The sequence below is a fragment of the Hydrogenophaga electricum genome (genome assembly GCF_030160815.1).
Taxonomy (GTDB): Bacteria; Pseudomonadota; Gammaproteobacteria; order Burkholderiales; family Burkholderiaceae_C; genus Hydrogenophaga; species Hydrogenophaga electricum.
Window position 1 is genome coordinate 1 of sequence record NZ_BSPB01000005.1, and the last position, 112,591, is coordinate 112,591.

Sequence of the window (112,591 nt, forward strand, 5' to 3'; positions counted from 1 at the left end):
GCTGCAGTTGCGCCTTGAAGGCCCGCGCGCACAGCAGGTAGCCCGTCAGGTTCACCGACAGCACCGTGTTCCAGTCGGCCACGCTCACGCTCTCCAGCGTCCCAGCCTTCAACAGGCCGGCGTTGTTGATCAGGGCATCGCAAGGCCCCCAGGTGTCTTGAACTTTTTGGGCGACCTCCAGCATTTGCGCTTCATCACTGATGTCGCACACCCAGGCCTGTGCTTCGCCTCCCGCCGCCTGCACCTGCTCGGCCATGCGCCGGACTCCCGGGCCATCCCGATCGAGCAAAACCACACGGGCACCTACCGCCGAAAACCCCGCGGCCATGGCGGCACCGATGCCGCTGGCGGCACCCGTCACGACGCAGACACGCGCCGCCAACCCCAGCCAATCCTGTCCTTCACGCAAGGCTTGTCTCCTGTTCAACTGAGCCGGGATTGTTGGTTCCGGGGCCGGATCCGAACCCAACGTTTATGGCAAAGAACAGGACGTTTCGTGCATGGATGGCCCGTGAATCAGCGATTTCAGGGTTATCCCTAGCGGGGTTTGAGCGCCAATCAGACCGCTGTCCCCGGTGAGGGAAACGGGCCGTGCCCCGCCATCAGTCGACCCTGGCGCCGTCCACGGGCCCTGCCGACCCTGCCTGCTACGCAGGGTGCTATCGACGACGGTGTGGCTCGATTCGTGGTGCAGGACAGGCCCATCCGCCCGAAGATGTCTGGCGCGCCCGGCGGGATCTGTTGCCCCTGACCCCATCACACCCGGTCTTGTTGAAAACCCGCCGGCCTTGCCGCTTTCCCTGCAGCACGATGAGTGACCCTCGAGAGCGGCCAGGCCCTCAGCAGGGTGCGCCCTGCCCCGCTGTCATGCGTTCAGGGAAGCTGTTCGAGCGCGTGCATGTAGCGCTCACTGACCATCAGCGCGGCCCAGTCGAGGGAGCGCCCCTGAGGCACCAGAGCACGCCGACGCTCTTCGCTGGCCGGGTTCGGGACCCAGCGGCCTTCGATCTGAGCCCGCGCCAGTGCTTCGATAGCCTCGTCGATGGGCGCGCCCTCGTCCACCACCGACTGGTTGCACAGCAGCACCAGGTCGCCGCCCGCCCCCAGTGCGGCGAGCGCCGCCTCGGCAAACCCGACCTCGCGCCCTTCAATCACGCGGGCCGCCGCCATGCTCAGGTCGTCGCTGAAGATCGCCCCTGTGAAGCCGAGCCGGCCCCGCAAGATGTCCTGCAGCCAGCGCGCCGAGAACCCTGCCGGCCGCGCATCCACCTGCGGGTAGATCACGTGGGCCGGCATGACCGCGTCCAGGCTCGCCGACAGCCAACCGTAGGGCGCAGCGTCTTCGGCCAGGATGGCCCGCAGGCTGCGCCGGTCCACAGGCACCGCCAGGTGGGAGTCGGCACGCACGAAGCCGTGGCCGGGAAAGTGCTTGCCGCAGTTGCCCATGCCACTGTTTCGCAGGCCGTGCATGAGTGCCTGGGCCAGCATGGTCACCACGCGCGGGTCGCGGGCGAAGGCCCGGTCTCCGATGACCGCGCTTTCGCCGTAGTCCAGATCGAGCACGGGTGTGAAGCTGAGGTCGACGCCACACGCCCGCAGTTCCGCACCCAGCACGTAACCGGCCGCGGTCGCTGCGTTGGCGGCGCGCAAGGCCGGCCCGCCGTCAACCTCACCCGGGCGCGGGGTTTCGTGCCAGAGGCGGCCCAGGGCCGCCATGGGCGGCAGATGCGTGAACCCGTCGCCGCGAAACCGCTGCACACGGCCCCCCTCATGGTCCACGGCGATCAGCAGATCGCGCCGCACCGCCTTGATCTGCGCGCACAGCCGGGTGAGCTGCGCACGGTCTTTCCAGTTGCGCCCGAAAAGGATGACGCCCCCCACCAGCGGATGGGCCAGGCGCTGGCGGTCGGCGTGTGTCAGGCGGTGACCCGCCACATCGATGATCAGGGGCGCGTGATGGAGCATGGATGCGGGGCCGTCAGGCCTGGTGAGCAGAAGGTTCCAGGGTTTCGACCACCACGAAGCTGGCCGCGTAGTCGGTCTCGTCGGTCACCGTGACGTGTGCGCGCCAGCCGCGCGCGGCGAACCAGTTTTGCAGCTCGCCATGCAGCACGATCACGGGTTGCCCGCTGGGCAGGTTGGCGATCTCGCAATGCCGCCAGGTCATGGGCATGCGCATGCCCAGGCCGATGGCCTTGGAGAAGGCTTCCTTGGCCGAAAAGCGCGTGGCCAGGTAACGCAGGCCGCGCTGCGGCCACCGGGCACCTCGCCGCTGCCAGACGGCGAACTCGGCGTCGCTGAGCACCTTGTGCGCGAACCGCTCGCCCTGGCGCTCCATCGTGGCCTGGATCCGGCGCACGTCGCACACGTCGGTGCCGATGCCCACGATCATGGTCAGACCGCCCCGGGTTCGAATGCCTGCGCAATGCAGTCCTGGTAGCCGGCCACCGTGGCGGCATAGCCCAGCTCCAGCGCGTCGGCGATCAGTGCATGCCCGATGGAGACCTCGCTGACGCCCGGCACCGTGCGCAGAAACGCCGTGAGGTTGTCGCGGTTGAGGTCGTGACCGGCGTTCACACCGAGGCCGGCCGCCAGCGCCGCCTGCGCCGCGGCGGCGTAGCGGCCCAGCTGGGTCGTGGCGTCCGGCGTGCCCCAGGCGGCCGCGTAGGGTTCGGTGTACAGCTCCACCCGGTCGGCTCCCACGGCGCGGGCGGGCGCCATCTGCGCCGGCTCGGGGTCCATGAACAGGCTGACACGCACGCCCAGGGCGTGAGCCTCCGCCACCACCGGCGCCAAGCGCTGCGCATCGGCCGGGAATCCCCAGCCGTGATCGCTGGTGAACTGGCCTTCGCTGTCGGGCACGAAGGTCAGTTGGTGCAAGGGCAGCCCCAGCCCCTTGAGTTCACGGGCCAGGGGCATGAGGTTGTGAAAAGGGTTGCCTTCGATGTTGAGCTCGCGTTGCGGCCAGGCCTGCATCAGCTCGGCCAGTTCGAACACATCGTGCCGGCGGATGTGGCGCTCGTCGGGGCGCGGGTGGATGGTGATGCCTTGCGCACCGGCCTGCAGGCACAGCGTCGCCGCCCGGGTGACCGACGGAATGCCCAGATGCCGCGTGTTGCGCACCAGGGCCACTTTGTTGAGGTTGACGGACAGGGCTGTGCGAACGGAAACGGTCATGGCAGAGGTGAAGAAGCGTCGGGCCGAACCACCGGTCCGGCCGGATCGGACGGGCTGGGCACGCTGCTCGCGCGGCCCATGGCCTGCACATCGAGCATCAGTTGCCGCGTGCGGAACACCCGCACGCCACTATGGTAGTGCAGCAGGCTCCGCGTCTGCGTGCGCAGGGCGGTGTGCACGGGCATGCTGGCGCGCAACGTGGCCAGGAACGCGTCGCGCGCCGCCATCGCGGCATCCAGGGCCAACCACTGCGCACCCGTCAATCCCTGCCCGGCCTCTTCGTCGGCCAAGGGGCTCAGGCCGGCTTCCGGCCGCAAGGTGTAGGCCTGGTCCGGGTCGAGCACCGCCAGGCTGCTGCCCTCGCGCCCCAGATCCGGCAGCAGCCCGACCGAGCGCAACAGCAGCAGTTCGAACGCCCGCAGCACCAGTTGCGTGGCATCGCTGCGCTCGGCCAGCAGTTCGACCGCGAGCGCGTAGTGGTCGAACAGGGCCGGGTGCGGATCGTCGCGCGCGAGCAGCCGCATCAGCAATTCGTTGAGATAGCTGCCCGCCATCAAGGCATCGCCTGTGGGCATCACGTGCCCACCCTGCCACTGCGCCGATTTGAGCGTGCGCACCTCGGCATCGCCCCCCCAGGACAGCGACAGCGGTTGCAGCGGCAACAACACGGGCCGGAACTGCGAAGTCGGTTTTTTCACCCCCTTGGCCACCAGGGCGATCCGGCCATGGTGTCGGCTGAACACTTCAAGGATGAGACTGGATTCGCTCCAGTCGTAACGGTGCAGAACGAAAGCCGCCTCTTCGCTGACCCGTTTGTTCATGGGCACCCGCAGCGGGTGTGCAGACCGGCCTGCCCCGCGCCTACGGCTGTGCGCAGGGGCCCGGTGTGCGGCACGAGGCAATACGCAGAGGCTCTATTCATACCCGAACGACCGCACCCGGGCATCGTCGTCGGCCCAACCCGAACGCACCTTGACCCACAGCTCCAGAAACACCTTGCAGTCCCAGAGCTTTTCGAGCTCCTGCCGCGCTTCGGTGCCAATGCGCTTGAGCTTTTCGCCCTTTTCGCCGATGACCATGCCCTTGTGCCCCTCGCGCTCGACCACGATGGTGGCCGCGACGCGGCGCATGGCGCCATCCAGTTCGAACTTGTCCACCACCACGGTGGAGGTGTAGGGCAGTTCGTCTCCGGTCAGCCGGAAGAGCTTCTCACGCACCATTTCGGCCGCCATGAAACGTTCGCTGCGATCGGTGAGTTCGTCGGGTTCGTGCATCCAGGGCTGCTGCGGCAGGTATTTGCCACAGATGTCGAAGAGCCGGCCGATGTCGCGCAGGTTCTTGGCCGACATGGGCACGAATTCGGCAAAAGCGTGCCGCTCCTGCATCGAGCGCAGCCAGGGGGCCAGTTCGCCGCGCCGGTGCACGAGATCGAACTTGTTGGCCAGCAGGATCACGGGGATGTTCTTGGGCAGCAGGTCCAGCACCTTGGCATCGGCCAGATTGAACCGCCCGGCTTCGACGACGAAAAGAATGAGATCGACATCGGTCACGGCACCCAGCACGGTCTTGTTCAGCGAGCGGTTGAGCGCGTTGCCATGGCGGGTCTGGAAACCGGGCGTGTCCACAAACACGAACTGGTCGGTCCCCTGCGTGCGGTAGCCGGTGATGCGATGCCTGGTGGTCTGCGCCTTGCGCGAGGTGATGCTGATCTTCTGCCCCACCAGGGCATTGAGCAGCGTGGACTTGCCCACGTTCGGTTTGCCCACAATGGCCACGAAGCCGCAACGCTGCGCCGACTCGGGCACCTCCTCCGGGACCGCTTCTTCGGCCATGGGGACTTCGGTGGGCCCGGCAGCGGGCAACGGCTTGCCCAGCGCACGGGCCAGCATGGCGTCGAGATCGTCGGCAGCGGCAGAAGAGGGAACGGGCTTGGGAGAGTCGTTGGCCATGAGGTTCAGGCAGGGGTTCGGGAAGGTTGGGGATTGCCTGAGGCCTGCAGCGACTGCAACATGGCCTGGGCAGCCGCCTGCTCACCCGCGCGACGCGAAGCGCCAATGCCGCGCTCGGTACGCCCCAGATCGGGCACTGCGCACTCCACGTCAAACGTCTGTTTGTGCGCTTCGCCCAGGGTGGCGACGACCCGGTACAGCGGCAGCGGCATCTTGCGCGCCTGCAGCCATTCCTGCAAGGCCGTCTTGGGGTCTTTGCCGAGGGCACTGGTGTGCACACTCAGATCGATGCCCGCGTAAAGCCGGCGCACCAAGGCATTGGCGGTTTCGAAACCGGCGTCCAGATAGACGGCCCCGATCACCGCTTCCAGCGCGTCGGCCAGGATGGAGGGGCGCTTGTGCCCCCCCGAGCGCTTCTCGCCATCGCCCAGGCGCAGACCATCTGCCAACCCCAGCCGCGAAGCCAGCTGGAACAAGGCGTCCTGTTTGACCAAGTGCGCACGCACCCGAGAGAGGTCACCCTCGGGCACGTCGGGGAGTTTTTCGAACAGCAGACCGGAAACCGCGAGGCTGAGCACGGAATCGCCCAGAAACTCCAGACGCTCGTTGTGGTCGCTCGAAAAACTGCGATGGGTCAACGCCCGCTCCAGCAGGCGTTCATTCGAAAACCGGTGATCCAGGCGTTTTTGCAGCGCCACCAATGGGGGGTTCAAGACTTTGCGCACTCCTGCCAGGCCTGTGCCTGGCGCCTACCCGTCACTGGGAACTGCCTTGGTATTTCATGAGCACATAGGCCGGCCCGGCGATGTGCACTTCCCGGCTGTAGTCGTAGGACACGACCACCTTGTCGCCCTGCTTGCCCACTTCCAGGTCCTTGCCGGTAATGGTGCGGATGTCGTCGATCGCGGCGGCGCGGTCGAAGATGTTGCGGACCTCGGCCACCGTGGCGCCGGCAGCGGCTTTCTTGACCGCTTTGTCCACGGCCAGGTACTCGAGGTAGGTCGGCACGATCTGCGCAACGATCACCCCCAGGAAAGCCAACAGCCCCCCCACAAACAGGAGCCCCAGGAAGGTCAGGCCGGTCTGGCGTTTTTTCAGCTGCATGTGATCATCCTCCAATGGCCATGGACGGCCTCATTCGAAAGAGCCGATCCGCCCCAGGTCCCCGAAGTTCATCCAGACAAAGAAGGCTTTGCCCACAATGTTGCCCTCCGGCACGAACCCCCAGAAGCGCGAATCCAGCGAGTTGTCCCGATTGTCACCCATCATGAAATAGTGACCCTGCGGCACTTTGCACACAACCCCCTCCACGCTGTAGCGGCATTGGTCCTTGTAGTCGAAATCCGACACCCCGGGGACGAACGCCGGCCGATCGTCATCGTTGAGCGTGCCGTAGCGCTTGCCTTCCAGGGTTTCCCGGAACTGCTTGGCATAACGCATGCTGTCGCTGTCGAAAAAGTCCGGCAGGGCCTCTTTGGGCACGGCTTGGCCATTCACCGTCAGTTGTTTGTTCAGGTAGGCCACCTCGTCCCCCGGCACCCCCACCACACGCTTGATGTAGTCCAGGCTCGGCTGCGGTGGGTAGCGAAAAACAATCACGTCTCCCCGCTGGGGCTGGTGGTTTTCGATGATCTTGGTGTTGATCACCGGCAGCCGCACGCCATAGTGAAACTTGTTCACCAGAATCAGGTCACCCACGCGCAAGGTGGGGATCATCGATCCCGAGGGAATCTTGAACGGCTCGACAATGAAGGAGCGCAGCACGAACACCGCCAAGATCACCGGAAACAGGCCGGCAGTCCAGTCCAGCCACCAGGGCTGTGCCAGCAAGCGGTGCCGGGCGGCCTCTTCAAACTGCAGGTCCACCTTGTCGATGCCCTGTCGCTGGAGCTCTTCGCGGCGCTGCCCGACTTCCTGCTCCGCACGCTCCACGGCACGGCGGCGTTGCGGCAGGAAATAGAAGCGCTCGGCCAGCCAGTAAACCCCTGTCACCACGGTCGCCAGCAGCAACAGCAAGGCAAAGTTGCCCTCGATGAAGCCGAAATACCAACCTGCGGCGTAAGCCAGAAACGCCGCCAGCACCAAGGCGGTCACACTGCTCATCGCGTTCTGCATCACTCCTCCACCTGCAGGATGGCCAGGAAGGCTTCCTGGGGCACTTCGACCGAGCCGATCTGTTTCATGCGTTTCTTGCCTGCTTTCTGCTTCTCAAGGAGCTTGCGCTTGCGGGTGATGTCACCCCCGTAGCATTTTGCCAGCACGTTTTTGCGCAGCGCCTTGATGGTCTCGCGCGCAATGATGTTGCCACCGATGGCGGCCTGGATGGCCACGTCGAACTGCTGGCGACTGATGATTTCCCGCATCTTGGCCGCCACGGCGCGACCGCGATACTGCGCCTGCGTGCGGTGCACGATGATCGACAGCGCATCCACTTTTTCGCCATTGAGCAGGATGTCGACCTTCACCACATCGGAGGCCCGGTACTCCTTGAACTCGTAGTCCATCGAGGCATACCCGCGGCTGACCGACTTGAGCTTGTCGAAAAAGTCCAGCACGATCTCGCCCAGCGGCATGTCGTAGGTCAGCATGACCTGCTTGCCGTGGTAGGCCATGTTCAGTTGCACGCCCCGCTTCTGGTTGGCCAGCGTCATCACCGGCCCCACATACTCTTGCGGCATGTACAGGTGTACGGTCACGATGGGTTCGCGGATTTCTTCGATGCGACCGATGTCGGGCATCTTGGACGGGTTCTCCACCTGGATCAGCTCGCCATCGCCCTTGAGCACTTCGTAGACCACACTCGGCGCGGTGGTGATCAGGTCCTGGTCGAACTCGCGCTCCAGACGCTCCTGCACGATCTCCATGTGCAGCAGACCGAGAAAGCCGCAACGGAAGCCGAAGCCCAGTGCTTGCGAGACCTCGGGCTCGTAGCGCAGCGCCGCGTCGTTGAGCTGCAGCTTCTCCAGCGCGTCGCGCAGTTGGTCGTACTCGCTGGCCTCGGACGGGTACAGGCCCGCAAACACCTGAGGCTGCACCTCTTTGAAGCCGGGCAGGGCTTCGGTGGCGAAAGCCAAGTTGGCGCCGCTGCTGGTCTTGATAGCGGTGACGGTGTCGCCCACCTTGGCCGCCTTGAGTTCCTTGATGCCCGCAATGATGTAACCCACCTCGCCGGCTTCCAGCGATTCGCGCGGTTCGTTGTGCGGGGTGAAGACGCCCAGCTTCTCGGCGTTGTAGAGCGCGCTGGTCGCCATCAGCTTGATCTTGTCGCCCCGGGCCAGACGCCCGTCGACCACGCGCACCAGCATCACCACCCCGACGTAGTTGTCGAACCAGCTGTCGATGATCATGGCGCGCAAAGGAGCGTCCGGCTTGCCGCGCGGAGCCGGCACTTTCGCCACCACCATCTCCAGGATGTCTTCCACGCCCATGCCGGTTTTGGCCGAGCAAGGCACCGCATCGGTGGCGTCGATGCCGATCACCTCCTCGATTTCCTGTTTGGCGTTGTCCGGATCGGCCTGCGGCAGATCCATCTTGTTCAGCACTGGCAACACTTCCACCCCGAGGTCCAGCGCGGTGTAGCAGTTGGCCACCGTCTGCGCTTCCACCCCCTGACTGGCATCGACCACCAGCAAGGCCCCTTCGCAGGCCGAGAGCGATCGCGACACCTCATAAGAGAAGTCCACGTGACCGGGCGTATCGATGAGATTGAGGTTGTAGACCTGACCATCGCGCGCCTTGTAATGGAGCGCCGCCGTCTGGGCCTTGATGGTGATGCCCCGTTCCTTTTCGAGGTCCATCGAGTCGAGCACCTGGTCGCTCATTTCGCGCTCCGACAGGCCACCGCACAGCGTGATGATGCGGTCGGCCAACGTGGACTTGCCATGGTCGATGTGCGCGATGATGGAGAAATTGCGGATGTGGTTCATCGGAGATGAGGACCCGGCCCTGCGGAGCAGACAAACGCTCCCGGCACCGGCGAAACAAACATAAAAAAGGGCGCGTCAGGTGGTGACGCGCCCGTAACCAACAATCAATGGCAACTGCGATAGTTGGGATTTCATTGTAGGCAAAAAGCCCCGATCCGGTATCCCACCATCGCCCGCCTCGGCCTGTTGCGACGCAGCAACGCAGCCTTTAACCACAAGTTATCCACAGATTGTATGCCTTCGCAGATCACAAGGTGTGGACGACATGAACATATCCTGTGGACTTCTTGCATGATGAATCCGTCATACCGGATCCGTGCGAAATGGCCACCGGAAACCGCGTGATTTTACCGGGTTCGGTCACGAGCATGCATTCCAGTGAGTGATCACCAACACGCGCCACCCTATCTATCGAGAAAGATCGATAGAAAACATCCTGTCGCGAAACGGCCAACCCTTAAAACCCCACATCCGACCGGGAAAGTCGGGTTTGGGGCTTGATCCCACCTTTACCGCCCCAGACGGATCACGGTGTACTGCGCCCACTCGCCGCGGCGGAACAGCACGCTGACCGGCTTGGAGCGATCTACCTTGGACAGCACACCCTCAAAGTCCTTGACCGAGGGCACCTCGGTGTTCGCCAAAGCAATGATCACATCGCCTTCGCGAAGACCCGCCCGGGCTGCAGCCCCGTCAGCGCTGTCGACACGAACACCGCCCTTCAAATTCAGGTCCCGCTTGTCGGCAGTGCTCAGATCGGAAAGCGCCAAGCCCAGCGCCTGTGCTGCCCCGGGGGCCGCCGGCGGCTTGCTGCCTTCGCCGGCCGAGGCCCGCGGCTGGGGTTTTTCCGGTTCCAGCTCCGCCACCGTGATGGTCAGGTCCCGCTGTCCGCCGCGCCGGAACACCGTCATGCTGCTGCGGTTGCCGGGCTTGGTGTTACCGACCAGCCGAGGCAGGTCGATCGAGCGCTCGATGTCCTTGCCGTCAAACTTCAGGATGATGTCACCGGCCTCCACGCCAGCTTTGGCCGCTGGCGAATTGGGCTCGACACTGCGCACCAATGCGCCACGGGGTTGGCCCAGGCCGATGGACTCGGCCACTTCCTTGCTGACCTGATCGATCTGCACCCCGATGCGGCCGCGGGAAACACGGCCGGAAGAGCGCAACTGGTCAGACACCCGCACCGCCTCATCGATCGGAATGGCGAAGGAGATGCCCTGGAAGCCTCCCGAGCGCGAGTAGATCTGGCTGTTGATGCCCACCACCTCACCACGCATGTTGATCAGCGGCCCACCCGAATTGCCCGGATTGATGGCCACATCGGTCTGGATGAACGGCAGGAAGTCACCGGTATCACGCTGCTTGGCGCTGACGATGCCGGCGGTGACGGTGTTTTCCAGCCCGAAGGGCGAGCCGATCGCCATCACCCATTCGCCCACCCGCAACCGGCTCACGTCGCCAATACGCACCGGCGACAGTCCCGAGGCCTCGATCTTCACCACCGCGACGTCGGTGCGTTTGTCGGCCCCCACCACACGGGCTTTGAATTCACGCTTGTCCGGCAAGGTGACGATCAGCTCATCCGCGCCGTCCACCACATGGGCATTGGTCATGATGAAGCCATCGGCACTCAGCACGAACCCCGAACCCACGCCTTTGGGCTGTGCCTCTTCGGCTCCACCCCGGTCCGAACGCGGGGTCCGGGGTGTCATACCCGGTGGCACCGGAATGCCAAAGCGGCGGAAGAACTCCAGCATCTGCTCATCGGTGCCGCTCGACACGCTGCCAGCGCGCTCAAGCGTCCGGATATTGACCACCGAAGGCCCCACCATTTCCACGAGGTCGGTGAAATCGGGCAAACCCCGGACGCTGGGCGCCACAGCCGGCTGGGCCGATGCGGCCACGGGAGCGCCCACAGCCATCAAGGCCAGCGTAGCCGCCACGGCGACGGATTGAAAACAACGCAAAGCGAAGGAGGGTCGGATCATGGCAAGCCAGTCTTCGAAGAATGGGAAGAAACCGAAAACGGTGCGATAGATGGGGACAGGACAGGGGGATACAAGCCTGCCCCGGAAGCGTGCATCAGCGCGTGCGCTCCAGGGCCAGGACGAGCCGGCGCAGTGCGGTGGGTGGCACCTCACCGATGGCCGTTACCCAGTGTTCCCCCATGCGGCGCGTCAGCGAATGGGTGGCCCCCGCAGCGATCACCTGTTCCTGCGTATGCCGTTGGCTGTCGAATGGCTCAATGAACAGCGAGACCGACGCCAGCCCGTCAGAAAACACCCATTGCACCGAGGCTTCCGCGGGCGCGATCTGCGTGCCTTCCCGCACATAACAATTCATCGAGGCAAAGCCTGGCACCGGCTCTTTCAAACGCCAGCCCTGGGCCTCAGGCGTGGTCTTCTTCATCACAGGGCGGTGGACTTCATAGCCGCGCGTGTCCTTCATCTGCTTGGCCAGCTTGTCCATGCGCACCGGGGCGTCCATTTGCAGCTCGGAAAAGGCCACCTGCTCCAGCACCTTGTCCTGGTCCAGCGTCTGCAACTTGACCACCAAGCCCGTCTTTTTTTCCGCCCAGATCCGGTAACCGAACCGCAACCCGTCCTTAGGCACGATATCCACCACGTCGGCCAGGTGTCCGGCCACCCGCTCGGTGTCGCGCTCGTTCACCGCATAGAACTCAGCGATCGTGTTGCTTGGCGTGCGCAGCAGTTCGGGGAACAGCCCCAGCGACTCGCGCTTTTCCACCCAGGCTGTCTTGGACTCCGGGATGAACGTGATGACTTCGTTGTTGCGGCGGATGGTGGTTCGAGGCACCCCGGTCAGCGTTTCGACGCGCTCCATCTGCTGGCGGCCATCACAGACGTGCCAGATGCGCGAAGCAGACATGTCGGTACCGGCCGAAACCACCAGCGTGCCGACGTAAGCCATTTCGCGCGAAGCCTCGTGCATGCGCGTCAGCCACTCGGTGAGGCTGCGAGCCGAGGTCGCGGGCGCCTGCGCCCAGGTGGATGCCCCCACCGTGCCAGCCAGCGCGACCAGCGCCACAGACACCCAGCGGCGCAGCCGGGGGCGTTGGAAGGAAAAAACCCAGGGAAGCGAGAGGGCCTGTTGCGTCATGAAACCGATGCTCAACGTCGCGGGCTGCCGTCATGGGTGGCATTGCGCAAGAAGCCTGCCGGCATCTGCAACGCCGACAGCCCACCGTACTGCCGGTGCTCTGCCAGCAGCTCCTCCAGCCGGGGATCGCGAATGATCGCGCCTTGCCCGGTCTGCACCACCACCATCGGCGACGCCGTTTCCGGCCCGGCATTCGACACCGCCTGCAGAACCGGCGTGCTACCGTCTGCGGCAGCCAGTTGCGGTCCCGAGGCCGATCCGGCAGCGCCCGGCATCGCACCCAACACACTCCAGCCCACGGCAACCACCGCCGCCACCGAAGCCACGCCAGCCAGCATCTTCCACCGGAAAACGGCCTCGTTGGCCGCGCCCCCCCGAACCTGAGGGACCGGGGTCGTCAGCAACGCCGGCCGGACCACCTCATCCACCGTCAACCGTGCTTCGATATCGGCAAAGAAAGCACGGGATGCAGGCAGACAGGCCTGTCCGCGAAGCGCCTCCCCAATCAGGTGGTACCGATCCCAGTCGGCACACGCCTGGGCCGAGCCGCTACCGCCTTGCAGCCAGACATCCCACTCCTGGGGCGTCGCTTCGCCGTCCATCAATGCCGACAACACGTCATCACCCGCCTGCGCGGGCACCAACCCGCCCGCCGTGGCAGCCGGTTTCGCATCAAAGGAAGAAGCGTTCATCATGACTCTCGTTCAAAACAGGGGCGTCGGCCTTACCAGCGTTTGCCGATCTGGCGGTCCAGCATGGGCTTGATCCGGTTGGAAATCGCTTCGCGGGCCCGGAAGATGCGCGAGCGCACCGTCCCGATCGGGCAATCCAGCGCCTGGGCAATGTCCTCATAGCTCAGCCCTTCAATTTCCCGCAAGGTGATTGCCATCCGCAGCTCTTCCGGCAAGGCTTCCATGGCCTCGTTCACCGCAAGGGCAATCTCCTTGCTGGCCAGCACGGCTTCGGGCGTCTCCGTATCGGCCACGCTGACATTTAGTTCACGCTCCGGCGCGGAAGTTTCATCGTCCTCACCGGATTTGAGCTGCGACTGAAAGACCAGCGGATCCCGCTTGAGTTCCATCAGCTGCTTTTTGGCCGTGTTCACCGCGATGCGGTACAGCCAGGTGTAGAACTGCGCGTCTCCGCGAAACTGCGCCAGCGCCCGATAGGCCCGAATGAAAGTCTCCTGGGCAATGTCCTGCACCAGATCGGTGTCGCGCACCATGCGCCCGATCAGGCGTTCCACCCGGCGCTGGTACTTGATCACCAGCAGTTCGTAGGCCCGCATCTCGCCGGCCAGCGTGCGCTGCACGAGCATGGCGTCGCTGTCGGGTGAAGGGGGAGCGGCGTGCGGATCGTTTGACATCTAGGGGTTAAGTTGGCCGCGGAAATATACCCGAAGGTCACCTGTCGGCACGCACCCGGTCCTTCTCTCAACCACCAGCCACCACAGCCCGCCGCATGGCCGACCAGTTGACCGGGTCGCATTGGCGCTCCACCCATATCCAACGCGAGCCTCGATCCAGGAAGAACAGACGCAGACACATCCGGGTCTGCAAATCGAGCACGCACTCCACCCCTGTCAGGCGCGTGCCATCGGGGTAAGCCTGACTGCGCCAGAGCCAGCCGCCCTCACCCCGTTCGTCTGGCATCACGCCCGCTTCCCAGTGCAGCCATCCCTGAGGGGATCGCCACCACCCGTGAAACGCCACCAGGCACCATCCAGCCCAGGCCAGCAGGCCACCAGCCAAGGTCCAGGCTGCCCAGCCAGGCTGTCCAGACATGGAGTGCCCCCAAAGAAGCGACATGACCAGCGCCAGCACGGCCAGCACACCCTGACAGGTACCATAGAAAGCACTGCGCCCCACCGGAAATACCACCGACGGGGCGCTGCGCATGGGAGAACAGGGCGGTCAGACCTTGCGGAAAACCAAGGTCCCGTTGGTGCCGCCAAAGCCGAAGTTGTTCTTCACCGCCACATCGATCTTCATATCCCGTGCCGTATTGGCGCAGTAATCCAGATCACACTCGGGATCCTGGTTGAAGATGTTGATGGTGGGCGGGCTCTTCTGATGATGCAGTGCCAGCACGGTGAACACGCTTTCAATGCCCCCCGCGCCACCCAGCAGGTGACCGGTCATCGACTTGGTGGAGTTGACCACGATCTTCTTCGCGTGATCACCCAACGTGGCCTTGATGGCATTGGTTTCGTTCACATCACCCAGCGGCGTGGACGTGCCATGCGCATTGACGTACTGCACTTCGTCGGCATTGATGCCGGCGTTGCGCAACGCGGCCGTCATCGAACGGCGCGGCCCATCGATGTTGGGTGCCGTCATGTGGTACGCATCGCCACTCATGCCGAAACCCGCGATTTCCGCGTAGATGCGGGCACCGCGCGCCTTGGCATGTTCGTATTCCTCGATCACCAGCACGCCCGCACCCTCGCCCAGCACGAAACCATCGCGGTCCTTGTCCCAGGGACGGGAAGCGGTCTTGGGATCGTCATTGCGGGTGGACAGCGCCCGGGCCGAAGCGAAACCGCCCAGACCCAGCGGGGACACCGTGGCCTCAGAACCCCCCGCAACCATCACGTCGGCATCGCCCGATTCGATCATGCGCGCAGCCAGCCCGATGGCGTGCAGCCCTGTCGTGCAGGCCGTAACCACCGCGATGTTGGGGCCCTTGAACCCGAACTTGATCGATACATGGCCCGAGATCATGTTGATGATCGAGGCTGGCACGAAAAACGGCGAAATGCGGCGCGGGCCGCGGGCCGTCAGTTCGGCATGGGTGTTTTCGATCAGCGGCAGGCCGCCAATACCCGACCCAATGTTCACACCGATGCGGGTGGCCTCCTCCTCGCCCAACGCATCGCCCGTCGGCAGACCGGAGTCGGCCACCGCCTGGCAAGCAGCGGCCAGCCCCAGATGAATGAAGCGGTCCATGTGACGCGCCTCTTTCTCGGGGATGTAATCCGCGATATTGAACCCCTTGACTTCACCAGCAAACTTGCACGCGAACGGGTTCGCATCGAAGTGGGTGATGAAGTCAATGCCGGACTGACCGGCGAGAAGATTGGCCCAAGTATCTTGCACCGTGTTGCCCACGGGCGAGATGCAACCCAGGCCGGTCACGACGACACGGCGACGGCTCATGGGCGAATCAGGCCTTCTGGTGCGAAACGGCGTAGTCGATGGCGTTTTGCACGGTGGTGATCTTTTCGGCGTCTTCGTCGGGGATTTCGATGCCGAATTCGTCTTCGAGGGCCATCACCAGTTCCACGGTGTCGAGCGAGTCAGCGCCCAGATCGGCCACAAAAGCCTTTTCATTGGTGACCTGACTTTCTTCCACGCCGAGTTGTTCGGCAATGATCTTCTTGACACGTGCTTCGATATCGCTCATAGATCCCTCTAAGGGTGGTTGAGATACAAACGTCCATTTTAGCCGGGACCGCCCGGCAGGCCGAATCCGGCCCGCCGGGCGGTCCGGCATGGGCTCATGCAGGCGACACGTTCAGGCCATGAACATGCCACCGTTGACGTGCAGTTCCTGCCCCGTCACGTAGGCGGCCTGGGGGCTGGCCAGGTACGACACCGCGTGCGCGATGTCGGCCGGCTTGCCAAGGTGCCCCAGCGGAATCTGACCCAGCAGCGCTTTCTGCTGCTCTTCAGGCAGAGAGGCGGTCATGTCGGTTTCGATGAAGCCCGGCGCCACGCAATTGACGGTGATGTTGCGACTGCCCAGTTCGCGCGCCAGTGCACGGGTCATGCCCGCCACGCCGGCTTTGGCCGCCGCATAGTTCGACTGGCCCGCATTGCCCGAGGCACCGACCACGCTGGTGATGCTGATGATGCGGCCATACCGCTGCTTCATCATCGGACGGATCACCGCCCGGCTCAGGCGAAACACGGCTTTGAGGTTCGTGTCGAGCACGGCATCCCAGTCGTCGTCCTTCAAACGCATGGCCAGCATGTCGCGCGTGATGCCCGCATTGTTGACCAGCACCTGCAGGGCGCCGTGGTCTTTCACCAAGGCATCGACCAGCGCTTCGGCCGCAGCCGCGTCATTGACATCGAGCCGCGCCCCGCGGCAGCCTGTCACGGCACCGGGCACCGCCTGCAGCGCCTGGCTGATCCGTGCAGCACCATCGTCGCTGGTGGCGGTACCCACCACAATCAGCCCCTTGGCCACCAACTCCTGGGCAATCGCGGCCCCGATGCCGCGCGACGCGCCCGTCACCAAGGCCACCTGGCCCGCAAACTTCACTTCTGTCATAGACCTGTTCTTTCGCTTGGGGGATTCAGCCCAGCAGGGCCTTGACCTCGGCCAGCGTGGCCGGATCGAACAAGGGCGCGCCGTTCAGTTCGCTGTCGATGCGCTTCGTCATGCCCGCAAGGACCTTGCCGGGCCCACATTCGATCAGCGTCGCCACACCCCGCGCCTTGATCGCCTGCACGCATTCGACCCAGCGGACCGGCCCGAAGGCCTGGCGATACAGGGCATCACGGATGCGCTCGGCATCGGTTTCGACCGCCACATCGATGTTGTTGATCACCGGAATGCGCGGCGCCGCCAGCGTGGTGACAGCCAGTTGTTCGCGCAACTTGTCGGCCGCCGGTTTCATCAGGCTGGAATGGAACGGAGCCGACACAGGCAGCGGCAACGCGCGTTTGGCGCCTTGCGCCTTGAGCAGCTCGCAGGCCTTTTCGACCGCAGCCTTGCTGCCGGCAATGACTGTCTGAGCCGGGTCGTTGAAGTTCACGGCCTCCACCACTTCACCGCTGTCGGCTGCAAAGGTAGCTTGCGCCTCGGCACAACCCGACCGGACCTTGCCCGACTCCATGCCGAGAATCGCCGCCATGGCACCTGCACCCACCGGCACGGCTTCCTGCATGGCCGCGGCGCGAAACCGCACCAGCGGTGCTGCCTGCGCCAGCGTCAGCACGCCTGAGGCCACCAGCGCAGCGTATTCGCCGAGCGAATGGCCCGCCAAAGCGACGGGATCGGCGCCACCCTCAGCCTTCCACACACGCCAGGCTGCCACCCCGGCCACCAACATCACCGGCTGGGTGTTGGTGGTCAGTGCCAAGGCCTCTTTGGGGCCTTCGTGGATCAGACGTTCCACGTCTTCACCCAGGGCCTCGGACGCCTCTTTGAGCGTCTCGGCAACCACCGGGTTATCGCCCCAGGCATCGAGCATGCCCACGGACTGCGAACCCTGCCCCGGAAAAACGAATGCAAATGCGGTCATCTTCAATTCATTCCATGACTGCGGGCCTGCCTGCGAGGCCCGACGCTCAGAAATCGAGCAGCACGGCGCCCCAGGTGAAGCCGCCGCCCACACCTTCAAGCAACAGCGTGTCGCCCTTGCGAACCTGGCCTGCACGAACAGCGTGATCCAGCGCCAGCGGGATGGACGCTGCGGATGTATTGCCATGCTGGTCCACCGTCACCACCACCTTGCCCATGGGCAGCTTGAGCTTGCGGGCCGTGCTTTGCATGATGCGGATGTTGGCCTGGTGCGGAATCAACCAGTCAATGTCGGCATCGGTCTTGCCAGCCTTGGTCAGCACGGCACGCGCCGCATCTTCCAACACACCGACCGCCAGCTTGAAGACCGCCTGACCATCCATCTTGAGCAACGGATCGCCAAGCACCTGCCCACCGGACACATGGCCGGGCACGCACAGGATGCCCACGTGCTTGCCATCCGCATGCAGATCGGACGCCAGGATGCCGGGCGTGTCCGACGCCTCCACCACCACGGCACCGGCGCCATCGCCGAACAGCACGCAGGTGGTGCGGTCGTTGAAGTCCAACAGGCGCGAGAACACTTCGGCACCGATCACCAGCGCCCGGTTGGCCGAACCGACCTTGATCATGGCGTCGGCAATGCTCAGTGCGTACACGAAACCGCTGCACACGGCCTGCACGTCGAACACCGGGCACCCCGCCAGTCCCAGCTTGTGCTGGATGATGGCCGCGGTCGACGGAAACACCATGTCCGGCGTCGACGTGGCCACGATGATCAGGTCGATCGACGCACCGTCCACACCGGCCGCGGCCAGCGCACGGCGCGCCGCTTCGGCCCCCAGATCGCTGGAAAAGACGCCTTCACCAACAAAATGCCGGGCCCGGATCCCGGTGCGCTCGACGATCCATTCGTCACTGGTATCGACACCGCGCGGAGCCAGCAGGTCCACCATGTCCTGATTGGTCAGGCGCTGGGGAGGCAGGCAACTGCCGGTACCTGTGATGCGGGCGTAACGGGTCATGCGAAGTCGGGCGTGTCAGAACATCAAAGGGTGGGAATGCCGCGCAGATCGCTCGGCGTCACATCACCGGAGATCAAAGGTGCGGCATGGGCAATGCGGGATTGCACATCGTCGAGCAACCGATGACGGGCCGCATCATAAGCCCGAGCCAGCGCGTGCTCGAACGCAAACGCGTCAGCCGATCCATGGCTTTTGAACACCAGCCCCCGCAGCCCGAGCAGCGCCGCACCGTTGTAACGTCGATGATCCACCCGCTTCTTGAACGCAGATAACACCGGATACGCAAACAAACCACCCAGTTTGGTGAAGATACTGCGCGAGAACTCTTCGCGAATGAAGCCCCCGATCATGGCCGCCAGCCCTTCGCTGGCCTTGAGCGCCACATTGCCCACGAAACCATCGCACACCACGATGTCCGTGGTGCCCTTGAAGATGTCGTCGCCTTCGACGTTGCCGAAAAAATTCAAGTCCCCGGTGTTCGCGGCATTGCGCAGCAACACGCCCGCCTTCTTGATCACCTCGCTGCCCTTGATGACCTCCTCGCCCACGTTGAGCAGGCCGACACTCGGGTTTTCGCGCCGATCGGCAGCCGCCACCAGGGCCGATCCCATGACCGCGAACTGCAGCAGGTGTTCGGCTGTGCAGTCGACATTGGCCCCCAGATCCAGCACCGTCGTGGCACCGCCACGGGCATTGGGCAACTGGGTGGCGATCGCCGGACGGTCAATGCCCTCCAGCGTCTTGAGCACATAACGGGCAATCGCCATCAAGGCTCCGGTATTGCCCGCCGAAACCGCCGCCTGCGCCGCGCCCTCCTTGATCTGGGCGATGGCCACCCGCATGGAAGAGTCCTTCTTCTTGCGCAGCGCCACCTCCACCGTATCGTCCATGGTCACGACCTCGGTGGCCGGCACCACGCGGCAGCGCACATTGTTGACGACCTGCGACCAGCCGGCCAGGGCTTGCGGCTGCCCCACCAGCAGCAACTGCACATCGGCATGGCGCCCGAGAAAGGCCGCACAGGCCGGCAGGGTGGCGGAGGGACCGATGTCGCCTCCCATGCAATCCACGGCAATCGTGATCATGAACGCTTCCGGAGAATGACCCCATCCGGGTCACCAAAACAACAAAGGCCCGCATGAAAAGCCATGCGGGCCTGTGCCTGGGGCCTGACATGCTGGCGCGCTGCCGCGCCGCCAGACCAGGCGGGTCCGTCAGGCTTCGGACTTGTTCTTGAGCACCTGGCGGCCACGGTAGAAGCCGTTCGGGCTGATGTGGTGACGCAGGTGCGTTTCACCGGTGGTCGGCTCAACGGCGATACCCGGCACGCTCAGAGCGTTGTGCGAACGGTGCATACCGCGCTTGGAGGGGGACTTTTTGTTTTGCTGGACGGCCATGATGGGCTCCTTGGGATCCTTGAGGATCGGAATTGGTCTACGGGTGCGCCGCGAACCCTACACAAAACCGTGAAACGGATGCCAGCGCAAAGCCAAGCATTATAACCGGCTGATCGCCACTCGCCAAGCCTGGGCTTTTTACCGCTTTTTCAAGTCGGCCAGTGCAGCAAACGGATTCGGTGCCGCAGCGGGCGCTGCCCCGGCGGCATCCGCCCCCAGATCGCCGGCCGACATGACAACCGGGCCAGGGCACACCTCGTGCATGGGCACCAGGGGCAACTCCATCAGCAGCTCGTCTTCCATCAGATCCAGCAGGTTCGGCCGGGGCTCCAGCGCCAGCACATCCTCGTCGCTGTCCTCATCCTCTGCCGCCGCCGTCGCCTCGTCGTCGACAAAACGGAACCAGCGATCCACCCCCAGAGGCAGGACCACCGGCTTCAGGCAACGCTGACAGGTCACCGGCACCTGCGCCTGGGCCTGCAGATGCAGCCACACTGCGCCCACGCCCGAGGGCCCCGCACGCCAATCACCCTGGACGGACCAGTTCACCGGTACCTGACGGGTGGCATCCTCTGCCGACTCGGCCACCAGCCGGTCAAAATGGGCCAGAGGTTCATCACCCGACAGCGTCCCACCCGCCTGGGCAAAGGCGGCCACATCCAGCCGTTGCGGATTCCAGTTGACGTTGGCGGCTTTTTTCATGGGCGGCAGTGTACGGGACATCCCGCCGCTCGCCCGGATGCCCACGAAGACAGCGGCACAATCGCGGCATGACTCCGAGCACCGCCCTCCCCTCCACGGGCCGCCCCCTGATCCTGGGCTCAACCTCACCTTACCGCCGCGAGCTGCTGAGCCGGCTGGCCGTGCCTTTCGACACCGCCAGCCCCCAGGTAGACGAAACCCCTCTGCCCGGGGAAAGCCCGCGTACGCTGGCACTGCGCCTGGCCGAAGCCAAGGCCCGTGACGTCGCCCGCCGGTATCCGCAGGCGGTGGTGATTGGCAGCGACCAGGTGGCCGATCTGGCTGGACTGCCCCTGGGCAAACCCGGCACTCACGAACGCGCCGTGGCCCAGCTGCGCCAGATGAGCGGCCAGACCGTGGTCTTCCAGACCGCCGTGGCCGTGGTCTGCGAAACGACCGGTTTCTGCCAGATCGACCTGGCCGCCGTCAACGTGGTGTTTCGCCCCCTCGGCGACGCCGAAATCGAGCGCTACCTGCGCCTCGAACAGCCCTATGACTGCGCCGGCAGCGCCAAAAGCGAGGGTCTCGGCATCGCCTTGCTCGAACGCATTGACAACGACGACCCCACCGCCTTGGTGGGCCTGCCACTCATCCGCACCTGCCGCATGATCCGCGCCGCCGGCGTGGCCATTCTGTGAGCCCCTCATGACGGGCAAGCTCTATCTCGTCCCCACACCGCTGGATTTTGGCTGCACGGACGAGCACCCACCCGCCCCAGTGAGTGCCTGGCTGCCAGCGAATACCTTGGCAGTCGCAGCCGGTCTGCAGCACTGGATTGCCGAAAACGCCAAGAGCACACGCGCCTTTCTCAAACGGGTGGGGGCCGAAGCCCCACTCGCAGCGCCACTGCAGACGCTGCAGATCACCGAATTGCCTCGCGCTGCCCACAAAAAGGGCGATCACCTCCCCACCACCGCCAGCGATGCCCAGGCCCGCAGCCTGTTGCAAGCTGCGCTGGAAGGACATGACATGGGACTCGTCAGCGAGGCGGGCATGCCGGCCATCGCCGACCCCGGCAGCGCCATCGTGCGCGCCGCCCACGCCCTGGGCATTCCCGTGGTACCGCTCACTGGCCCGATCTCGCTCATGCTGGCGCTGGCGGGCAGCGGGCTGAACGGGCAACACTTCGCCTTCGTGGGCTACGTTCCCCAGGAGCCCGCCGAACGGGCCAGGCGCTTGCGCGAACTGGAAACGCAGGCCCTCAAAAGCGGGCAGACCCAGATCCTGATCGAAACGCCCTACCGCAATGCCGCGCTGCTGCAGGCGCTGCTGCAGAACCTGCAGGCAAACACGCGCCTGGCGGTGGCGTGCGGCCTCACGCTGCCGAACCAGACCATTCGGAGCGCGCTGGTCTCCGAATGGAGAAAGACCGCCTCCCCGCACGACAACCCAACCCTCAAGGCGCCGGCCATTTTCATGCTGGGAAGGTAGCGCGTCAGAACGCCCGGCCCATCAGCTCAGCGCCTTTTGCATGTGTGCCCGCACGGCACCGCTGAGTTCGGGGTCTGCCAGCGCCAGATCGATCGTGGCCTCCAGGAACCCGGTTTTGCTGCCGCAGTCGTAGCGCTTGCCCTGGTAGCGGTAAGCGTAGACCTTCTCGGTCCCAATCAGGGCGGCGATGCCATCGGTAAGCTGGATCTCGCCACCTGCTCCTTGCGGCTGGCGACGGATGCTCCGGAACACCGAGGGCGAAAGGATGTAGCGACCGGCCACAGCCAGGGTCGAGGGCGCTACTTCAGGTACCGGCTTCTCCACCATGCCGAAAACTTCAGCCAGCGATTCATTGACCCCGCGGACGTCGACCACGCCATAGCGGCGCGTGTCCTCGCGCGGCACATCCTGCACCGCCAGCACCGTGCCGGGCGCACTTTCGTAGGCATCCACCATTTGCTTGAGCACCGACGGGCCACCCGGCGGGCCGACCATCAGGTCATCGGCCAGCAACACGGCGAAAGGCTCATTGCCCACCACCCGCTCCGCACACAGCACCGCATGCCCCAAACCCAGCGGACGCGGCTGACGGATGAACACGCAGTCCATGTCATCGGGTTTGATGGCGTGCACCAGCTTGAGCAGTTCGGTCTTGCGACCACGCTCCAGCTCGTATTCGAGTTCGAACGCCGCATCGAAGTGATCGCCGATGGCGCGCTTGTGCCGCCCGGTGATGAAGATCATCTGCCGGATGCCGGCAGCATAGGCCTCGTCGACGGCGTACTGGATCAAGGGCTTGTCCACCACCGGCAGCATCTCTTTGGGAATCGCCTTGGTGGCCGGCAGAAAGCGCGTGCCCAAGCCCCCAACAGGAAAGACGGCTTTGGTAATCAAATGGGCTCCTGGATGAAAAAGATCGGTAAGTAAGGTCAGCCAGCGCCGACTTACTTCAACGGTGCGAAGGAATGGGCGGCAGCCGCCTCGAACAGGCCCTGCCCCATGGACACGCCAAACTGGCGCGCCAGGCGCATGCCCACGTTTTCGCGCTGGGTGTAATCGACGATGGATTCGGCCTTGACGATCTCGCGGGCCACGAAGTCCACATTGCCCAGACCATCCGCCAGACCCTGGGCCACGGCCTGCTGGCCGCTCCAGACCAAGCCGCTGAAGGTGTCGGGCGTTTCCTTGAGGCGCGTACCCCGGCCCTTTTTCACAACCGCGATGAACTGGTTGTGAATTTCGGTCAGCATGGACTGGATGTACGCCTTCTGCGTCTCGTCCTGCGGGCTGAACGGGTCCAACATCGCCTTGTTTTGGCCGGCCGTCATGAGGCGCCGCTCGACACCGAGTTTTTCCATCAACCCCGTGAAGCCGAACCCGTCCATCAGAACCCCGATGCTGCCCACCAGGCTGGCCTTGTCGACATAGATTTCATCAGCGGCGGCAGCGATGTAATACGCCGCCGAGGCGCAGGTTTCTTCCACCACCGCATAGACCTTCTTGCCATGCAGCGTCTTGAGCCGGGTGATTTCGTCGTTGATGATGCCGGCCTGCACCGGGCTGCCACCTGGTGAATTGATCAGCAGCACCACCGCCTGGGCGCCACTGTCCTCGAAGGCGGAGTTGAGCGAGGCCACCACATTTTCAGCACTGGCCTCGGCGTTCGCCGCGATGGTGCCCTCGATCTCGATCAGTGCTGTGTGGGGCGTGCTGACGCTGCTGGTCAGCCGGTTGGCGTTCCAAATGCCCCAGGCCAGCGCGGCAAAAACACCCAGCCACAGCAGGCGCATGACCAGCCGCCAGCGGCGCGCAGCGCGCTGCTCCTTCAACTGGGCAAAGAGCAGTTTTTCGATGGTGGCCCGCTCCCAGCCAGCGGGTGTGGAGCTGGGAAGCGCAGAAGCGGCCGGGCGGTTGTCGTCTTCGAACATGAAGGAATCGGTTTCAGTACAAAACGGGCTTAAGCAGGTATTGTGACTGCCAGTGCACCACGCCGTCACGCTCGACCAGATCGATCTTGATCAGACCTCCCTTGCACGGCCCCCCTTTGCAGGCGCCAGTGGACGGTTCGTAGTGCGCGCCGTGGGTGGCACACAGCAGCCATCGCCCGGAATCATCGAAAAAGCGGTCTGGCTGCCAGTCCATCTCCATCGCCACATGCGTGCAGCGATTGAGGTAGGCATGTGCCGCCCCCTGATACCGGATCGCAAAAGCGCGGCAAGTCTGCCCGGCGTAAATCACATCAAAACCCACGGCCAAGCCACCCTCGGCCAAGTCGGCACTGCGGCAAAGCGGATAGACGGGTTCGGTAGCGGAGGCAGACATCGACGCCCTCAATCAAGCATGGGCTGACAGCCAGTCCCGGAGCTCGCTCACCGAGTGCGCCACATGCAAAGGTTGCAAGGCGTGAAAAGCCTCCGGCTCGTGCGCCCCATAGCTCACCCCCACGCAGGCGCAACCGGCGTTGCGCGCCATCTGCAGATCGTGGGTGGTATCACCCACCATGAGGGTGCGTTCGGGGTCGACCCCGAACTCGCGCATCAGTTCGTGCAGCATGAGCGGGCTGGGCTTGCCGGCGGTTTCGTCCGCCGTGCGGGACCCGTCAAAAACCCCCTGCAGTTCGACCGCCTGCAAAGCCTCATCCAGCCCGCGGCGGCTTTTGCCGGTGGCCACCGTCAACCAGTGATGGCGCGCCTTGAGCGCGGCCAGCATGGGCAAAACCCCGTCAAACAGGCTGATGGCGTTCTGACTCTGCCCGTAGTGGTGACGGTAGCGCTCGCCCAACAAGGGGTATTTTTCGGGAGGCACATCCGGCGCGGCATGCGCCAGGGCCTGCATCAGGCCCATGCCGATGACGTAGCTGGCCGCCTGCTGGCTGGGCATGGCACCGCCCACGTCTTTCACGGCTGCCTGAATGCACCGCACGATCACTGCCGTGGAATCAAACAGCGTGCCATCCCAGTCAAAGGCGATCAGGTCAAATTGTCGAGGGCGCATCAGTTACCCCACCTTCTGCGGCTTGGGCAGGGCCCAATCCGACATACCATTGCTTGCCAAGCCTTGCCGATACAACCCGCATGTTTCAAATCGTCACAAATCAAGCAACCGCGAACCAATAGACCATTCAATGCATTTCTGTTGGCCATAGAAAAAGCGCCCGAAGGCGCTTTGCATCGGTCAGGGCGATCAAATGCGGAAATCTTCAATGCTCTTGCCAGAAGCCAGCACCGCCTTGACCCATTCCGGCTTGCGACCCGGGCCGCCCGCCCAAAGTTCCCCGTTGGGGCCCCGGTATTTGGCGGCCGACTTGGCTTTGCCCGCCTTGCGGGTACCCCCCGCAGCACCCAGATCGGCAACCGTAATGCCGTATTCTTTCATTTTGGCCTTGATGTCCGCAATCACGGAGGCCAGTTCATCCTTGCGGGCCTGTTCGGCCTGCGCCATCAGCGCTTGGGCTTGCGCCATCAGTTCGGAATAGCTTGCCATTGACGTTCCTTAAATTGTTTAATCTTGACTTTCACCAGCACCAACGATGCTGCCTGCATTTTAATCACAAACCCGCCCACCTCTGCAGCTCCCCAGGCAATTCGGAGCACAATTCCATGCTTGCCCCGGTCACCGGATGGGCGATTCGCAATCGCCAGGCATGCAGAAACATGCGGCGCAATCCCGCCCGGGCCAATTCCCGATTGAATGCAAAATCCCCATACTTTTCATCCCCGGCGATCGGATAGCCGGCACTGGCCAGATGCACGCGGATCTGGTGGGTCCGCCCCGTCTTGATCGTCACCTCCAGCAAGCTCAACGGCCACAGCGCGGCCACGGGCACGCCCAGCCCCTCCGCAGCCCCTCGCACCTTGACCAGCGTCACCGAACGCATGCCATCCGGATCGTCCCGCCCAGTGACGCGCACGCGGCGTTCACCATCGGCCAACAGGTATTTGATCAACGGTTGATCCAACACCTTCAGGCGAGTCGGCCAGGCGCCTTTGACCAGCGCCAGATAGGTCTTGCCGGTTTCCCGCTCGCGAAACTGATCTTGCAGCGCCTTGAGGGCACTGCGCTTCTTTGCAATCAACAACAGGCCACTGGTTTCGCGGTCCAGGCGGTGCACCAGCTCCAGAAAACGCGCCTGCGGTCGCGCGCGACGAAGTTGCTCGATCACGCCGGAACTGACCCCGCTGCCACCGTGCACGGCCACCCCAGCCGGCTTGTCGATCGCCAGGAACGCCTCATCCTCATAAAGAACCGGGAATTCGCGGGCCGGTGCTGCCAGCGCCACATCGGGCTCGGCACGCTCCGCCAGACGTACGGGCGGAATCCGCAACACGTCGCCAGCCTCCACACGGTCATCCGCCGAGACCCGCCCTTTGTTGCGACGCACCTCTCCCGATCGGATGATGCGGTAAATATGGGTTTTGGGCACACCCTTGAGGTGCCGGATCAGGTAGTTGTCCAGCCGCTGCCCGGCCGACTCCGCGTCGACCGTCAGATGCCGGACCGCAGCGGGTGTTGAAGGCGTCATGCAGATTCCGAAAAAGCCGCGCCACGCGGCCAAGGCTGCGCACTATAATGCACCGGACCCACCGATCAATGTAAGTGGTTGATTTGCTTGAGTTTACGGCAATCATCCGGCAGCCCACCTCCCGGCAGCCCCCATCATCACATTGTCCGACGGGTCGAGATGGCCACCGCCTCCCAGGCCCCGGCGGCGCTTCCTGCCTTGCGAGACGAATCCGCAGGCCGGCGGCGCGACTGCCAGGCTGGCTGGCGACCGTGAATCGAACGAGACTCGCAAACCGAATACGGAATACCCCAATCGGTCAGCCCGGCTTCCCGCCCGGCTGACCGAGGATCCAGTGAAGACAGCCTGGCCCACGGACAGATCAAAGATGCCGATCCCCTTCAAGCCCGCCCTGTTCACTCGGCTCCACGCGCCTACGTCCTGACTTGGCGCGGCAACGCAGCGTTTGGGCCTTACAACGCCCGCGCCCTGATGCGTCGCCGCCCGCCCCGCCAGCGACTCTCCGGCAATTCCTCCTTTGTTTGCGCCCTCGCCAGGCTCCGGCCTCCGGTGCCCGGGTTTCGACCCTGGCAACTGAAGTTCAACGCGAAGGAAACGCAACATGAAGCGCATGCTGATCAATGCCACGCAGGCGGAAGAGCGCCGGCTGGCCATCGTGGACGGGCAGAAACTGCTCGACTACGAAATCGAAATCGAAGGGCGCGAACAGCGCAAGGGCAACATCTACAAGGCGGTGGTCACCCGCGTGGAGCCCTCGCTCGAAGCCTGTTTCGTCGACTACGGCGAAGACCGCCACGGCTTCCTGCCATTCAAGGAAATTTCCAAGCAGTTCTTCCAGGGCAATGTGTCGCCGTCGCAGGCACGCATCAACGACGTGATCAAGGAAGGCCAGGAGCTGCTGGTCCAGGTCGAAAAGGAAGAGCGCGGCAACAAGGGCGCAGCCCTGACCACCTTCATCAGCCTGGCCGGCCGCTACGTGGTGCTGATGCCCAACAACCCGCGCGGCGGTGGCGTCAGCCGCCGCATCGAGGGCGAAGACCGCCAGGAACTCAAGGCCGCGCTGGACCAGCTGGAATACCCCAACGGCATGAGCATCATCGCCCGCACGGCCGGCATCGGCCGCGACGCGGCCGAACTGCAGTGGGACCTGAACTACCTGCTCAAGCTCTGGACCGCCATCGAAGGGGCTGGCAAAGCTGGCAAGGGCGCCTTCCTGATCTACCAGGAATCGAGCCTGGTGATCCGCGCCATCCGCGACTACTTCAACAGCGACATCGGTGAGATCCTGATCGACACCGACGACATCTTCGATCAGGCGCACCAGTTCATGGCGCATGTGATGCCCGAGCATGAGCACCGCGTGAAGCGCTACCGCGACGACGCGCCACTGTTCAGCCGCTTCCAGATCGAGCACCAGATCGAGACCGCCTACAGCCGCATCGTGAACCTGCCCAGCGGCGGCGCCATCGTGATCGACCAGACCGAAGCCCTGGTGGCCGTGGACGTGAACTCGGCACGCGCCATCAAGGGTGGCGATATCGAAGAAACCGCGACCCGCACCAACCTAGAAGCTGCCGACGAAGTGGCGCGCCAGGCCCGCCTGCGCGACCTGGGCGGCCTGATCGTGATCGACTTCATCGACATGGAAGAGTCGAAGAACCGGCGCGAGGTCGAGAACCGCCTGCGCGACGCGCTGCGCCAGGACCGCGCCCGTGTGCAGTTCGGCTCGATCAGCAAATTCGGCCTGCTCGAAATGAGCCGCCAGCGTCTGAAGCCCATGCTGAGCGAAGGCTCGTCCATCCCCTGCCCGCGCTGCGGCGGCTCCGGCCACATCCGCGACACCGAAAGCTCGGCACTGCAGATCCTGCGCGTGATCCAGGAGGAGTCGCTCAAGGACAGCACGGCCGCCGTGCTGGTGCAGGTGCCGGTCGAAGTGGCCAGCTTCCTGCTCAACGAGAAGCGCACCGAGATCACCAAGATCGAACTCAAGCAGCGCATCAACGTGCTGCTGGTGCCCAACAAGTCGCTGGACACGCCGAACTACAAGCTCGAACGCCTCAAGCACGACGACCCGCGCCTGGACAACCTCGACTCCAGCTACAAGCTGGCAGAAGAAGTGGACGACGTGGCCAGCTTCACGCGCCGCAGCCAGGAGCGCACCAACAAGCAGGAGCCGGTAATCAAGGGCGTGCTGCCCGACGGCCCCGCTCCCGTGGCGGCGCCCAAGCCCGAAGCGGTGGCGGCTGCGCCCGTGGTCGCCCCGGTGGCACCGGCTCCCAAGCCGGCAGCACCGGCCGAACGCGGCTTCTTCGGCTGGCTCAAGAGCCTGTTCGGCGGACAACCCGCCGCAGCGCCCGCACCGGTGGCAGTGCCCGCTGCCGCCCCGGCAACCAGCAAGGACACTCGCAGCGATGGCAAGAGCCCCCGTGGCGACGGCCGAGGCCGTGGCGGCCGCAGCGAGGCCCGCGGCGACCAGCCTCGCGGCGAAGGACGTTCGGGCAACCGCCCCCCGCGGGAAGGTCGCAACAACGAAGGCCGCGGCGAAGGGCGCCTGCAGGGTGAGCAACGCCGCTCACCGGAAGGCCAGCGTGAAGAGAACCCGCGTCAGGGCCGCAATGGCCAACCCCGGCGCGAAGGCCGCCGGGATGCGGCCCCCGTGGCGGAAGCCCAGAATGCCGACATGCTGGGCGTGTCCCAGGTGTCCGCACCGGCAGGCACCGACAACGACGCGGCGCAGGACAACCAGCGCCGCGATCGCCGCGGCCGCGGTGATCGCCGTCGCCAGGGCCCGGATGGCGAACCGTCGCAGCAAGCCACCATGCCCGCCGCCATCGCCGAAACGGCGCCCATGACCGCTGGCGAAACCGCACAGACACCGGTGGAAGCGGCACCCACCATGGGCGACGAAGGTGCCCAGGACGGTGCACCGCGCGAACGCCGCAGCCGTGACCGCTATGGCCGCGACCGGCGCGACCGCCGCGAGCGGGGTGCACGCGATGCGGCTGCGCCCGAGACGGTGGTCGAAACCGATGCCGTTGCCGCAGAAACCAGCGATGTCGAGCAGGCACCGCCCACGCGCAGCTACTTCAAAGCCCCGGCGGCAGTGGCTCCGGCGACGGCTGAAGCGGCTCCCGCCCCCGAGCCCCAGGCACCGACGGCACCGCTGCTGGCAGCCGATCCCATCGTGGTCACGCCGCCGGCCGTGGAGCCGGCGACGGGCCTGCCGCGCGTGCAACCCTTTGAACTCGCCCTGGAGGCGCTGCAACAGGTGGCACGCGACGGTGGGCTGGAATGGGTCAACTCCGATGCTGAGAAAGTGGCCCAGGTGCAGGCAGCCATCGCGGCAGAGCCGGCGCCCGTCCACGTTCCGCGTGAGCCGCGGCCGGTGGTGCTGGTGGACGAAGGTCCGCTGGTGCTGGTCGAAACGCGCAAAGACCTGCGTCAGGTCACACTGCCGTTCGAGACCCAGTAAACCCTGAAAGCCTCGCACCAACGCCAGCAGACCCCGGTCTGCTGGCGTTTTCTTTTGCCTGGGCCGGCTGTGTGCGCCCTGCCTTTCCGGTCTGCCGGCCGCGCTGCTCGGGTCATCCTGAGCGCCGTTGTGCTGTCCTGCGAGCGCGCCTTCGGTAAGCGGCTATTGCAATGTCATGGCGGGCTCCCTGTGCAGAAGGCAGAACGCAAGGCAGAAAGACCACCAGTGAGGGAGGCACAGACGCCGCCCCCGCAAGGGCCTCAGTCGATCTGTGCTGCCTTTTTCCAGGCTGCCTGGGCCGCGGTGTCGTCGCCCCGCTCTTCAGCGAGTTGAGCGAGCGCACACCAGGTACGGCGCAAAAGCGTGGTGTCCTGCAGACTGTGGCTGGCCTGGCCGAGCAACTGGGCCGATTTGCCCCAGAGCTGGCGCTGCTTGAACGCCTGGCCGGCCAGATACTGCAGAAACGGATTGCTCGGCCACTGGCGCTGCGCCTGCTCCAGGCGCCCCAGCCCGGCCGCGTCCAGATGGGGCAATCCGGGTTCCAACGCACGCACGAAATCGCGCCACTGGCTTTCACCCAGGGTTTCCAGGTGGGCCCAGAGCGGCTCGGTCCACGCCGAGAGCAGGCCGAAGGCCATCTCTCGGTCCGAAGCCTGCCAGTCCGGCGAGTCGGCCCCGGGCTCTTCTGCGGAGAGGGCCAAACCGTTCAGGCGCGCCGCCGCTGCCAGAATCAATTCCGGCATGGCTTGCTCCCCGGTATCCAATCGCGACCACACCGCCTGCAACTGGGACAGGTCGTGCGCGTCCCGCAGCGCGTCCATGGCCAGCCCGCGGACAACACTGCCCGCCACCTCGGGCGAGAAAGCCCGGTGCTTGGCCAGCAAACGGGCCACTTCCAGCGCTTCGAGCGTTTCGCCCGACATGCGGGCCACGCGCAGCTTCAGGCGCAAGGCCTGGATACGGCGGGCCGTGCCCTGGGGCAACTCCGCGAGCAAGTGGCGGGCGGTTTCGGGCCGCCGGTCTTCCACCGCCCAGCGCACAGCACGCAACAACGCCCCCTCGTGGGCTTCGGGGGCGCTGCGCGCCAGGGTCGGGTGCAACGCAGCCTGCAAATGGGTATCCCGGCTGCTGCGGTTCTGCAGGGCCTGCGCACTCTCGGCCGCCAGCAAGTGCGCCAGCAGTTGCAACTGCTGGCGCCGCGACCACTGGGCCGAGGGCATGCCGTTGAGCTGTTCCAGCGCCTGCAGCGCTGCCGACTGCGCCCGCACAAAGCGGCCGGCCAGTTGGTGGGACAGGGCATCCAACACCGCCGCCACCGCCCCCCGCTCCACCTGCTGGTCACGCCAGCGGCGCGCCTGCGAAGGCAGATCGCGCAGCACCGACAGCCCGCGCAAGGCCAGATGGATCACCACGAACGTGGCCACCAGCACAAACAGCACAAAGTTGAAAGAGACGTCGAAGCGGTAAGGAGGCCAGAACAGCGAGAACGTCGCCTGGTTGTCCCCCATCAGCAGTGCCAGCGCCACCGCCACGGCCGCCAGCCCCAGCAGCAGGAACACGCTGCGCATGGCCATTCCGCGCTGGCTGCGGCGAACCTTCATCAGCGACCCCCTGCGGCGACGGCCAAGGCCGCCAGGCTCTCGTCGGGCCGGGGCAATTCGGTCACCAGCAGCGCTTCGCGCACCTGGGCCACGTGCTTGCGGGCGCTCTCAACCGCCGGCGTGCGGCCATCAAAATACCGCCTCAGCGCCGCATCGATGGCCGCCAGGTCGGTCTGCGCGGCCCCCATGTGCCGGGCCAACAAAGCCAGGCGGGCATTGAGCAGTTTGAGCTTGAGGTTTTCCCGGAGGAAAAACGCCTGCTCGGGGGCCAGCAGCACGGCTTCGGGGTGGTCGATGCGGCTGACACGCACCAGATCACGCCCGCTGCGCAACACTTCGGTCACCACCCGGGTGCCCCAAGCCCGCAAGGTCTCCTGCCAGCCAGCGTCGGACGGCGGGCCTTCTGCGGCGGCCTGGGCCGGTACTGTGTCCGCCTTCGGCGGCGACGTGCGATCAGGCGCGACCACCGGCCCCTCAGCCGATGCTGGCGCTGCGGACTGAGGCCCGACTTCGTTGATCACCGGCCACTCGTCGACCTGACGCGCCAGCTCGTCCAGCCGCAGCGCGAGCGAGGGAATGTCGGCCACCGAGGCACTGCGAATGCGGTCAATGTCCCGTGCGATGGCCCGCTGCACCGGATTCAGGCGCGGTTGCGCTGCGCGCCCAATGCGCTGGTCGGCGGCCTGCAAGGCCGAGACCAACGGCTGCGTGCTGCCTGTCAATTGGGCTTGCTGCTGGGCCAGACGCAGCGCCGATTCGATTTCTTCGACCAGTGTGTCATCGCGGGTCCGCGACAGCGCGAGCATGAGCTCTTCCAACTGGGTGCGCTGCAGGCTGACCTCGGACAACCGCACTTCAGCCACCGACAAGCGCGCCTGCAACTCCTGCGTCAGCGCTTCGGCCTGACCGGCCAGCGTGCGCGCCTCGACGGATTTGGAGAGACTCTCCTGGCTCTGGCGTGCCAGTTCCTGGCGGGCCGCATCGAGACGCTGCCACAGCATGGCACTGATGGCCAGCGACAACAGTGCCACCAGCAGCGCCAGCGCCAATACCCACGACGCGCCCGAACGGGAAGCCGACACAGGCACGGCAGAGGCCCCGGCCGAAGGCGGCGGCGACACGGGCGGTGGAGAAGAAGGGGGGGCGGAAGAGCTCATGGCAGACGTGATACCGATTCTAGGGCCCGCGTCACGTCGGGCGGCGCCGGTCGCGCCTCCACCACGTGACCAAAGCCCGCCGCGCGCGCCGCTGCGGCAATGCGGGGATGGGTGGCCACGGCTCGGGCCCGGGACCAGTCGGCGCCAGGCACCAGGCGGGCCAGTTGCGCCACCCCCTGGGAACTGCTGAACAGCCACAGACTGCCGTCGGCCTGGGCCGCCTGGGCGCGCGCCTGCTGCGCCGGCGTCCAGGCCGGCGCACCGCGCTCATAGGCCACGCAGGCCTCCACCTGCGCGCCGGCCTGCTGGCACTGCCGCATCAGCCAGTCACGCCCCTGGCCGGCCCACGCACCCGGCGATGGCGCCGCCCGATCATCTCCCGCACCGCGCACCCACAGAATGCGCCAGCCTGGCCGAACCTGCGCCGCCACCACCGCCCAGAGGGCCTCCGAATCGAACTGGCCGGCGTCGGCCGCCGGCGCCTGGATACGGCCCTGCCAGCCAGCGGCCTGCAGCGATGAGGCCAGGCGTTGCGCCGTGCCCGGGCCAGGGGCCCACAACTGGGGACGAAGGTCTTCACCAGCGGCCGGCCAGATCGCTCCCGACAGGAAATGCGCCACCGCCGCGCCGCTCACAAACATCACAGCGTCGCAGTCCAGCCAATCCCGACGCCACGTCGCCAAGGCCTCCAGCGTCGCGCTGTCGCGTGGGGGGGCAATGGCCAGCAGAGGCAGGCTCTCGGCCGGCCAGCCATGCGCCAGCAAAGCCGCCAGCCACGCACCGGCCTCGTGCACCGGCCGCGTCAGCAGCACGGGAGGACGGTGGGCGGCATCGGCCGGAGCGTTCACGCCAGGAGGTCCGCCAAGGGGCCCGTCACGCCGCTCAGGCCTGTGCGCCAGCGGCACGCAGAGCCAGCGCCACCCGCTGCCCCAGCACCACGGCTTCGTCCAGCGACCGGACCGGGGAAGCCTCTTGCACGCGCACCACCGGCAGGCGGCCTTCGGGATCGCCCCAGGCCGCCTCCAGGTGCAGCAGCCGGTCATCGGACCAGTCGGCATACGCCGCCAGCGGCACCGAACAACTGCCCCCGAGCGAACGGGACACCTCGCGTTCGGCCGCCACGCGCAGCCAGGTCGGCTCGTGGGCCAGCGGTTTGAGCAGCGCCAGCAAGTCCGCGCGGTCGGCCCGGACCTCGATGCCCAGAGCGCCCTGCCCCGCAGCCGGCAGGGATTGCGCCGGCTCGAAGATGGCGCGGATGCGCTGCGCCAGGCCCAACCGTTTGAGGCCCGCCGCGGCCAGCACGATGGCGTGGTACTGCCCTTCGTCCAGTTTGCGCAGCCGCGTGTCGAGATTGCCCCGCAGCGGCTCGATGCGCACGTCCTGCCGGCCCAGCCGGTCCAGCGCTTCGCGCAGCAGCACCAGGCGGCGCAGGCTGGAGGTGCCCACCACGGCCTGCGGGGGCAGGTCGGCCAGCCCGGGGCAGTGCGGCGACACCCAGGCGTCGCGCGGATCTTCGCGCTCCATCACACAGGCCAGCACGAAGCCCTCGGGCAGCTCCATCGGCACGTCCTTGAGCGAATGCACCGCCAGGTCGGCCCGCCCCTCTTCCAGCGCCGTTTCAAGCTCTTTCACGAACAGGCCCTTGCCGCCCACCTTGGAGAGGCTGCGGTCCAGGATCTGGTCGCCTCGCGTGGTCATGCCCAGCAGGTTCACGGGGTGGCCCAGCTCTTGCAAGCGGGCCTGGACATGTTCGGCCTGCCAGAGGGCCAGACGGCTTTCGCGCGTGGCGATGGTGAGCGTCAAGGCGGTCGGGGAATGTGAAACGGACACAGCGCGCAATCGAAAAAAGATCAAGCCAATCAGGCGATTTCGTACCCCGTTGGTAACGGGAAAACACCTGGGGGATGCTAGCATGACCACTGCTCAAAAAATCAGCAACACCACACCCGCGCCACCCATGAGCCCCAAGCCTTCCCGAGCCTCCGCCCCCATCGCACAGCCCGACAAGGAAAAGCCACTGACCGAAGACATCCGCCTGCTGGGACGCATCCTCGGCGATGTGATCCGCGAGCAGGAAGGGGCGCCGATGTTCGAGCTGATCGAGCTGATCCGGCAGCTCTCGGTGGCCTTCCGCCGCCACGCCGACGAATCGGCCGACAAAACCCTCAAGAAGCTGCTCAAGGGCCTGTCGGGACAACAGACGGTGAGCGTGATCCGCGCTTTCACCTACTTCAGCCACCTGGTCAACCTGGCCGAAGACCAGCACCACATCCGCCGCCGCGCGGTGCACGAACGCGCCGGCCACCTGCAGGCGGGCAGCCTGTCCATGACCCTGCAGCGGCTGGAGAAAGCCGGCATCGCCCCCGAAGCGGTGGTGCAGACCCTGGCCGACGCCCACATTTCGCCCGTGCTGACGGCCCACCCCACCGAAGTGCAGCGCAAGAGCATCCTCGACGCCGAGCGCGACATCGCCCGGCTGCTGGCAGAACGCGAACACCTGCTGCCCCGCGAACTGGCTGAAAACGAACTGCAGATCCGCGCCCGTGTCACCCAGCTGTGGCAGACCCGCCTGCTGCGCTACACCAAGCTCACCGTGGCCGACGAGATCGAAAACGCGCTGAGCTACTACCAGTCCACCTTCCTCGCTGAAATCCCGCGCCTGTACCGCGACCTCGAAGAGGGGCTGGGTGAGGCCGCTGCCGACGGTGTCGCCCCTTTCCTGCGCATGGGCCAGTGGATCGGCGGTGACCGCGACGGCAACCCCAACGTCACGGCCGAAACACTGGAACTGGCGGTGCGCAGCCAGTCGGACATGGTGCTGCGCCACCACCTGACGCAACTGCACCGACTGGGTGCGGAACTGTCGGTGTCGGCCATCCTGACCCCGGTGTCGCCCGCCATGCAGGCCCTGGCCGAGCGCTCGCCCGACCAGAGCCCGCACCGCGAGGACGAACCGTACCGCCGGGCCCTCACCGGCATGTACGCCCGGCTCGCCGCGACCCTGACCGAACTGACGGGGGGCGAAGCCGCCCGCCACGCGGTGGCCCCGCAGGACCCGTACTCCGGCCCCGACGAGCTGCTGGCCGACCTGCGCACCATCGAAACCTCGCTGCTGGCGCACCACGGCGCCCACCTGGTGCGCGGACGGCTCAAGCCCCTGATCCGCGCGGTGGAGGTGTTCGGTTTCCACCTGGCCACGGTCGACCTGCGGCAAAGCTCCGACAAACACGAAGAGGTGGTGGCCGAGCTGCTGGCCCAGGCCCGCATCGAAGCCGACTACAGCGCGCTGGACGAAGCCGCCAAGCGTGCGGTGCTGCTGCGCCAACTGGACGACGCACGCCCCCTTCGCGTGCCCGGCATCGCCTATTCGGCGCACACCCGCGGCGAGCTGGCGATCTTCGAGACCGCCCGCTGGGCGCGCGAGCGCTTCGGTCCGGCCACCATCCGCCACGCCATCATCAGCCACACTGAAACCGTCAGCGACCTGCTGGAAGTGCTGCTGCTGCAAAAGGAAGTGGGCCTGATGCACGGCCTGCTCGGCGAGTCGGCCACGACCGACCTGATCGTGGTCCCGCTGTTCGAAACCATCGAAGACCTGCGCAACGCCGCGCCCATCATGCGCGACTACTACGCCCTGCCGGGCGTGCGCGCCATGGTGCAACGCGGCGCGGCCGACGGCTACAGCGAGCAAGACATCATGCTCGGCTACTCCGACTCCAACAAAGACGGGGGCATTTTCACCAGCAACTGGGAGCTCTACCGCGCCGAGACCGAACTGGTGAAGCTGTTCGACGAGTTGAACGAGCACACCGAAAAGCCCCTCCAGCTTCGCATGTTCCATGGCCGGGGTGGCACCGTCGGCCGCGGCGGCGGTCCCAGCTACCAGGCCATCCTGGCCCAGCCGCCCGGCACGGTGCGCGGCCAGATCCGCCTGACCGAGCAGGGCGAAGTGATCGGCTCCAAGTACGCAAACCCCGAGATCGGCCGCCGCAACCTCGAAACCCTGGTGGCCGCCACGCTCGAAGCCACCTTGTTGCAACCCACGCGAAACGCGCCCAAAGCCTTTCTGGAAGCCGCCGCCGCGCTCTCGGCCGACAGCATGGCCGCCTACCGCGCCCTGGTCTACGACACGCCACGCTTCCCCGAATACTTTTTCGCCGCCACGCCCATCCGCGAAATCGCCGAACTCAACATCGGCTCGCGCCCCGCTTCGCGCAAGGCCACACAGAAGATCGAAGACCTGCGCGCCATTCCCTGGGGCTTCAGCTGGGGCCAGTGCCGCTTGACCCTGCCGGGCTGGTACGGCTTCGGCTCCGCCGTGCAGACATTCCTGAAAGCCGGTGGCACCAAGGAACAGGCCCAGCGCAAGGAACTGCTGAAAAAGATGTTCCGCCAGTGGCCGTTCTTCTCCACCCTGCTGTCCAACATGGACATGGTCATGGCCAAGAGCGACCTGGCGCTGGCCTCGCGCTACGCGGAGCTGGTGGAGGACAAGCGGCTGCGCGCCAAGGTCTTCAGCGCCATCGAGGCCGAGTGGCACCGCACGGCCGAAGCCCTGACCCTGATCACCGGCGAAAAGAAACGCCTGGTCGACAACGAGGCGCTGCAGCGCTCGGTGCGCCACCGCTTTCCGTACATCGACCCGCTGCACCACCTGCAGGTGGAGCTGGTGCGGCGCCATCGGGCCGGGGAACTCGACCAGGAAGACCAGAAGGTGCGGCGCGGCATCCACCTGTCGATCAACGGCATCGCGGCGGGCCTGCGCAACACCGGCTGATCCCGCGCGACCCTGGGGGCAATCGGCCCGTCGCCCGGCGGCGACGGGTGGCCTCCTAAAATGGCAGCGTGGACCACCTGCTCAACGCCGACCTGCACTGCCATTCCGTCGTCTCCGACGGCACCCTCACGCCCGAAGTCCTGGCGCTGCGCGCACGCGACAACGGCGTCGAGCTCTGGGCGCTCACCGATCACGACGAAATCGGCGGCCAGGACCGCGCCATTGCGGCAGCCTGCGCGGCCGGGTTGCCGTACCTGACCGGCACCGAAATCTCGGTCACTTTTGCGGGTGAGACCGTGCACATCGTGGGCCTCGGTTTCGACCACCACGATCCCGCCCTCACCGAAGGCCTGCGCCAGACACGCGGCGGCCGTGGGCTGCGCGCGCAAGAGATGAGCGAGGACCTGGCGCGTGCCGGCATCCCCGGCACCTACGAAGGCGCGCTGAAATACGTCGGCAACCCGGAGCTGATTTCGCGCACCCACTTCGCCCGCTACATGGTCGAAGCCGGCTTCTGCCGCGACACGCCCGAAGTGTTCCGCCGCTACCTGACCGAAGGCAAACCCGGCTTCGTGCCCCACCGCTGGGCCAGTCTGCGCGATGCGGTGGGCTGGATCACCGGCGCCGGCGGCATCGCCATCATTGCCCACCCGGCACGCTACGGCTTCAGCCCGAACGAGGAGTACGCCCTGTTCACCGAGTTCAAGGCCCATGGCGGCCAGGGCGTGGAGGTGGTCACCGGCGCGCACAGCGCGGCCGAGGCGCTCAAGTACGCCGGGTTCTGCGCCGAATTCGACCTGCTGGCCTCGCGGGGCAGCGACTTCCACAGCCCCGACGAAAGCCATACCGATCTCGGCCGGCTGCCCCACTTGCCGGGCCCGGTCACCCCGGTGTGGGAGCGCTTGCGCCACCGCATCCACGCATGAGCACGGCGGCCCGATCCGGGCAGGCCCTGCTGGGCATTGCCATGTTCGTGCTGGCCACGGCTTGTTTTGTCGTCCTGGACACGTCCGTCAAGCTGCTCAGCGCCGTGGTGCCCGTGCTGATGGCGGTCTGGTTCCGATATGTGTTCCAGGCCGTCGCCGTGGCCGCCCTGTTCCTGCCCTCGCGCGGCTGGCGGCTGCTGCACACCGCCCACCTGGGTTGGCAGGCCGTGCGCGGCGTGCAGCTTTTTCTGGTCAGCCTGCTGGGCTTTCTCGCGGTCAAGTACATGCCCTTGGGAGAGTTCACGGCCATCGTGATGATCACGCCCCTGATGGTCACGCTGCTGGCGGCCCTGTTTCTGCATGAACGGGTCTCGCCCCTGCGCTGGCTGCTCGTGGCCGGGGGATTTGCCGGCGCCCTGCTGGTGGTGCAACCCGGTGGTGCCTTTTTCGGCTGGGCCAGCCTGCTCCCCCTGGGGCTGGTGGTCATCTATGCGTGGTTCCAGATTCTCACCAGCCGCCTGGCACGCACCGAAGACCCGATGACGCTGCACTTCTACACCGGCTTCACCGGTGCCCTGCTGGCGTCGCTGCTGCTGCCACTGGTCTGGCAGGCCATTCCCGACATGCGCACGCTGGCCCTGCTCTGCCTGGCGGGCCTGATGGGCACCGTCGGCCACTTCCTGCTCATCCTGGCCTTTGCCCGCGCGCCAGCCGCCACACTCTCGCCCTATCTGTACGCGCAGATCGGGTTCGCCATGCTGGCAGGCTGGCTGGTTTTCGATCACGTTCCCGGTCGCCTGGAACTGGCTGGCATCGCCCTGATCGTGCTCTGTGGCGTCACCGCCAGTTGGCTGACCGCACGCGCACGCACCTGAGGCACAGGCGCACAATCGAAGCATGTCGCAGTTCTTCGAAGTCCATCCCGCCAACCCCCAGGCCCGACTGCTCAAGCAGGCGGTGCAACTGCTCGAACGCGGCGGCGTGCTGGCCGTGCCGACCGACTCCAGCTATGCACTGGTGTGCCACCTCGACGACAAAGCCGCCGCCGACCGGCTCCGGCGGATCCGGCAGGTGGACGACAAGCACCACCTCACGCTGCTGTGCCGCGACCTGAGCGAACTGGCCAACTACGCCAAGGTGGACAACCGCCAGTACCGACTCATCAAGGCGGCCACGCCCGGGGCCTACACCTTCATCCTGGAAGCCAGCAAGGAAGTGCCCCGCCGCGTCAGCCACCCGTCGCGCAAGACCATCGGCCTGCGCGTGCCCGACCACCCGGTGATGCACCTGCTGCTGGAGCTGCACAACGCCCCCGTGCTGGCCACCACCCTGATCGCACCAGGCGAGGCCGATCCCATGAACGACGCCGAGGCCATCCGCGAACGCTTCGAACACGAGGTGGACGGGGTGATCGGCGCGGGCGCCTGCGCCCTGACGCCGACCACGGTGCTCGATCTCACCCCCATGGCCACCGGCGGCGACCCCGAGGTCGTGCGTGCCGGACTCGGTCCGCTGGCGCCGCTCGGCCTTTGAGCCGCCCTGCGCCGGCCGCCTGCCGGCATGGGGGACAATAGCGGTTTGACCGAGCCCGCCATGGACTTCGCCCAGATCATCCAGACCGTCACCCTCTACGCCATCCCGGTGCTGTTCGCCATCACCGTGCACGAGGCCGCGCACGGCTACGCGGCGCGCCACTTCGGCGACAACACCGCCGCGATGCTGGGCCGCATCACGCTCAACCCGGTCAAGCACATCGATCCGGTGGGCACCATCGCGATGCCGCTGCTGCTGTATTTCGCCACCGCCGGTACCTTCCTGTTCGGGTATGCCAAGCCCGTCCCGGTGCGCTTCGGCAATCTGCGCAACCCCAAACGCGACATGATCTGGGTCGCCCTGGCCGGCCCCGGCGCCAACCTCGTGCAGGCCATTCTGTGGACGGTGCTGGGGTATCTGCTTGTGGCTGGGGGCGTGGAAGAGCGCTTCTTCCTGCAGATGTGCCGCGCGGGGCTGATGGTCAATCTCGTGATGTTCGCCTTCAACCTGTTTCCGCTGCCACCCCTGGATGGGGGCCGCATTCTGGTCGGCCTGCTGCCCTGGCGCCAGGCCGAACTGGTGTCCCGCGTGGAACCCTGGGGCTTTTTCATCGTCATGGCCCTGGTCATCACCGGCGTGGTGGGCAACCTCTGGCTGCGTCCGCTGATGAGCATCACCGGCCTGTTCATTGACGCCCTGCTCACGCCGCTGCGTCTGATTCTTTTCTGACTGTTTTCATGAGCACCCTGCGCGTCCTCACCGGCATCACCACCTCGGGCACCCCACATCTGGGCAACTACGTCGGCGCCGTGCGCCCTACCGTGCGTGCCAGCCGTCAGCCGGACACCCAGAACTTCTACTTCCTGGCCGACTACCACGCCCTGATCAAGACCAGCGGCGACCCGGCCCGCGTGCAACGCTCCACCCTGGAAATTGCCGCCACCTGGCTGGCCTGTGGCCTGGACCCGGAAAAAGTCACGTTCTACCGCCAGTCCGACATCCCCGAGATCCCGGAGCTCACCTGGCTGCTCACCTGTGTCACCGGCAAAGGCCTGCTCAACCGCGCGCACGCCTACAAGGCATCGGTCGACAAGAACACCGCCGCCGGGACAGAGCCCGACGATGGCGTGACCGCCGGCCTGTTCATGTACCCGGTGCTGATGGCCGCCGACATCCTGATGTTCAACGCCCACCAGGTGCCCGTCGGCCGCGACCAGATCCAGCACATCGAGATGGCGCGCGACATCGCCGCCAGCTTCAACCACCTCTACGGCGAGCACTTCACCCTGCCCGAAGCCGCGATCGAGGCCAACGTGGCCACCCTGCCCGGCCTCGACGGCCGCAAGATGAGCAAAAGCTACGACAACACCATCCCGCTGTTCACCCCGCGGGACACGTTGCGCAAACTCATCATGGGCATCGTGACCGACTCGCGCGCGCCCGGCGAACCCAAGAGCACCGAAGGTTCGGCCCTGTTCCAGCTCTATCAGGCCTTTGCCTCTGCGGAAGAAACAGCGGCGCTGGCACAGGCCTACGCCGACGGCATCGCCTGGGGCGACGCCAAGCAAGTGCTTTTTGAACGGATCGACCGCGAAATCGCCCCCATGCGCGAGACCTACGACGCGCTCATCCGCGACCCTGCGCGGATCGAAAAAACGCTCCGGCAAGGCGCCGAAAAGGCCCGCACCCTTGCCACGCCGTTCACCGCCCGCCTGCGCCATGCCGTCGGCCTGCGGCCCCTTGACACCCAAGCCGCCACGCCAACGACCACCAAGGCCGCCAAACAGGCGCTACCCGTGTTCAAGCAATACCGGGAAAAAGACGGCCTGTTCTACTTCAAGCTGCTCGACCCCAAAGGCGAACTGCTGTTGCAGAGCATGGGCTTCGACCAACCCCGCGAAGCCGCGCAGACCATGGCCCGGCTGCAACGCGAGGGCCAGCCGGCACTGACCGAGCTGGCACCCCGAATCGCATCGTCCGCCGATCCGGCGGCGGTACAGGCCGCTCTGACCCTCTTGGCAGCGGCCATCGACGAGGCCTGAAAAAGTGGCCGGAGGTTCGCAGAACCTCCCAGGGAGTTTTCTAAAAATAAAAACAAGGACCGCATCACGGCGTACTTTTCTATCGCCAGCGCGTCGCTTTGCCGATATCCTCCCCGGTTACAAAATTCAGACTCCCGACTCACCATGAGTATTTTTGTCATTGACGACCATCCCCTGATGCGCGAAGCCGTCGTCATGCTGCTGCGCCGCCTGCGGGCATCGACTCAGGTGATCGAACTGGAGCGCCTCGCAGCGGTGAGCAAGGCCATTGCCGAACACGGCGAACCCGAACTGGTCTGCCTGGACCTGAAGCTCCCGGACACCAACGGTGTGTCCGGCGTGCGCGAAGTGCGGCAGATGCTGCCAGACACTTCGCTCATCGTGCTTTCGGCCTCCCCGGCGACCGACTACGAAGACCTGGCCCGCGAAGCCGGTGCCGACGCCTACGTCGAAAAATCGGCCGGCGCAGCCCAGATCGGCCGTGTGCTCAAGGAATTCCTGTCGGACGAACCCGAAGACGAAAACGCGCCCACCATTCCGGAAAAGCTGTCCAAGCGGCAGAAACAGTTGCTGGTCATGCTCGACCGGGGGCTGTCCAACCGGGACATTGCGGAGCAGTTGCAGATCAGCGAACACACCGTCAAGGTGCATTTGTGGCGCCTGTTCCGGCGCCTGAACGTCAAGAGCCGTTCGCAGGCGAGTCACCTGGCCCGGACGGCCGGCCTGATCGACTACTGAACCAGGCTCGCGTTCGCCTCATCACGCCACCGGTATCACGGCCGGCTGTGCGGCATCGCCCTCTGCGCGCTGCGTGAAAGCCGGCACCAGCACCCGAAACACGCTACCCCGACCGGCCTCCGAGGTCAGCGCCAGCTGGTAGCCCATCATCGTGGCCAGCTTGGAAACGATGGTCAGGCCCAGACCCAGGCTGTCTTCGGTCCCCTGGTGCTGCGATACCCGGAAGAACTCCTGGAAGATCGCCTGCTGGTGCTCCCGGGGAATGCCAACCCCCGTGTCCCACACCTCGAACATCCACACACCGCTGCGCCGGCGCAGCGCCATCAGCACGCCGCCCTGACGGGTGTGCTTGAGCGCGTTGGACAGCAGATTGCCCAGAATCCGGCGCAACACCACCGGATCGCCCCAGATCATCACCGGTGCGGCCCGCATGCGCAGCCGCAGCGACTTCGCCGCCGCCACAGGCTCGAACTGCAGGGCCAGGTCGGCAAACAGCCGCTGCACATCCACATGCTGCAGCTTCACCTTGTAATTGCCCGCATCGATGCGCGTCAGGTCGAACAGCGAATCGAACAGTTCATTGATTGCACGGGTGGACTGGAGAATGCGCGGGGAAATGTCCCGCGCCATTTCCGGCTCGGTGGCCAGCCAGTCGGCATACAGACTCAACGCGTGCACAGGCTGGCGCAGATCGTGCGCCGCCGACGCAAGAAAACGGTTTTTGGCGGTCACCGCACGCATCGATGCGCGCGTCTGCTGGGTCAGCGAGTCGATCAGCTCCTGGTTAGAGAACTGCAATTCCAGACTCGCCCGGTGCACCGCATGCAGGCGGCGCCCGCCCAGAATCAGCAGCAGCCAAAAAATCGCCAACAAGGTGCATTTGAGCGCCATGTCCTGCCAATCGACCATGCCGGGCGACAGCCAGATGGCGGAGCTGATCAGTCCCAGCACGACCGATCCCATCAGCGCGTGGGTGTAGCGCCAGAAAATGGGCAGGTAGGCACTGAAGGACATCATCGATACCATGCCGTGCCCGATCACGACGATGGCACCGATGAACTGGGTTTCCGGCGAGGTTTGTGCATGGGTCAGGCCAATCGGCAGCCCCCAGCCGATGCCCACCGCCACCCAGGTCCATCCGAAACGGCGGATGAAGGTCTCTCGCATGGGGCCTTCCACGCTGTCGTAGCGCAGCCGATACAAACCGATGAGCCGATAGCGGTAGGTCAACAACGCGCCCACCACGCCGCCCCAGCCCACCAGCACGGGGGAGGCCACTTCCCCGATCATCGCCCCGATCAGCACGGGCAGGGTCAACACGGCCGCGAGGAGCGAATGCAGCGTGCTGTCCATCAACACGCCAATCAGCTGCGAATCCACCCATCGATCCCTCACTTCGGCAGAGGCGGGCTGGTGCTGATGGGTAGCAGGTTGGGTGTCGACAAGCATGGCACAAGCAAAAGATGCCGCATTGTCGCATTCCGAAAATGCCTGACCGGTCAGCGAAAAGCCTCGCCCAGACCTGATAGAATCGTGGGCTTCGACGCGGAGAGGTGGCAGAGTGGTCGAATGCACCGGATTCGAAATCCGGCGTACAGTTCATACTGTACCGAGGGTTCGAATCCCTCCCTCTCCGCCAATGGTTAAGTAAGTCGTTGATTCGCCGATAGGTTCTTGAATATCAAGAACTTAGAAGTCGGTAGGTGTGCCAACCATGTGTGCCACTCAGAATCAACGCGAAGTGCCTGAAAACTTCTACCGGCCCAGCCACGGCCGCACCCTCAGCTGGTACGTCCGGCTTGTACCCCCTGCCCCCCTCAAAGGCCAGCCTGGCGTCCGCGAGTTCCGGAAATCGACGGGCACCTCGGACCTTCGCCGAGCAAAGGCCATAGGCGCCCGGCTCATCGCAGACAAGCTTGCCGAGTGGGACCAACTGCTCGCCAAGACCAAAGCACCAGCCACCGGCCCGCGCATCCTCACGGCAGACCTCATCGACCACATATGCGCGAGGCGGCTGTATCACTGGATGCGCCTCGACGACGAGGCACGCTTCGATGGTGATGGCTACGACGACGCTGCGGGGGCCGCCTTGGTGCAGCTTTGTCAGGTCACTGACCAGTCAATGCGCTCGGTGGTGCAACGTGGGAAGGCCTCTCCGGAGTGGGGCAACGTCCTCGACGTCATCGATTTTTGGTGCGGGCAGATCGACTGCCCGGTAGAGCGCACAGACCCGCTGTACCCGCAGCTCGTTCGAGCCTTCGCAGAAGTAGAGCGAGACGCGGCCGGCAGGCTACTCCGCCGAGCCGATGGCGAGGCAACACCGACACCGGCAAAGCCAGCCGCCGCAGGAGCGACGCTCAGCGCGATGACCGAACCATATCGCGACTACAAAAAGCGGAACGCTGGCGCGAAGTACTTGAGCACGTCGCAAAACATCTGGTCCCGGCTGATCGAGCACCTGGGCGACGTGCCACTTGCTGCAGTCAAGGGCGCGGACCTGTATGACTTCCTAGAAGCTCGTATGCGTGCAACCGAGCGCCCTTGGTCAATGAAGCACGCTCATGGCCTCGTCAAACGCACCCTCCGCGAGGTTTTTTCGCTGGCACGCACGCGCGGGCTGCTTGTGGGTGGGAACCCAGTGGATGACCTGGAAATCATGCCGCAACTCACTGCGGCCGAAGAGCGCTCCCGCATGAAGCCGCGCCATCCATTCACAGATACCCAGCTCACCACCGTGTTCACGTCGGACTGGTACCGCGTCGGCACCGTCCGCTGGCGCGGCAAGATGGGCAAGGACCTGGGTGCACGGTACTGGGTCCCATTGGTCTGTCTGTTCCATGGCAACCGCGTGCGCGAGGTGCTCCAGCTCGTTGCCTCGGACATTGGTTGCGCTGAGACCATACCGGTGGTGCACTTCCGCGCTGAGCTAGCAGGCGAACAAGCCGACCTACTGGCCGTCGGCGCAGCGCGTAGCGTCAAGAACGTGGCAACCGAGCGAGTCGTACCGCTTCATCCCACGCTGTGTGCGTTGGGCTTCGTCGAATTCGTCCAACAGCGCCGACAGGCCGATGGTGAGCACGCGATGCTGTTCCCTTCGAGCATACCGGCGCCAGGTGGCAGGGCACCAATCATAGGCCGAGCCTATGAACAGGCGTTCCTGCGCTACGTGCGGGACGAATTGGCCTTCGGCCGTGGCTTCGGCAACCACAGCTTCCGACATCAGCTTGAGGACCGTATCCGCGATGCCCAGCGCCCGGGGCAGCAGTGGCCCGCTGGGATGGCGCAGGCATACACGGGCCGCAAGCGCTTGCGGAGCCAAGATGTCGGACGCATCGAGCAAGAAGGCAGCGAAGCCGACTATGGCAGAGGCTACGGTCCCACGCTGATGCTGGAGTACGTCAAGACACTGAGCTTTGACAAGGTCACACTGCCACCACCGTTCGCGGCTTGGCTGGCGGACTCGAACCTCTGAGCTCTGATCAAGAGCGGTACAGCACCGTTCCACACGTCGCGCAGACGTGCCGTCGATGGAAAGCGTCCAGCGTGTGCAGGAACACGCGGTCGCCACCGCACGAGTGGCAGCGGCAACGGCCGTTCTTGCATAGGTCGGGGTATCGTCGTCGGTACTCGTCAAAGGTTGGCAGGCTGGCATAGGCGAGCCAGTAGGCCAACAGGGTGCCCCCGCCGAAAATCACGAAGAGCGCCACGAAAACCAGACCGTCAAGCATGGGCGCTCCCCTGGAGTGCGTGCAGGTAGTCGGCGGCACGCTGCGCTTGGCTGGCTGCGGTGAAGATGGCCCGGCTATCCCCTTGCATCACCGTGAGCCATTCCCCCACGTAGGCCGCATGGTCCTCCCGGGGCTCTGCGCCGATCTCAAGATCGGCACAGACAAACGCCGCGCACAGCTCAGCCACCAGCTCCTCGACGACATACGCGGCATCGCCGAAGCGCCGACCAAACTCGCGCGCCAGGCGCTGGGGGTGGCCCGTCCAGTGCGCCAGCTCGTGCGCCTTCGTCGCTGCGTAGGCCGCTGCGTCCTTGAAAGCGGACGGCTCGGGCAACTGCACCAGGTCGGCGCCAGAGGAGTAGAACGCCCGGCTCCCGCCGTGCTGCACGCGGGCGCCCGTTGCGGCAAAGAACGTCTCCGCTCGTGCGTCGGGCGTCACCACAGGGTGCGCCTGCACTGGCGCCGGCTCGGCGGCAGGCAATCCGTCCACTTGCTCGGCGTTGAACACGACGTAGCTGCGCAGAAACGCGAACACCCGCGCCTGCGCGGCGGTGTCTTCGGCCGTCTCGGCCGCGTCGGCCGGGGTGTGCTGGCCGGCATATACAACCATCGTCCCCCGCTCGCCCTTGCGGACTTGGCCGCCCAGGACCTCGGCCTGCCGGTAGGTCATCCAAGTGTTGCTGTGATACCCCCGTTCCTGTGCCGTGGCCCACAACAACAAGACGTTGATGCCTCGATAGGGCTCTCCGTTGTGTCGCATCGGCCGCGCGACGGCGCCGGCCTGGGTCTTCCAAGGGCAGGCCCATGGCCTGACGCCCTGCTCCAGGGCGGTGATGATGCGCTGCGTGACCTCTGCGTAGAGGTCGCGGCGCGGCTTTGTGGGTTCCATCGGTGTTCTCCCTTTAGGGCTGGGGTGCGGACATGCACCCGACGCCCGTCGGCGAGACCGGGGGAAGAAGAAGGCAACGGCCGCAGGTCTGTCCGGGGCACTACCCCGCCTGCACGCAGGAAGGTGGGGAAGGACTGACCGAAGGGTCCGCCTGATCGGCGGACTGCACCGTTGCCTGGCGCGAGGGGCTGGCCCCTTAGCTGGTCTTCTCGTGCGGCTCGAACAGGCTGCCTCGAAAGCTGCCCACGCCCTACAGCGCAACTCGCTGGCCTCCAAAGCAACTGCCTTGGAGGCCTTTTCGTTGTCGGCCAGCGCCTTGACCAAGTCCTGTTGGCGGTCTGTCGGTGGCAGCGGCACCGGCAAAGAGGCCACCTCGGTGCTGTTGATGGACGCCAGGTTCGTCGTCCGCTTGGCCTTCGACCGGAAGTAGGCCTGCCCGTGGCTGGAGTTGATGACCGCGAGCAGGAAATCGGGCAGCAACTTGGTCGGGTTGACACGGACCCGCAGCACGTGGTTCTGGTGGATGCAGTCCGGAATCTCATCGCGCCAGATGGCGCCACGGCCCACCAGGTCGGGGCTGTTGCCCTCGCACAGCAGAACGTCCCCATCCATGAGTCGCAGCTTGGGCATGTCCTCGTCGGGCACGTCCATGTACTTCATTTCCGCGAGGTCCAGCACGCCCCGCTGGACGTTGGCGACGCGCAGGTAAGGCCGCGAGTGCTTGCCAGGCCGATTGGCTGGCGACTTCTGCAGGCCGTAGCTGACCTTGCCAACGCTCGACAGCGACACCATGGGCCACTTCGCAGAGGTCGCAGCGGTGTGGGTCACGTCCCGCAGAACGCCTTCGTGGCTCCATCGCTCCACCTCCTTGAAGCGCGCGATGAACACCGGCCGGTCGGGCAATGGCGGTGGCGGAGCCACCCCTAGCGCCTCCTCGAAGGCGCGCTGGTTCGCTTGCGCGATCCGCGCCGCCTCGGCCTCCTTGCTCGCTGCCTGGGTCAGCGCGGCCTCATAGGCCGTCACCAAGGCATCCTGTTCGTCGAGCGTTGGCAAAGGCACGGTGAGGTTCAGGAACGCCTCGGGCGTGACACGCTTGCGCCCGCTGGTGCCCGATGCCTGACGTTGCAGGTCATGCCGGAAGTGCTCGGCGCGCAACAGGTGGTGCAGGTACGCCGGCCGCAGCTTGGCCAGGTCCGGCACCATCACCGGGTACTCTGGCGTCAGCACCACCTTGGGCATGGTGGCCGGGATGAGGCCCACCGCGCCGTTGCGGGCGTCAATCTTCGAGAACACCACGTCACCGGGGTAGGCGGCGAACATGGCGCCCTTGAAGGCTTCCGCGCGATCGCGCGGAAGCACGTCGCCCGAGAACTTGATGGTGATGGGCTTCCAGTCGCCCAGCCCGCCCGTCACACGCACGGGTTCCTTGCGCTCGGTCAGCAGCTCGTACAGCGGCACCAGCTGGAAACCGCTGGTACGGGCCTGGGCAGCCTCGGCCTCAATCCATCGCTCGATGTCCCTCCACCGCCGGATTACGCAGTGGAGGGTGCCGGAAAATTTGGCTGCTCCGTGTCAGGGGCTCCCTTGGCAAGCCACTGCTGGAACTCGCGGAACTGCGTAAGGGTGCTGGTCAGGTCGTTGGTGACGCCCTCGCCCGTCTCGCCTGTGGACGTGATGCCGACCGCCTTCGGTGCCGCCACGAACACTGGGTAGTCGAACAGCTCCCGCACCCGCGTCCACAGGGCTGCTGTGTGCGCGGCATCCACCTCGCGGTACTTGGCCCTCAGCTCCGACAGCAGTGCATCACCGACGCCAGCCGCTGCCGCGAGGGCTGCCTGTGCCTGGCGCTTGAGCTCGGCTGCGGCCGTCTTGTTCTTGGCGGTTGGCACGCCCGCCCAGAGGGGTCGCGCTTGTTGCGTGGGGCCGACTGCCTTCGGGTAAGGCGGCGCTTCTCCCGGGGTCCACCGGGGCAGGCCACGATTGACCCCCAGGCCTCCCAGGTCGGCCAGCAGCTTGGTGATGTGCACGTCGTCGCATGAGGTGACGCGGGGCGCATAGGCCGAATAGAGCGCGTTGCGCTGGGCATCGAACTGCTGATCAAGTTCCTGATGGGCCTGCGTCCATGCCGCGTTCCACGCTGCTGCCTCGTCCTCGGTGAACTTGGTCAGAAACACCAGCGACGCCTTGACGGTGGCATCGCTGGACCGGAATGTCTCCTCGGGCAGGCTGACGACACCCAGCAGCTTGGCACGGCCCTCGGTGTAACGGCGCAGCCACGACAGCGACGGGTTGTTCAGGTTGCCATCCGGCAGAACGATGCCCATGCGACCGCCCGGTTTGAGCAGGTTCAGGCAGCGCTCGACGAATATCAGCTCCGTTGGGCGGTTGGCCTTGCCCCGCCCGATGGTGAACAGGTCCAGGATGGGCGTCTTGGCTTGCACGGCTTCCTGCAGCCTGTGGTGGTTGGCCTCCCACTCCTTGCCGTAGCGCTTCTTGCATGCCCGGACGTAGTCGGGATGGTCTGGAACGCGGGTCTCGTCACTGCCGCCGACGCGCTGGTCCTCGCCAACGTTGGAGCCGAACGGGGGATTCGTGAGCACCACATCGAACCGGCCGTCAAAGATGCCGTTGATGTCGACCAGTCCGTCGTGGTAGTGGATGCCGCCATGCCCGTCGCCGTGCATGACCATGTTCATCTTGGCAGTGCGTGCGGCACGCGGCTCGGCGTCAGTGCCGTAGATGCACTGCCACGCCAGACGCCCGACTCGGGTGCTGATAGGTTGGTTGTCTGGCCCACTCGGCAGAAGCTCCTGGTTCAGTGCGGCGAAGGCAGCTTCAATCTGGCGCTCTTCCTCCTCCTCTGGGAGCTGGAGGGCTTCGATGCGGTCACGCTCCGCGTCCTTCTTCGCCTGTACGTCCTGCTGGATCAGCGCGCGAACATGCTCGAAGGCCCGGATGAGGAAGCCCCCAGAGCCAGCGGCCGGGTCACAAATCAGCTCGCCCTCCGCAGGGTTCAGCAGGTCAACCATGAACTCCACAACAGGCCTAGGAGTGAAGAACTGCCCGAGCTCGCCCCGGAAGGTGGTTCCGAGGAAGCGCTCGAAGGCCAGACCCTTGATGTCGTCGCCGGTTTTCGAGAGGTCGAACCTCTCCAGCTTCTTGACAATACGGCTGAAGGTCGCCTCGGAAATGTCCAGCTTGTCCACCTCGGTGAACAGCTCGTCATGCCGGTAGTAGTCCTTGGTCTCGGTGAAGAGGTGTTCATGCACCGGCACATCGGCCTTCAGCACGTACTTCTTCCGGCCCTCGATGAAGTCGGTCGTGAAGGTGCCATGCAGACCCTTGCGCTCGACGTACATCTTGATGAACAGAATCTTCGAGATGGTGTCGAAGGCCCGGCCGGGGTCCATCTTGTGGACATCGCGCAGGATGCTGTGACAGTCGAACAGCAGGTCCTGGAACTCCTTGCGGTCGAAGGCACGCTGGGAGTCCTTGATTTTCTGGATGCGCTGGGCATCCCCCCAGTCGCTGGCCTTCGGCAGCTCATTGAGCGCCACGCGACCGCCCGGCAATCCTGGCACCAGCCGGAAGATGGACGTGTGCCTTTCGTTGGTGGCGACGAAGAACTCACAGCCAACAGCGCGAGCGTACGACTCGCCCTGGTAGTAGTCCTTCTCTTGAATCTCGATGCTGTCGGTCTTGCACTCGACAACGAGGGCCGGGGTGCGCCCCTCGGCCTTGTCTGCGGGCGTAGCCCAGACCACGATGTCGGCGCGAGGGCTGCGGGTTCCGGCCTGGTACCGGCGCTCCTGGTCAACCTGCGCCAGCGTGTAGCCGTATTCCGCGATCAGCGCCTTGATGAACCGCTGGCGGACCTTCTCCTCTGGCTTGTGGGTGGCGTCCCGCCACTCCTTGCGAAGCGGCAGCCAGAGCCAGGGCCCCTCCTGATGCAGCGCGCCGGGTTCAGCAGGGAAATCGGTAGCGGGCGAGGCAGCAGGTTTCTTGGGCGTTCTGGTGGCCATGAGGGGGTCGAGTCAAAAAGGCTAAGTAAGGGGCATGTACTGGTTCCCGGCCCTCGGGCCATTTACCAAGGAAGCATGCTATGCCCCGTATTTTCCCCATTGTCGCCCCCTCCCTCGGCCTGCCTCTGGGCTCGGTCGCATCCACGGCTGAAGTCGCGCGCCACGACACAGAGTTCGCCCGCTTCGTCGAGCGCGCCATGTCCGAGGAACTCGGCCCGTCGGCCATCCCACTGACCGGCAAAATCTTCCCGCAGATAGTGCCCGAGTCTGAACACGAAGCACAAGTCTGGGCGTTCTGGCTCGGTCACGAATTCGAGGAATCCATTGACGACCTGGCGCACGCCCGAATGGAGACCACGACACAGTACTCGACCGACCTCCGGCAGCGCCGCCAGATTTTGCGCTGGACCACACGTACACACTCGTTTTGCGCAAGCACCATCGGCCTGAACAGTAGTCTGCACCGAGCCATTGGCAGGCAAGTTTTGGCTGTCTTCATCACCCCCGACCAAGTGGTGTTCAGTCCGACCGACATCAGCGCCGGCCTGATGGACTACTTGATGGTCATGGACCAACACTGCGGCGCCAACTACCGCCCTGAGGACCACTACGGCAATGAGGACCTCGTCGCCGCCGCTGGATTGAGGAGGATACTCGGCAATGACCCATCCATCGACCATGACCAGCGCCTCGTTGTCATGCTCAAAACCCGCGCACTGCCCAAGGACTGGAACGACTGAGCTGCGCCACTACCGCGACATCAAGGCCCGCATCGCGGGCCTTTTCGTTTGGGCCGCCCGTCACGAGGCCCCTGCCACGGTCGAACGCCCTGCATTCGCGGTAGGTAGAAGTTCCGTCCCAGGGTAGAAGTTCTCAGCTGGATGGTGGTGGAAGCTCTGAGAGAGGGCAAAACACCCCCCAACCCCGCCGGATCGGCGGGTTGGAGGTGGTTGCCTTCGAGCCGCTGGACGTTTGGAGCCAGCCCGTCGTTCAGGCGCTGCGGTCGCGTGTGTACGCCGCAGCACAACCAGACTTTGGGGTGGACTTCACCCACCCCCGCCACGCCTCCAGTTGTGCCACCCGGCGTCGCGCCCTTGGCTCCCGCTTGGCGCTTGAAGTGGCGCGCGGGGTATTGAGCCCTCTCCTGCCACGCCCAATGTAGGGAAGCAGTTTTAAATGCGACCGCGCGTGGCTCAGGGGGCCACAGCGAAGCGGTGGGACGAGCGGCCGGCGCCGCGCTGTCCCGGTCGAAGCTCCCGCCCCACGCGGGACGAGAACGGCCGGGGGAGCCGGTGGCCGTAAGCCCGGTCCAAGGGCGTGCCCGCGCCCACGCGGGCTAGGTCATCCGGGGGCATCGCCCCGCCCCCCGACGCAAAGCGGCCGGGCAACCGGTTGTGCAGTTGCCAGACGCGGGCGTCCAGCCCGCCCGTGAGCGGGGCCATCGGCCCACATGCCAAGCCAGGGGCTTGTGATGTGAGCGGTAGGTGTGTAACCGGTTGCCCGGCCGCGCAGCGGGACAAGGGGGCGCGGTATTGCGGCCGGAATGGCGCCCTAGCGTCATAGGGTGCGGCCCGACGTCCAGGAGGGGAAAGCACCAGGTCGGCCAATGTTCAGCGCGATCGCGCTGAACAGGTCTTGGTGCACGTTCAGAGCAGTAGCTACAGGTACTTGGAGCACAAGGGTGCTCATCAACCTGGAGATATGCCCGTGAACGAAAACATCTTCCCCCCGGCTGTACTGCCGATAGGCACGACGGCCGACAACACCATGCCCATTGAGCTGGATAAGCGCATCGTAGGTGAGCGCAACCGAACCGAGGTACTGAGCTGGCTCTCACGGTTCGGGTGGCTGACTGGCCGGATGGTCGCAGCGCTGGTTTGGCCAGATGCCGCCCAAGCGCAGGCGATGGCCCGCCGAACGCTGAAGGCGTTGACGGACGAAAAGCTCGTCATCGCACGAGCCATGCCGAAGGGCACGGTGTACGTGCTGTCCGCCAAGGGCGCGCGACTGCTGACCGAGCAGACCGGCATGGCGGCCGAGGGCGGTAACGCCCTGGCACTGGGCAACCCGGTGCATCGGGCATGCAGCAACTGGTACTTGATTCGGGCTGTGCAGCAAGGGCTTGGCGTGGTCACCGAGCATGAGATTGCGACGGAGCGCGGCCCTTGTCGGGTGCTCAAAGGCAAGCAGGCGGATGGTCTCGTCATCGCCTCTGACGGGGCATGCGTCTGGCTGGAGTGCGAGAACTCGCAGAAGTCGCGCCCAGAGCGCCACAAGACCGTTTCCCTGGTGCAGGAGTGCATCGGGGGTGAGCGACAAGTCGAGCTGGCACCTGGGCGGTGGCTGGCTCGGGTGGCCTTGGTGGCGACGAACGAGCAGGCCCTCCGGTGGATGGCCGCGTCTTTTCAAGACGCACACCGGGCCGGAAGGCTCTCCGACAGCCAGGTAGCTGAGGTGGATGTGTGCCTGCTACCCATCTCCGAGAGCTTGGTCCCTGGCGATGCCATCGACGGGAATCTCTATTGGAACGTACTTCTTCCAGCAAGCGCGTGAGCGCATGGCGAGCCAGCGCGGCCGTCCTTGCGTTGCAGATCAGCGCCATTACGCGCTGATCTACATCGCTTCGGCGCCCGCACTGCTTTACGATCGGCGCCAGCTTTGGCAGGAACAGCCAGGTAAGAGTGGTCTGTGCCCGACAACATGAAAAACTGGTAGCCAGCGCGGGCTGAAGGGAATGAAGCACTGACTTTCAAACACCCACCCATATGAGCCTCACGCTTTCATTCAAGGACGTACAGCCAGGAGACGTCCTGCTCTGCAGGCCGCCTGAGTCGGTAGGCGCAAGCAAGCTCGTCCGAAAATCCATCGCAGCGGCCACCGGAAGCCCATACACCCATGCCGCCATTGCACTTTCAGCCTCCGAGGTGCTCGATGCCCGACCTAGGCACGGAGTCAAGGCGCGTCCGCTGACTGAACTGGTAGCAGAAGCACAGCACGTCGCAGTGTTGCGGCATCCGGACGCATGGAATCGGCAGCGCGTCGATGGTCTAAGGGACTACGCGGCGGCACTCCAAGCTCTCGGAGCTGGATACAACTACAGAGAGGCAATGCGCTACGCAGCGAACCGGAGCGAGCACGAAGATGGAACGATGGACGAGCTTGCTCGGTACTTCGATACCGGTGAGCCGAACGCGGCGGCGGACTTCGGTCCGTTCTTCTGCTCAGAACTGGTCGCCGCCTGCTTTGTCAACAGTGGGTTCATCCACCCCAGCGCAGCCATCGTTCTAGCCCCGGGAGTGCAAGCGCCTGGCGACCTTGCAAAGGAGCCGGCATTTGGGTTCTTGGTCGGCTTCTTGTCCGCCGATCCAGACAAAGCTGTGCCGGGTGACGACCCGATGCTGCTACACCCGCGTTACGCAGAAATTTTCGGCCCGTAGTGCTCCCTCAAGGTATGCCAAAATCAAGTCTCGCGGCACGCCTAACCCTTTGATTTACATAGCCTTGTGAGGCAGCGAGTTTTTCTCCCTCCTTCTCCGCCAAAACACCCCAAAAAAGCGGCCTTCGGGCCGCTTTTTTCTTGGCTGATCTGCTGCCCTCTCGGATTCCCCGAGTGGCCGTCTTCTCCCACAGACAGGCACCGCCTCAAAGCCCTTTTCTGGGGGAACTTGTGATTTAGCACTCTTCTCCAAGGAGTGCTAACATTTGGGCCACCCAGGAGGATTTCATCCATGTCCACATCCCTCGCACCTGCCATCCCCACGACCACGTCGCTGGCCGTGGCGGGTTCTTGGTCGAACCGGTCACTGACGCTGCCGCCGCTGGGCAATCTGGATGCCTACATTTCGGCGGTCAATCGAATGCCCCTGCTCTCCCAGGAAGAGGAGCAGTACGCTGCACGCCGTCTGCGCGATCACAACGACCTGGACGCCGCTGGCAAGTTGGTGATGTCGCACCTGCGCCTGGTGGTGTCCATCGCCCGCCAGTACCTGGGCTATGGCCTGCCCCATGGCGATCTGATCCAGGAAGGCAACGTCGGTCTGATGAAGGCCGTCAAGCGTTTCGACCCCGATCAGGGCGTGCGCCTGGTGAGTTATGCCATTCACTGGATCAAGGCCGAAATCCACGAATACATCCTGAAGAACTGGCGCATGGTGAAGGTGGCTACCACCAAGGCCCAGCGCAAGCTGTTCTTCAACCTGCGCAGCAAGAAGCAGGGTTTCCGCGCCGAAGCCGCCGAGGGGGACACCCACCGCGAAGCCCTCTCCGACCATGAAATCGACGTCGTGGCGCGCGACCTGCATGTCAAGCCGGAGGAAGTGCGCGAGATGGAGACCCGCATGGCCGGGGGCGATGTGGTGCTCGATCCCGCACCGGCCGGCGATGGCGAAGAGGCCTTTGGCCCGATCGCCTATCTGGCCGACGGCACCCACGAGCCCACCGCCATGATCGAAGCGGCTCAGCGTGACAGGCTGGCCACCGAAGGCATTGCCCGGGCCATGGGCGAGCTGGACGACCGCGCTCGCCGCATCGTGAGCGAACGCTGGCTCAAGGTGAACGACGACGGCTCGGGCGGCATGACGCTGCACGAACTGGCGGCCGAATACGGCGTCAGTGCCGAGCGCATCCGCCAGATCGAGGTGGCGGCCATGAAGAAGATGCGCAAGGCGCTGGCGGCCTACGTCTGAGTCCGGCCACCCTCTCCGCAAAGAAAGGCCTGCCACCAAGCAGGCCTTTTTTGTGGACGATCGGCCTCAGGGCCTCAACTCCAGGAGATCGATGGTGGGGCGTACACCGAGACGGGCAGGCACCCCCACCAGCCCGACGCCCGGGGTCACCAACAAACGCCCGGCCGGTGTGTCGTAGAGTCCATTCCAGCGGCCGCTGGCGCTGTTGGTGTGGCGCAGCCACCAGGGTGAAAAACCAGGTATCCAGAGCTGGCCACCGTGGGTGTGCCCCGCCATGGCCAGAAAAACGGCTCCGGGCGGCAGAAGATCTTGCGTATCGGGCTGGTGAAACAGCGCCAGGCGGGGTGGCCCCTCTGCGGTCATGGCCGCTGGCGCAGGCCACAACTGGCGAATGTCCTGGCGTGGCCGGCCACCCCACAGATCGCTCAAGCCCACGAGCTCCCAGCCGCGGATCGTCACGCGCTCCCCATCGATGAGCCGTACGCCATGGGCACGCAGCGCCTCGCGCAGGGGCTCGGTCAGCGCCGGCCCTGGCGCGCCAGTGTCGTGGTTGCCCAGCACGCCATACACAGGGTGACGCAGCGCCGCCAAGGGCGCCAGCCCACCGCGCAGATCCAGCGGCGGTTCATGCACCCAGTCGCCGGCCACCAGCACAGCGTCCACGTCCAAGGCATTGAGTCGGGCAACCAGGCGGCGCAGGTCGCCTTCGCGCACGAACAGGCCCCAGTGCAGATCGGCCACCAAGGCGAGCCGCAGCGGCGATGCACCAACAGGTGCACCAGACACCATGGTGGTGCGTTCGCGCAGCCACAGCGGCTCCACCAGCGAAGCCCAGAGCCCCATCAGCACAAAACCAGCCCCCAAAGTGGGCACCAACCGGCGCCAGCCCGTGGTTTGGCAGACCCGCAAGACCAGCCACCCCAGCAGGAACGGTCCCGCGATGCGAGGCCCCCAGTACAGGCCTAGCATCACCAGATTGCGCAGATAGTGGCCCGGGGTGTGCCAGCGTCCACCGTAATCCCAGAGCGAGACGGCCAGGGTCAACACCATGGCCGCCCAGAACAGGCGGCGGCTCCAGACCAGGACCGGAGTGACCACGCGGCCGGGCGCGCTCAGGTGCGCCGCAACGCGGGGAAGAGGATCACGTCACGGATGCTGGGGCTGTCGGTCAGCAGCATCATCAGGCGATCGATACCGATGCCACAGCCACCGGCCGGCGGCATGCCGTATTCGAGCGCGCGCACATAGTCGGCATCGAAGAACATGGCCTCGTCATCGCCGGCATCTTTGTTGGCGACCTGGGCATGGAAGCGTGCGGCCTGGTCTTCGGCGTCGTTCAGCTCGGAGAAGGCGTTGCCGAACTCACGACCGGTGATGTAAAGCTCGAAGCGTTCGGTCACCTCGGGCCGGGCATCGTTGGCGCGTGCCAGCGGCGAAATCTCGGTCGGGTGGTCCATGATGAAGGTCGGGTTCCAGAGCTGCTCTTCGACCTTCTCTTCGAAATAGAGCACCTGCAGGCCGGCCACCGAGCGCGACGAGAGCTGGTGTTTGTCCTCGCTCAGGCCCAGCTTCTTGAGCTGCGCGATCAGCCAGACCGGATCGTCCACGCCGGCCTCACCCGCGTCGGTGTACTTGAGGATGGCTTCCCGGATCGTGAGGCGTTCGAACGGCGAGAACACGTCCACAGGGCGCCCCTGATAGCTCAACGGCGTATCACCGTGCACCTTCTGCACCACGTGGCGAATGAGTTGCTCGTTGAAGTCCATCAGATCGCGGTAGTTCCAGTAGGCCGCGTAGAACTCCATCATGGTGAACTCGGGGTTGTGGCGGACGCTGATCCCCTCGTTGCGGAAGTTGCGGTTGATCTCGAACACCCGCTCGAAGCCACCCACCAGCAGGCGCTTGAGATACAGCTCGGGCGCGATGCGCAGGAACATTTCCTGGTCGAGCGCATTGTGGTGCGTGACAAAGGGCTTGGCGTTGGCACCGCCAGGAATCGGGTGCAGCATGGGCGTTTCGACTTCGAGGAAGCCGTGCGACACCATGAAATCGCGGATGCTCGACAGCGCCTGGCTGCGCGTGACGAAACGGCGCCGTGCGGCCTCGTCGGTCATCAGGTCCACGTAGCGCTGGCGGTACTTGATTTCCTGGTCCTGCACGCCGTGGAATTTGTCGGGCAGCGGACGCAGGCTCTTGGTCAGCAGGCGCACGCTGTCGGCGTGCACGGTCAGCTCGCCGGTGCGGGTGCGCATCAGTTTGCCTTCGGCCGCAACGATGTCCCCCAGATCCCAGTGCTTGAAGGCATCCAGAGCGGCTTCGCCGACACTGTCCTTGTTCAGGTAGATCTGGATGCGCCCACCGCTGGCACCGAGCGAGCCGTCCTGCAAGGTGGCAAAACAGGCCTTGCCCATCACGCGTTTGAGCATCATCCGCCCGGCAATCCGGGCGCGAATCGGGCTGCTTTCCAGCGCCTCGGCGGTGGTGTCCCCGTGGAGCGCAAACAGCGTGGCGGCGTTGTCTGCCGGCTGGAAATCGTTGGGGAAGGCCACGCCCTCGCCACGCGCCTGCGCTTCACGCAGGCCCTTGAGTTTCTCCCGGCGTTCGGCGATGAGCTGGTTGTCGTCGGCAGCGGGCGTGGCAGGAGCGTGTTCGGTGGTCATGGTGATGGGCAAGAAAAAAGCGGGCTGCGCCACCAGGGCGCAACCCGCTATTGTAATTTTTCGCGAAGACGGTGCCTCGCGAAGGCCGTCTCAGTGGCCCAGATAGGCCTCGCGCACACGGGGATCGACCAGCAGATCCTTGCCCTGACCGGTCATGGTGATCTCGCCCGAGTCCATCACATAGCCCCGATCCGCGATCTGCAGCGCGCGCTGGGCGTTCTGCTCGACCAGCACGATGGTCACCCCCTGCGCCGACACGTCGCGCACGACTTCGAAGATCTTGTCCACCATGATTGGTGACAACCCCATTGACGGTTCGTCGAGCAGCAGCACCTTGGGCTGGCTCATGAGGGCGCGGGCCATGGCCAGCATCTGCTGCTCGCCCCCCGACATCGTGCCAGCGAGCTGGTCCTTGCGCTCCTTCAGGCGCGGGAAGATACCGAACATGCGGTCAATGTCCTGCTGGATACCGGCCTTGTCCGAGCGGATGTAGGCGCCCATCAGCAGGTTTTCGGTGATGGTCATGCGAGTGAAAACGCCGCGCCCCTCGGGCACCATCGCCAGCCCCTGTTTGACCAGGTCCCACGCGCCGCGGCCTTTGATGTTCTGGCCCAGGTACTCGATGCTGCCGCCTTCGATGCCCAGCGACCCGGTGATCGCTTTCATGGTGGTGGTCTTGCCGGCGCCGTTGGAGCCGATGAGGGAGATCAGCTCGCCCTCGCGCACCTCCATGTCGACGCCCTTGACGGCCTTGATGCCGCCATAGGAAACCTTCAGGCCACTGACTTTCAGGAGAGTGTTTGCCATGTTCTTGTGTCCTTGATCAGTGTCCGCCCGTACCCAGATAGGCTTCGATCACCTTCGGGTCCTTCTGCACTTCGGCCGGGGTTCCCGACGACAGCTGCTTGCCGTAGTCGAGCACCGTGACACGGTCGCACAGCCCCATCACCAGCTTCACATCGTGCTCGATGAGCAGGATGGTGCGGTTGTCGTTGCGAATGCGGTCAATCAGCTCGCGCAACTGCACTTTTTCGGTCGCATTCATGCCGGCGGCCGGCTCATCCAGCGCGATGAGCTGCGGATCGGTGGCCAACGCACGGGCAATTTCCAGGCGGCGCTGGTCACCGTAGCTGAGCGTGCGCGACTTGTACTCGGCAAACTTGGCAATGCCCACGTAGTCGAGCAGCTCCTTGGCCCGCGCGCGGATTTCAGCCTCTTCCTTCTTGAAACCGGGCGTGCGCAGCACAGCACCGATCAGGCCCGAGCGTGTGCGCACGTGTCGGCCGACCATCACATTTTCCAGCGCGGTCATCTCGGGAAACAGCCGGATGTTCTGGAACGTGCGGGCGATACCGGCTTTGGCCACCTCGTGCACGGCGGTCGGCGTATAGGGCTTGCCGGCCAGCTCGAAGCTGCCGCTGTCGGGCGTGTACAGCCCCGTCAGCACGTTGAAGAAAGTGGTCTTGCCAGCGCCGTTGGGGCCGATCAGGCCATAGACCTGGCCACGCTGGATTTCGATGCCCACACCGCTCAGGGCCTGCAAGCCCCCGAAGCGCTTGGACACATTGGCGACTTTGAGAATGGTTTCACTCATGATGCATTGCCCCTTATTTCGCCAGCGACTTGCCGTGTTCGGGCGAAGGCCACAGGCCCTTGGGACGCAAGAGCATCACCACCACCATGGCCAGCGCGATCAGCAACTGGCGCAGGATTTCCGGGCCGAGCCGGCCACCGGTCAACTCGGTCAACGGGTGCGCCACATGCCGCAGCACTTCAGGCAGGCCAGCCAGCATGAGGGCCCCCAGGATCACGCCCGGAATGTGGCCGATGCCGCCGAGCACCACCATGGCGACCACCATGACGGATTCCATCAGCGAGAACGATTCCGGTGAGACAAAGCGCTGGAACGAAGCGAACAAGACGCCCGACATACCGCCAAAAGTGGCGCCCATGCCGAAAGCCAGCAGCTTGAGGTTGCGGGTGTTCAGCCCCATCGCCTTGGCGGCGATTTCGTCCTCGCGCACGGCCATCCAGGCGCGGCCGATGCGCGAATCTTGCAGGCGGTAGGACAGCACCACCGCGAGCAGCACGAAGAACAGGAACAGGTAGTAGTACAGCGTCACCGGCTGGAAGGTGTAGCTCCAGTCTCCCAGGGACAGCGTGTGCCGCTGCCCCATGTTGAAGCCGAACACCGTGAGCGGATCGATCTGGCTCAGTCCCTTGGGGCCGTTGGTGATGTTGATCGGACGGTCGAGGTTGAGCAGAAAAATCCGGATGATTTCACCGAACCCCAGCGTGATGATGGCCAGGTAGTCGCCCCGCAGCTTCAGCGTGGGCGCCCCCAGAATCATGCCGACCACCCCGGCCACGACCGCCGCGATGATCATCACGAGCCAGATGCTCAGGTGCAGGCCCTCGGGAAACATGGCCTTGATGGCGGGGAATGTGTCGGCCAGGTGCGGCGACGCCAGCAGACCGTAGAGGTAGGCGCCCACCGCAAAAAAAGCGATATAGCCCAGATCCAGCAGGCCGGCATAACCGACCACGATGTTCAGGCCCAGCGCCAGCAGCACGTACAGCAGGGCGATGTCGACGATGCGGGCCCAGGAGTTGCTGCCGGTGGCCTGCAGCAGCACGGGCACCGCAAGCAGCACGATGGCTGCAATGATGAAAGTGGCCAGCTTGGCGGGTTTGATGTTGCTCATGCGTTGTCTCCCGCGGTATCAGGCGCGATCGGCCACACGCTCGCCCAGCAGGCCCGAGGGGCGCAGTGTGAGCACCAGAGCCAGCACGATGAACGCAAAGATGTCCACATACTGGCTGCCCAGGAAGCCCCCGGTCAGGGCACCGAGATAGCCCGCCCCCAGCGCCTCGATCAGCCCCAGGGCAATGCCACCGACCACCGCACCGGCGAGGTTGCCAATGCCCCCCATCACCGCCGCGACGAACGCCTTGAGCCCAGGCATGAAACCCATGGCGTGCTGCACCGTGCCGTAGTTCGACGCCCACATCACACCGGCAATCGCCGCAAGCATGGCGCCGATGATGAAGGTGGCCGAAATCACCACATCAGGCCGGATGCCCATCAGAGCGGCCACACGCGGGTTTTCGGCGGTGGCGCGCATGGCCCGGCCCAGACTGGTCTTGTTGACCAGGTACATCAGGGCTGCCAGGGTGATGGCGGTCGTGGCCAGGATGGTGATCTGCGTCACCGAGATCACGGCCCCTCCGATGTGGATCGGCTCGCGCGAGAGCATCGATGGATAGGGTTTGGGATTGGGCGCCCAGATGATCATGGCCAGCGTCTGCAACAGGAGCGACATGCCGATGGCCGTAATCAGCGGCGCCAACCGCGGTGAATTGCGCAGTGGCCGGTAAGCCAGTTTTTCGATCGTGAAATTCAGCGCGGCGCAGACCACCATCGCGATCATGGTGGCGACCAGAAGGATCAGCCAGCCGGGCAGACCGGCCCAAGCTTCCGCCATCCAGCCGATGAGCGTCCAGCTGGTCAACGCCCCCACCATCAGCACCTCCCCGTGCGCGAAGTTGATGAGGCCAATGATCCCGTAGACCATCGTGTAGCCCAGCGCCACCAACGCATACATACTGCCCAGAACCAGACCGTTGATGATCTGCTGCAGCAAGATATCCATGAAGTTTCTCCGTGTTTTTGACAGGCCGGGACGTTACTCGGCATGCGGTTCGCGGACCATTGTGCGGTCCGGAGCCCCGTGTACAGCCCCGCTTCAACTTAGCAAAAAACCCGCCAGGGTCGGACTGCGAACAGGCCGATTGGCGGGTTGGCGGGCGGATTTTAGCCAAGCCCCAAGGTGCCCCAGATGGGTGCAAGCCCTTATGCGACGCGGGTTTACCCGCAATTCAGGGGATCTGTGATGAGGCCATCAGCCTAACAAGCACGTCATTAGTTTTTTTGATCATTCAGACGCTTAAGCTCTCTAAGCTTATCGCCAATGCGGATTTCCAGCCCCCGATCGACCGGCCGGTAGAACGCGGTGGACGGCATTCCGTCGGGCAGGTAGCGTTCTCCGGCCGCAAAACCGCCCTCTTCATCGTGCGCATAGCGGTAGCCCTTGCCGTAGTCCAGTGCCTTCATCAGTTTCGTCGGTGCGTTGCGCAGATGCATCGGCACCGGCCGGGTGCCGTCCTTCTTGACGAAGGCCTTGGCTTCGTTGAATGCCTTGTAAACCGCGTTGGATTTGGGGGCCACCGCCAGATAGACCACGCATTCGGCCAGGGCCAATTCCCCTTCGGGGGAACCCAACCGCTCATAGACCTCGGCAGCGTCCAGCGCCAGCCGCAAGGCACGCGGATCGGCCAGGCCGATGTCTTCGGCCGCCATGCGGATGAAGCGGCGCGCCATGTAGCGCGGATCGGCACCGCCGTCGAGCATGCGCACGAACCAGTACAGGGCGGCATCGGGGTCCGAACCGCGCACGCTTTTGTGCAGCGCGCTGATGGTGTCGTAGAACTGCTCGCCTCCCTTGTCGTAGCGGCGCATGCGTTCGCCGAGCACGCGCAGCAGCCAGGCATCCGTCACCTCGGCGAGCTTTTCACGGTCTGCCGCCACCGCCAGGGTTTCGAGCGTGTTCAGAAGGCGGCGTGCATCGCCATCGGCATAGGCGATGAGCCGGTCGCTAGCGGCCGCTTCGATGGCCGGCACCGCGTTGATCGCCTGCGCGCGGGCCAGCAACTGGCGCAGGTCGTCCTCAGCCAGGGGCTGCAGCACGTAGACCGCAGCCCGCGAGAGCAAGGCGGAATTGACTTCAAACGAAGGGTTTTCGGTCGTCGCACCGATGAAGGTGAAAAGGCCGCTTTCCACGTGGGGCAAAAAGGCGTCCTGCTGGCTTTTGTTGAAGCGGTGCACCTCGTCGACAAACACGATGGTGTGCTGGGCCTGCAGACCCTCGCGTGCGCGCTGCGCCAGCTCCACCGCTTCCCGGATCTCCTTGACGCCCCCCAGCACCGCGCTGATGGTGATGAACTGGGCATCGAAGGCGTCGGCCATCAGCCGTGCGATGGTGGTTTTGCCCACGCCCGGGGGGCCCCACAGAATGCAACTGTGCGGTTGACCGGATTCGAACGCGAGCCGCAGCGCCATGCCTTCGCCGAGCAGGTGGCGCTGACCGATCACTTCGCCGAGCGATCGCGGCCGCAGGCGCTCGGCCAGCGGGACATGCGGGGACACAGGGGTTCGCGCCACGGGCAACGGCGGTGTTCAGGGGCGGATCACGTCGGCCCCCGCAGGCGGGGTGAAACGAAACTTTTCGGCCTTGAGCGCGGTATTGGCCTGCCACTGGCTGAAGGTCAGCACCGATTGCTGCCCCAGGCTGTCGGCGATGTCGAGCACCGCGACCTGCCCATCGCGAAAGCCCACGCGCACGCGTTCGATCTGGCCATCGCGGGCGCGCGGCCGCGCCTCCAGCCAGTTCATGCCGTCCTGTGCCGGCAGGGACTTGAGATCGAACACCGTTGACAGGGTTTTGATGTCGGTGCCGCCGGCAATCAGCGCGGCGGGCGTGCTGCCCAGCACGTCCTGCTGCTTGCGCGCCGTGACCTGGTTCAGATCGACGTCGTGCAGCCAGAGCGTCTGCCCATCGGCGACGATGGTCTGCTCGAACGGCTTGGTGTACTCAAAGCGGAACCGCTGTGGGCGCAAAAACTCGAACCGTCCGCTGGACGTCCGGGTCCGCGCGCTTGGCTCGCCCTCGCGTTTGGGCGAAGTGACCACCTGGGTGAAGTTCGCCTGCGCGCTGCGCACGTCGCGCAGAAAGGCTTCCAGGTCCTGCAGGCCATCGGCCCGCGCGGACAAGCACAGAAAAAAAGTGGTGGCCAGTGCCAGCAAGGGTTTGATCATGGGTTTTCCGATTCACGAAGGCCCGGCAAGTTTCCCGCGCGGGCGGCTGGGCGCGCCGGTAGGCCCGCAGGAACGCCCATCACTCGCCTCGCGAGGCCACCAGAATGTCGCGCTGGCCACTGGAGGTCAGCGCGCTCACCAAACCGGCATTCTCCATGTCTTCGAGCAAGCGGGCCGCGCGGTTGTAACCAATCTTGAGCTTGCGCTGCACGTAGGAAATGCTGGCCTTGCGGTCTTGCAGCACGATGGCCACCGCCTGGTCGTACAGCGGGTCTTTTTCACCCCCCTCACCGCCTTCGCCCAGCAGGTCACCCCCTTCGCCGTCACCGCCCACGTCCAACACACCGTCGATGTAATTGGGCTCGCCCCCCTGTTCTTTCAGGTAGGCCACGACGCGATGCACCTCGTCGTCGCTGACGAAAGCGCCGTGCACGCGCGTGGGAAAACCCGTGCCCGACGGCAGGTAGAGCATGTCGCCCATGCCCAGCAGCGCTTCGGCACCCATCTGGTCGAGGATGGTGCGGCTGTCGATCTTGCTGCTGACCTGGAACGACAGGCGGGTCGGGATGTTGGCCTTGATCAGCCCGGTGATCACATCCACACTGGGCCGTTGCGTGGCCAGGATGAGGTGAATGCCGGCCGCGCGCGCTTTCTGCGCCAGACGCGCGATCAGTTCCTCGATCTTTTTGCCCACCACCATCATCAGGTCGGCCAGTTCATCGATCACCACCACGATGTGCGGCAGCCGCTCCAACGGTTCGGGCTGCTCGGGCGTGAGGCTGAAGGGGTTGCCGATGATCTCGCCACGCGCATGCGCCTCGTCGAGCTTGGCATTGAAACCCGCCAGGTTGCGCACGCCCATCTTGCTCATAAGCTTGTAGCGCTTCTCCATCTCGGCCACGCACCAGTTCAGGCCATTGGCTGCCTGCTTCATGTCGGTCACCACCGGGCACAGCAGGTGCGGAATGCCTTCATAGACGCTCAGCTCCAGCATCTTGGGATCGATCAGCAGCAGGCGCACGTCCTTGGCATCGGCCTTGTAGAGCAGCGACAGGATCATGGCGTTGATGCCGACCGACTTGCCCGAACCGGTGGTGCCAGCCACCAGACAGTGCGGCATCTTGGCCAGGTCGGCCACCACCGGCAGACCGGCGATGTCCTTGCCCAGCCCCATGGTCAGCAGGCTCTTGGCATCGTGATAGACCTGCGAACCGAGGATTTCGCTGAGCTTGATGGTCTGCCGCTTGGCGTTGGGCAGCTCCAGCGCCATCAGGTTCTTGCCCGGAATCGTCTCGATCACGCGGATCGAGACCAGCGACAGCGAGCGGGCCAGATCGCGGCTGAGGTTGACGATCTGCGAGCCCTTCACGCCGGTGGCTGGCTCGATTTCGTAGCGCGTGATCACCGGGCCCGGCGCGGCCGCCACCACGCGCACTTCGACCCCGAAGTCCTTGAGCTTCTTCTCGATCAGTCGGCTGGTCATTTCCAGCGTCTGGGCATCGACCCCGGGCTGGTGCAGGGGAGCACCGTCCAGCAGGTCCACCTGCGGCAGCTTGCTGTCGGGCATTTCCACGAACAGGGGCTTCTGTCGTTCCTTGGCGACCCGTTCGCTCTTGGGCACCTCGACCAGCGTCGGCTCGATCACCACCGGCATCGGATGGTGTTCTTCGTTCTCCACACGCTCGACCGCCACCACCTCTTCACGGGCACGTGCCGCCTGTTCGCCGATGCGCTGGTCTTCCACGGCTTCACGCCGCTCGCGCCGCGCTTCGAACCAGCCGTAACACCAGGCACCCAGCCCTTCGGCCCAATGCGCCCACGAGAAGAGAAACACGCGAGGCAGGCACACCACCAACACGGCCAGCATCAGCACCGCAGAGCCGTTGAAGCCCAGCACGTGGGCCGCGATGTCCCCCAGCGCCATGCCCAACACGCCCCCCGCCGGACCGGGCAGCAAGGCCTCGTACCGGTACAGGCGCTCGTATTCCAGCACCGCGCTGCTCAACAGCAGGAGCAACAGGCACACCCAGAACACCGGGCGCCCTTGCCACCAGCGCAACCATGCGGGCAACGCCGGCGCCGACTCGGCCGAATCAGCGGCGCCCTGCTGCCCGCGAATCCACTGAGCCAGGACGGACAGCCAGGCGCGGAGCCCGGCCAAAAACGCCCACCACACCGAAAAACCCAGCAGGTAATAACCGCCATCGGACAGCACGGCCCCCAGTTGCCCGCCCCAGTTGGCGAGCGCGTCGTGGGTTCCGGTGGTGCTCCAGGCGGGATCGGCCGGGTTGTGGCTCAGCAGCGCCAGCCCCCAGAACAGCAGGGCTGCCGCACCGAATACCAGCCCGATTTCCTGGGCAAAGCGGGCCACCCCGGTGGGCTCCTGATGCGCCCGATCACCGTTGAGGGTGTTGATGGAATAGGTCATGAAACGAACCGTCAGCTTGGACGCCCCCGCATGGGGGCTCAACTCGGTCCGAGCTTACCCCAGACAACCCGTCGATCCCGTTTCAATGCGCTCAAATCCGCGCACCGTCGCCAGCGCGTTGCCAGACCGGCGGCGACGTCAGCCCAGCGAGGTCAGGCGTTCCTTGATGACGGTGCTGCCATCCGCCCCCAGCTCGATGAAGCCCCGGTCTTCCAGATCTTTCATGACCCGGCTGACCATCTCGCGCGACGCGCCGATCATCTTGGCCACGTCCTGGCGCGACACCCGCTCCTTGATCACGAGCTGCCCGTCGCGGTCCGGCTGGGCAAATTCGAGCAGCGCACGGGCCACCCGACCATACACGTCCATCAGGGCCAACGACTCGATCTTGCGGTCCGCGTGGCGCAGGCGCTGTACCAGCCCCTTCATGATGGCGTAGGCCATGGAGGTGTTTTCCGGCAGGCAGCGGGCAAATTCCACCCGGCCCAGGATCAGCACGTCGGTCTGCACCTCGGCCCGCACCGAGGCCGAATGCGGCTGGTTATCGATCAGGCTCATTTCGCCGATGTAATCCCCGGGGCTCATGGTCGCCAGGATCACCTCGCGTCCGCGGGTATCGGTGGTCACGACGCGCGCCCGACCAGTCAGGACGATCGCCAGGAAGTTGGACTTCTTGCCTTGCTCCACGATGACCTCGCCGCGCTTGTACCGGCGCTTGACCACGGCGTCGGCCACAGACTCCGCCTGCGCCTGCGTCAGGGTGGAGAACAGCGGAACGCGGCGGATCAGGTCGAGATTGGACAGGATGGACATGCGTGTATTCCTTCGATGGAGAAGCTGGCGAAACGCGCTTTCTTACAATGGGCCGAATCTGGTTGATGGGCCCGCTCTACCGGTCCTTCGACGGCAATGCACACACTCTAAACCAACCCGATCCCTGCCCACAGAGGGCGAAACACCATGAAGCATACAAAAGTCCTCATTCTAGGATCTGGCCCCGCGGGATACACCGCTGCCATCTACGCCGCCCGCGCCAACCTCCAGCCGCTGCTCGTGACCGGCATCGCCCAGGGCGGCCAACTGATGACCACCACCGAAGTGGACAACTGGCCCGCCGACGTGCATGGGGTGCAAGGCCCGGAGCTCATGCAGCGTTTTCTGGAGCACGCCGAACGCTTCAAGACCGACATCGCCTTCGACCACATCCATACCGTGGACCTGTCGAAACGGCCGTTCGTGCTCCAGGGCGACAGCGACACCTACAGCTGCGACGCCCTGATCATCGCCACAGGTGCTTCGGCCAAGTACCTGGGCCTGCCCTCCGAAGAGGCCTTCATGGGCAAAGGCGTGAGTGCCTGCGCCACCTGCGACGGCTTCTTCTATCGCAACCAGGAAGTCGCCGTCATCGGTGGCGGCAACACCGCGGTGGAAGAGGCGCTCTACCTGTCGAACATCGCGAGCAAGGTCACGCTCGTGCACCGGCGCGACACCTTCCGGGCCGAGGCGATCATGATCGACAAGCTGATGGACAAGGTCCGTGAAGGCCGCATCGAACTGAAACTGCACAGCGTGCTCGACGAGGTGCTGGGTGACACCAGCGGCGTGACCGGTGTGCGCCTGAAGAACGCGCAGTCCGGCGCCACCGAAGATGTGGCGGTCAAGGGCTGCTTCGTGGCCATTGGTCACAGCCCCAACACGGCGCTCTTCCAGGGGCAGCTGACGCTCAAGGACGGGTACATCGTCACGCAGTCGGGCCTCAACGGCATGGCCACCATGACCAGCGTTCCGGGCGTCTTCGCCGCCGGCGATGTGCAGGACCATGTGTACCGACAGGCCATCACCAGTGCCGGCACGGGATGCATGGCGGCCCTCGACGCACAGCGCTTTCTCGAAAGCGCCTGAGCCCCATACGCCTGACACCGTGCTGGCACAGCCAGCGTGCCAGGCGCACCGCAGCCACGACCGGACACCTGTGGCGGAGAACCGCCGGCGTTGCCCTGCGGGCGCAATGGCGCCATTGGTCGGGCAGCTGGCATCTGGTCTCGCGAGCATCTATAATGGTGGGCTTTGCTGCAAAGAGCTCTTTGGGCCGTGCAATGCAAATACCGGGTTACCGCCACCCTTCTGGCGAGGTGAGGCTCCCACCGCACGGGTGGCAGCCGTTTGAAAAATCGGAGTGTCCTCATGGCACGCGTCTGCGACGTCACGGGCAAGAAGCCCATGGTCGGGAACAACGTTTCCCACGCCAACAACAAAACCAAGCGCCGGTTCCTGCCGAACCTGCAATACCGCCGTTTCTGGGTCGAAAGCGAAAACCGCTGGGTGCGCCTGCGCGTGTCGAGCGCTGCCCTGCGCCTGATCGACAAGAACGGTATCGAAGCGGTGCTCGCCGACCTGCGCGCACGCGGCCAAGCTTAAGGAGTCCGGACCATGGCAACCAAAGGCGCACGCGAGAAGATCAAGCTGGAATCCACCGCTGGAACCGGTCACTTCTACACCACCACCAAGAACAAGAAGACCACGCCCGAGAAGATGCTGATCAAGAAGTTTGATCCGGTCGCTCGCAAGCACGTGGACTACAAGGAAATCAAGCTGAAGTGATTCGGCCTGTGTCCCAACAAAAAAGCCGCTGTCCCAGCGGCTTTTTTGTTGCCTGAGGGCTCAGACGTCGAGATACTGATCCAGTCCGACGGGCGAGCGGACCCGTCGTGCAGCCAGAGTTTCAGCCCGGATGCGGCGATTTTTCTCCAGCATCTCCGGCGTGACATACCCCCGGCCGTGGTCGAGGTGCAGGCAGGTGGTGGAATAGCGGATCTTTCGGGGCTTGAGGCCCAGGTGGCACAAGCGATCACCGAATTCGCAGTCCTCGCCGCCATACTGCATGCGCTCATCAAAACCATTGACCGCCAACGCGAACTCCTTGTAGCAGGACGCGTTGTGCCCGTTCCAGGTGCTGCGCGCCGGACTCATCCGGTTGAGCCAGTCGCCCCAGGCCCCACGGGCGTTGACCTTGAGGGTCTTGAGCGAGCGGCGCAGGCCGTGGGCCGTGAGCCAGGCCAGGTCAAACACCTGCCCGGAGACGATCTCCTCGCGCCCGATGCGCTCACTCAGCGCCATGGGCAGCTTGACGTACCCCCCCGACAGAAAAGTGCCCCTATCGGCAAAAGCCAGGTGCGTCTCGACAAAGTCGGGCCGGGGAATGCAGTCGCCATCCGTGAAGATCAGGTACTCGCCTTCGGCCTGGACAATGGCCTTGTTGAGGATGCGGCATTTCTGGAAGCCTTCGTCCGGCTGCCAGACATGCCGCACCGGAAACGGCAGTTGCGGCCGCAATGCCTCGATGAGCTGACGGGTTTCATCGCGCGAACCATCGTCGGCCACCACCACCTCAAAACCGCGATGCCGCTGTACCGAGAACCCCCACAGCACTTTCTCGAGCCAACGCGGATGGTTGTAGGTCGTGAAGATGACCGACGTTTTCATGAAGAGGTGCCCCGGATGCCCATGCCTGGTCGCGCCAGCAGGATCATGGCGACCGACAGGCTCATCATCACACCATAGTTGTTGGTACCCGTGTTGGTATCGGTGATGCTCATCAGCACATGCAGCACACCCAACCCCAGCAGTCCGATGGCCGCGAACCGGTTCCAGCGGCGCGCCACCCAGGCGCTGGCCAGAAAGGCGGCCATGAAACTCAGCGTACTCATCAGCCCCAGCACCCCATGGTCCAGCATGCCGTTGAGGTATTCGCTGTGCACGTGGATCTGGCGTTTCATCTCTTCGGAGCCCACCTCGTCGGCCCATGCCTGGATGAAAGCGATGCGCTGGGCTCGGCCATAGCCCAGCCAGGGCTGTTCCTGGATGGCACGCACCGCGTGTTGCCAGAACTGCAAGCGCACACCCACCGACGAATTCACATAGTTGGCATCGCGATCCCCCGCGAGCGTGGCCACCGCTTCATCCACCGCCATGTCCAGGCGCTGCAGGGGCACTTCCACCACCTTGGGCAGCAGTACGGCCACCACCGAGGACAGCGCCACCACCAGCATCGCCAGCTTGATGGCCGACAGCAGCCTTTGCGACCAGGGACGGGCACTGCAGATCCACGCTCCCCAGAACACCGAAATCACCAGCCAGGGCACCACCAGATACGCCCCTCGCGCGCCCGTGAGCAGCACCGACAGCAGGAACAGCGCCGCACTGCCAGCCATCACGCCCAGTTCGCGCCCACTCGCGCCCAGTCGCAGCAAGGCGATCTGCACAAAGGCGAACATGACCAGCCCGCCCGCCCAGTTGATCCGGTTCGAGGGCGTTTCCACCCCCCAGTAGGCATGGGCACCGCTCACGGCCAGCCCCACCACCGCCGCCGCCAGCAAGGTCCAGCGCAACGCGTCGGCATCCACCCCACGGGGTCGCACCGAGCGCACCAGCAGGTACACCGCACAGGCTGACAGCCCTACACGCATCTCGAAATGGCGCGTGCCGATCGGGTCGTCCCAATAGAGCACACCCGCCAGCTTGCAGGCCACCCCCGCCAGACAGAACCCCAGCCAGACCCGCGCCACCCGCCAAGCCCCCTCATCCCCCGGCTCGCCATGCGAACGCCAGTCGCGAAGCCAGGCCCAGCCGCCCCAGACCACCAGCATGAGCCAGAGCACGCCACCCATTTTGGTATTGGCTGGCGTGAGCGCCAGCAACACCAGCACAACCAGCCAGGCGATCAGGCTCACCGGCTGCAACCACCGCCCTTGCTGCAATTGCCCTTCCATGCCTGGCATCGACCGCGCAACCGGAAACCGCGCTCAGTGCGCGGCGGCGGCCACATGGGCATCGGGCTTGACCGCCTTGAGCAGGCGCATCATGGTGGTTTCGATCCGCGCCAGCGCCTCGGGGGAATGCCCTTCAAAGCGCAGCACCAACACCGGTGTCGTGTTCGACGCCCGGATCAGGCCGAAACCATCGGGCCAGTCCACCCGCACACCATCGATGGTTGACAGGCGTGCCGGCGCCGCCAGCGCCGGATCCGATGCCGCCAGCGTGGTCAAGCGGTCCACCACGGCGTGAGGCTCGCCCTCGGCGCAGGCCACGTTGAGTTCCGGCGTGCTGTGGCTCGTCGGCAAGGCTTGCAGCACCGCGTTGGCGTCCGGTTGGCGACTCAGGATTTCAAGCAGGCGGGCGCCCGCATAGGAGCCGTCGTCAAACCCGTACCAGCGCTCCTTGAAAAAGATGTGGCCACTCATCTCACCGCCCAGCGGGCTGTCGAGTTCCTTCATCCGGGCCTTGATCAGGGAGTGGCCGGTCTTGTAGATGTGCGGCACACCACCGGCCGCCTCGATGGCCGGCGCCAGCCGCTGGGAGCATTTCACGTCGAACAGGATGTGCCCTCCGGGCACCCGCGACAGCACATCCTGCGAAAACAGGATCATCTGGCGGTCGGGAAAGATGTTCTCACCGTCCTTGGTCACGATGCCCAAGCGGTCGCCATCGCCGTCGAAGGCCAGCCCGAGCTCCGCATCCGTCTCGCGCAAGGCGCGCTGCAGGTCCACCAGGTTCTCCGGCTTGCTCGGGTCGGGATGGTGGTTGGGAAAGTGCCCATCCACCTCGCTGAACAGCTCGGTGACCTCGCAACCCAGGGCCCGGAACAGCGCTGGCGCCGTCGCCCCCGCCACCCCATTGCCGCAGTCCACCACCAGCTTCATGGGGCGTGCCAGCTTCACGTCGCCCACGATGCGGTCGCGATAGGCGGCCTCAACGTTCACGTGACGCACACGTCCGCCGTCCGCCAGCATCCACGATTCGGCTTCGATCATCTGGCGCAAGGCCTGGATTTCGTCGCCGTAGATGGCCTTCCCGGCCATCACCATCTTGAAGCCGTTGTAATCCTTGGGGTTGTGGCTGCCCGTCACCTGGATGCCGCTGCGACACAGCGTGTTGGCCGCAAAGTACAGCATGGGCGTGGTAACCATGCCCACATCGATCACGTCGATGCCCGCCGCCACCAGCCCACGCACGAGTGCAGCGGCCAAGGCCGGGCCGCTCAGACGGCCATCCCGGCCGACGGCGACCGTAAGCTCCCCTTGGGTTCGCGCCACGCTGCCAAAGGCCTTGCCCAACGCTTCGGCCACCTGTTCGTTCAGGGTGGAGGGGACGATACCCCGGACATCGTAGGCCTTGAAGATCGAAGCAGCGACTTGCATGAACCGTTCGTGGAAAGAGCGAATCGTGCATTGTAGGTGGCTTGCCCCGGCCATCGGCACCAGGGACATGTCCGGAAATGGCGAGTCTGATCTGCCACAAACCCCTACGATGTGCCCATGCCATCCCCAGCCCCCCTCGACGCCGACGCCTGCTACCTCGCGCTTGCTGCGCGAGACGCCCGCTTCGACGGGCGCTTTTTCACCGGCGTCACCTCCACCGGCATCTACTGCCGGCCGGTCTGTCGTGTGCGCACGCCCCGGCAGGCCAACTGCCGCTTTTTCGCCCACGCGGCCCAGGCCGAAGCGGCCGGTTTTCGCCCCTGCCTGCGCTGCCGTCCCGAACTCGCCCCCGGGGATCTGGCCTGGTCCGCCACCGATGCCGGCGACATTCTTACCCGCCAGGCGCTGGGCTTGCTGGCCACGCCCGACACCTGGACCGGTGACACCCCCAGCGCGGCCGCACTCGCCCAACGTCTCGGCGTGAGCGACCGGCACCTGCGCCGCCTGTTCGAAGAACGGATGGGCGTCTCGCCCCTGCAGTACCTGCAGACCCGGCGCCTTCTGACCGCCAAGCAGTTGCTGACCGACAGCCACCTGCCTGTCACCAAGGTCGCCGAGCTCAGTGGGTTTGGCAGCCTGCGCCGCTTCAACGCTGTTTTCCAGGAACGTTATGGGCTCAATCCCAGCCAGTTGCGGCGGGGGTCATCCTCGCCGGAGGGTGCACTCACCGTAAGGCTGGGCTACCGCCCCCCTTACGACATTGCCGCCCTGCTGCGCTTCTTCCACGATCGTGCGATCGACGGCGTCGAGCAGGTCCTCTGGCCCACCGAGCGCATGCCGCTGCCGGGTCTGGCCCGCACCATTGGCCTGCATGCCTCCAACCGCACCCTCAGTGGCTGGGTCGAAGCCCGCTTCGACCCCGAACGCCACCAGGTCATCGTGCGGATCGCTCCCAGCCTGGTGGACGCGCTGCCCACCCTCATTCACCGCGTGCGCGCCTGGCTGGACCTGGACGCCGATCCCATCGCGATACAGGCCGTGCTCCGCACCATGCCAGCGCCTGCCGGCGAGCACGCGGGGCTTCGCGTCCCCGGCTGCCTCGATGGTTTCGAACTCGCTGTGCGCGCGGTGCTCGGCCAGCAGATCACCGTGGCTGCGGCACGAACCCTGGCACGCCGACTCGTTCAACAGCTGGGAACCCCTTTGCCTTCCAGCGGAGAGGGGGATGGCACCCATCTCGACCGGCTCTTTCCCAGCCCGCAGCAATTGGCCGACACCGCGCCTGAGCGACTGGGCGAGCTCGGTATCGTCCGGCAGCGCCAACGCGCCCTCATCGCCCTTGCCCAGGCCGTCTGCACGCAACAACTCGACCTCCAGGGCAGCGGCGACATGGCGGCCACGCTCGACCACCTGCGACAGCTTCCCGGCATCGGCGAATGGACCGCGCAGTACATCGCCATGCGCGCACTGCGCTGGCCCGATGCTTTTTTGGCCAAGGACGTGGCGTTGCAGAAGTCGCTGGGCCTGCCCCGCTCCCTCACCGAAGCCGCAGCCGAATCACTCTCCCAGGCCTGGCGCCCGTGGCGCAGCTATGCGGTCATGCGCGCCTGGCAGGCACCGAGCCCCTTGTCGCCGCCCCAGCCCTCCCCATGAAAACACCACAATCGCTTGTCAAGATCGAGGTTCCGAGTCCGCTCGGCCCCATCGTGCTCGCCGCCTCCGCCCTCGGCCTGCGGGGGCTCTGGTTCATCGACCAGCGCTACGCGCCCAATTTCACCGCTTGGCCGGACGCGCCTGAGCATCCTCTGCTGCAAGCGGCACACCGACAACTTGATGCCTATTTTTCAGGCCAGACCGACCGCTTCGACCTGCCCCTGGATCCCTCCGTGGGCACGCGCTTTCAACAAGCCGTCTGGCAGGCACTCCGCCAGATACCCACCGGACAGACATGCAGCTACCAACAGCTGGCCCAGGCCCTGGGCCGGCCCCAGGCCGCACGCGCCACCGGCGCCGCCGTGGGACGCAACCCCTGGTCACTGGTCGTGCCCTGTCACCGGGTGGTGGGCAGCGACGGGCGCCTCACCGGTTACGCTGGTGGCCTGTGGCGCAAGGAAGCCTTGCTGGCCCTCGAGTCCGGGGACATCGCCAGCTTGCGCAACGCCTGTCAAAGCAGCCCCGTCTGACACACTGATCACCCACGCCTCTCCAGCCTCCGGTTTCGCCCCACCACATCACCCGCCCTGAACCGGCCCCACTCCATCATGTCGATCACTTTGTTGGGCGAGTTTGTGCTCCTCGCTGCCCTCTGGGGCGCCTCTTTCCTGTTCATGCGCCTGGGTGCGGCCGAATTTGGCGCCATTCCCACCGCCGGACTGCGTGTGGGCCTGGCCGCGCTCTTCCTGCTCCCGACATTGCTGGTCCGCGGCGTCTGGACCGACTTGCGCCGCCATGCACGGCCCATTCTGCTGGTCGGCCTGCTCAATTCGGCCATGCCTTTTGCGCTTTTCGCCTTCGCGGTCGTCCACATTCCCACCGGCCTCACGGCCATCCTCAACGCCACGGTGCCCATGACCGGTGCCCTCGTTGCCTGGCTCTGGCTCGGCGAGCGCCCCGGCGCCAGCCGCACCCTCGGCCTCGTCATCGGTTTCGCCGGTGTCGCGTTGCTGGTGATGGGCAAATCCGGGGTCGATGCTTCCGGACTTTCCATGGATACGCCGTCCACGATGCCGCTGATCGCCATGGGCGCCGTGATGGCGGCCACGCTCTGTTATGGCATCGGCGCCAGTTGTGCGCGCAAATACCTGCAAGGTGTGCACCCACTCGCGACCGCCACCGGCAGCCAGATCGGCGCCACGCTGGGGCTTGCCCTGCCCATGGCCTGGTTCTGGCCTTCTGCGCCGGTCAGCGCTGGCGCGTGGTGGGCAATGGTGGCCGTCGGGCTGCTCTGCACAGCACTGGCCTACATCCTGTTTTTCCACCTCATCGAGCAAGCAGGCGCCAGCAAAGCCTTGACCGTGACCTTCATGATCCCGGTCTTTGCGTTGTTTTATGGGGCCGCATTTCTTCAAGAAACCATCACAGCCTGGATGCTGGGCTGCGGGGTCATCATTGTTTGCGGCACCGCCCTCTCGATGGGGCTTGTTCGCTGGCAGCGAAACCACTGAGTGGCACGGAAAAACGTCGGCTTCGTGGCGAGGCGATCGGTTTACTACCGAACAGAAGCGCCAAAAATAAACGGGTTGCAGCTTGCGCTGCAACCCGTTTAAGTGTCTGGCGGAGTGGACGGGGCTCGAACCCGCGACCCCCGGCGTGACAGGCCGGTATTCTAACCAACTGAACTACCACTCCTGGCAGGTAGCTTTGGTGCCTTGCGACAACCCAAGCGCTACAGACTTGGCGACCCTACGGGGATTCGAACCCCGGTACTCACCGTGAAAGGGTGATGTCCTAGGCCTCTAGACGATAGGGTCAAAACCTGGACGGCTCCGAATTTTCATTCGGCGCTTCGTTTTACCGAAGCCTCGCATTCTAGCATCAAAAACAGTGTTTTCTTTGCAGTTTGTTGGTGGAGGTAAGCGGGATCGAACCGCTGACCTCTTGCATGCCATGCAAGCGCTCTCCCAGCTGAGCTATACCCCCAACAAGCATTGCTTTAAAACAGTGTTTCATTGCAACCTAGCGAGCCTCAAATTATAGAGGCTTTTTTACGCTTTACGCAAGCGCTCCAAAATTTTTTCGCGATCGTGCAGTTCCAGCACCGCGTCGAGCGAAGGCGTTTGGGGTGTGCCCATCACCAGCACCCGCACCGGCATCGCCAGTTGGGGCATCTTCAGTGAGAACTGCGCCAGCGTCTCCTTGAGCGCGGCGGCGATCGATGCCTTGTCCCAATTGACATTGACCAGTCGCTCCGCCAAGGCAGCAATCGCCGGCCTGACCGCCTCCGTCACGTGCTGGGCCAGATCCTCGGCCTTCGGCGCCACATCGGCGTAATGGGGTGCCAGCCAGTCGGCCAGTGCCACCGTGGTGTCGCAGCGGTCCTTGTACAAGCCGCACAGGGCGCTCAGGCGGTCATCGGACGCGATCCCCCGCCGGGTCAGCTGTTCTGCGGCAAGTGTAGCCAGTTCGGTGTTGTCCATGGCCTTGAGGTGCTGGGCGTTGACCCAGCGCAGCTTGGCCTCATCAAAGCGTCCAGCGCTGCTGCCCAGATGGTCGAGGTTGAACCACTGCAGGAACTGCTCGCGGCTGAAAATCTCATCGTCGCCGTGGCTCCAGCCCAGGCGGGCCAGGTAGTTCACCATCGCGTCGGGCAAGTAGCCTTCGTCGCGGTACTGCGTCACCGGCTTGGCGCCGTTGCGCTTGCTCATCTTCTCGCCCTGCTCGTTGAGCACGGTGGGCAGGTGGGCGTAGACCGGCGGCTCCTTGCCCAGGGCACGGAAGATGTTGATCTGGCGCGGCGTGTTGTTGACGTGGTCATCGCCACGGATGACGTGGGTGATCGCCATGTCGATGTCATCCACCACCACGCAGAAGTTGTAGGTCGGCGTACCGTCGGGGCGCGCGATCACCAGGTCATCCAGTTCGTCGTTGCTGAACTCGACACGGCCCTTGACCTTGTCTTCCCAGACCACCGAGCCGCCCTGCGGGTTCTTGAAGCGCAGCACGGGCTTGATGCCTTCGGGCACCGGTGGCAGCACCTTGCCCGGTTCGGGACGCCAGGTGCCGTCGTAGCGTGGCTTTTCCTTGTTGGCCATCTGGCGTTCGCGCAGCGCGTCCAGCTCTTCCACGCTCATGTAGCAGGGGTAAACCAGACCCTGGGCCTGCATGTCGGCCAGCACGGCCTTGTAGCGGTCCATGCGCTGCATCTGGTAGAACGGCCCTTCGTCGTGATCCAGGCCCAGCCACTTCATGCCTTCGATGATCACGTCGACCGCCGCCTGGGTCGAACGCTCCAGGTCGGTGTCTTCGATGCGCAGGATGAACGTGCCCTGGCTCGCCCGGGCAAAAGCCCAGGGATAGAGCGCGGAACGGATGTTGCCCAGGTGAATGAAGCCGGTGGGCGACGGCGCGAATCGGGTACGGACGGTCATAGAAGAACGGGTTACAGGCTGGACAGGCCGCGATCGAGGTCGGCCCGGATGTCGTCGAGGTGTTCCAGGCCCACGGCGACCCGGATCAGGCCCTGGCGCACACCGGCGGCCTGGCGCTGGACTTCGGTCAGGCGGCCGTGCGAGGTGCTGGCCGGATGGGCGCAAAGGGTCTTGGTGTCGCCGAGGTTGGTCGAGAGCGAAAGCACCTGCATCGCATCGAGCACGTGAAATGCGCGCTGACGGGCCTGGTCGGCATCGGAGGCCTTCACCTCGAAGGACAGCACAGCACCGCCGAGCCCCCCCATCTGCGCCAGCGCCAGCTCATGCTGTTGATGGCTGGGCAGGCCAGGGTAGAACACGCGCGCCACGGCCGGATGCGCTTCCAGCCACTGGGCCAGTGCCAGCGCCTGCGCCGACTGCGCACGCATGCGCAACTCCAGCGTCTCCAGGCCCTTGAGGACAACCCAGGCGTTGAAAGGGGCGAGCGTCATGCCGCCGCTCTTGAGCACCGGCAGGAAGGTCTTGTTGACCAGGGCTTCGCTGGCGCACAGCGCTCCCGCCATCACGCGCCCCTGGCCGTCGAGATACTTGGTGCCCGAGTGCATGACGATGTCGGCACCGAGGCTCATCGGCCGTTGCAAAGCCGGCGTGGCAAAGCAGTTGTCGACAGCCAGCAAGGCCCCGCTGCTGTGTGCCAGATCGGCCAAGGCGCGGATGTCGCAGACGTCGGTCAGCGGGTTGGTCGGCGTCTCGGCAAACAGCAGCCGGGTGTTCGCGCGTACAGCGCCCTTCCAGGCCGACAAGTCGGTCTGCGGGACGAAGCTCGACTCGACGCCGAACTTGGCCAGGTCGCTGCCGATCAGCTTGATGGTCGAGCCGAACATGGACTGCGAGCACAGCACGTGGTCACCCGCTTTGAGCAGACCCAGACACATCATGAGGATGGCCGACATGCCCGAGGCCGTGGAGATGCAGGCCGGCGCGCCTTCGAGCGCGGCCAGGCGCTGCTCGAAACTGGTCACCGTGGGGTTGCCGTAGCGGCCGTAGGTGAAGCCGTCCTCGTCGCCATTGAAGCGGCGGGCAGCGGCTTCGGCACTGGGCTGTACGTAACCGCTGGTGAGGTACAGCGCTTCGGAGTTTTCGCCGTACTGGCTGCGCGCCACGGCCGCGCGCACGGCCTGGGTTTCGCGGTGCAACGGGGTGGTATCGGAAGGGTTCAGATCGGAAGACATGGGTGTGCCCGGTCAGGCCACTTCGGCGTTCGGCAGGGCGAGACGCGAAGTATCTTCGGTGTCTTCACCGGACTGGTCACGCCCCTGGTTGAGGCGGGCGATGTCTTCGGCCGTGATGTCCCCGGTGACGTAGACGCCATCGAAGCACGAAGCATCAAAACCGGCCAGATCCGGATTGAGCGAGCCGATGGCCTGCTTCATCGCATCGACGTCCTGATAGATCAGCGCGTCGCAGCCGATCAGTTCGCGGATCTCTTCGACGGTGCGACCGTGGGCCACCAGTTCCTGCGGCGTGGGCATGTCGATACCGTAGACGTTCGGGTAGCGCACGGGCGGCGCGGCACTGGCCATGTAGACCTTGGCCGCTCCGGCGTCGCGGGCCATTTGCACGATTTCCTTGGACGTGGTGCCCCGCACGATGGAGTCGTCCACCAGCAGCACGTTGCGGCCCTTGAACTCGCTGGCGATCACATTGAGCTTTTGGCGCACCGACTTCTTGCGCACGCCCTGGCCGGGCATGATGAAGGTTCGCCCCACGTAGCGGTTCTTCACGAAGCCTTCCCGGTACGGCAGGCCCAGCAGCTGTGCCAGTTCCATGGCGCTGGGACGCGAGGATTCGGGGATCGGGATCACCACGTCGATGTCCTTGGGCGGCACGGTGGAGATGACCCGCTTGGCCAGTGTCTTGCCCAGGTTCAGCCGCGCCTGGTAGACCGAAATGCCGTCCAGCACGGAATCGGGCCGCGCCAGGTAGACGTATTCAAAGATGCAGGGGTGGTGGCGCACGTTGTCGGCACACGGCGCAAACTGCACCTGCCCTTCGAGGTCGACGAACACCGCCTCACCGGGCTGCACGGCGCGCTCGACATCGAAGCCGGTGCCTTCCAGGGTCACCGACTCGCTGGCCACCATCACGCCGGCCGGGCTGCGCCCGATGCACAGCGGCCGGATACCGAACGGATCGCGGAACGCCAGCAGGCCATGGCCTGCGATCAGCGCGATCACCGCGTACGAGCCTTTGACCCGCTGGTGCACGCCGCGCACGGCAGCGAACACGTCAGCCGGCTTGAGCGTGCCGCCGCGCGTGACCTTTTCGAGTTCATGCGCCAGCACGTTGAGCAACACCTCGGAGTCGCTTTCGGTGTTGATGTGGCGATGATCGGTCTGGAACAGCTCCTGCTTGAGCGCCTTGGCATTGGTCAGGTTGCCGTTGTGCACCAGCACGATGCCGTAAGGCGCATTCACGTAGAAAGGCTGGGCCTCTTCTTCGCTGAAAGCGTTGCCCGCCGTCGGGTAGCGCACCTGCCCCAGACCCGCGTTGCCAGGCAGTGCGCGCATGTTGCGCGTGCGAAACACGTCGCGCACCATGCCCTTGGCCTTGTGCATGTAGAACTTGCGCCCCTGCTGCGTGACGATGCCCGCCGCATCCTGGCCACGGTGCTGCAACAGCAGCAGCGCGTCATAAATCAGTTGATTGACCGGCGCCTGGCTGACCACGCCCACGATTCCACACATGTTCGAATCCTCAACGACAAAACCACAGAAACTTCATGCCAGGTAGCGCGCGAGCCCATCGGGCAACAGCGGGCGCAGCACCAGCAAGGCGGCCGAAAGCTCGGCAGCCACCATCGAATCCCGCCACCAGGTCTGCTCGCGCAGCGGTGTCATGTGCACCACCACCGCCAGCGCCAGCAGCAACACGGCCCCGCGCAGCACGCCAAAGGCCCCACCCAGCACCCGATCAACCGGCCGCAGCCCGACCGAATCGACCAGCTTCTTGACCAGCCAGGCCACCAGGCCACCGGCAAACGCCACCGCCACAAACAGCAGCACAAATCCTGCCGCCAGCCGCAGCGCCGGGGAAGCCCCGCCCATCGGGAGCCATTCGCCCACCGTTGCGGCCCAAGCCTGGGCCACGATGAACGCAGCGACCCAGCCGGCCACGGACAACACCTCGTACATCAAACCCCGCCACAGACCCAGCAGCGCGGACAAGCCCAGCACCGCGAGCAAGGCCCAATCGGTCACGTTCATGCGCCTGTGCTGCTGCAGCGCCTCACAGCACCAGGATCGCCGCCGGCAGGCCGAGCGCCTTCACCCGGGCCACGGCCTTTTCAGCTTCGGCGCGCGAGGCAAAGGGGCCGAGGCGGACACGGGTGCGCCGACCGTCTGGCGTTTCGGCCACATGGGTATAGGTCTTGAGGCCTGCGCGCTCCAGCTTCAGGCGGGTTTCCTGGGCACGGGCGGCTTCGGCAAAGGCCCCCACCTGAACCACCAGACGCAGATTGGCGGCTTCGCCAGGCTTGGCGGCGCCAGCCCGGTCTTCCAGCAATGCCTTCACGCGCTCGGCGTTGTCGGCCCGCGCTGTACCGGCCGCCGGCGCCTCCGGCTTGACCGGGGTCTTGGCCGCCACCGCGGGGGCCGCCGGCTTGGCCGGAGGGGGCTCGGGCGTCACAGGCGCTGCCCGGGTTTCGATCACCTCTTCCCGGTCACCCAGGCTGTCCTGGGTGGTCAGCGGGGTGGCGGGCGGCGAAGATTCCTTGGCAACCGGCTCGGCCGGGGTCGGGCGAGGGGCGGCAGCCGTCTCCGGTTTCGCCGTCACGGGCGCGCTGTCGCGGGAGGGGATGACGATGGGCACGTCGCCCGACAAAGGGCGGGGCTGCGTGTCGAACAGCAGGGGGAAACCCACCACACCGAGCACCACCAGAATGGCCGCGCCCACCAGGCGGTGCCGTGCGCGGCGGCGCACCGCTTCAATGCTCTGGGGCTGGGCCGCAGCCGGGTGACCCTGGTGACCGGAACGGGACTTGAACATGGGTTGACCCGTGTGCCTGCGAGGCCGGTTGCCACCCCTGCGGCGGCAACGCGACAGGATCAGGCGGCCAGATGCTTCGCGGACAGGCGGGGCACGCCGTCGTGCAGCACCCCACCCACGGTGTAGAAGGAACCAAAGACCACGATTCTATCAGCCGGGTCTGCGGCGGCCACGGCCGCAGCCAGAGCATCCCGGGGCGTGGCGTGGGTACCAGCGACCGTGCCCTTGCCGGCCGCCCCGGCGGCCAGTTGCGTCGCGAGTTCGTCCGCACTCAGGGCCCGTGCAATGGGCAAACCGGTCGGGTACCAGCGGTCGATCAGCGGGCCGATCCGTGCCAGCATGGCCGCCAGATCTTTGTCGGCCATGGCACCGAACACCGCGTGCGTGGTCGGGTAGAAGCCCATCGCGTCCAGGTTTTCGGCCAATGCGGCCACCGAATGCGGGTTGTGGGCCACGTCCAGCACCAGGGTGGGCGCGCCGGGCACGATCTGGAAACGTCCGGGCAGCTCCACCAGCGCGAGCCCGTTGCGCACCGCCTGCGCCGTGACGGGCAGTTGCGCGCGCAACACCTCGATCGCAGCCAGCACGCCCGCCGCGTTGACCAGTTGGTTGGCCCCGCGCAGCGCCGGGTAGGCCATGCCGCTGTAGCGCCGCCCGCCGCGCGAAGGGTGCGTGGCCCAGCCCCACTGCTGCTGGTCGCCCGCAAAATGGAAATCCTTGCCGATGCGCCAGAGATCGGCACCGATCTCCATCGCCCGGTCCAGCACGCTCTGCGGCACCGCCGGATCGCTGACGACCACCGGCCGCCCGGTGCGCATGATGCCGGCCTTTTCGTAGCCGATGGCCTCGCGATCATTGCCCAGCAGCGCCATGTGGTCGAGCGCGATGCTGGTGATGATGGCGCAGTCCGGGTCGATGATGTTGACCGCGTCGAGCCGCCCCCCGAGCCCCACCTCCAGGATCGCGACATCGATGCCGCTGCGTTGCAGCGTGCGCAGGATGGCCAGCGTGGTGAACTCGAAATAGGTCAGCGACACCTCGCCTTCGCCATCGTCGCCCGGCTGGCCGCGGCGCGCCTGCTCGACCTCGGCAAACGCCGGCACCAGGGCGTCGGCCGCCACGGGCGTGCCTTCGACGCGGCAGCGCTCCTCGAAATGCACCAGGTGCGGCGAGGTGTACACGCCCGTCCGGTAGCCCGCCTGGGTATAGATCGCCTCCAGCATGGCGCAGGTCGAGCCCTTGCCATTGGTGCCCGCCACGGTGATCACGGGCATCGGCAGCCGCAGGTCCAGACGCCGGGCCACGCGCTGCACCCGCTCCAGCCCGAGTTCGATCCCGCTGATGCCTTGCGGGTGCTGGCGTTCGCAATGTGCCAGCCAGTCGGACAGGGTGCGGGGGTGGTCAGGCAGATCAATCGCTTGCATGGCCGTGATTGTCCCACCGCCCCCGCCGGGCTGGCCGGCCCGCGGTCATTGCCCCGACAATCGCCACATGATCACTGTCTACGGCATTCCGAACTGCGACACCGTCAAGAAAGCCCGCACCTGGCTGTCGGCACAGGGCGTCGCACATCAGTTTCACGACTTCAAGAAACAGGGTGTCCCCGAGGCCGACCTGACCGGCTGGCTCGATGCCCTGGGTTGGGAAACCCTGGTCAACCGGCGCGGCACCACCTGGCGCGGCCTGGACGAGGCCGATCGCACTGCCGTGACCGACGCCACCAGCGCCAAGCGCCTGCTGCTCGCCCACCCCAGCATCATCAAGCGACCGGTGGTGGCCTGGGCCGATGGCCGGGTCACGGCGGGTTTTGACAGCGCCGCGTGGACATCCCGCCTCTGAGCGACAGAAAGGCCGCCTCGTCCGCCGCCCTAGAATTGCAGGATGGCGGTTTTGCCATACCGCTGTCCTGCCCTTTTTCACCTGCTTGCAAATGCCTACCACCCAGATCCCCGGCGTGACCGTCAACACCCAGGCCAACGTCTACTTCGACGGCAAATGTGTCAGCCACGGCCTCACCTATCCCGACGGCACGAAAAAATCGGTCGGCGTCGTCCTGCCCGCCACCCTGACCTTCGGCACCGGTGCACCGGAAATCATGGAGTGTGTGGCGGGTGGCTGCGAATACAAACTCGCCGGCACCGACACCTGGGTCCCGGTGGTTCCCGGTGACGCTTTCAAGGTGCCCGGCAACAGCAGCTTCGACATCCGCGTGGCCGAGGCCTTCCACTACATCTGCCACTACGGCTGATCCCTGCCCCACGCTGCCACACCCGCCAGATCATGAGCACCATCCTGCAAAAACTCCCGTTGGGCCAAAAAGTCGGCATCGCCTTCTCGGGCGGCCTGGACACCTCCGCCGCGCTGCTGTGGATGAAGAAAAAAGGCGCCCTGCCCTACGCCTACACCGCCAACCTCGGCCAGCCTGACGAGGCCGACTACGACGACATCCCGCGCAAGGCCATGGCCTATGGCGCCGAGAAGGCCCGTCTGGTCGACTGCCGCCTGCAACTGGCGCACGAAGGCATCGCCGCCATCCAGTGCGGCGCCTTCCACATCAGCACCGGCGGCATCACTTACTTCAACACCACGCCGCTGGGCCGCGCCGTGACCGGCACCATGCTGGTGGCAGCGATGAAGGAAGACGACGTCAACATCTGGGGCGACGGCAGCACCTTCAAGGGCAACGACATCGAGCGCTTCTACCGCTACGGCCTGCTGACCAACCCGAGCCTGAAGATCTACAAGCCCTGGCTGGATCAGACCTTCATCGACGAACTGGGCGGCCGCAAGGAAATGAGCGAATTCCTCATTGCCAACGGCTTCGACTACAAGATGTCGGTCGAGAAGGCCTACAGCACCGACAGCAACATGCTGGGTGCCACCCACGAGGCCAAGGACCTGGAGCACCTGAACTCCGGCATCCGCATCGTCAACCCCATCATGGGCGTGGCGTTCTGGAAGCCGGAAGTGGACGTCAAGGCCGAGGAGATCACCGTGCGCTTCGAGGAAGGCCAGCCGGTCGCCCTGAACGGCCAGACCTTCGCTTCGCCGGTCGAACTGTTCCTCAAGGCCAACGAAATCGGCGGCCGCCACGGCCTGGGCATGAGCGACCAGATCGAGAACCGCATCATCGAAGCCAAGAGCCGCGGCATCTACGAAGCCCCGGGCATGGCGCTGCTGCACATCGCCTACGAACGCCTGGTCACCGGCATCCACAACGAAGACACCATCGAGCAGTACCGCATCAACGGCCTGCGCCTGGGTCGCCTCCTCTACCAGGGCCGCTGGTTCGACCCGCAGGCCATCATGCTGCGCGAAACCGCCCAGCGCTGGGTGGCCCGCGCCGTGACCGGCGAAGTGACGCTGGAACTGCGCCGCGGCAACGACTATTCCATCCTCAACACCGAATCGCCCAACCTGACCTACGCGCCCGAGCGTCTGTCGATGGAGAAGGTGGAAGACGCGCCGTTCAGCCCGGCCGACCGCATCGGCCAGCTCACCATGCGCAACCTCGACATTGTCGACACCCGCGCCAAGCTGGGCATCTACGCCCAGACCGGCCTGCTCTCGCTGGGCGATGGGGCGAGCATGCTGCGCCTGGAAGGTGAGACCAAGTCCGGCAGCTAAGCCGGTACCCCGGGCGCCGGGCGGCGCCATCGCCACGCCGCCCGGATGCCCAGCAGCAAGACGATCAGCATCACGGGCACCGCTGGCTCGAAAAAGCGCGGCAGGTTCTGCGACAGCAGCGTGTAGGCCCCGAGCATGCCCAGGGCGGGCAGCGTCAGGGCCAGCCCGTCGGGCCGGCGCCGCACCACGGCAGCCAGCCCCGTACCGAACAGGGCCAGCACCGCTGCCAGGTTCAACCCCTCGAAAAACCCCGTCTTGCCAGGGCCATCGGCCCAGCCCGGCAGGCCACCACGCGCCGAGATACACCACATCCCACGCCAGAGCATCAGGGGCACCAGCCGAAGGTGTGCCCAAGGGTGGGCACGGATCATCTGCCAGGCTTCGCGCTGCATGGTGGCGTCGCCGGCGTAATCGGGAAACGCTGCGCCGGCCGCCTCAAACTGGTAGCGCAACTGCATGTAGCGCGCCGAGGTCTGGCGGTAGAAGGTCACCGCCTGCTCGGGCCTGCCAGCCGCCTGGGCCTGGAAATCGCTGGCCTGGAAGTCGGACGGCCCGATGTAGAGGCGGCGCAGGGGCCCATCGCGGCTGCGCAGGTCCTGCGGGGCGATGTCCAGCGAACTGCCCTTGACCGCGCTTTTGTAGGAGTTGGGACCCCACAGCGTGAACGCCCGCCGGTATTCGTCGGCGTTCATCTGATTGAGCATCGCCCGCTTGTAAAGCACCCAGCCACTGCGGCCCTGCGTGAGCTGGAAGCTGCCAATCTGCACGGCATTGCGGGCCATCCATGGCAGCACCACCAGCAAGGCCCCCAGCACCAACAGGGCCATGGACACCAGCCGCTGCCACCAGCGCCCTGCCGCTTCCCCGAACACCGCCAGCAGTGCCAACAGCGGCACCAGATACAGAAACACGGCCTTGATCAGGCACAACACGCCCAACACCACGCCGGCCTGCGCCCACAGCAGCCTGCCGCGCTGCTGCACGGCACGCAGCAGCGCCCAGCTCAGCCACAGCAGGCCGCAGGCGGCGGGCAGCTCGGTGTAGAGCGAATCGACGGCGTCCGGGCTGTTGAGAAAACCCAGCCAGATCAGCACCACCGCGGCGAACGCCCAGGCCCGGGACCGCGTCAGGCGCCACACCAGCAACCAGGCCGCCAGCAGCGTCCCGAACACCCAGACCACGTTGACGGCCTTCACCAGGCGTGTGTGTTCACCGTGGTGCAGCGAGTCCAGGGTGAAAGGCACCCCGAAAGCACGCAGCCCGCGCAGCCAGACCGCGGTCAGCGCGGGCGGCACCGGCTCGCGGAAGTCGCTGGGCACGCTGTGGGTGAAGCGGGCCGGCCCCATGTCCTGCGAGAAGTCGCCCCGCTCGAACAGCGAATACGCGATGCTCAGGTTCTGCGTGGCGTCGCCCACGATGCTGTCGTCCTGCACCCACCGCAGGGTGGACAGGCTCAGCCCCAGGCAGAGCAACACCCAGAGCCAGTGCGAACGGCGAAGGCGTGAAACGAAGGTCATGGTGCGAGCGATTGCACCGATCGCGCCTTAGAACAGACTGAATCCACCCCGGTTGTCGCGCTGGCCCCACAGCGACGACACCGCCGGGATGCCGTTCAGATGACCACCGGCTCCGGCTCCAGCCGGATACCGAAGCGTTCGTACACGCTGGTCTGGATGGCCTTGGCCAGGGTCATGACTTCGCCGCCGGTGCAGGGGTGTTCGGCATCCCCTTTGTTGACCAGCACCAGCGCCTGCTTTTCGTAGACCCCGGCGTGGCCGAGGGTCTTGCCCTTCCAGCCGCAGGCGTCGATCAGCCAGCCCGCCGCCAGCTTCACGCTGCCATCGTCCATGGGGTAGTGCACCACCTTCGGGTCGCGGGCGATGATGTCGGCGCACTGCTCGGGCGTCACTGTGGGGTTCTTGAAGAAGCTGCCGGCGTTGCCGATGACGGCCGGGTCGGGCAGCTTGGCGCGGCGGATGGCGACCACCCAGTCGAAGATCTGGCGCGCGTCGGGGGCTGCGATGCCGGTCTCGGCCATCTTGCGCTCCAGGTCCAGGTAGCCCAGCACCGGCTTCCAGGGCTTGGGCAGCCAGAAGCGCACACGGGTGATGAGCGCACGCCCCGCCAGGCCGAAGCTCTGGTTGTCGGCCGCGATGTGTTTGAACACCGAATCGCGGTAGCCGAATCCGCACTGGGCGGCGTCCAACGTGAAGACCTCGCCGCTGACCAGGTCGATGGCGTCCAGCGAGTGGAAGCGGTCCTGCAGCTCGACCCCGTAGGCGCCGATGTTCTGCACCGGCGCCGCCCCCACGGTGCCGGGAATCAGCGCCATGTTTTCCAGGCCCGGCCAGCCCTGATCCAGCGTCCAGGCAACAAAAGCGTGCCAGTTCTCACCGGCGCCCGCCTCGACCAGCCAGCCTTTTTCACTCTCCTCGACCAGACGCCGGCCCGCGATCTCGACCCGCAGCACCAGCGCCTTGATGTCGCCGGTGATCACCAGGTTGCTGCCGCCCCCGAGCACGAAACGCGGCGTGAGGGCCCAGTCGGGCCGGACCATCAGGCTGCGCAGATCGGCCTCGGTACGGATGCGCGCAAAACGTTGCGCGCGCGCGGCGATGCCGAAGCTGTTGTAGGGCTGGAGGGGCACCTGTTTCTCGACTAACATGACCGGATTGTCTCATTCACCCTCTGAAGAACCCGATCCCTCATGCCTTCTTTCGACACCAAACTCGAAGCCGATTTTGTGGAAGTGAAAAACGCCGTGGAAAACACGGCCAAGGAAATCGGTACCCGTTTCGACTTCAAGGGCACCAGCGCCGGCATCGAACTCAAGGACAAGGAAATCACCCTGTTCGGCGATGCCGACTTCCAGCTCCAGCAGGTCGAGGACATCCTGCGCAACAAGATGACCAAACGCAGCGTGGACGTGCGCTTCCTCGAGGTCGGCAAGGTCGAGAAGGTGGGCGGCGACAAGGTCAAGCAGGTGGTCAAGGTCAAGAACGGCATTGCCAGCGAAGACGCCAAGAAGATCCAGCAGGCCATCAAGGCCAGCAAGATGAAAGTACAGGCCGCCATCCAGGGCGACGCGGTGCGCGTGTCCGGCGCCAAGCGCGACGACCTGCAGGCGGCCATGGCGCTGATCCGCAGCGACATGAAGGACCTGCCGCTGTCCTTCGACAACTTCCGCGATTGAGTGAACCACACCCTGCGTCGCTGCGTGGCCGCCCTCTGCCGGGCGCCTTCGGCCAGGCCGGGCATCGCGCCGACCTGGCCCGCCGCACTTCGGCGCAGCCTGGGCTGTGCGCTGCTCGGCCTCCTGGGCGGGGCCCCTGCGGCCGCCTGGGCGCAGTCGGTCGCGTTGTCGGGCATTTCCGGCAGCCGCGCGCTGCTGGTGGTGGACGGCGCCGCGCCCAAATTCCTGGCACCGGGCCAGACGCACCAGGGCGTGAAGCTGGTGGCGATCGAGGACGGCGCCGCCATCATTGAGGTGGCCGGCCGGCGGCAGAGCCTGCAGGTCGGTCATGCGCCGGTCAGCGTCGGCGGCAGCGGCGCTGCGGACGCGGGTGGCCAGCGCATCGTGCTGACCGCCGACGCCCGCGGCCACTTTGCGCCCCAGGGCCAGATCAACGGCCGCGCGGTGCAGTTCCTGGTGGACACCGGCGCCACCGCCATCGCGCTGAGCGAGGCAGAAGCCCGGCGCATCGGCCTGGCCTACGAGCAAGGACGGCGGGTGGCGGTCAGTACCGCCAACGGCTCGGCCACAGCGCACCTGGTGCGCCTGAACCAGGTGCGCATCGGCGACGTGCGGATTTACGACGTGGAAGCCGTGGTCACGCCGCAGTCCATGCCCTATGTGCTGCTGGGCAACACCTTTCTCAACCGCTTCCAGATGCAGCGCAGCGCCGACCAGCTCACACTGGAAAAACGCTACTGATCCGCCGCACCGGACGGCGACATCAGGCCTGCGCGGCCGTCACCACGATCTCGATCCGGTAGGCCGGGTTGGCCAGGGCGGCCTGCACCGTGGCCCGCGGCGGCGCCGCACCCGGCACCACCCAGGCGTCCCACACCTCGTTCATGACGGTGATCTCGCGGATGTCGGTCAGGTAGATCTGCGCCCGCAGGATGCGCGACTTGTCGCTGCCCGCTTCCTGCAGGCGCTGCGCCACCTGTTCAAGCACGTCTTCCGTCTGGCCGCGGATGTCGGTGTCGCCCCGCTCGGGCACCATGCCCGCCAGGTAGACGATGCCGTTGAAAACGGCAGCCTCGCTGTAGCGGGCTGCCATGCCGATGCGTTGAATGTCCTGGCTCATGGTTTTTTCTTCGATCCGAGCCGGCTTTCGGTGCCGGCGATGAGGCGGTTGATGTTTTCGGCGTGCCGCCAGACCAGCAGCAGGCCCATGACGGCCAGGGCCAGCACCTGGGTACCGGGCGCGTCCCACGCCACGTGGCGGCCGAACAGGTAGTACGCGGGCGCAAACACCGCGGTGACGATGGAGGCCAGCGACGAATAGCGGAAAAAGAACGCCACGATCAGCCAGGTGGCCAGCGCAGCCAGCCCCAGCCAGGGATCAAACCCCAGAATCACCCCGGCGGCCGTGGCCACCCCCTTGCCGCCCTGGAAGCGGAAGAACACCGGCCAGAGATGCCCCAGGAAAGCCGCCAGCCCGACCAGCGCCACGGTGCCATCGCCCAGCCCCCAGGCCTCACCCCAGGTCTTGACGACGAACACCGGCAGCCAGCCTTTGAGGGCGTCCAGCAGCAGCGTGACCACGGCGGCGGCCTTGCTGCCCGAGCGCAGCACGTTGGTGGCCCCCGGGTTCTTGCTGCCGTAGGTGCGCGGATCGGCCAGCCCCATGGTGCGGCTGACCACCACGGCGAACGACAGCGAGCCCATCAGGTACGCCAGGACGACGGCGGCAACGGGATAAAGGGATTCCAAGGTGGCTTCCTTGTCTGGAGGGTATCTGAGAGAGCCCCGGAGCGGCGCCCGCTCCGGCAAAGCGCCCTATTCTGCCAGCGCGCACTGCACCGGCCGCGCGCCCAGCGGCACGGCCAGCACAGCCGGATCGATGCCCACCAGGAAGCCCCGGCGGCCGCCATTGATCCAGATTTTCGGCAAATCCAGCACCGTGGATTCCACATACACCGGCATGGCGCGCCTGAGGCCGAACGGCGAGGTACCCCCCACCAAGTACCCGCTGTGCCGGTTGGCCACCTCGGGCTTGCACGGCTCGACCGATTTGGCGCCGATCTGGCGCGCCAGGTTCTTGGTCGACACCGTGCGGTTGCCGTGCATCAGGATGGCCAGCGGGCGGGCCGCCTCGTCCTGCATGATCAGCGTCTTGACCACCGCAAAAGGATCGAAGCCCAGCACCGCCGCACTGTGCTGGGCTCCGCCGTGCTCCAGGTATTCGTAAGGATGTTCGCTGAACGCCACGCCATGCGCCTTGAGCCAGGCGGTGGCCGGTGTCTCCGAGACATGGGGCTTCTTGGCCATGCAGGCTGCTTCAGTACGGTGAGCGGGTATGGCGCTTCGCTGGGCCAGGATGTCGTGGGTCCGGCTCCGCCGCCCCACCGGCATCGCCGCCTGGGGAGGCGATGACGCCGCAGACAGTGCGGGGACGGGCACTCACTGGGCCGGGTCGCGGCTTTCCCAGCGGATCGCGTCGATGGCCTTGAGGAGGTCGGGCGACAACTGCACGGACCAGGCGTCGAGGCACTCGTCCAGCTGCGCCAGCGAGGTCACGCCGATGATCGTGCTGGCGACGCGCCAGTTGCGGTAGCAGAACGCCAGCGCCAGTTGCGATGGCGTCAGGCCGTGCTCGCGCGCCAGTGCGTTGTAGCGCCGGGAAGCCGCCAGGGCTTCGGGACGCCCCCAACGCTGTTTGCGCATCGACTCGTACAGCGCCATGCGGCCATGGTCGCCCACCAGCCCGGTGTCGTCGTACTTGCCGCTCAGCAGGCCAAAACCCAGCGGCGAATACGCCAGCAGCGACACGCCCAGGCGGTGGCAGGTTTCGTCCAGCCCGTTTTCATAGCTGCGGTTGATCAGGCAGTAGGGGTTCTGCACCGTCGCCACCCGGGGCAGGCCATGCTGCTCGGCCAGGCGCACGAATTCGTGCACCCCGTACGGGGTTTCATTGGACAGGCCCACAGCGCGCACCTTGCCGGCCTGCACCAGTTCGGCCAGCGCTTCAAGTTGGGCCAACACGGAGGGCGCGGGCTTGTCCTTGGCCGGGTCGAAGTACAGCGCGCCAAAAGCGGGCACGTTGCGCGCTGGCCAATGAATCTGGTAGAGGTCGATCACATCGGTCTGCAGGCGCCGCAGGCTGCCTTCACAGGCTTCGATGATGCCGGCCTTGCTCACCTCGCTGCGCAGCCAGGACATGCCACGCGCCGGCCCTGCCACCTTGGTGGCCAGCACCACCTTCTCGCGCACGCCGGGATTGTTCGCAAACCAGCGGCCGATGATGGTTTCGGTCGCGCCGCAGGTTTCGGCCTTGGCCGGCACCGCGTACATCTCGGCCGTGTCCAGAAAATTCACGCCGCGCTCCAGAGCGCGGTCCAGAATGCGGTGGGCATCGGCTTCGCCGACCTGCTCGCCAAAGGTCATGGTGCCCAGGCAGACGGCGGGGACTTGCAGCGGGCTCTGGCCCAGCGTGACGGTGGAAAAGGTGCTCATGGGGAGCGATGGTAACGAAGCCACCCGCGTGCGGCAGACGCCGGGTCGACAAATCCCCGCAGACCCGGCGCAGTTTTCCCCCGCAACGCTGTCACGGCATTGACGCACAGACCGGTGCGCCGCGGGCCGGCGTCTTTATGATCCGCCGCATGTACGCTGTCCGACGACCTTCCCGCAGCCACTTCGTCCCCGTGCGGGGCCTGCCATACCACGTGCGCGAATGGGGCGAGCCCCAGGCGGGCCAGCCGCCCCTGGTGCTGGTCCACGGCTGGATGGATGTCTCGGCGTCGTGGCAGTTCGTCGTCGACGCCCTGCCCGACGACCGCTGGATCGTCGCGCCCGACTGGCGCGGCTTCGGTCTGACCCGCGCAGAGCCGGCCCCCGACGCCTACTGGTTCCCCGACTACCTGGGCGACCTCGACGGGCTACTCGACCACTTTTCACCCGATGTGCCGGTCGATCTGGTCGGTCACAGCATGGGCGGCAACGTCGCGATGATGTTTGGCGGCGTGCGCCCGCAGCGGCTGCGCCGGCTGGTCAACCTCGAGGGTTTCGGCATGCCCGAAACCCGGCCCGCCCAGGCCCCGGAGCGCTATGCCCAGTGGTTGGACGGGCTCAAGGCCCTGCGCCAGGGTGACATGGCCCTGAAGGACTACGACAGCGCCGAAGGCGTGGCCAGCCGGCTGATGAAGACCAATCCCCGCCTGCCCCGGGACAAAGCCGACTGGCTGGCCCGGCACTGGGCCGAGCCCGGTCCGGACGGGCGCTGGCGCATTCTGGGCGACCCGGCACACAAGGTGACCAGCGCCCACCTCTACCAGACGCCGGAAGCGCTGGCGGTGTACGCCCGCATCACCGCCCCCACCCTGTCGATCGTGGCCAGCGACGACAGCCTGGGCCAATGGTGGAAGGGGCGCTACACCCTGGACCAGTACCAGCAACGGCTGACCCACGTGCCCGATGTGCACCACGCGCGGGTGTCCGATGCCGGCCACATGCTGCACCACGACCAGCCCGCGGCGGTGGCCGCCCTGATCGCCGACTTCCTCGCCTGACGCGACCGGTCGTCGCGGATCGGGCCGCCAGCGACAGCCGCCGCGTTGGCGGTCATGAGAAAATCGCGGGTTTGGCGGCCCTGTCCGCTCACACCGAACACGCGAGAGAACACCATGGAAGCCGAACGCCTCAACGCCCTGCAGAACCAACTGGCCGACCTGACCGAGCGGGTGGCCGAGCTTCGGAGGTATCTTTGACTACGATGCCAAGGCCCTGAAACTCAGCGAGGTCAACGCCGCGCTGGAAGACCCCACCGTCTGGGACAACCCCAAACGCGCCCAGGAACTGGGCAAGGAAAAACGCTCCCTCGAAAGCGTGGTGCTGGTCATCGACAAGCTCACCAGCGAGCTGACCGACAACACCGAACTGTTCGAGATGTCGGCGGCCGAAAACGATGACGCCGGCCTGGAAACCATCGAAGGCGAAGCCGCCAAGCTGGCCCCGGAGGTCGAACAACTCGAATTCCGCCGGATGTTCAACAACCCGGCCGATCCGCTGAGCTGCTTTGTCGACATCCAGGCCGGCGCCGGTGGCACCGAAGCCTGCGACTGGGCCAGCATGCTGCTGCGCCAGTACCTGCGCTACGCCGAGCGCAAGGGCTTCAAGGCCACGGTGGAGGAAGAAACCCCCGGCGACACCGCCGGCATCAAGAGCGCCACGATCAAGATCGAGGGCGAATACGCCTACGGCCTGCTGCGCACCGAAACCGGCGTGCACCGGCTGGTGCGCAAGAGCCCGTTCGACAGCTCGGGCGGCCGCCACACCTCGTTCGCCTCGCTCTTCGTCTACCCCGAGATCGATGACTCCATCGAAATCAACATCAACCCGGCCGACGTGCGCACCGACACCTACCGCGCCTCCGGCGCCGGTGGCCAGCACATCAACAAGACCGACTCGGCCGTGCGCCTGACGCACATCCCGACCGGCATCGTCGTGCAGTGCCAGGACGGCCGCAGCCAGCACAGCAACCGCGACGTGGCCTGGCAGCGCCTGCGCTCGCGCCTGTACGACCACGAGATGCGCAAGCGCATGGAGGAGCAGCAGAAGCTGGAAGACACCAAGACCGATGTGGGCTGGGGCCACCAGATCCGCAGCTACGTGCTGGACAACAGCCGCATCAAAGACCTGCGCACCAACGTCGAAGTCTCGGCCACCCAGAAGGTGCTGGACGGCGACCTCGACGTCTTCATCGAAGCCTCGCTCAAGCAGGGCGTCTGACCCAAGACCGCATCCCGACACCAGGAGAAGCACCATGCCGCAACTGCGTGAGGCCCAGGGCCCCGCGACGGTGATCCGCCGCGAAGACTACACCCCGCCCGCGTACTGGGTCGATACGGTCGAACTGATCTTCGATCTCGACCCGGCCAAAACCCGCGTGCTCAACCGGATGCGCCTGCGCCGCAACCCGGACGTGCCCGCCCAGGCGCTGCGCCTGGATGGCGATGACCTGAATCTCGCCCGCGTGCTGGTCAACGGCCAGGGTTGTTCGTTCAAGATGGACGGCAGCACCCTGGTGCTGGAAAGCCTGCCCGAGGGCCACGAACCCTTCGAGCTCGAGATCTTCACCACCTGCGCCCCGGAGAAAAACACCCAGCTGATGGGTCTCTACGTGAGCCAGGGCACCTTCTTCACCCAGTGCGAAGCCGAAGGCTTCCGCCGCATCACCTACTTCCTGGACCGGCCGGACGTGATGGCCAGCTACACCGTCACCCTGCGTGCCGACAAGGCCCGCTATCCGGTGCTGCTGTCCAACGGCAACCTGGTCGAATCGGGTGACCTGCCAGGGCCTGGCAACGAGGGCCGCCACTTCGCCAAATGGGTCGACCCGCACAAGAAGCCGTGCTACCTGTTCGCCCTCGTCGCGGGCAACCTGGTGGCGCGCGAACAGCGCGTGCGGGCCCGTTCGGGCCAGGAACACCTGCTGCAGGTCTATGTGCGCCAGGGCGACATGGACAAGACCGAGCACGCCATGAACTCGCTGATCCACAGCGTGATCTGGGACGAAGCCCGTTTCGGTCTGCCGCTCGACCTGGAGCGCTTCATGATCGTCGCTACCAGCGACTTCAACATGGGCGCGATGGAGAACAAGGGCCTGAACATCTTCAACACGAAGTACGTGCTGGCCAACAGCGCCACCGCCACCGACACCGATTTCGCCAACATCGAATCGGTCGTGGGGCACGAATACTTCCACAACTGGACGGGCAATCGCGTCACCTGCCGCGACTGGTTCCAGCTCTCGCTCAAGGAAGGCCTCACCGTCTTCCGCGACCAGGAATTCAGCATGGACCTGTGCGCCACGCCCTCGGCGCGCGCGGTCAAGCGCATCGAGGACGTGCGCGTGCTGCGCACCGCCCAGTTCCCGGAAGATGCCGGCCCCATGGCGCACCCGGTGCGGCCCGACAGTTACGTCGAAATCAACAACTTCTACACCGTCACGGTGTACGAAAAAGGCGCCGAGGTCGTGCGCATGCAGCAGACCCTGGTCGGCCGCGAGGGCTTCCGTCGCGGCATGGACCTGTACTTCCAGCGCCACGACGGCCAGGCGGTGACCTGCGACGACTTCGCCCAGGCCATCGCCGACGCCAACCCCGACAGCGACCTGGCCCGCCTGCTGCCCCAGTTCAAACGCTGGTACAGCCAGGCCGGCACGCCGCGCGTGCACGCCAGCGGCCACTACGACGCCGCCACCCAGCGCTACACGTTGACGCTGTCGCAATCCTGCGAAGCGACACCCGGCCAGGCCGAAAAGCAGCCCTTCGTGATCCCGGTTGCGGTGGGCCTGCTCGATGCCCAGGGCCAGGATCTGGCCCTGCAACTGGTGGGGGAAACCGTCCCGGCCGGCACCACGCGCCTGCTGGTGCTCACCGAACCCCAGCACAGCTACACCTTCGAAGGCGTGGCGACCGAGCCCGTGCCCTCGGTGCTGCGGGGCTTTTCGGCGCCGGTCCTGCTCGACATGGCCCAGAGCGACGCACACCTGCTGCACCTGCTGGCCCACGACAGCGACCCGTTCAACCGCTGGGAAGCCGGCCAGCGCCTCGCCTTGCGCCGCGCGCTCGCGGCCATCCGTGCAGAAGGCCCGGCGCCCACGGCGCCGCTGGACAACGCCTTCCTGGACGCCATGCGCAGCGTGCTGCGCCACCCCGCGCTCGACGCGGCCTTCAAGGAACTGGTGCTGACCCTGCCGGCCGAAAGCTACATCGCCGAACAGCTCGACGTGGTCGACCCGCAGCGCATCCACGCCGTGCGCGAAACCATGCGGCAGCAACTGGCCAACGCACTCTTCGACGACTGGGTCTGGGCCTGGGAACAGCACAAGGACAACGGCGCGTATCGCCCGGAACCCGTCAGCACCGGCCGGCGTGCGCTGGCCGGCCTGGCGCTGGGCATGCTGTGCCTGGCCGCGCGCGACAGCGGCGACACCGTCTGGCCAGGCAAAACCTACCAGCGCGTCAAGGATGCCGACAACATGACCGACCGCTTCAACGCCCTGTCGGCCCTGGTGGTCAGCGGCCATGCGCTTGCCCGCGACGCCCTCGCCCGCTTCCACACCCTGTTCAAGAACGAAGCGCTGGTGCTGGACAAATGGTTCGCCCTACAGGCCGGCGCACCCGACCGTGGCGGCAATGTGCTGCCGGCCGTGCGCCAGTTGCTGGCGCATCCGGACTTCCACCTCAAAAACCCGAACCGCGCCCGCAGCGTGATCTTCAGCTACTGCAACGCCAACCCGGCGGCCTTCCACCGCGAAGACGCCGCCGGCTATGTGTTCTGGAGCGACCGTGTGCTGGAAATCGACACCTTCAACCCGCAGGTGGCCAGCCGCCTGGCGCGCGCGCTGGACCGCTGGAAAAAGCTGGCCGAACCCTACCGCAGCGCCGCCCGCGAAGCCATCGCCCGCGTGGCCGCCAAGCCCGACCTGAGCAACGACGTCCGCGAGGTCGTCACCCGATCCCTGGCAGACTGATCCCCCAAAGGCACCGATCATGAGCAACAAGATTTCCCTGACCCGCTATCTGGTCGAGCAACAACGCACGCACGGCCGCATCCCGCCCGAGCTGCGCCTGCTGATCGAGGTGGTGGCCCGCGCCTGCAAGCGCATTTCCATCAGCGTCAACAAGGGCGCGCTGGGTGAGGTGCTGGGCAGTGCCGAGTCCGAAAACGTGCAGGGCGAGGTCCAGAAAAAGCTGGACATCATCGCCAACGAAGTGCTGATCGAAGCCAACGAATGGGGCGGCCACCTGGCGGCCATGGCCTCCGAGGAGATGGACAGCATCTACGTGGTGCCCAACCGCTTCCCGCAGGGCGAATACCTGCTGATGTTCGATCCGCTCGACGGCTCGTCCAACATCGACGTCAACGTCAGCATCGGCACCATCTTCTCGGTGCTGCGCAAACGCCACGACGATCCGAAGATCATCGACCCCGTCAGTGAAGCCGACTTCCTGCAACCGGGCCGCCAGCAGGTCGCCGCCGGCTACTGCGTCTACGGGCCACAGACCACGCTGGTACTCACCGTGGGCGATGGCGTGGCCATGTTCACGCTCGACCGCGAGCAAGGCTCCTGGGTGCTGACGCAGGACCAGGTGACGATTCCCGAAGACACCAAGGAATTCGCGATCAACATGAGCAACATGCGCCACTGGGACACCCCGGTCAAGCGCTACATCGACGAATGCCTGGCCGGCCAGGAAGGCCCGCGCGGCAAGGACTTCAACATGCGCTGGATCGCCTCCATGGTGGCCGATGTGCACCGCATCCTCACGCGCGGCGGCGTCTTCATGTACCCCTGGGACAAGCGCGAGCCGAACAAGCCCGGCAAGCTGCGCCTGATGTACGAAGCCAACCCCATGGGCTGGCTGGTGGAACAGGCCGGTGGCGCCGCCACCAACGGCCGCGAACGCATCCTGGATATGGTGCCGACCCAGTTGCACCAGCGCGTCAGCGTGATCCTGGGTTCGAAGAACGAGGTCGATCTCGTGACCCGCTACCACTTGGAAGCCGACAAGACCGCCTGAGCTTTGCTAGAATATGAGGCTTCGCCGGAATAGCTCAGTCGGTAGAGCAGCTCATTCGTAATGAGAAGGTCGGGGGTTCGATTCCTCTTTCCGGCACCAACCACATAACCGCATCCGTTCGCAGGCCCCCATAACCCGCCGCGAACCCCTCAGAAAGCCCGGCCCTGCCGGGCTTTTTGTTTTCGCGGACCCACGAAAACCGCCGTATCATGCCGCGCACAGCCGCGCTCACGTCATGGTATCCGTCGTGGCATCGCCGGCCCCGATACCACGACCCTGGCGCCCATGCTCACCCAGCTGCAGATCCGCGCGGCCGAGGCCCGCGACAAGCCCTACAAGCTCGCCGATCGCGACGGCCTCTACCTCACCGTGCTTCCGTCGGGCGCGAAGTCGTGGCGCTACAACCACCGGTTGGCCGGCAAGGCCCAAACCAAGACCTACGGCCAGTGGCCCACCCTCTCGCTGGCAGACGCCAGGGCCGCGCACGCGGCCTACCGCGCCGGCACGCTGGCTACCCCCCAGCCCGGCCCCGATCGCGCAGCCACGCCCACATTCGAGGCCGCCGCGGTCGCCTGGCTGGCCGACTACCTGCCCACCATCCGCAAGGGCAAAAACCAAAGCAGCGTGCCCGCCAGCCTTGAGCAGCACGTCTACCCCAAAATCGGCCGCCAGCGCATTGACCACATCACCCGCGTGCAGCTGGTCGATCTGGTCAAAGCCATCTACGCCAGCGGCAAACAGGAAACCGCCTACAAGGTGGCCCAGCGCATCACCCAGGTGTTCGACCACGCGGTCGACACCGGCCGCATCGACGCGCACCCCGCCGGCCGCCTCACCCGCGTACTGGGCGCCAAGACCGTCACGCACCACCCCTGCGTGCCGCCCGACCAGGCCGGCGCCCTGCTGCGCGCCATCGCCGCCTACCCTGACCTCATCACCCGCGCCGGCCTGCTGCTGGCCGCACACACCTTCGTGCGCACCGATGAGCTGCGCAGCGCGCCCTGGGTCGAGTTCGACCGCGGCAAAGCCGCGCTGTGGACGATCCCCGGCGCCCGCATCAAGATGGCCGAAGATCACGAGGTGCCCCTTTCGCGCCAGGTGCTGCGCCTGCTCAAGGATCTGGCCGTCTACACCGGCGAAGGCGCCCTGCTGCTGCCCGGCGCCAACACCCCGCGCCGGCCCATCAGCGAAAACACCCTGCTGTTTGCCCTGTACCGCCTGGGCTACAAGGGCGCGCACACCGTGCACGGGTTCCGCGCGCTGGCCAGCACCGTGCTCAATGAATCGGGCCTGTGGCGGCCCGACGTGATCGAGCGCCAGCTCGACCACCGTGAGCGCGACAACAGCCGCCGCCCCTACAACCGCGCCGACTACCTGGCCGAGCGCCGGCAGATGATGCAGTGGTGGTCTGACTGGCTCGACGCCGCCCAGGCCCAGGCACCCCGCCCGGCGGCCTGACGCCACCCCGTCCCCCAACACCCCTCGTAACGCGGGCCTCCAGCAGCTCTCGCGCGCCGGCGCGATGGCTGCACACGCCTGCCTCACCCACCCCAACGCCGGCCCGTTTTCCGCCCGATTTTCAAAACCGGTGGGGGGTCGGGAAACACCGGATATTTCTGATCGACTCCACAAAACCGGGCTACAGGCCGCGCCGTTGCTGGGTTTTAGCCATTTTTAGAAACCTGATTTTTTTCTGATGTAAACCTGATCTCATCCGGTTTTCCAACCCTGATATTTCCGCCGAACAGCGCCTATATAAATCAACAACTTAGCGCAATATCCGGTTTTATATCCGGTCATATCAGGGTTGTTTCTGATATGCCGAAACCCAGCAACGGCGCGGCCTCCAGCCCGATTTCCGGGCCGCCATCAGGCATATCCGGTTCTTCCCGACCCCCACCCCCCTTTTTGTCCGGAAAACACCGCTTTTTCGGCCCAAACGCCCCCGCCCGGTTGGCCTATGAAACAAGGCCCACAACCCAAAACCGAGGCATCCATGCACCACCGCGACGACGACAGCGCCAGCAGCAGCAGCCACATCAGCGCCCCGCACTGGGCCGCACCGCCCACCCCGGGCGCTGACGAAACCACCCTCACCCTGCACCGACTGGTGTGCATGGCCGGCCCCGTGGCCGCTGGCGGCGCCGTCGTCATCGAGCTGGCGCAGCGCGCCGCCATTGCCCAGGCAGAGGGCGACCGCGCGCCCCTGGCCGCCCACCAGCTGCAGGCACTGCACAGCCTGCTGCTGGCCGCCCTGCAGGCCCAGGCCGCCGCCGCGCTTGAGGCCGCCGATCACCTGGCCTGCCGGCAGACGCGTCTGTAACTTTTCTTTCAAGAGGTTTGAAAGTAAACTTTCAGACCATGGCCAACCAGTTCAAACCGCTCTGCCCCCACTGCGCCACCCGCGTTCGCGTGCGCAGCTGCGAGCGGATCACGAACACCTTCACCAGCCTCTACTGCATCTGCTCGCGCTGCGGCGCCACCTGGGGCGGTTCGGTAGAGGCCAGCCACTTCATCAACCCACCAGCGCGCGGCAGAGACGGCCGCCTGCTGGTGCCCGGCAATTACGACTTCAACGACCAGGGCCTGCTGGTGCCCACCGGTGCCGATGTGCAGGCCCTGCGCAACCGCGCAGCGCCGGCGGTTGACCCCCGCCAGCTCGCGCTGGAGATGCCCGTGCCCGGCTGACCCAGCAGCCCGCAGGGGGATCAGGCGGCCAGTGCCCCCGGAGCAAAAAACCCCGCCTGCCCTCGTCGGCGTGCCTCCTTAGCGCCGGGCCTGGGCCGGTTTTCCCGGGCCGCCGTGAGGGCCTGGGACCACTGCCATTTGCATGCTTCCGGGCATGGTGCTACAGTCCCATCACCTCGAAAGAGGTACGGGCTTGGCGGCCCGGAATCGAGGCGCAACGAGCCGCGCCTCCCTTTGGAACGCGGCTTTTTTGTTGCGCAGCATGACCCGTTTCGGCGGGCCGTGCGGGACTCCCGCGAGGGGGTGCCGGTTCCTCGATCCGGTCCGCCAACCCGCACGGTCTGCCACCCTCTTGGCGGGGGGTCGGCAGGGTAAAAAACCTGTAATCGAGAGGCCGTCATGGCTGAAACCACCGCAACCACCCTGGCCGCCGTCGAATTCCACGGCGCCACCCTTGTCACCACCCTTGTCGATGGCGTCCCGCATGTGGCGCTGAAGACCGTCTGTGAGGCCATCGGCCTCAATTGGGACGGTCAAAGACAGCGTCTTGCAAGAGACCCCGTCCTGAGTTCAGTTGCGGTTATGACAACCGCAACTGGCGGTGATGGGAAAACCTACGAAATGACCAGCCTTCCGTTGAAACTGCTCAACGGCTGGCTGTTCGGCGTGGACGCCAACCGCGTGGCCCCCGAGGTGCGCGACCGGCTGATCGAATACCAGCGCGAGTGCTACGACGTGCTGGCCGACTACTGGCAAAAGGGCAGCGCCACCAACCCGCGCGGCGCAGCGGCCAGCCTCATGATCGGCCAGTCCACCGGCCTGCCCACCACCCAGCTGGTGGCCCTGCAGGCCCAGGGCTGGAAGATCATCGACCGACTGAAGGCTGAGACGGTGCGCGAGCTGCGCGCCGACCTGTACCAGCAGCTCGTGCGCATCTACAGCGATATGGCCATGACCGCGCCGCCGCTGGATGCCATCGGCCAGGAAGCACCAGACGCCGCTGCCGAGGTGGTCGAGTTCTGGACGGTGTTCAAGGCGCTGGAGCGCCTGGGCCACCCGGTGAACCACTCCCGCAACCCCGAGCTGGTGGCACTGAAGCTGGATCAGGTGGCGACGCTGGCACAGCAGGAAGGGCTGGACGTGGCTCCGGCGAAGACTCTCAAGCGCCTGCTGCGCGCCAGCCGCTCACCAAGGTTCGTGGATGTGAAGAGCATCAACAGCGCCCACGCCGGCGTGACGGTTCACTGCTGGGTCTTCCGTGCGCAGGAAGGCGGTGCAGCATGAGCCCGTTGAAGACCTGCCAGATGCACCTGCATGCGCGCTCGACGGATGAGTACATCGAAGGCTCCACCGCCCTGATGGAAACCGCCAGAACGCTGATGGTTCAAGCGTTGAATGGCGTTGATCACAAAGCCCGGCGGATCGCCTACTGGCACCTGTTCTGCATCAACAACACCTTGGGTATGCCGACCGAGACCATGGAGGCCATGGGCATCGAGGCCCCGCGACTGGAAGGCGGTGCCGCATGACCGCCACCCTCACCGCCCCCGCCTGGGCAGACATGCCCACCCGCCCCGAAACCCTGGCCGCCAGCCTGCGCCAGTTGGTCAACGCTGCCGGCCCTCTGGCCTGCGGCATGGCCGTGGCGCTGGAAGCGGTGCAGCGCGCCCAGATCGCCGAGGAAGAGGGTGAAACACCCGGGCTGGACGCCACGCAGCGCGGGCACCTGATCGCCCTGTGTGCTGTGTCTGCGCAGATGCTGGGGGCCGCGGCCACCGAAGCCTGCGACGATCTTCTGCGGCTGGGCTGCTGACGGTTGCACCCCATAATGAGCCCGGCGATGCCGGGTTTTTTGTTTTCTGGCACCCAACCAAATCAATTCACACCGGAGGGAATCAATGAGCAAGGGAAAGATCATCGGGGTTGTTGCGCTGCTGCTGGCAGCCTATTTCTACGCCACCCCCTACATCACGGTGCACCAGATGAAATCGGCGGCTGAAAGCCGAAACGGCGAGGCACTCTCCGAATACATCGATTTCCCCAGCGTGCGCCAAAGCCTCAAAGACCAGATGAACGCCCTGTTCATGAAGGAACTGGGCAAAGACGAGAACATGAAGGACAACCCTTTCGCGGCGCTGGGGGCGGCCTTTGCGGGGGTAATGGTTGACAAGATGGTCGACGCGAGCATCACCCCTGCAGGCATCACACAGATGATGGCTGGTGAAAAGCCTTCCCCGAAATTGGGCCAGGATTCAGACGAACCGGCAGAAGGAACGACGCTCGCAAAGCCATTTCACAACACCAAATCGTCTTATGAATCGCTGAGTAAATTCGTCGTCAGGGTCAACGCAAACACCTCTGATGAAGGAAAGTTCGTCCTGCGTCGGGACGGCATTGGCTGGAAGCTCACTGAAATCATCCTGCCGTTGGGGTATTGATCAACTTTCTCCCCCCCCACCAACAAAAAGGCCCGGTCACCCGGGCCTTTTTCCTGCCATCAGGAAAATGCCCATCACTTCACCACCGGCGCCGCCACCGCCACCAGATCCGCCCAGCTTGGCCGCTCGAAGCTGATCACCTCATCCCCGAACCACGCGTTCACCGCGTCGAACTTCTGGGCCAGCGGCACCACCTCCAGTTCGTAGAAAACGCCCATGGCTTCCTTGGCCGATCCGAAGCCGCCGTTGGTCTCGGGCACCAGCCCGATCAGCTGCGGCGGCACGCGGTGGGCAGCCAGCACGTCGTCACGGCTCACGCTCTTGATGCGCAGAAATTCGTCTTTCGCGGCGGCCTCGCTGGTGTGAATCAGCTGGATGCCCTTGCCCTCCCCCTTGCCCCCCGGCGCGTACAGCAGCAAGTTGCGGAAGTTGCCCGGCCCCTTGCTCTGGGCCATTTTTTCCTTGAGCTGGTCCACATCCACCTGCTCATGCAGCGGGTCGGTGATGTAGAGGATGTAGCCCGCGTGGGTGCCGTTGACGTAGTACCGCCGCCGGAACAGCGTGGCGCTCTCGTTGAGCCACGCGCTCTGCAGGGCCGCCAGGTAGTCGGGCGAACCGTAGATGTTTTGCGTCACGTCGGGCTCCATCAGGTGCAGCACGCTGCCCGCGCGCATGCGCTCGCCGCCGCCGGCGCCGTAGCCCAGCAGCGGGTCGCCGCCCGCCCCGGGCATGGCCCAGAAGCTGCCCTCATCCACCCCCGCCCGCGTGTACATGGCCATGGCGTGGCGCAGCGCCAGCGGCACGCCGGTGCGGCTCTCCACGCGCTCAAAAAAAGCATTGCCGAACGTGAGGTAGTCGTACACCAGCCCGCTGAAGGCCTGCCGCGCCAGCAGCGGGTGCGGGCGCAGCAGCCGGGCCAGCATGTTGCGCTTGAGCGCGATCGCGCTGCCGTGGTGGGCGCTGCTGCGCAGGGTCTTTGCCAGCCCGATCCAGCTGATCGGCGGTTCGTACCACTCGGCCATCTTGGTGACGCCCAGGTAGTCGAACAGTGTCTGGTTCAGCGCCGGCTCCGGGTCGCCAAACGTGAACACCTCCAGGGCTTGCGAGGCGGGCCGCTGGGGCGTGTTTTCGGGGGTGGTGGTAGTCGTCATGGGTGTCCTCAGTCGGAAAACTGCATCACGGCCGCGCCTTGGCCGCCGTTGGGGTCAATCTGGCGCAGCGGCTGGTTGTCCAGCGCGTGCATCACGGCCCACGCCAGGTCGGCGTGTCCGGTGGTCTCGCTGCGGTCGGCCTCGAAGGTGATGGCGTTGCCGCTGGCCGTCTGCACGCGGCGGATGCTCAAGAACGCACGCATCACATCGTTCCAGCCCGCGTCCCACAGCAGGCGCCGGCTGCGCACCAGTTCCTTGGCGCGGATCACCAGCCGGGCCTTGGTCTCGGGGTTGTAGTTGATGCGCCGGGCCGCCGGGTAGAAGGTGCGCACGATGTCGTAAACGCCAATGCCCACGCCCGTGGTGTCGATGCCCATGAACACCACGTTGTAGCGTTCGGTGATCCGCTTGATGGCCGCCGCCTGGCTCACGAAGTCCATGCCGCTCCACTCGTGCTTTTCCAGCAGGCGGTAGGGCGCGCCCTTGGCCTCCGGTACCGCAATCACCACCACCGCCGCGTTGTCGCGGGTGCGGCTCGGGTCATAGCCCACCAGCACGCGCTTGGCACCCAGCGGCCGGGGCATCGTGCGGTTGAAATCGCGCCACGCCACCAGCGAATCGACCCCGCAAGCCAGCAGCTCTTCGAAGCCGAACACGGACATTTCATCGTCCATGAACTCGCACATCAGCAGCTGGGCGAAATCTTCCGGCGTGTACTCAAGCCGCAGCTGGTCGATGTCGAACAGGTCGCACCCGCTCGCCATCGCGTCCATTACCGTGATGATCTGGCGCCACTGCCCGTCGCTGCACAGCACGCCCTTGTGCAGGGCGGCATGGCTCACGTCAATTTCGGGCGTGCGGCCGGCGCCGCTCCAGAACGCATAGGCCTCGTGCTTCTTGCTGCTGGGCGTGCTGAAGTAGGTCTTTCGCCACTTCTTGTGCATCGACATGCCCGAAGCCACCTTGTTCAGCTCTTTGAACTTCTGCACCCAGAAGATTTCGTCAAAGTACAGGTGCCCGTGGTAGCTCTGCGCCGTGCGCGCGCTGGTGCTCAAGAAATACAGCGTGGCCCCAGGCCCACCGCCCTTGCTGTTGGCCAGCACGATGGGGTTGCCCTTCAGGTCCACCCCAAAGCGGCGGGCAAAGTCCACGATGTAGCCGCGGAACACCTCCGCCTGCGCCCGGCTGGCCGATAGAAAAATCTGGTTGTCGCCGGTCAGCAGGGCGTCGATGAACGCCTCGTGCGCAAAGTAGTAGGTGGCCCCAATCTGCCGGCTCTTGAGAATGTCGCGGATGCGCTGGTGCCGCTCGGCATACCAGCCGTTCTGGTAGCCGTATTGCTCCTCCAGGAAGGCGGCCACCATCGCGTCGATCTGCTCATCGTGCACGGCGTTCGGCGTCGCCCGCTTGTCCACGTGGTTGCCGGCCTGCCGCTCGTTCAGGTGGCTCGGCTTGCCGCTCACCCCGTACCGCTCGATCTTCGCCAACCGCTCCACCTGGCGCATCAGCTGGTCGATTTCCTTGTAATCGGCGTTCGACTTGTTGTCCTTGGCCAGCAGTTGCACCAGCCGCGCGTCCAGCGCCTCATTGATCCGCTGGCTGACGGGGCACTCATCCCACCGCTCGCGGCTTTTCCAGCTGTAGGCCGTGCCCTCTGGCACCTGCAGCTCTCGGCAGATTTCGGCCACGGTGTAGCCCTGCCAGTACAGGCGGCGCGCCTGGTGGCGCACGTGGCCCACCGGCGCCACGCTCGGGTGGCCGAACACGGGCGCGCTGGTGGAAGGGATCTCGGGCGGAAGGTCCTGGGGCGACATACGTCGCCCGATGCTCCGGGCCAAGCCGCCCCCGCGCCACCCATGCCGCTTGGCAATGGCGGCATTGCCAATCCAGACGCATTGCCCCCGCGCGAGGCCGGGAAGAACATGGCGCCCATCGTCATCAAGACCCACCCGACCCGGAGCCACACACCCATGTCCACCAAAGACGCCAAAGCCAAGAAGTTCGCCAGCAAGTGGTTCCGCGTGGCCACCGAAGGTGCCACCGTCGACGGCCGCAGCATCAGCCGCCTGCACATCGAGCAGATGGCGCGCAACTTCAACCCCGACAAATACGGCGCCCGCATCTGGGTGGAACATTACCGCGGCCTGGCGCCCGATTCCCAGTTCGGCGCCCTGGGCGACGTGAAGGCCCTCAAGGCCGAAGAGGTCGACGGCAAGATGCGCCTGTTCGCGCAGATCGAGCCGCTGCCCCGCCTGATCGAAATCAACAAGGCCGGGCAGAAGATCTACACCAGCATCGAGCTGGACCCCCGCTTTGCCGACACCGGCGAGGCCTACATGGTGGGCCTGGCCGTCACTGACACCCCCGCCAGCGTGGGCACCGAAGCGCTCAAGTTCACGGTGGGCACCAAGCGCCCCGACGACTTCAAGGCCCACCTGTTCAGCGCGGCCGAAGAAGCCTCGATCGAGTTCGAAGAAGTGGCCGACGAGGCCGACAACAAGACCGTTGGCGCCTTCACCGCCGCCCTGGAAAAGTTCGCCGCCCTCATGAGCGGCAAGCCCGAGCAGAAGCCGGACCCGAAGCCCGAAGCCAAGCCCGCCGGCACGGTGGACATGGCCGCCTTCGCCGCCGGCTTCGCCGACCTGAACAAGGCCCTGACCGAGCAGGCCGAGGCCACCACCCAAGCCCTGCAGAAGCTCACCACCGCCAGCGCCGAACAGGGCCGCGCCATCCTGGAGCTCAAGGGCAAGCTGGCCAAGCTCGACGCCGAGCCCGCGCAGGGCCAGCAGTTCCGCCGCAACCCCGGCCCCGGCGGCGCCAACGAGGTGACCGACTGCTGATCACGCAGCCACCCTCCCCGCCCCACGCCACACACCAAAGCACACCCAGCATCACCCCGGAGCCCACACCATGCGCAACGAAACCCGCGTCCTCTTCAACGCTTACCAGGCCGCCATTGCCCAGCTCAACGGCATCCCCAGCGCCGCCACCAAATTCGCGGTGGAGCCCACTGTGCAGCAGCGCCTGGAAAAGCGCATCCAGGAATCGAGCGACTTCCTGGGCCAGATCAGCGTTGTGCCTGTGAACGAACTCAAGGGCGAGAAAGTGGGCATCGGCGTCAGCGGCACCATCGCCAGCCGCACCGACACCAGCGGCGCCGGTGAACGCGCCACGTCCGACGTGAAAGACCTCACTTCGCAAGACTACGAGGCCAAGCAGACCAACTACGACACCCACATCCGCTACGCCACGCTCGACGCCTGGGCCAAGTTCCCCAACTTCCAGACCCTGCTGCGCGACGCCATCATCCAGCAGTGCGCGCTTGATCGCCTGATGATCGGCTTCAACGGCACGAGTGCGGCGGCCACCACCAACCGCACCACCTACCCGCTGCTGCAAGACGTGAACATCGGCTGGCTCAAGCACATCGAGACCGAGGCCGCCGAGCGCGTCATCACCGAGGGCGCCACCGAAGACGTGGTCAAGATTGGCGCCACCGGCGACTGGAAGAACCTCGACGCCCTGGTCTACGAAGCGGTCAACAGCCTCATCGAACCCTGGCACCGCAGCAACCCGGGCCTGCGCGTCGTCATCGGCCGCGGCCTCAATACCGACCACGTGGTCCCGCAGATCGAGGGCTACCCCCAGCCCACCGAACGCGAAGCGCTCAACCGCTACATCGCGGCCAGCCGCATCGGCGGTGTGCCCACGCTGCAGGTGCCCTACGTGCCCGCCGGCACCATGCTGATCACCATCCTCAAGAACCTGGCCATCTACTACCAGGAAGGCGGCCGCCGCCGCTCGATCATCGACAACCCGAAGAAAGACCGCATCGAGAACTACGAGTCCTCGAACGACGCCTACGTGGTCGAAGACTTCGGCGCCGCCTGCCTCATCAAGAACATCGAATTCGTCTGAGCCGGATAACCCCCCCCGCGACCGCAGACCCCCGCCCGGCCATGAGCGCCGGGCGGGCGATGGGACCACCACAGGAGCACCGCCATGGGCTACATGGAACGCCATTTCCGCCGCGTGCAGGCCGCCAAGCAGGCCGCCACCGCAGCCGCCCCCCAGGCCACCGCCGCCGAGGTCGAAGGCCGCACCCAGTACGAACGCATGCTGCTGCTGCTCGACACGCACCAGCAGCAGCTGCGCAACCTGCAGAGCATGGAGGCCCGGGCTGAGCACAAAGCCAAGCTGCTGCCGGAATACGACGCCTATCTCAGCGGCCTCATCGCCGCCGGCACCAGCCCGCAGGACGATGTGCTGGTCACCCTCATGCTCTGGCATTTCGACTGCGCGCTGATCGCCCGCGCGCTCGATCTGGCCGCCGTGGCACTGGGCAACAACATGGTCATGCCCCAGCAGCACAAGCGCACCCTGCCCACCGTGGTGGTGGAGGAAACAGCAGACCTCATGCTCGCCGGAAAAGGCATCGAAACGCCCTTGCAGGCGCTGGAGTTCGGCGCCTATGCCGGCAAGATCGTCGGCGATGCCGACATGCCCGACCAGGTGCGGGCCAAGCTGTGCAAAGCCATGGGCCGGGCTTCGGTGGCTGCCGAAATCTCGCCCGACGAAACCCTGCAAGTCTTCAAGCGCGCCCTTGAACTCGACAAAAACGCGGGCGTCAAGAAAGACATCGAACAACTGGAACGCGCCATCAAAAACGCCGCCAAGCAAGCCGAGGCGGGCGAAGAAGGCGCGGGCTAGGCCCGAGTGTGCCCCCCACACGCCGGGGCGGCCCTGACGCCACAGGCAAGGCCTGACCGCTCACGCCAACGGCAGCAGAACCACCGCCCCACCTAACACCCCCAAGCGCTCACCCCACGGCCGCCCACACCATGAGCTTCATCGCCTCCGGCGGCCCGGCCGCCCCACCCGAAAGCGACACCCTGCCCAACTCCCCGTGGTGGCCGGCCGTGTCGTTCGCCGCCTGGCGCGCCGCCAGCCGCATCGACCGCACCGCCCAGGACCCCCAGGCCCTGGCCGCTCTGGGCGAAGGCATTGCCCGGGTGAACGCGCAGCTCAACGGCTGGTTCGGCATCGCCACGGCGCTGGCGCGCACGCAGCCGCCCTACATCGAGGCCAGCACCCTCGCCGACCTGCCCGATCCGCCCCACCAGGCCCCCGGCTGGCGCGTGGCCCGCTACCTGCGCGCCGTGCATTGCTACGCCGATTCCCTGCTCGCCGAAAGCCTGCGCGATTTCGATTCCACCGCCGAGGGCCACCAACGCGCCGACGCCATGGAAGGCCGCATTGACGCCTACCGGCGCGAAGCGCAATACGCGATCGCCGACATCATCGACATGCCCCGCCGCCGCGTGGAACTGCTCTAGCCGGAGGCCCGCACATGCAGATCACCACCACGCAGGGCGACATGGTCGACCAACTCGCCCTCAAGGCCCTTGGCCGCCGCGACGGCACCACCACCGCCCAGGTCCTGGCCGCCAACCCCGGCTTGTGCCAGCAGCCCGTGCGCCTGCCCGCCGGCATCGTCATCACCATCCCCGAAGCGCCCGAAGTCATGACCGACCGGCGCGTCAAGCTGTGGGATTGATCCACCTGAAAGGACATGCCATGAAGATTTTTCGCTGCGACGCCGAAGGCGACACGCTCTACATCGAGGCCGAGACAGTGCAAGAAGCACGCACACAGCTGCATGAGAAGGTCGGCCCTATACCTGACTCGCTGCTGAGCTGGTCTGTGGTCGTTACTCTGCCGGACGGCGAAACGCTCCTGTGATCCGGTGAGCAAGCTCCAGCAACTGCGCGCGGCCGTGCTGGCCGCCACCACCACCCCCGCGCTGGAGCCCGACCAGCTGCACACCTTCATCCGCGACGGCCGCATCAAAGACACAGGCGCAGGCCTGCGCTACGAAGGCACGGCCGTCGTCATCGTGCAAGACCTCATCGGCTCCCCGCACCCCATCGCCCGCGCCCTGGCGCTGTGGCTGCGCACGAACGAAACCGAGGCACTCGACGCCCTGCAATTCGAGGTCGACGTCATCGACCACCAGAAGGTCGACGTGCGTTTCGACGTGCCGTTCTCCGAAGCGGTGGTGTTCGATGGTGGCGAATTCGCAGCCTGCGCAGCGGCCGTGCCCGACCCCGACACCTTCTTGCCGCCCTGACCGGGCCATCCTGTAAACCCTCACCATGGCCGAAGACCGCGCCGACCTCGCCACGCTCGAAGCCCTGGTGCGCGCGCTCGACGGCGCCGGCCGCCGCCGGCTCATGCGCCGCATCGTGCAAGACGTGCGGCGCGAGCAAGGCCGCCGCATCGGCCGCCAGCAAGACCCCGACGGCAAAGCCTTCGCGCCCCGGTCCATCAACCCGGCAAGCCCAGACCAGAAGCGCGGCCCCATGTTCAAGGGCCTGCGCCTCATCCGCAGCATGACCGTGCAAGCCAGCGAAAGCGACGGCGCTGTAGGCTTCGTCGGCCGCGTGGAGCGCATCGCCCGCGTGCACCAGCTCGGCGAAATGGACCGCCCCCGCCCCCGCCTGCGCCCCGTGCGCTACCCGGTGCGCCAGCTGCTCGGCGTCAGCAGCCAGACCGAGGCCGTGGTGTGGGATGCGCTGCAACGCCACCTGGTGGGCGGCGGGTAGCGCTGGCCCTACCCCGGCCGCAGCCGCGGCGCCCGGCGTGGCGCGTCGGGCTCACGCTCCCGCTCAAAGGGCGGCGCCACCCAGCTCGCCGGCCTCTCGGTCCAGTGCACACAGCCGCGCTCGGGCTGCGATTTGACGATCTGCCCATCCGCACACCACACCAGCCGCCCGAGCGGGCCGACCTCACCGCCCCAGTGGGCGCACGTCCAGCAGGGTGTGTCGACGTAGCCGCGCCAGCCTCGATTGCTGCTCATGTCGAGATTTTGCGCTGGGGAATTGGTGTGTGGGCAGCCGACGAACGGTATTGCAACTAAACTAAATTGCGTTTACATTAATACCCATGGACAGACGAACTGTCCACCTGAGCCGGCAGCTTCCGGCCCCAGTCTCGGCAGCATCCGATGCAGCCGGACATGTAGGAGAGACATCATGGCAATCACATTCAGCCTGGCCAACCTGCGCGAATCCGCCGCACCGCTGAGCCACACCTACCCCCAGCAGATCAACCCCCAACCGGCCTATGTCGAGCTGACCGAGGGGGGCGAAGTCTCGGCCGACTGGTCGGGCGAAATCGGCAACAGCGTGCCGATGTACGTGTGGCACAACCGCACGCTGCGCATGCACGTTGCCCACAACGTCAACGGCCCGGCGCTGGCCGACTACCTGGAGAGCGCGGAAGCGCTGGCCCTGCTCGAAACGATTCATGCCGGCCATGAGGTGGATTGGGACGGTAGCAACTACGTCGGCAAGCTGAGCACCGACGCCAGCGAGGCCCTGGAGCGCCTGGAAGGCGTGCTGCGCGAGTTCGAGACGGTCGAAATCTGGACCGCGACCGACTACCTTTTCAGCGGCAACACCCTGGCGGGCTTGTGGTCTGGCCGTGCGCTCGATGAGGTGGTGGCAGAGCTTGAGAAAGAG

111 protein-coding genes and 5 tRNA genes (1 of these 116 cut by a window edge) are annotated in these 112,591 nt (G+C 65.6%); 48 read left to right on the top strand and 68 right to left on the bottom strand.

Annotation, left to right across the window (positions count from 1 at the left end; translation table 11 throughout):
• The 23 genes from QQK43_RS04635 to QQK43_RS04745 all read right to left on the bottom strand — a co-directional run.
• Positions 1-409, bottom strand: a 409-nt coding sequence (locus tag QQK43_RS04635; protein WP_284306869.1) for an SDR family NAD(P)-dependent oxidoreductase, incomplete at its 3' end; no start/stop codon positions are given.
• 464 nt (positions 410-873) lie between these two features.
• Positions 874-1,965, bottom strand: coding sequence for a beta-N-acetylhexosaminidase (nagZ, locus tag QQK43_RS04640; protein WP_284306870.1), 1,092 nt, complete (start codon positions 1,963-1,965; stop codon positions 874-876).
• A 13-nt stretch (positions 1,966-1,978) separates the two neighbouring features.
• Positions 1,979-2,392 (bottom strand): holo-ACP synthase, encoded by a 414-nt coding sequence (gene acpS, locus QQK43_RS04645; protein ID WP_234266714.1) that lies wholly within the window; start codon positions 2,390-2,392, stop codon positions 1,979-1,981.
• Between the two features lie 2 nt (positions 2,393-2,394).
• Entirely contained in the window at positions 2,395-3,177 is a 783-nt protein-coding gene (locus QQK43_RS04650; protein ID WP_284306871.1) for a pyridoxine 5'-phosphate synthase, read from the bottom strand.
• On the bottom strand, positions 3,174-3,998 hold the full coding sequence (gene recO / locus QQK43_RS04655) for a DNA repair protein RecO (protein WP_284306872.1): 825 nt from the start codon (positions 3,996-3,998) through the stop codon (positions 3,174-3,176). The genes QQK43_RS04650 and recO overlap by 4 nt, the downstream gene beginning before the upstream one ends.
• Before the next feature lie 93 nt (positions 3,999-4,091).
• Complete coding sequence (era, locus tag QQK43_RS04660) at positions 4,092-5,126, bottom strand: GTPase Era (protein ID WP_284306873.1); 1,035 nt, start codon at positions 5,124-5,126, stop codon at positions 4,092-4,094.
• A 5-nt stretch (positions 5,127-5,131) separates the two neighbouring features.
• Positions 5,132-5,839 (bottom strand): ribonuclease III, encoded by a 708-nt coding sequence (gene rnc, locus QQK43_RS04665; protein ID WP_284306874.1) that lies wholly within the window; start codon positions 5,837-5,839, stop codon positions 5,132-5,134.
• Positions 5,840-5,882: 43 nt separating this feature from the next.
• Positions 5,883-6,230, bottom strand: a complete 348-nt coding sequence (locus QQK43_RS04670) for a DUF4845 domain-containing protein (RefSeq protein ID WP_234266719.1) — start codon at positions 6,228-6,230, stop codon at positions 5,883-5,885.
• Between the two features lie 30 nt (positions 6,231-6,260).
• Complete coding sequence (lepB, locus tag QQK43_RS04675; protein ID WP_284306875.1) at positions 6,261-7,229, bottom strand: signal peptidase I; 969 nt, start codon at positions 7,227-7,229, stop codon at positions 6,261-6,263.
• An 11-nt stretch (positions 7,230-7,240) separates the two neighbouring features.
• On the bottom strand, positions 7,241-9,052 hold the full coding sequence (gene lepA, locus QQK43_RS04680; RefSeq protein ID WP_234266721.1) for a translation elongation factor 4: 1,812 nt from the start codon (positions 9,050-9,052) through the stop codon (positions 7,241-7,243).
• A gap of 509 nt (positions 9,053-9,561) precedes the next feature.
• A complete protein-coding gene (locus QQK43_RS04685) occupies positions 9,562-11,040 on the bottom strand; it encodes a Do family serine endopeptidase (RefSeq protein WP_284306876.1) in 1,479 nt (492 codons plus the stop codon).
• Positions 11,041-11,134: 94 nt separating this feature from the next.
• Positions 11,135-12,172, bottom strand: coding sequence for a MucB/RseB C-terminal domain-containing protein (locus QQK43_RS04690; protein ID WP_234266723.1), 1,038 nt, complete (start codon positions 12,170-12,172; stop codon positions 11,135-11,137).
• 11 nt (positions 12,173-12,183) lie between these two features.
• Positions 12,184-12,864, bottom strand: a complete 681-nt coding sequence (locus QQK43_RS04695) for a sigma-E factor negative regulatory protein (protein ID WP_284306877.1) — start codon at positions 12,862-12,864, stop codon at positions 12,184-12,186.
• A 32-nt stretch (positions 12,865-12,896) separates the two neighbouring features.
• Complete coding sequence (rpoE, locus tag QQK43_RS04700; protein ID WP_234266725.1) at positions 12,897-13,538, bottom strand: RNA polymerase sigma factor RpoE; 642 nt, start codon at positions 13,536-13,538, stop codon at positions 12,897-12,899.
• Positions 13,539-13,605: 67 nt separating this feature from the next.
• Positions 13,606-13,956, bottom strand: a complete 351-nt coding sequence (locus tag QQK43_RS04705; RefSeq protein WP_284306878.1) for a hypothetical protein — start codon at positions 13,954-13,956, stop codon at positions 13,606-13,608.
• 129 nt (positions 13,957-14,085) lie between these two features.
• A complete protein-coding gene (fabF, locus tag QQK43_RS04710) occupies positions 14,086-15,330 on the bottom strand; it encodes a beta-ketoacyl-ACP synthase II (protein WP_234266727.1) in 1,245 nt (414 codons plus the stop codon).
• Positions 15,331-15,337: 7 nt separating this feature from the next.
• On the bottom strand, positions 15,338-15,577 hold the full coding sequence (gene acpP, locus QQK43_RS04715; protein WP_234266728.1) for an acyl carrier protein: 240 nt from the start codon (positions 15,575-15,577) through the stop codon (positions 15,338-15,340).
• 111 nt (positions 15,578-15,688) lie between these two features.
• Positions 15,689-16,450 (bottom strand): 3-oxoacyl-ACP reductase FabG, encoded by a 762-nt coding sequence (fabG, locus tag QQK43_RS04720; RefSeq protein WP_234266729.1) that lies wholly within the window; start codon positions 16,448-16,450, stop codon positions 15,689-15,691.
• Between the two features lie 25 nt (positions 16,451-16,475).
• Positions 16,476-17,426, bottom strand: coding sequence for an ACP S-malonyltransferase (fabD, locus tag QQK43_RS04725; RefSeq protein WP_284306879.1), 951 nt, complete (start codon positions 17,424-17,426; stop codon positions 16,476-16,478).
• A gap of 46 nt (positions 17,427-17,472) precedes the next feature.
• Complete coding sequence (locus QQK43_RS04730) at positions 17,473-18,450, bottom strand: beta-ketoacyl-ACP synthase III (RefSeq protein WP_234266731.1); 978 nt, start codon at positions 18,448-18,450, stop codon at positions 17,473-17,475.
• Positions 18,451-18,473: 23 nt separating this feature from the next.
• Complete coding sequence (gene plsX, locus QQK43_RS04735; protein ID WP_284306880.1) at positions 18,474-19,535, bottom strand: phosphate acyltransferase PlsX; 1,062 nt, start codon at positions 19,533-19,535, stop codon at positions 18,474-18,476.
• Positions 19,536-19,664: 129 nt separating this feature from the next.
• On the bottom strand, positions 19,665-19,847 hold the full coding sequence (gene rpmF, locus QQK43_RS04740) for a 50S ribosomal protein L32 (protein WP_234266733.1): 183 nt from the start codon (positions 19,845-19,847) through the stop codon (positions 19,665-19,667).
• A 138-nt stretch (positions 19,848-19,985) separates the two neighbouring features.
• Positions 19,986-20,549 carry a YceD family protein gene (locus tag QQK43_RS04745; RefSeq protein WP_284306881.1) on the bottom strand — a complete coding sequence of 188 codons (564 nt, stop codon included), beginning with the start codon at positions 20,547-20,549 and terminating at the stop codon, positions 19,986-19,988.
• A gap of 68 nt (positions 20,550-20,617) precedes the next feature.
• Here QQK43_RS04745 and QQK43_RS04750 point away from each other — a divergent pair, with 68 nt between their 5' ends.
• Together QQK43_RS04750 and QQK43_RS04755 are read left to right on the top strand one after the other, a co-directional pair.
• Positions 20,618-21,226: a Maf family protein gene (locus tag QQK43_RS04750; RefSeq protein WP_284306882.1), complete on the top strand. Its 609-nt coding sequence runs from the start codon at positions 20,618-20,620 to the stop codon at positions 21,224-21,226.
• Positions 21,227-21,233: 7 nt separating this feature from the next.
• On the top strand, positions 21,234-22,019 hold the full coding sequence (locus QQK43_RS04755; protein WP_234266736.1) for an SAM-dependent methyltransferase: 786 nt from the start codon (positions 21,234-21,236) through the stop codon (positions 22,017-22,019).
• 21 nt (positions 22,020-22,040) lie between these two features.
• Here QQK43_RS04755 and galU read toward each other — a convergent pair whose 3' ends face one another.
• From galU to QQK43_RS04785, 6 genes are all read right to left on the bottom strand, one after another.
• Positions 22,041-22,913, bottom strand: coding sequence for a UTP--glucose-1-phosphate uridylyltransferase GalU (galU, locus tag QQK43_RS04760; protein ID WP_234266737.1), 873 nt, complete (start codon positions 22,911-22,913; stop codon positions 22,041-22,043).
• A 50-nt stretch (positions 22,914-22,963) separates the two neighbouring features.
• The gene (locus QQK43_RS04765; RefSeq protein WP_284306883.1) at positions 22,964-23,947 is read right to left on the bottom strand and encodes a S49 family peptidase; all 984 of its coding nucleotides are present in this window, start codon (positions 23,945-23,947) and stop codon (positions 22,964-22,966) included.
• 13 nt (positions 23,948-23,960) lie between these two features.
• A complete protein-coding gene (locus QQK43_RS04770; protein WP_234266739.1) occupies positions 23,961-24,341 on the bottom strand; it encodes a Rieske (2Fe-2S) protein in 381 nt (126 codons plus the stop codon).
• Positions 24,342-24,353: 12 nt separating this feature from the next.
• The gene (locus QQK43_RS04775; protein WP_284306884.1) at positions 24,354-25,013 is read right to left on the bottom strand and encodes an HAD family hydrolase; all 660 of its coding nucleotides are present in this window, start codon (positions 25,011-25,013) and stop codon (positions 24,354-24,356) included.
• Positions 25,014-25,202: 189 nt separating this feature from the next.
• The gene (locus QQK43_RS04780; RefSeq protein WP_234266741.1) at positions 25,203-25,502 is read right to left on the bottom strand and encodes an H-NS histone family protein; all 300 of its coding nucleotides are present in this window, start codon (positions 25,500-25,502) and stop codon (positions 25,203-25,205) included.
• Between the two features lie 64 nt (positions 25,503-25,566).
• Positions 25,567-26,541 (bottom strand): RluA family pseudouridine synthase, encoded by a 975-nt coding sequence (locus tag QQK43_RS04785; RefSeq protein ID WP_284306885.1) that lies wholly within the window; start codon positions 26,539-26,541, stop codon positions 25,567-25,569.
• Between the two features lie 601 nt (positions 26,542-27,142).
• On the opposite strand from QQK43_RS04785, the gene QQK43_RS04790 reads away from it, so the two are divergent.
• Complete coding sequence (locus QQK43_RS04790; protein WP_284306886.1) at positions 27,143-30,013, top strand: Rne/Rng family ribonuclease; 2,871 nt, start codon at positions 27,143-27,145, stop codon at positions 30,011-30,013.
• A gap of 260 nt (positions 30,014-30,273) precedes the next feature.
• Here QQK43_RS04790 and QQK43_RS04795 read toward each other — a convergent pair whose 3' ends face one another.
• Genes QQK43_RS04795 through hemC form a run of 4 tightly spaced genes read right to left on the bottom strand, consistent with a single transcriptional unit; the run spans position 30,274 to position 34,574 of the window.
• The gene (locus tag QQK43_RS04795; protein WP_326491092.1) at positions 30,274-31,614 is read right to left on the bottom strand and encodes a heme biosynthesis HemY N-terminal domain-containing protein; all 1,341 of its coding nucleotides are present in this window, start codon (positions 31,612-31,614) and stop codon (positions 30,274-30,276) included.
• Complete coding sequence (locus QQK43_RS04800; RefSeq protein ID WP_284306887.1) at positions 31,614-32,771, bottom strand: uroporphyrinogen-III C-methyltransferase; 1,158 nt, start codon at positions 32,769-32,771, stop codon at positions 31,614-31,616. Before QQK43_RS04800 ends, QQK43_RS04795 begins: the two co-directional genes overlap by 1 nt.
• Positions 32,768-33,619: a uroporphyrinogen-III synthase gene (locus tag QQK43_RS04805; protein WP_284306888.1), complete on the bottom strand. Its 852-nt coding sequence runs from the start codon at positions 33,617-33,619 to the stop codon at positions 32,768-32,770. Before QQK43_RS04805 ends, QQK43_RS04800 begins: the two co-directional genes overlap by 4 nt.
• Positions 33,620-33,653: 34 nt before the next feature.
• On the bottom strand, positions 33,654-34,574 hold the full coding sequence (gene hemC, locus QQK43_RS04810) for a hydroxymethylbilane synthase (RefSeq protein ID WP_284306889.1): 921 nt from the start codon (positions 34,572-34,574) through the stop codon (positions 33,654-33,656).
• A gap of 154 nt (positions 34,575-34,728) precedes the next feature.
• Here hemC and ppc point away from each other — a divergent pair, with 154 nt between their 5' ends.
• The 7 genes from ppc to QQK43_RS04845 all read left to right on the top strand — a co-directional run bounded on the left by ppc (position 34,729) and on the right by QQK43_RS04845 (position 42,787).
• Positions 34,729-37,548: a phosphoenolpyruvate carboxylase gene (gene ppc, locus QQK43_RS04815; protein WP_284307031.1), complete on the top strand. Its 2,820-nt coding sequence runs from the start codon at positions 34,729-34,731 to the stop codon at positions 37,546-37,548.
• 68 nt (positions 37,549-37,616) lie between these two features.
• Positions 37,617-38,474 carry a 3',5'-nucleoside bisphosphate phosphatase gene (locus tag QQK43_RS04820; protein ID WP_284306890.1) on the top strand — a complete coding sequence of 286 codons (858 nt, stop codon included), beginning with the start codon at positions 37,617-37,619 and terminating at the stop codon, positions 38,472-38,474.
• A complete protein-coding gene (locus QQK43_RS04825; RefSeq protein ID WP_234266749.1) occupies positions 38,471-39,349 on the top strand; it encodes a DMT family transporter in 879 nt (292 codons plus the stop codon). The genes QQK43_RS04820 and QQK43_RS04825 overlap by 4 nt, the downstream gene beginning before the upstream one ends.
• A 22-nt stretch (positions 39,350-39,371) precedes the next feature.
• The gene (locus QQK43_RS04830) at positions 39,372-40,007 is read left to right on the top strand and encodes an L-threonylcarbamoyladenylate synthase (RefSeq protein WP_234266750.1); all 636 of its coding nucleotides are present in this window, start codon (positions 39,372-39,374) and stop codon (positions 40,005-40,007) included.
• A gap of 60 nt (positions 40,008-40,067) precedes the next feature.
• A complete protein-coding gene (locus tag QQK43_RS04835; protein WP_284307032.1) occupies positions 40,068-40,736 on the top strand; it encodes a site-2 protease family protein in 669 nt (222 codons plus the stop codon).
• An 8-nt stretch (positions 40,737-40,744) separates the two neighbouring features.
• On the top strand, positions 40,745-42,049 hold the full coding sequence (locus QQK43_RS04840) for a tryptophan--tRNA ligase (protein ID WP_284306891.1): 1,305 nt from the start codon (positions 40,745-40,747) through the stop codon (positions 42,047-42,049).
• 144 nt (positions 42,050-42,193) lie between these two features.
• Positions 42,194-42,787, top strand: coding sequence for a LuxR C-terminal-related transcriptional regulator (locus QQK43_RS04845; RefSeq protein ID WP_234266752.1), 594 nt, complete (start codon positions 42,194-42,196; stop codon positions 42,785-42,787).
• Positions 42,788-42,808: 21 nt separating this feature from the next.
• Here the strand turns inward: QQK43_RS04845 and QQK43_RS04850 are convergent, their stop codons facing one another.
• Positions 42,809-44,236, bottom strand: a complete 1,428-nt coding sequence (locus tag QQK43_RS04850; protein ID WP_284306892.1) for a sensor histidine kinase — start codon at positions 44,234-44,236, stop codon at positions 42,809-42,811.
• Positions 44,237-44,334: 98 nt separating this feature from the next.
• Between QQK43_RS04850 and QQK43_RS04855 the strand changes: the two genes are divergently transcribed.
• Positions 44,335-44,426: transfer RNA gene (locus QQK43_RS04855), tRNA-Ser, on the top strand.
• A 75-nt stretch (positions 44,427-44,501) separates the two neighbouring features.
• Positions 44,502-46,259 carry a site-specific integrase gene (locus QQK43_RS04860; RefSeq protein ID WP_284306893.1) on the top strand — a complete coding sequence of 586 codons (1,758 nt, stop codon included), beginning with the start codon at positions 44,502-44,504 and terminating at the stop codon, positions 46,257-46,259.
• A 7-nt stretch (positions 46,260-46,266) separates the two neighbouring features.
• Here the strand turns inward: QQK43_RS04860 and QQK43_RS04865 are convergent, their stop codons facing one another.
• The 3 genes from QQK43_RS04865 to QQK43_RS04875 all read right to left on the bottom strand — a co-directional run bounded on the left by QQK43_RS04865 (position 46,267) and on the right by QQK43_RS04875 (position 51,426).
• A complete protein-coding gene (locus QQK43_RS04865; RefSeq protein WP_284306894.1) occupies positions 46,267-46,515 on the bottom strand; it encodes a hypothetical protein in 249 nt (82 codons plus the stop codon).
• A complete protein-coding gene (locus QQK43_RS04870; protein WP_284306895.1) occupies positions 46,508-48,862 on the bottom strand; it encodes a zincin-like metallopeptidase domain-containing protein in 2,355 nt (784 codons plus the stop codon). Before QQK43_RS04870 ends, QQK43_RS04865 begins: the two co-directional genes overlap by 8 nt.
• 74 nt (positions 48,863-48,936) lie before the next feature.
• The gene (locus tag QQK43_RS04875) at positions 48,937-51,426 is read right to left on the bottom strand and encodes an N-6 DNA methylase (protein ID WP_284306896.1); all 2,490 of its coding nucleotides are present in this window, start codon (positions 51,424-51,426) and stop codon (positions 48,937-48,939) included.
• Positions 51,427-51,506: 80 nt separating this feature from the next.
• On the opposite strand from QQK43_RS04875, the gene QQK43_RS04880 reads away from it, so the two are divergent.
• From QQK43_RS04880 to rpoH, 4 genes are all read left to right on the top strand, one after another.
• On the top strand, positions 51,507-52,166 hold the full coding sequence (locus tag QQK43_RS04880) for a hypothetical protein (protein WP_284306897.1): 660 nt from the start codon (positions 51,507-51,509) through the stop codon (positions 52,164-52,166).
• A 967-nt stretch (positions 52,167-53,133) separates the two neighbouring features.
• Positions 53,134-53,979, top strand: coding sequence for a replication-relaxation family protein (locus QQK43_RS04885; RefSeq protein WP_284306898.1), 846 nt, complete (start codon positions 53,134-53,136; stop codon positions 53,977-53,979).
• Between the two features lie 212 nt (positions 53,980-54,191).
• Positions 54,192-54,863 (top strand): C40 family peptidase, encoded by a 672-nt coding sequence (locus QQK43_RS04890; RefSeq protein WP_284306899.1) that lies wholly within the window; start codon positions 54,192-54,194, stop codon positions 54,861-54,863.
• A gap of 291 nt (positions 54,864-55,154) precedes the next feature.
• On the top strand, positions 55,155-56,111 hold the full coding sequence (gene rpoH / locus QQK43_RS04895) for an RNA polymerase sigma factor RpoH (RefSeq protein WP_284306900.1): 957 nt from the start codon (positions 55,155-55,157) through the stop codon (positions 56,109-56,111).
• A 66-nt stretch (positions 56,112-56,177) separates the two neighbouring features.
• Here rpoH and QQK43_RS04900 read toward each other — a convergent pair whose 3' ends face one another.
• From QQK43_RS04900 to QQK43_RS04945, 10 genes are all read right to left on the bottom strand, one after another.
• Complete coding sequence (locus QQK43_RS04900; RefSeq protein WP_234266755.1) at positions 56,178-57,209, bottom strand: metallophosphoesterase; 1,032 nt, start codon at positions 57,207-57,209, stop codon at positions 56,178-56,180.
• A 14-nt stretch (positions 57,210-57,223) separates the two neighbouring features.
• Complete coding sequence (gene lysS, locus QQK43_RS04905; RefSeq protein ID WP_234266756.1) at positions 57,224-58,771, bottom strand: lysine--tRNA ligase; 1,548 nt, start codon at positions 58,769-58,771, stop codon at positions 57,224-57,226.
• A gap of 90 nt (positions 58,772-58,861) precedes the next feature.
• Positions 58,862-59,578 (bottom strand): ABC transporter ATP-binding protein, encoded by a 717-nt coding sequence (locus QQK43_RS04910; RefSeq protein ID WP_234266757.1) that lies wholly within the window; start codon positions 59,576-59,578, stop codon positions 58,862-58,864.
• Between the two features lie 16 nt (positions 59,579-59,594).
• The gene (locus tag QQK43_RS04915) at positions 59,595-60,365 is read right to left on the bottom strand and encodes an ABC transporter ATP-binding protein (RefSeq protein WP_234266758.1); all 771 of its coding nucleotides are present in this window, start codon (positions 60,363-60,365) and stop codon (positions 59,595-59,597) included.
• Positions 60,366-60,378: 13 nt separating this feature from the next.
• Positions 60,379-61,476, bottom strand: coding sequence for a branched-chain amino acid ABC transporter permease (locus QQK43_RS04920; RefSeq protein ID WP_234266759.1), 1,098 nt, complete (start codon positions 61,474-61,476; stop codon positions 60,379-60,381).
• Between the two features lie 18 nt (positions 61,477-61,494).
• Complete coding sequence (locus QQK43_RS04925; protein ID WP_284306901.1) at positions 61,495-62,424, bottom strand: branched-chain amino acid ABC transporter permease; 930 nt, start codon at positions 62,422-62,424, stop codon at positions 61,495-61,497.
• Positions 62,425-62,693: 269 nt separating this feature from the next.
• Entirely contained in the window at positions 62,694-63,977 is a 1,284-nt protein-coding gene (locus QQK43_RS04930) for a replication-associated recombination protein A (RefSeq protein WP_284306902.1), read from the bottom strand.
• A gap of 30 nt (positions 63,978-64,007) precedes the next feature.
• Positions 64,008-64,646 (bottom strand): outer membrane lipoprotein periplasmic chaperone LolA, encoded by a 639-nt coding sequence (lolA, locus tag QQK43_RS04935; RefSeq protein WP_234266762.1) that lies wholly within the window; start codon positions 64,644-64,646, stop codon positions 64,008-64,010.
• 79 nt (positions 64,647-64,725) lie between these two features.
• Entirely contained in the window at positions 64,726-67,074 is a 2,349-nt protein-coding gene (locus QQK43_RS04940; protein WP_284306903.1) for a DNA translocase FtsK, read from the bottom strand.
• 138 nt (positions 67,075-67,212) lie between these two features.
• Entirely contained in the window at positions 67,213-67,887 is a 675-nt protein-coding gene (locus QQK43_RS04945) for a Crp/Fnr family transcriptional regulator (RefSeq protein ID WP_234266764.1), read from the bottom strand.
• Positions 67,888-68,034: 147 nt separating this feature from the next.
• Between QQK43_RS04945 and trxB the strand changes: the two genes are divergently transcribed.
• From trxB to rpmG, 3 genes are all read left to right on the top strand, one after another.
• Positions 68,035-68,976 (top strand): thioredoxin-disulfide reductase, encoded by a 942-nt coding sequence (trxB, locus tag QQK43_RS04950; protein WP_234266765.1) that lies wholly within the window; start codon positions 68,035-68,037, stop codon positions 68,974-68,976.
• Positions 68,977-69,258: 282 nt separating this feature from the next.
• Positions 69,259-69,492: a 50S ribosomal protein L28 gene (gene rpmB, locus QQK43_RS04955; RefSeq protein WP_234266766.1), complete on the top strand. Its 234-nt coding sequence runs from the start codon at positions 69,259-69,261 to the stop codon at positions 69,490-69,492.
• A 12-nt stretch (positions 69,493-69,504) separates the two neighbouring features.
• Entirely contained in the window at positions 69,505-69,675 is a 171-nt protein-coding gene (rpmG, locus tag QQK43_RS04960) for a 50S ribosomal protein L33 (RefSeq protein WP_234266767.1), read from the top strand.
• A gap of 60 nt (positions 69,676-69,735) precedes the next feature.
• Here the strand turns inward: rpmG and QQK43_RS04965 are convergent, their stop codons facing one another.
• From QQK43_RS04965 to QQK43_RS04975, 3 genes are read right to left on the bottom strand one after another with little or no spacing between them, the layout of a single operon-like run.
• Positions 69,736-70,557 (bottom strand): glycosyltransferase family 2 protein, encoded by an 822-nt coding sequence (locus tag QQK43_RS04965; RefSeq protein ID WP_234266768.1) that lies wholly within the window; start codon positions 70,555-70,557, stop codon positions 69,736-69,738.
• Positions 70,554-71,843: an O-antigen ligase family protein gene (locus QQK43_RS04970; RefSeq protein WP_234266769.1), complete on the bottom strand. Its 1,290-nt coding sequence runs from the start codon at positions 71,841-71,843 to the stop codon at positions 70,554-70,556. The genes QQK43_RS04965 and QQK43_RS04970 overlap by 4 nt, the downstream gene beginning before the upstream one ends.
• A 33-nt stretch (positions 71,844-71,876) precedes the next feature.
• Complete coding sequence (locus QQK43_RS04975; protein ID WP_284306904.1) at positions 71,877-73,271, bottom strand: phosphomannomutase/phosphoglucomutase; 1,395 nt, start codon at positions 73,269-73,271, stop codon at positions 71,877-71,879.
• Between the two features lie 117 nt (positions 73,272-73,388).
• Here QQK43_RS04975 and QQK43_RS04980 point away from each other — a divergent pair, with 117 nt between their 5' ends.
• From QQK43_RS04980 to QQK43_RS04990, 3 genes are all read left to right on the top strand, one after another.
• Positions 73,389-74,924 (top strand): AlkA N-terminal domain-containing protein, encoded by a 1,536-nt coding sequence (locus tag QQK43_RS04980; protein ID WP_284306905.1) that lies wholly within the window; start codon positions 73,389-73,391, stop codon positions 74,922-74,924.
• Positions 74,921-75,454 (top strand): methylated-DNA--[protein]-cysteine S-methyltransferase, encoded by a 534-nt coding sequence (locus QQK43_RS04985; protein ID WP_284306906.1) that lies wholly within the window; start codon positions 74,921-74,923, stop codon positions 75,452-75,454. Before QQK43_RS04980 ends, QQK43_RS04985 begins: the two co-directional genes overlap by 4 nt.
• A gap of 78 nt (positions 75,455-75,532) precedes the next feature.
• Positions 75,533-76,435 (top strand): DMT family transporter, encoded by a 903-nt coding sequence (locus tag QQK43_RS04990; RefSeq protein WP_284306907.1) that lies wholly within the window; start codon positions 75,533-75,535, stop codon positions 76,433-76,435.
• A gap of 107 nt (positions 76,436-76,542) precedes the next feature.
• Here the strand turns inward: QQK43_RS04990 and QQK43_RS04995 are convergent.
• The 9 genes from QQK43_RS04995 to folC all read right to left on the bottom strand — a co-directional run bounded on the left by QQK43_RS04995 (position 76,543) and on the right by folC (position 83,829).
• A tRNA-Asp gene (locus QQK43_RS04995) sits at positions 76,543-76,619 on the bottom strand.
• A gap of 46 nt (positions 76,620-76,665) precedes the next feature.
• Positions 76,666-76,741: transfer RNA gene (locus QQK43_RS05000), tRNA-Glu, on the bottom strand.
• 93 nt (positions 76,742-76,834) lie between these two features.
• A tRNA-Ala gene (locus QQK43_RS05005) sits at positions 76,835-76,910 on the bottom strand.
• Positions 76,911-76,975: 65 nt separating this feature from the next.
• Positions 76,976-78,358 (bottom strand): glutamate--tRNA ligase, encoded by a 1,383-nt coding sequence (gene gltX / locus QQK43_RS05010; protein WP_234266774.1) that lies wholly within the window; start codon positions 78,356-78,358, stop codon positions 76,976-76,978.
• A gap of 11 nt (positions 78,359-78,369) precedes the next feature.
• Positions 78,370-79,590 carry an O-succinylhomoserine sulfhydrylase gene (locus tag QQK43_RS05015; RefSeq protein ID WP_284306908.1) on the bottom strand — a complete coding sequence of 407 codons (1,221 nt, stop codon included), beginning with the start codon at positions 79,588-79,590 and terminating at the stop codon, positions 78,370-78,372.
• Between the two features lie 12 nt (positions 79,591-79,602).
• Positions 79,603-81,105 carry an amidophosphoribosyltransferase gene (purF, locus tag QQK43_RS05020; RefSeq protein WP_234266776.1) on the bottom strand — a complete coding sequence of 501 codons (1,503 nt, stop codon included), beginning with the start codon at positions 81,103-81,105 and terminating at the stop codon, positions 79,603-79,605.
• A 33-nt stretch (positions 81,106-81,138) separates the two neighbouring features.
• Positions 81,139-81,624 carry a CvpA family protein gene (locus QQK43_RS05025; RefSeq protein WP_234266777.1) on the bottom strand — a complete coding sequence of 162 codons (486 nt, stop codon included), beginning with the start codon at positions 81,622-81,624 and terminating at the stop codon, positions 81,139-81,141.
• A 22-nt stretch (positions 81,625-81,646) separates the two neighbouring features.
• The gene (locus QQK43_RS05030) at positions 81,647-82,405 is read right to left on the bottom strand and encodes an SPOR domain-containing protein (RefSeq protein ID WP_284306909.1); all 759 of its coding nucleotides are present in this window, start codon (positions 82,403-82,405) and stop codon (positions 81,647-81,649) included.
• Between the two features lie 59 nt (positions 82,406-82,464).
• Complete coding sequence (folC, locus tag QQK43_RS05035; protein ID WP_234266779.1) at positions 82,465-83,829, bottom strand: bifunctional tetrahydrofolate synthase/dihydrofolate synthase; 1,365 nt, start codon at positions 83,827-83,829, stop codon at positions 82,465-82,467.
• Positions 83,830-83,896: 67 nt separating this feature from the next.
• On the opposite strand from folC, the gene QQK43_RS05040 reads away from it, so the two are divergent.
• The 3 genes from QQK43_RS05040 to argG all read left to right on the top strand — a co-directional run bounded on the left by QQK43_RS05040 (position 83,897) and on the right by argG (position 86,032).
• Positions 83,897-84,244 carry an ArsC family reductase gene (locus QQK43_RS05040; RefSeq protein WP_234266780.1) on the top strand — a complete coding sequence of 116 codons (348 nt, stop codon included), beginning with the start codon at positions 83,897-83,899 and terminating at the stop codon, positions 84,242-84,244.
• A 91-nt stretch (positions 84,245-84,335) separates the two neighbouring features.
• Positions 84,336-84,653, top strand: a complete 318-nt coding sequence (gene ppnP / locus QQK43_RS05045) for a pyrimidine/purine nucleoside phosphorylase (protein WP_234266781.1) — start codon at positions 84,336-84,338, stop codon at positions 84,651-84,653.
• 32 nt (positions 84,654-84,685) lie between these two features.
• Positions 84,686-86,032 carry an argininosuccinate synthase gene (gene argG, locus QQK43_RS05050; RefSeq protein WP_284306910.1) on the top strand — a complete coding sequence of 449 codons (1,347 nt, stop codon included), beginning with the start codon at positions 84,686-84,688 and terminating at the stop codon, positions 86,030-86,032.
• Here argG and QQK43_RS05055 read toward each other — a convergent pair.
• Positions 86,029-87,549, bottom strand: a complete 1,521-nt coding sequence (locus tag QQK43_RS05055) for a glycosyltransferase family protein (protein ID WP_284306911.1) — start codon at positions 87,547-87,549, stop codon at positions 86,029-86,031. The two genes, argG and QQK43_RS05055, sit on opposite strands and share 4 nt — an antisense overlap.
• Positions 87,550-87,644: 95 nt before the next feature.
• On the bottom strand, positions 87,645-88,697 hold the full coding sequence (gene murB, locus QQK43_RS05060; RefSeq protein ID WP_284306913.1) for a UDP-N-acetylmuramate dehydrogenase: 1,053 nt from the start codon (positions 88,695-88,697) through the stop codon (positions 87,645-87,647).
• Between the two features lie 42 nt (positions 88,698-88,739).
• Here murB and QQK43_RS05065 point away from each other — a divergent pair, with 42 nt between their 5' ends.
• Both QQK43_RS05065 and QQK43_RS05070 read left to right on the top strand, forming a co-directional pair.
• Positions 88,740-89,225: a YajQ family cyclic di-GMP-binding protein gene (locus tag QQK43_RS05065; RefSeq protein ID WP_284306914.1), complete on the top strand. Its 486-nt coding sequence runs from the start codon at positions 88,740-88,742 to the stop codon at positions 89,223-89,225.
• Positions 89,226-89,966 (top strand): retropepsin-like aspartic protease family protein, encoded by a 741-nt coding sequence (locus QQK43_RS05070; protein ID WP_348533524.1) that lies wholly within the window; start codon positions 89,226-89,228, stop codon positions 89,964-89,966.
• A 22-nt stretch (positions 89,967-89,988) separates the two neighbouring features.
• Here QQK43_RS05070 and QQK43_RS05075 read toward each other — a convergent pair whose 3' ends face one another.
• The 4 genes from QQK43_RS05075 to QQK43_RS05090 all read right to left on the bottom strand — a co-directional run bounded on the left by QQK43_RS05075 (position 89,989) and on the right by QQK43_RS05090 (position 92,717).
• Entirely contained in the window at positions 89,989-90,345 is a 357-nt protein-coding gene (locus tag QQK43_RS05075) for a RidA family protein (protein WP_284306915.1), read from the bottom strand.
• Positions 90,342-90,974 (bottom strand): glycerol-3-phosphate 1-O-acyltransferase PlsY, encoded by a 633-nt coding sequence (gene plsY, locus QQK43_RS05080; protein ID WP_234266787.1) that lies wholly within the window; start codon positions 90,972-90,974, stop codon positions 90,342-90,344. The genes QQK43_RS05075 and plsY overlap by 4 nt, the downstream gene beginning before the upstream one ends.
• Before the next feature lie 66 nt (positions 90,975-91,040).
• Complete coding sequence (locus QQK43_RS05085) at positions 91,041-91,532, bottom strand: aminoacyl-tRNA deacylase (protein WP_284306916.1); 492 nt, start codon at positions 91,530-91,532, stop codon at positions 91,041-91,043.
• A gap of 132 nt (positions 91,533-91,664) precedes the next feature.
• Positions 91,665-92,717: an aldo/keto reductase gene (locus QQK43_RS05090; RefSeq protein WP_284306917.1), complete on the bottom strand. Its 1,053-nt coding sequence runs from the start codon at positions 92,715-92,717 to the stop codon at positions 91,665-91,667.
• Between the two features lie 149 nt (positions 92,718-92,866).
• Between QQK43_RS05090 and QQK43_RS05095 the strand changes: the two genes are divergently transcribed.
• The 12 genes from QQK43_RS05095 (at position 92,867) to QQK43_RS05150 (ending at position 103,917) form a co-directional block, all read left to right on the top strand.
• On the top strand, positions 92,867-93,772 hold the full coding sequence (locus QQK43_RS05095; protein WP_284306918.1) for an alpha/beta fold hydrolase: 906 nt from the start codon (positions 92,867-92,869) through the stop codon (positions 93,770-93,772).
• 114 nt (positions 93,773-93,886) lie between these two features.
• Positions 93,887-94,991 (top strand): peptide chain release factor 2 gene (prfB, locus tag QQK43_RS05100; protein WP_234266791.1). Its coding sequence is split into 2 segments (ribosomal slippage): positions 93,887-93,967 and positions 93,969-94,991, totalling 1,104 coding nucleotides; the frame shifts between segments, so codons are not numbered across the junction.
• Between the two features lie 34 nt (positions 94,992-95,025).
• Positions 95,026-97,740: an aminopeptidase N gene (gene pepN / locus QQK43_RS05105; RefSeq protein WP_284306919.1), complete on the top strand. Its 2,715-nt coding sequence runs from the start codon at positions 95,026-95,028 to the stop codon at positions 97,738-97,740.
• A 19-nt stretch (positions 97,741-97,759) separates the two neighbouring features.
• Positions 97,760-98,791 (top strand): class 1 fructose-bisphosphatase, encoded by a 1,032-nt coding sequence (locus tag QQK43_RS05110; RefSeq protein WP_284306920.1) that lies wholly within the window; start codon positions 97,760-97,762, stop codon positions 98,789-98,791.
• A 23-nt stretch (positions 98,792-98,814) separates the two neighbouring features.
• Positions 98,815-98,890 (top strand) — tRNA-Thr (locus QQK43_RS05115).
• Positions 98,891-99,076: 186 nt separating this feature from the next.
• A complete protein-coding gene (locus tag QQK43_RS05120) occupies positions 99,077-100,249 on the top strand; it encodes a tyrosine-type recombinase/integrase (protein ID WP_284306921.1) in 1,173 nt (390 codons plus the stop codon).
• Positions 100,250-100,787: 538 nt separating this feature from the next.
• A complete protein-coding gene (locus tag QQK43_RS05125) occupies positions 100,788-101,114 on the top strand; it encodes a hypothetical protein (protein WP_284306922.1) in 327 nt (108 codons plus the stop codon).
• Between the two features lie 38 nt (positions 101,115-101,152).
• Positions 101,153-101,479, top strand: coding sequence for an ogr/Delta-like zinc finger family protein (locus QQK43_RS05130; RefSeq protein WP_284306923.1), 327 nt, complete (start codon positions 101,153-101,155; stop codon positions 101,477-101,479).
• 399 nt (positions 101,480-101,878) lie between these two features.
• Complete coding sequence (locus QQK43_RS05135) at positions 101,879-102,763, top strand: phage antirepressor N-terminal domain-containing protein (protein ID WP_284306924.1); 885 nt, start codon at positions 101,879-101,881, stop codon at positions 102,761-102,763.
• Positions 102,760-103,008: a hypothetical protein gene (locus QQK43_RS05140; RefSeq protein ID WP_284306925.1), complete on the top strand. Its 249-nt coding sequence runs from the start codon at positions 102,760-102,762 to the stop codon at positions 103,006-103,008. The genes QQK43_RS05135 and QQK43_RS05140 overlap by 4 nt, the downstream gene beginning before the upstream one ends.
• Positions 103,005-103,292: a hypothetical protein gene (locus QQK43_RS05145; RefSeq protein WP_284306926.1), complete on the top strand. Its 288-nt coding sequence runs from the start codon at positions 103,005-103,007 to the stop codon at positions 103,290-103,292. Before QQK43_RS05140 ends, QQK43_RS05145 begins: the two co-directional genes overlap by 4 nt.
• A gap of 85 nt (positions 103,293-103,377) precedes the next feature.
• Positions 103,378-103,917 carry a DUF2939 domain-containing protein gene (locus QQK43_RS05150; RefSeq protein WP_284306927.1) on the top strand — a complete coding sequence of 180 codons (540 nt, stop codon included), beginning with the start codon at positions 103,378-103,380 and terminating at the stop codon, positions 103,915-103,917.
• Positions 103,918-103,991: 74 nt separating this feature from the next.
• On the opposite strand, the gene QQK43_RS05155 is transcribed toward QQK43_RS05150, so the two are convergent.
• Together QQK43_RS05155 and QQK43_RS05160 are read right to left on the bottom strand one after the other, a co-directional pair.
• Positions 103,992-105,068, bottom strand: coding sequence for a phage portal protein (locus tag QQK43_RS05155; RefSeq protein WP_284306928.1), 1,077 nt, complete (start codon positions 105,066-105,068; stop codon positions 103,992-103,994).
• An 8-nt stretch (positions 105,069-105,076) separates the two neighbouring features.
• Positions 105,077-106,882, bottom strand: coding sequence for a terminase large subunit domain-containing protein (locus QQK43_RS05160; protein WP_284306929.1), 1,806 nt, complete (start codon positions 106,880-106,882; stop codon positions 105,077-105,079).
• 156 nt (positions 106,883-107,038) lie between these two features.
• Between QQK43_RS05160 and QQK43_RS05165 the strand changes: the two genes are divergently transcribed.
• The 8 genes from QQK43_RS05165 (at position 107,039) to QQK43_RS05200 (ending at position 111,673) form a co-directional block, all read left to right on the top strand.
• The gene (locus QQK43_RS05165; protein ID WP_284306930.1) at positions 107,039-107,908 is read left to right on the top strand and encodes a GPO family capsid scaffolding protein; all 870 of its coding nucleotides are present in this window, start codon (positions 107,039-107,041) and stop codon (positions 107,906-107,908) included.
• Positions 107,909-107,978: 70 nt separating this feature from the next.
• A complete protein-coding gene (locus QQK43_RS05170; protein WP_284306931.1) occupies positions 107,979-108,986 on the top strand; it encodes a phage major capsid protein, P2 family in 1,008 nt (335 codons plus the stop codon).
• A gap of 84 nt (positions 108,987-109,070) precedes the next feature.
• On the top strand, positions 109,071-109,778 hold the full coding sequence (gene gpM / locus QQK43_RS05175; protein ID WP_284306932.1) for a phage terminase small subunit: 708 nt from the start codon (positions 109,071-109,073) through the stop codon (positions 109,776-109,778).
• A 131-nt stretch (positions 109,779-109,909) separates the two neighbouring features.
• Complete coding sequence (locus QQK43_RS05180; protein ID WP_284306933.1) at positions 109,910-110,404, top strand: head completion/stabilization protein; 495 nt, start codon at positions 109,910-109,912, stop codon at positions 110,402-110,404.
• A gap of 14 nt (positions 110,405-110,418) precedes the next feature.
• Entirely contained in the window at positions 110,419-110,625 is a 207-nt protein-coding gene (locus tag QQK43_RS05185; protein WP_284306934.1) for a tail protein X, read from the top strand.
• A gap of 20 nt (positions 110,626-110,645) precedes the next feature.
• Entirely contained in the window at positions 110,646-110,810 is a 165-nt protein-coding gene (locus QQK43_RS05190; protein WP_284306935.1) for a hypothetical protein, read from the top strand.
• A gap of 4 nt (positions 110,811-110,814) precedes the next feature.
• The gene (locus QQK43_RS05195) at positions 110,815-111,198 is read left to right on the top strand and encodes a phage tail protein (RefSeq protein ID WP_284306936.1); all 384 of its coding nucleotides are present in this window, start codon (positions 110,815-110,817) and stop codon (positions 111,196-111,198) included.
• A 25-nt stretch (positions 111,199-111,223) separates the two neighbouring features.
• Positions 111,224-111,673: a phage virion morphogenesis protein gene (locus QQK43_RS05200; RefSeq protein WP_284306937.1), complete on the top strand. Its 450-nt coding sequence runs from the start codon at positions 111,224-111,226 to the stop codon at positions 111,671-111,673.
• Positions 111,674-111,681: 8 nt separating this feature from the next.
• On the opposite strand, the gene QQK43_RS05205 is transcribed toward QQK43_RS05200, so the two are convergent.
• The gene (locus tag QQK43_RS05205) at positions 111,682-111,927 is read right to left on the bottom strand and encodes a hypothetical protein (RefSeq protein WP_284306938.1); all 246 of its coding nucleotides are present in this window, start codon (positions 111,925-111,927) and stop codon (positions 111,682-111,684) included.
• A 175-nt stretch (positions 111,928-112,102) separates the two neighbouring features.
• On the opposite strand from QQK43_RS05205, the gene QQK43_RS05210 reads away from it, so the two are divergent.
• A protein-coding gene (locus tag QQK43_RS05210) for a hypothetical protein (protein ID WP_284306939.1) crosses the window boundary here: on the top strand, positions 112,103-112,591 show its 5' portion. Its footprint extends 189 nt past the window's final position; the window shows 489 of its 678 coding nt (coding positions 1-489); its start codon is at positions 112,103-112,105; the stop codon falls past the right edge of the window.

Bases quoted from the DNA above. Each gene is read 5' to 3' on its own strand.
- QQK43_RS04770 (WP_234266739.1), bottom strand. From the start codon at position 24,341: ATGTCTGCCTCCGCTACCGAACCCGTCTATCCGCTTTGCCGCAGTGCC.
- QQK43_RS05125 (WP_284306922.1), top strand. From the start codon at position 100,788: ATGCACCACCGCGACGACGACAGCGCCAGCAGCAGCAGCCACATCAGC.
- QQK43_RS05180 (WP_284306933.1), top strand. From the start codon at position 109,910: ATGAGCTTCATCGCCTCCGGCGGCCCGGCCGCCCCACCCGAAAGCGAC.
- QQK43_RS04670 (WP_234266719.1), bottom strand. From the start codon at position 6,230: ATGCAGCTGAAAAAACGCCAGACCGGCCTGACCTTCCTGGGGCTCCTG.
- QQK43_RS04690 (WP_234266723.1), bottom strand. From the start codon at position 12,172: ATGACGCAACAGGCCCTCTCGCTTCCCTGGGTTTTTTCCTTCCAACGC.
- QQK43_RS05130 (WP_284306923.1), top strand. From the start codon at position 101,153: ATGGCCAACCAGTTCAAACCGCTCTGCCCCCACTGCGCCACCCGCGTT.
- QQK43_RS05030 (WP_284306909.1), bottom strand. From the start codon at position 82,405: ATGTTCAAGTCCCGTTCCGGTCACCAGGGTCACCCGGCTGCGGCCCAG.
- QQK43_RS04790 (WP_284306886.1), top strand. From the start codon at position 27,143: ATGAAGCGCATGCTGATCAATGCCACGCAGGCGGAAGAGCGCCGGCTG.
- QQK43_RS05110 (WP_284306920.1), top strand. From the start codon at position 97,760: ATGAGCAACAAGATTTCCCTGACCCGCTATCTGGTCGAGCAACAACGC.
- QQK43_RS05205 (WP_284306938.1), bottom strand. From the start codon at position 111,927: ATGAGCAGCAATCGAGGCTGGCGCGGCTACGTCGACACACCCTGCTGG.
- QQK43_RS04990 (WP_284306907.1), top strand. From the start codon at position 75,533: ATGTCGATCACTTTGTTGGGCGAGTTTGTGCTCCTCGCTGCCCTCTGG.
- QQK43_RS05015 (WP_284306908.1), bottom strand. From the start codon at position 79,590: ATGTCTTCCGATCTGAACCCTTCCGATACCACCCCGTTGCACCGCGAA.
- QQK43_RS05165 (WP_284306930.1), top strand. From the start codon at position 107,039: ATGTCCACCAAAGACGCCAAAGCCAAGAAGTTCGCCAGCAAGTGGTTC.
- QQK43_RS05190 (WP_284306935.1), top strand. From the start codon at position 110,646: ATGAAGATTTTTCGCTGCGACGCCGAAGGCGACACGCTCTACATCGAG.
- rpmG (WP_234266767.1), top strand. From the start codon at position 69,505: ATGGCAACCAAAGGCGCACGCGAGAAGATCAAGCTGGAATCCACCGCT.
- rpoH (WP_284306900.1), top strand. From the start codon at position 55,155: ATGTCCACATCCCTCGCACCTGCCATCCCCACGACCACGTCGCTGGCC.
- acpS (WP_234266714.1), bottom strand. From the start codon at position 2,392: ATGATCGTGGGCATCGGCACCGACGTGTGCGACGTGCGCCGGATCCAG.
- QQK43_RS05135 (WP_284306924.1), top strand. From the start codon at position 101,879: ATGGCTGAAACCACCGCAACCACCCTGGCCGCCGTCGAATTCCACGGC.
- QQK43_RS04835 (WP_284307032.1), top strand. From the start codon at position 40,068: ATGGACTTCGCCCAGATCATCCAGACCGTCACCCTCTACGCCATCCCG.
- QQK43_RS05140 (WP_284306925.1), top strand. From the start codon at position 102,760: ATGAGCCCGTTGAAGACCTGCCAGATGCACCTGCATGCGCGCTCGACG.
- QQK43_RS04925 (WP_284306901.1), bottom strand. From the start codon at position 62,424: ATGGATATCTTGCTGCAGCAGATCATCAACGGTCTGGTTCTGGGCAGT.
- acpP (WP_234266728.1), bottom strand. From the start codon at position 15,577: ATGAGCGATATCGAAGCACGTGTCAAGAAGATCATTGCCGAACAACTC.
- QQK43_RS05170 (WP_284306931.1), top strand. From the start codon at position 107,979: ATGCGCAACGAAACCCGCGTCCTCTTCAACGCTTACCAGGCCGCCATT.
- QQK43_RS04695 (WP_284306877.1), bottom strand. From the start codon at position 12,864: ATGAACGCTTCTTCCTTTGATGCGAAACCGGCTGCCACGGCGGGCGGG.
- QQK43_RS04650 (WP_284306871.1), bottom strand. From the start codon at position 3,177: ATGACCGTTTCCGTTCGCACAGCCCTGTCCGTCAACCTCAACAAAGTG.
- QQK43_RS05150 (WP_284306927.1), top strand. From the start codon at position 103,378: ATGAGCAAGGGAAAGATCATCGGGGTTGTTGCGCTGCTGCTGGCAGCC.
- QQK43_RS04965 (WP_234266768.1), bottom strand. From the start codon at position 70,557: ATGAAAACGTCGGTCATCTTCACGACCTACAACCATCCGCGTTGGCTC.
- QQK43_RS05120 (WP_284306921.1), top strand. From the start codon at position 99,077: ATGCTCACCCAGCTGCAGATCCGCGCGGCCGAGGCCCGCGACAAGCCC.
- rpmB (WP_234266766.1), top strand. From the start codon at position 69,259: ATGGCACGCGTCTGCGACGTCACGGGCAAGAAGCCCATGGTCGGGAAC.
- QQK43_RS04890 (WP_284306899.1), top strand. From the start codon at position 54,192: ATGAGCCTCACGCTTTCATTCAAGGACGTACAGCCAGGAGACGTCCTG.
- rpoE (WP_234266725.1), bottom strand. From the start codon at position 13,538: ATGTCAAACGATCCGCACGCCGCTCCCCCTTCACCCGACAGCGACGCC.
- QQK43_RS04755 (WP_234266736.1), top strand. From the start codon at position 21,234: ATGACGGGCAAGCTCTATCTCGTCCCCACACCGCTGGATTTTGGCTGC.
- QQK43_RS05160 (WP_284306929.1), bottom strand. From the start codon at position 106,882: ATGTCGCCCCAGGACCTTCCGCCCGAGATCCCTTCCACCAGCGCGCCC.
- QQK43_RS05065 (WP_284306914.1), top strand. From the start codon at position 88,740: ATGCCTTCTTTCGACACCAAACTCGAAGCCGATTTTGTGGAAGTGAAA.
- QQK43_RS04970 (WP_234266769.1), bottom strand. From the start codon at position 71,843: ATGGAAGGGCAATTGCAGCAAGGGCGGTGGTTGCAGCCGGTGAGCCTG.
- QQK43_RS04865 (WP_284306894.1), bottom strand. From the start codon at position 46,515: ATGCTTGACGGTCTGGTTTTCGTGGCGCTCTTCGTGATTTTCGGCGGG.
- argG (WP_284306910.1), top strand. From the start codon at position 84,686: ATGAGCACCATCCTGCAAAAACTCCCGTTGGGCCAAAAAGTCGGCATC.
- ppc (WP_284307031.1), top strand. From the start codon at position 34,729: ATGAGCCCCAAGCCTTCCCGAGCCTCCGCCCCCATCGCACAGCCCGAC.
- QQK43_RS04785 (WP_284306885.1), bottom strand. From the start codon at position 26,541: ATGACGCCTTCAACACCCGCTGCGGTCCGGCATCTGACGGTCGACGCG.
- purF (WP_234266776.1), bottom strand. From the start codon at position 81,105: ATGTGTGGAATCGTGGGCGTGGTCAGCCAGGCGCCGGTCAATCAACTG.
- fabG (WP_234266729.1), bottom strand. From the start codon at position 16,450: ATGACAGAAGTGAAGTTTGCGGGCCAGGTGGCCTTGGTGACGGGCGCG.
- murB (WP_284306913.1), bottom strand. From the start codon at position 88,697: ATGTTAGTCGAGAAACAGGTGCCCCTCCAGCCCTACAACAGCTTCGGC.
- QQK43_RS04780 (WP_234266741.1), bottom strand. From the start codon at position 25,502: ATGGCAAGCTATTCCGAACTGATGGCGCAAGCCCAAGCGCTGATGGCG.
- era (WP_284306873.1), bottom strand. From the start codon at position 5,126: ATGGCCAACGACTCTCCCAAGCCCGTTCCCTCTTCTGCCGCTGCCGAC.
- QQK43_RS04825 (WP_234266749.1), top strand. From the start codon at position 38,471: ATGAGCACGGCGGCCCGATCCGGGCAGGCCCTGCTGGGCATTGCCATG.
- QQK43_RS05185 (WP_284306934.1), top strand. From the start codon at position 110,419: ATGCAGATCACCACCACGCAGGGCGACATGGTCGACCAACTCGCCCTC.
- QQK43_RS05200 (WP_284306937.1), top strand. From the start codon at position 111,224: ATGGCCGAAGACCGCGCCGACCTCGCCACGCTCGAAGCCCTGGTGCGC.
- QQK43_RS04745 (WP_284306881.1), bottom strand. From the start codon at position 20,549: ATGAAAAAAGCCGCCAACGTCAACTGGAATCCGCAACGGCTGGATGTG.
- trxB (WP_234266765.1), top strand. From the start codon at position 68,035: ATGAAGCATACAAAAGTCCTCATTCTAGGATCTGGCCCCGCGGGATAC.
- pepN (WP_284306919.1), top strand. From the start codon at position 95,026: ATGCCGCAACTGCGTGAGGCCCAGGGCCCCGCGACGGTGATCCGCCGC.
- QQK43_RS05055 (WP_284306911.1), bottom strand. From the start codon at position 87,549: ATGACCTTCGTTTCACGCCTTCGCCGTTCGCACTGGCTCTGGGTGTTG.
- folC (WP_234266779.1), bottom strand. From the start codon at position 83,829: ATGCAAGCGATTGATCTGCCTGACCACCCCCGCACCCTGTCCGACTGG.
- QQK43_RS04730 (WP_234266731.1), bottom strand. From the start codon at position 18,450: ATGACCCGTTACGCCCGCATCACAGGTACCGGCAGTTGCCTGCCTCCC.
- QQK43_RS04775 (WP_284306884.1), bottom strand. From the start codon at position 25,013: ATGCGCCCTCGACAATTTGACCTGATCGCCTTTGACTGGGATGGCACG.
- lysS (WP_234266756.1), bottom strand. From the start codon at position 58,771: ATGACCACCGAACACGCTCCTGCCACGCCCGCTGCCGACGACAACCAG.
- gpM (WP_284306932.1), top strand. From the start codon at position 109,071: ATGGGCTACATGGAACGCCATTTCCGCCGCGTGCAGGCCGCCAAGCAG.
- QQK43_RS05090 (WP_284306917.1), bottom strand. From the start codon at position 92,717: ATGAGCACCTTTTCCACCGTCACGCTGGGCCAGAGCCCGCTGCAAGTC.
- QQK43_RS04795 (WP_326491092.1), bottom strand. From the start codon at position 31,614: ATGAAGGTTCGCCGCAGCCAGCGCGGAATGGCCATGCGCAGCGTGTTC.
- QQK43_RS05025 (WP_234266777.1), bottom strand. From the start codon at position 81,624: ATGAACGTGACCGATTGGGCCTTGCTCGCGGTGCTGGGCTTGTCCGCG.
- QQK43_RS04880 (WP_284306897.1), top strand. From the start codon at position 51,507: ATGCCCCGTATTTTCCCCATTGTCGCCCCCTCCCTCGGCCTGCCTCTG.
- QQK43_RS04685 (WP_284306876.1), bottom strand. From the start codon at position 11,040: ATGATCCGACCCTCCTTCGCTTTGCGTTGTTTTCAATCCGTCGCCGTG.
- QQK43_RS04800 (WP_284306887.1), bottom strand. From the start codon at position 32,771: ATGAGCTCTTCCGCCCCCCCTTCTTCTCCACCGCCCGTGTCGCCGCCG.
- QQK43_RS05075 (WP_284306915.1), bottom strand. From the start codon at position 90,345: ATGAGCCAGGACATTCAACGCATCGGCATGGCAGCCCGCTACAGCGAG.
- QQK43_RS04860 (WP_284306893.1), top strand. From the start codon at position 44,502: ATGTGTGCCACTCAGAATCAACGCGAAGTGCCTGAAAACTTCTACCGG.
- lepB (WP_284306875.1), bottom strand. From the start codon at position 7,229: ATGAGCAGTGTGACCGCCTTGGTGCTGGCGGCGTTTCTGGCTTACGCC.
- QQK43_RS04975 (WP_284306904.1), bottom strand. From the start codon at position 73,271: ATGCAAGTCGCTGCTTCGATCTTCAAGGCCTACGATGTCCGGGGTATC.
- QQK43_RS04915 (WP_234266758.1), bottom strand. From the start codon at position 60,365: ATGAGTGAAACCATTCTCAAAGTCGCCAATGTGTCCAAGCGCTTCGGG.
- QQK43_RS05155 (WP_284306928.1), bottom strand. From the start codon at position 105,068: ATGACGACTACCACCACCCCCGAAAACACGCCCCAGCGGCCCGCCTCG.
- gltX (WP_234266774.1), bottom strand. From the start codon at position 78,358: ATGACCGTCCGTACCCGATTCGCGCCGTCGCCCACCGGCTTCATTCAC.
- QQK43_RS04940 (WP_284306903.1), bottom strand. From the start codon at position 67,074: ATGACCTATTCCATCAACACCCTCAACGGTGATCGGGCGCATCAGGAG.
- QQK43_RS05040 (WP_234266780.1), top strand. From the start codon at position 83,897: ATGATCACTGTCTACGGCATTCCGAACTGCGACACCGTCAAGAAAGCC.
- QQK43_RS05095 (WP_284306918.1), top strand. From the start codon at position 92,867: ATGTACGCTGTCCGACGACCTTCCCGCAGCCACTTCGTCCCCGTGCGG.
- QQK43_RS04840 (WP_284306891.1), top strand. From the start codon at position 40,745: ATGAGCACCCTGCGCGTCCTCACCGGCATCACCACCTCGGGCACCCCA.
- rpmF (WP_234266733.1), bottom strand. From the start codon at position 19,847: ATGGCCGTCCAGCAAAACAAAAAGTCCCCCTCCAAGCGCGGTATGCAC.
- plsX (WP_284306880.1), bottom strand. From the start codon at position 19,535: ATGATCACGATTGCCGTGGATTGCATGGGAGGCGACATCGGTCCCTCC.
- QQK43_RS05145 (WP_284306926.1), top strand. From the start codon at position 103,005: ATGACCGCCACCCTCACCGCCCCCGCCTGGGCAGACATGCCCACCCGC.
- QQK43_RS04945 (WP_234266764.1), bottom strand. From the start codon at position 67,887: ATGTCCATCCTGTCCAATCTCGACCTGATCCGCCGCGTTCCGCTGTTC.
- fabD (WP_284306879.1), bottom strand. From the start codon at position 17,426: ATGACCGCATTTGCATTCGTTTTTCCGGGGCAGGGTTCGCAGTCCGTG.
- QQK43_RS04920 (WP_234266759.1), bottom strand. From the start codon at position 61,476: ATGAGCAACATCAAACCCGCCAAGCTGGCCACTTTCATCATTGCAGCC.
- QQK43_RS04705 (WP_284306878.1), bottom strand. From the start codon at position 13,956: ATGTCTGGACAGCCTGGCTGGGCAGCCTGGACCTTGGCTGGTGGCCTG.
- lolA (WP_234266762.1), bottom strand. From the start codon at position 64,646: ATGATCAAACCCTTGCTGGCACTGGCCACCACTTTTTTTCTGTGCTTG.
- QQK43_RS04830 (WP_234266750.1), top strand. From the start codon at position 39,372: ATGTCGCAGTTCTTCGAAGTCCATCCCGCCAACCCCCAGGCCCGACTG.
- lepA (WP_234266721.1), bottom strand. From the start codon at position 9,052: ATGAACCACATCCGCAATTTCTCCATCATCGCGCACATCGACCATGGC.
- QQK43_RS04850 (WP_284306892.1), bottom strand. From the start codon at position 44,236: ATGCTTGTCGACACCCAACCTGCTACCCATCAGCACCAGCCCGCCTCT.
- QQK43_RS04750 (WP_284306882.1), top strand. From the start codon at position 20,618: ATGACTCCGAGCACCGCCCTCCCCTCCACGGGCCGCCCCCTGATCCTG.
- recO (WP_284306872.1), bottom strand. From the start codon at position 3,998: ATGAACAAACGGGTCAGCGAAGAGGCGGCTTTCGTTCTGCACCGTTAC.
- nagZ (WP_284306870.1), bottom strand. From the start codon at position 1,965: ATGCTCCATCACGCGCCCCTGATCATCGATGTGGCGGGTCACCGCCTG.
- QQK43_RS04985 (WP_284306906.1), top strand. From the start codon at position 74,921: ATGAAAACACCACAATCGCTTGTCAAGATCGAGGTTCCGAGTCCGCTC.
- ppnP (WP_234266781.1), top strand. From the start codon at position 84,336: ATGCCTACCACCCAGATCCCCGGCGTGACCGTCAACACCCAGGCCAAC.
- QQK43_RS04875 (WP_284306896.1), bottom strand. From the start codon at position 51,426: ATGGCCACCAGAACGCCCAAGAAACCTGCTGCCTCGCCCGCTACCGAT.
- QQK43_RS05085 (WP_284306916.1), bottom strand. From the start codon at position 91,532: ATGGCCAAGAAGCCCCATGTCTCGGAGACACCGGCCACCGCCTGGCTC.
- fabF (WP_234266727.1), bottom strand. From the start codon at position 15,330: ATGAGCCGTCGCCGTGTCGTCGTGACCGGCCTGGGTTGCATCTCGCCC.
- QQK43_RS04845 (WP_234266752.1), top strand. From the start codon at position 42,194: ATGAGTATTTTTGTCATTGACGACCATCCCCTGATGCGCGAAGCCGTC.
- QQK43_RS04765 (WP_284306883.1), bottom strand. From the start codon at position 23,947: ATGTTCGAAGACGACAACCGCCCGGCCGCTTCTGCGCTTCCCAGCTCC.
- QQK43_RS04980 (WP_284306905.1), top strand. From the start codon at position 73,389: ATGCCATCCCCAGCCCCCCTCGACGCCGACGCCTGCTACCTCGCGCTT.
- QQK43_RS04910 (WP_234266757.1), bottom strand. From the start codon at position 59,578: ATGGCAAACACTCTCCTGAAAGTCAGTGGCCTGAAGGTTTCCTATGGC.